The following is an 87,694-nucleotide window of genomic DNA, read 5'->3' on the forward strand; positions in this document are numbered from 1 at the left end:
CTCTTTCGGCGCCCCGCGCCCCACCGCGCCCAGCCCCGGCGTCCGACTCTCCGTCACCGCGCCCAGCCCCGGCGCCCCCGCTCGCCCCGCGCCCCGGCGCCCCACCCCTGCTCTCCGCGCCCCGTTTTCCCACTCTTCAGCCGGGCATCACCGGAGGCCCTCTTTGTTCCGTCGGTGAACAATGGGTACCGTCTGCGTGTCCTTCCCGCCCATGGGTCGGTCGGTCGGTGGCCGAGCCCCCGGAGACGGTTAGGCTCTAGTCGCAAGGCAGAGCCGCAAGGCACACCGCCCCGCACTTCCAGCGTCACATCCAAGAAGGAGATGCTCGTGCCGTCCATCGACGTCGTCGTAGCCCGGGAAATCCTGGACTCCCGAGGCAACCCCACGGTCGAGGTCGAGGTCGGCCTCGACGACGGCAGCACGGGTCGTGCCGCCGTCCCGTCCGGCGCCTCGACCGGCGCCTTCGAGGCCATCGAGCTGCGCGACGGTGACCCGAACCGCTACCAGGGCAAGGGTGTCGAGAAGGCCGTCCTCGCCGTCATCGAGCAGATCGGCCCGGAGCTGGTCGGCTACGACGCCACCGAGCAGCGCCTGATCGACCAGGCCATGTTCGACCTGGACGCCACCGACAACAAGGGCTCCCTCGGCGCCAACGCCATCCTCGGCGTCTCCCTCGCCGTCGCCCACGCCGCCTCCGAGGCCAGCGACCTCCCGCTCTTCCGCTACCTGGGCGGCCCGAACGCGCACCTGCTGCCGGTGCCGATGATGAACATCCTGAACGGCGGCTCGCACGCCGACTCCAACGTGGACATCCAGGAGTTCATGATCGCCCCGATCGGCGCGGAGTCCTTCTCCGAGGCGCTGCGCTGGGGCACCGAGGTCTATCACACCCTGAAGAAGGTCCTGAAGAACAAGGGCCTGTCCACCGGTCTCGGCGACGAGGGCGGCTTCGCCCCGAACCTCGGCTCGAACCGCGAGGCCCTCGACCTCATCCTCGAGGCCATCAAGGAGGCCGGCTACGCCCCCGGCCAGCAGATCGCCCTCGCGCTCGACGTGGCCGCCTCCGAGTTCTACAAGGACGGCAAGTACCTCTTCGAGGGCAAGGAGCGCTCCGCCGCCGAGATGACGGAGTACTACGAGGAGCTGGTGGCGGCCTACCCGCTGGTCTCCATCGAGGACCCGCTGTTCGAGGACGACTGGGCCGGCTGGAAGGTCATCACCGACAAGCTCGGCGACAAGGTCCAGCTGGTCGGCGACGACCTGTTCGTCACCAACCCCGAGCGCCTCGCCCGTGGCATCGAGGACGGCGCCGCCAACGCGCTGCTCGTGAAGGTGAACCAGATCGGTTCGCTGACCGAGACCCTGGACGCCGTCGAGCTGGCCCAGCGCAGCGGCTTCAAGTGCATGATGTCGCACCGCTCCGGCGAGACCGAGGACGTCACCATCGCCGACCTGGCCGTCGCCACCAACTGCGGCCAGATCAAGACCGGTGCCCCGGCCCGCTCCGAGCGCGTCGCCAAGTACAACCAGCTGCTGCGCATCGAGGAGATCCTCGACGACGCCGCGGTGTACGCGGGCCGCAGCGCGTTCCCCCGCTTCAAGGGCTGAACGGCGACCCGGGCCAAGTCTTAGCCAGTCGTACGTACGTCCCCGTACCCGGTCCCGTACCGTGTCCGGGGACGTACGCGCGTGTTGACGGGAGGCGGGGAAGATGGCTGTGAAGGACCGGGACCGGTTCTCCACCGCGACCAGGCTGCGGCTGCTCGGCGAGCAGACGGCCGCCCGCGTCTACCGCTCCCAGACCAAGCGGCAGGCCCGCCGCTCCCGGCTCACGGGCCGCGCCGCGCTGCTCGCGCTGGTGCTGTGCTCGATGATCGTCGCGCTCGCCTATCCGATGCGGCAGTACGTCTCCCAGCGTGCGCAGATCTCCGACCTCCAGCGGCAGCAGGAGCAGGCGCGGGAGCGCGTCGAGCAGCTGCGCGACCTCAAGGCGCGCTGGCAGGACGACACCTACGCCGAGCAGCAGATCCGGCGCCGGCTGCATTATGTGATGCCGGGCGAGACCGGGTACGTGGTCGTCGACCCGGGCGCGGCCAGGCAGTCCCGCGCCGATCTGAGGGCCGCCCACCGGCCCTGGTACGCCAACGTCTGGGACGGGGTCGACAAGTCCGACGCCTCCGACCAGTAAGCCGGCCTCCGGCCGGTGACCGACAGAAAGTCATCCGAAAGCAGTCATGGAAACGCCTCCGCCGCCCACCCCGCGCACCGAGCCCACCGACGCGGACGTAGCGGCCTTCAAGCAGCAGCTCGGCCGCCCGCCGCGCGGCCTGCGGGCCATCGCGCACCGCTGCCCCTGTGGTCAGCCGGACGTCGTGGAGACGGCGCCGCGGCTGCCCGACGGCACACCGTTCCCGACGCTGTACTACCTGACGTGCCCGAAGGCGTCCTCCGCCATCGGCACGCTGGAGGCGAACGGCGTGATGAAGGAGATGACCGAGCGGCTGCAGACGGATCCCGGACTGGCCGCCGCCTACCGGGCCGCGCACGAGGACTACATCCGGCGCCGGGACGAGATCGAGGAGCTGAAGGGCTTCCCGAGCGCGGGCGGCATGCCGGACCGGGTCAAGTGCCTGCACGTCCTGGTGGCCCACTCGCTGGCCGCCGGCCCGGGCGTGAACCCGCTCGGCGACGAGGCCCTGGCGATGCTGCCCGAGTGGTGGCGCAAGGGAGCCTGCGTGACGCTCGGCGAGGACGGCGAGCCGGTCCACACCGAGGAGAACGAGAAGTGACCCGTGTCGCCGCCGTCGACTGCGGTACGAACTCCATCCGTCTGCTGGTCGCGGACGCGGACCCGAAGACGGGCGAACTGGTCGACCTGGACCGCCGGATGACGATCGTGCGGCTCGGCCAGGGCGTCGACCGCACCGGGCGGCTCGCGCCCGAGGCGCTGGAGCGGACGTTCGCCGCGTGCCGTGAGTACGCCGCGATCATCAAGGAGCACGGCGCCGAGAAGCTGCGCTTCGTCGCCACCTCCGCCTCGCGCGACGCCGAGAACCGCGACGTGTTCGTGCGGGGCGTGCTGGACATCCTCGGTGTCGAGCCGGAGGTGATCACCGGCGACCAGGAGGCCGAGTTCTCCTTCACCGGCGCCACGAAGGAGCTGACCGGCCGCGCCGACCTGGCCCGCCCCTATCTGGTCGTGGACATCGGCGGCGGCTCCACCGAGTTCGTGGTCGGCGAGGAGCACGTCCGGGCGGCGCGCTCGGTGGACGTCGGCTGTGTGCGGATGACGGAGCGTCACCTGGCGCACGGCGGCGAGGTCTCCGATCCGCCCACCGAGGAGCAGGTCGCCGCCATAAGGGCCGACGTCGAGGCCGCCCTGGACCTCGCCGAGCGGACGGTCCCGCTGCGCGAGGCGCACACCCTGGTGGGCCTCGCCGGCTCCGTCACGAGCATCTCGGCCATCGCCCAGGAACTGCCGGAGTACGACTCCGCGCGCATCCACCACTCCCGGGTTCGGTACGAGCGGGTCCGCGAGATCACCGCGTGGCTGCTGCGTTCCACGCACGCCGAGCGCGCCGCGATCCCGTCCCTGCACCCGGGCCGGGTCGACGTCATCGGCGCGGGCGCCCTCGTCCTGCTCGCGATCATGGAGCGGATCGGTGCGGAGGAGGTCGTGGTGAGCGAACACGACATTCTGGACGGGATCGCCTGGTCCCTCGCGTGAGGCACGAGGGGCCGTGAGAGGCCGCGAGGATCTCTTTCCGGCCCCTTTGCTACCGACCGGTAGCCTCCGTTGAGCAGGTTGGATAACGTGTGAGCGGGCCGTTCGGGCGTTCCGATGACACGCCGTCGGAAAAGTTCGTGAAGTTCTTCACAAGGAAATCGGCCCTGGTGGGGGATCAGAGACCCCTCATTGGCCCATCCGGGGGCCGAAGGGCCCGTCGAGTGCCTTTCCGGGGACGTTGCGCGGAGGTTTCCGGAGGGCGTCACGAGCCCCGTGCGACGATCACTGCGAAGGCCCCGAACGACCCGGACGAGCAGCTCACGCGGCCTTGACAACGGGTCAGAACGCCCCGGGGTTCCGTTTCGGCCGCATGACCTGTGTCACGCGAGCCGCGGAGTTTAGCACAGGCTCTGTCGGACCTTGTGAAGGGGCGCACGAGCACCCCTCGATGGGCGGGTGGATACTCGATGCCATGAGCACCACGGAGCGTCCCAGGATCCTCGTAGTAGGCGGTGGGTACGTAGGCCTGTACGCAGCTCGGCGCATTCTCAAGAAGATGCGCTTCGGAGAGGCGACCGTCACGGTCGTCGACCCCCGGTCGTACATGACCTACCAGCCCTTCCTCCCCGAAGCCGCCGCCGGCAGCATCTCCCCTCGGCACGTCGTCGTCCCGCTGCGACGCGTGCTGCCGAAGGCGGAGGTCCTCACCGGCCGGGTCACCACCATCGACCAGGACCGCAAGGTCGCCACGATCGCCCCGCTGGTGGGCGAGGCGTACGAGCTGCCCTTCGACTACCTCGTCATCGCGATGGGCGCGGTCTCGCGCACCTTCCCGATCCCCGGCCTCGCCGAGCAGGGCATCGGCATGAAGGGCATCGAGGAGTCCATCGGTCTGCGCAACCACGTCCTGGAGCAGCTGGACAAGGCCGACTCCACGACCGACGAGGAGATCCGCCGCAGGGCGCTCACCTTCGTCTTCATCGGCGGTGGCTTCGCGGGCGCGGAGACCATCGGCGAGGTCGAGGACATGGCCCGCGACGCGGCCAAGTACTACAAGAACGTGTCCCGCGAGGACATGCGCTTCGTCCTCGTGGACGCCGCCGACAAGATCCTGCCCGAGGTCGGCCCCAAGCTCGGCCAGTACGGCAAGGAGCACCTGGAGAGCCGCGGCGTGGAGATCTACCTCTCCACCTCGATGGACTCCTGCGTCGACGGCCACGTGGTGCTGAAGAACGGCCTCGAGGTCGACTCCAACACCATCGTGTGGACGGCCGGCGTCAAGCCGAACCCGGCCCTCGCCCGCTTCGGTCTGCCCCTCGGCCCGCGCGGCCACGTCGACTGCGAGCCGACCCTCCAGGTCAAGGGCACGGACTACATCTGGGCCGCCGGTGACAACGCACAGGTCCCGGACCTCGTCGGCCGCAAGGCGGGCAACGAGAACGCCTGGTGCCCGCCGAACGCCCAGCACGCGCTGCGCCAGGCCAAGGCCCTCGGCGACAACGTGGTCTCCGGTATGCGGGGCTTCCCGCAGAAGGAGTACGAGCACGCCAACAAGGGTGCGGTGGCCGGTCTCGGCCTGCACAAGGGCGTCGCGATGATCGTCATGGGCAAGATGAAGATCAAGCTCAAGGGCCGCCTCGCCTGGTACATGCACCGTGGTTACCACGGCATGGCGATGCCGACCTGGAACCGCAAGATCCGCATCTTCGCCGACTGGACGCTCGGCATGTTCCTCAAGCGCGAGGTCGTCTCCCTCGGCGCCATGGAGAACCCCCGCGAGGAGTTCTACGAGGCCGCCAAGCCGGCGCCGGCCGTCGCCGCGAAGACCGAGGAGAAGGCCAAGGCCTCCTGACCCCACCGGTCGCTGATCCAACCTGAAGACCTCCCGCCATCCGTGGTGCGGGAGGTCTTCCGGCGTTCCCGGACGCGGTGACCTACATGGCACATACAACTGTTTTGCTCAGTTGTAACTCCTTTGCGGGACTGCGCGGGACGGTCGACGGTGTTTACGTGGTGAACAGCTGTCCGGGATCGTCTTCTTGGAGGTGTGCGTCATGGCCGACGCCGCGTCGCGGCTGAAGAGTCTCGCCGAGCAGGCACTGGGAGCACCGTTGCCGGTACGGCTGCGAGCCTGGGACGGATCGCAGGCCGGACCGCCGGACGCGCCGGCGCTGGTCGTGCGCAACCGCCGCGCTCTGCGCCGCATGCTGTTCAAACCAGGCGAACTGGGCCTCGCCCGCGCCTGGGTCGCCGGCGACCTGGGCGTCGAGGGCGACCTGTACACGGTGCTCGCCGCGATGGCGGGACTGGTGTGGGAGCGCGGGGAGGACGCCCGCGGCCTCGTCGAGGCCGTGCGCGATCCCGACGTACGCGCCGCCGCCCGCGAACTGCTCAAGCTCGCCGGGCCCCCGATTCCGCCCGCCCCGCCGCGCGAGGAGCTCCGCAGGCCCCGCCGGCGCCTGCACACCCGGCGCACCGACAAGCGGGCCATCAGCCACCACTACGACGTCGGCAACGACTTCTACGAGCTGGTCCTCGGCCCCTCGATGGTGTACTCGTGCGCCTACTGGGAAGAGGACGGCACCCTGGAGAGCGCCCAGCGCGACAAGCTCGAACTCATCAGCGCCAAGCTCGGTCTGACGCCCGGTGAGCGGCTGCTGGACGTCGGCTGCGGCTGGGGCTCCATGGCGATCCACGCCGCCCGCGAGCACGGCGTGAGCGTCCTCGGGGTCACCCTCTCGCAGGAGCAGGCCGTCTACGCCCGTAAGCGGGTCGCCGAGGAGGGGCTGGCCGACCGGGTGGAGATCAGGGTCCAGGACTACCGGGACGTCGTGGACGGCCCCTTCGACGCGATCTCCTCCATCGGCATGGCCGAACACGTCGGTGCCGAACGCTATCTGGAGTACGCGAGCCAGCTGTACGCCCTGCTGAAGCCCGGCGGACGGCTGCTCAACCACCAGATCGCCCGCCGCCCACGGCGCGACGAATCGGCGTACACCGTGGACGAGTTCATCGACGCCTACGTCTTCCCCGACGGCGAACTCGCCCCGGTCGGCACCACCGTCACCCAGCTGGAGCGCGCCGGCTTCGAGGTGCGGGACGTGGAGTCGATCCGCGAGCACTACGCCCGCACCCTGCGCCGCTGGGTCACCAACCTGGAAGCGGACTGGGCCCGCGCGGTCCGGCTCACCAGCCCCGGCCGTGCCCGTGTCTGGCTGCTGTACATGGCCGCCTGCGCGCTCGCCTTCGAGACCAACCGCATCGGCGTCAACCAGGTCCTGGCGGTCCGCACACCGGACTCGGGCGCGTCCGGGCTGCCGCTGCGCACCCGCACCTGGAACACCTGACACGGCGAGGGCCCCGCTCCGGTGACGGAACGGGGCCCTCTTCTGTGGCGCGTGCGGGGCGCCTCGTACGGCTACTCGGCCTTGATCGCCGACAGCATGTTCAGCTTCGCCGCGCGCCGGGCCGGCCACAGGGCGGCCAGGATGCCGACCGCGCCCGCCAGCAGCAGGAAGACGGCCATCCGGCCCCAGGGCAGGACCAGTTCGTACGTCGGCATCTTCGTGCCGAGGAGCTGACCGGCGGCCCAGCCGAAGAACACGCCCAGACCGATGCCGAGCACGCCGCCGAACAGGGAGATCACCAGCGACTCCAGGCGGACCATCCGCTTGACCGCCTTGCGGTCCAGGCCGATCGCGCGGAGCATCCCGATCTCCTGGGAGCGCTCGAAGACCGACATGGCCAGGGTGTTGATGACTCCGAGGACCGCGACGATCACCGCCATGCCGAGCAGGCCGTAGAGCATGTTCAGCATCGTCGAGAACATCTTCGCGACGTCGTTGGAGATGTCCTTCTTGTCCTGGATCTTGATCGCCGGGTTGGTGCCGAGGACCTTCGCCAGCTCGGTCTTCGTCGCCTCGGAGGTGCCGCCCGCCGTCTTGACCATGACCTGCATGTCGGCCGGGTCCTTCAGGTGCGGGGTGAGGACCTGGTTGTCGAGCATGATCCCGTTGATCATGTCGTTGCCCTCGTAGACGCCGGCGACGGTCAGCTGCTGGGCCTTGCCGTCCTCGAAGTGCGCCGTGAAGTGCGAACCGGGCGTCCAGTCGTTCTTCTTGGCCCGGTCCTTGTCGACCACGACCCGGGTGCCGCTCACGGTGAAGGAGCCGTCGTCCACCTTCAGGTCCGTCAGCTTCGCTATGGACGCGCCGTCGACCCCCGTCAGGAACTCGGTCTTGCCGCCGATACGGGACGGGGCGCTGCGCAGCGGGCTGCTGGCGGTGACGACGTCGGTGGTGGCGAGCTTCTTCGCCACGTCCGGGGAGAGCGGGGAGCGGTTGGCCATCGAGACGACGTAGTCCGCGCGGATCGCCGAGGAGGCCATCTTGTCGATCGCCGTCTGCAGGCTGCCCGCCATCACCATCATACCGGTGATCAGGGTCAGGCCGATCATCAGCGCGGAGGCGGTGGCCGCCGTACGGCGCGGGTTGCGCACCGAGTTCTGGCGGGCCAGCTTGCCCGAGACGCCGAAGGCGCGCAGCACCGGGGAGGCGGCCGCGATCAGCGGGCGGGACAGCAGCGGGGTCAGGATGAACACGCCGATGATGAGCAGGACCGCGCCGATGCCCATCGGGCCCTGGGCGGAGTCGGCGCTCATCGTGGTGGCCGAGAGGACCACCGCGACGCCGGCCGCCGCGAACAGCGCGCCGAACGTGTTGCGCAGCACCAGCGACTTGGTGGTGGCCTTGGCGTGCACGCTGCTCATCGCCGCGACCGGCGGGATCTTCGCGGCCCGGCGGCCGGGCAGCCAGGCGGCCAGCATGGTGATGAGGATGCCGACCGCGAGGGCGGCCACCACGGTGCCGGGGCTGATCACCAGCGGTCCGTCGGGCACGCTCGCGCCGAAGGAGCCGAGCAGCGAGCGCAGGCCCGCGCCGATGCCGATACCGGCGGCCAGACCGGTCACACCGGCGACCGTGCCGACCGCGAACGCCTCGATCAGCACCGAGCGGGTGACCTGGCGGCGGGAGGCGCCGACCGCGCGCAGCAGGGCCAGCTCCCGGGTGCGCTGGGCGACCAGCATGGTGAAGGTGTTGGCGATGATGAACGTGCCGACGAACAGCGCGATGCCCGCGAACACCAGCAGCGCCTGCTTCAGACCGCTCATCGATTCCGCGATCGCCTTCGCCTGGTCGTCGGCGAGCTGCTTGCCGGTGGTGGTCTCCACCAGCTGCGTGGGCAGGGCCTTGTCGAGTTCGGCCTTCAGCGCGGACTGGCTGGTGCCGGCCGCGGCCTTGACGTCGATCTCGTCGTACGTGCCCTTCTTGCCGAACAGTGCCTGCGCGGTCGGGGTGTCGAAGAGCGTGAGGCTGCCGCCCGCCGCGACGTTGCCGTCGTCGGTGGTGAAGATGCCCGCGACGGTCGGGGTGAGGACCGGGCCGTCGACGGAGAGCCGCACGGTGTCGCCGACCTTGTAGCCGGCCCGCTTCGCGGTCTCGGAGTCGAGCAGCACCTCGCCCTTGCCGTGCGGGGCGTGGCCGCTGACCAGCGGGTACCGGGCGTCCTTGGCGCCCCAGTAGTTGCCGCCGGCGGACTGCCAGTCGCCGCCGACCAGCTTGCCGTCCTTGCCGGCGAGCGCGGTGAAGCCGGTGACGACGCCGGTCGCGGAGGCCGCGCCGGGAACCTTCTGGGCCTTCTCCAGCAGCGCCCGGGTCAGATCGGGCGTCCTGCCGACCTTGTCACCCTCGGAGTCCTGGTACTTGGCCTGTACGGCGACGTCGACCTGGTCGAAGCCCTTGGCGGAACTCTTCTGGTAGGCGTCGGAGATGGTGTTGGTGAAGACCAGCGTCCCGGACACGAACGCCACGCCGAGCATGACGGCGAGCACGGTCATCAGGAGCCGGGCCTTGTGCGCGAGGACGTTGCGCAGGGCGGTGCGGAACATCAGCTGGTACGGCCCTTCGCGTCGAACTGCTTCATCAGGTCGAGGACGGAGTCGGCGGTGGGGCCGTGGATCTCGTCCACGATCCGGCCGTCCGCGAGGAAGACCACGCGGTCGGCGTAGGCGGCGGCGACCGGGTCGTGCGTCACCATGACCACCGTCTGGCCCAGTTCGCGCACCGAGTTGCGCAGAAAGCCGAGCACCTCGGCGCCGGAGCGCGAGTCGAGGTTTCCGGTCGGCTCGTCGCCGAAGATGATGTCGGGCTTGGAGGCGAGGGCGCGGGCGACCGCCACGCGCTGCTGCTGACCGCCGGAGAGCTGCGAGGGCCGGTGGCTGAGCCGCCCGGACAGGCCGACCATCTGGATCACGCGGTCCAGCCACGCCTTGTCGGGCCTGCGGCCCGCGATGTCCATCGGGAGGGTGATGTTCTCCAGCGCGGTCAGCGTCGGCAGCAGGTTGAAGGCCTGGAAGATGAAGCCGATCTTGTCCCGGCGGAGCTTGGTGAGCTGCTTGTCCTTCAGGGAGCCCAGTTCGGTCTCGCCGATCCGCACGGAACCCGAGGAGAAGGTGTCCAGGCCGGCCACGCAGTGCATCAGCGTGGACTTGCCGGAGCCGGACGGGCCCATGATCGCGGTGAACTCGGCCTGGCGGAAGTCGACGGAGACCCGGTCCAGGGCGACCACCCGGGTCTCACCCTGCCCGTAGATCTTCGACAGCTCCGTGGCGCGTGCGGCCACGGCAGTGGTCCGGCCGGCGGTGGGTGTGGTGGTCACGGGAGGGTGCTCCTGTCGGGGGACGACGTGTGTTCGTGAGGACTGCTCCATCGTCTCGGCGCAAAAGGCGTGTGGAGTCAGTCGCTGTTCCGGTTCCGGGGGGCGACTCGGGTCGGACGGGAGGCCGCCGTGTCATACCTGGGGAGGACGGCCGACCCTGAGGAACCCGGTCGCGTTGCGGTCGGGAAATTGCGGAAGGCGCCGCCGAGGCACACACAAGAGGCACCCAAGGCGCACTCAAGATGCGCTCAAGGCGCGATCGAGAGGCGATCGAGACGCACTCCGGGCGTCGTCGAAAGAGTGTCGGACGATGTCGAGAACAGGTGGAACGCCCTTGTTCAGACGGTGAAATTCCGTCATTCCGCGTACGCGCGTACCCCCCTCACGTCACGCTGTTTGGCAAGTGCGGATGGCGCGTTCCGCGGGCTGATGCACCCTCAGACGTCAATAAAATAAGACAACATCGGTCCACCCTTCCGCTGATCGGGGGATGGGTCCCGATAGGCTCGGACTCCTCGACGCGGAGCCCATGGCCTGCCCGGATGGTGGAATGCAGACACGGCGAGCTTAAACCTCGCTGCCCCTTCGCGGGCGTGCCGGTTCAAGTCCGGCTCCGGGCACCACCGCGCCTTGGGACGGGGGCGGCCGCGCAGGCCATTCCGTCCCCTCCCGCCCTCTCGCGGCGTTTCCCGCGTTGCTTCCGCTCATCCATTGACATCGAACGCACCCCGGCGCAGACTCACGCCAGCAGTTGGTGAAGAAAACTTCACCAGGCGAACAGGCCGGGACAGGCTTGAATGGAACGACCAGCGGGCGACGCCGCCGCGGGAAGGGACAGGGCCCATGCGCACCACCGTCGGGATCATCGGAGCGGGTCCGGCCGGACTGCTGCTCGCGCGGCTGCTGCACCGCGCCGGCATCGACTCGGTGGTCCTGGAGAGCCGCGACCGCGCCTACGTCGAGCACCGCCAGCGCGCCGGGATCCTGGAGCAGGGCACGGTCGACGTGCTGCGCGCCGCCGGGGCCGGGGAGCGGATGGACCGCGAGGGACTGCGCCACGACGGCATCGAGCTGCGCTTCGACCGCCGCCGCCACCGCGTCGACTTCCCCGCCCTGACCGGCGGGCGGTCCGTGATGGTGTACGCCCAGACCGAGGTCTGCAAGGACCTCATCGCCCTTCAGCTGAAGGAGGGCGGCCCGCTGCTGTTCGAGGCGCAGGCGCTGGCGGTCCGGGACGCGGACGGCGACCGGCCGCTCATCGCCTTCCGGCACCAGGGCCGCGAGGACGTGCTGGAGTGCGACTACGTCGTCGGCTGCGACGGCTTCTGGGGCGTGGCCAGGAAGGCCGTCCCGGCCGCCCTCTCCCGGGTGTTCGAACGGACGTACCCCTACGCCTGGCTGGGCATCCTCGCCGACGTGCCGCCCTCGCACGACGAACTCGTCTACGCCCGCCACGACCGCGGCTTCGCCCTGCTGTCGATGCGCTCCCCGTCCGTCTCCCGGCTCTACCTCCAGGTCCCCGCGGCGACGCAGGCCGACCGGTGGACGGACGACGAGATCTGGTCCGAACTCGACCGGCGCCTCGAGACGGACGACTGGCGGCTGGAGCGCGGGCCCCTCACCCACAAGTCGGTCACGCCGATGCGCTCCTTCGTCCACGAACCGATGCGCCACGGCCGGCTCTTCCTGGCCGGTGACGCCGCCCACATCGTTCCGCCGACCGGGGCCAAGGGCCTGAACCTCGCCGTCGGCGACGTCGTCACCTTCGCGCGGGCACTGGTCCACGAGCGGGAGACCGGCTCCCCGGACCTCCTCGACGCCTACTCCGCGACCTGTCTGCGCCGCGTCTGGCAGGCCGAGCGGTTCTCCTACGACATGACGACCCTGCTGCACCAGGCCCCGGACGCCACGCCGTTCGACGCCCGGCTCCAGCGCGCCCGGCTGGAGCGGATCGCCTCCTCCCGCGCCACCGAGACCGACCTGGCCGAGGCGTACACCGGCTTTGCTCTCGGTTAGGTCGCAGGTTCGTCATGGAACGCGATCACTCATGGCCGGGAATCGCCCGTACGCGTACCGTGTGGGGCAGCACGGCAGGGGAAAGATCCTCCTCAAGTATCATGGTCGGTCCTTTGCCAATCCATTACGCTTTGAGCCAAGGCTGCGCACGGCGGCCATCGAGGAGTGAGATGAGGAGCAGTAACCCGGTCTTCTCGCGACGGGGGTTCAGCCGCGACAACGGCTACGCCGGCTTCAACACCGCACCGCAGGCCGGGTACGCACCGCAGGGCAACCCGTACGCGCAGAACCCCTACGCGCAGAACCCGTACGCCCAGCAGGGTGTCGGCGCACCGCCGCAGGCCCCGGTCACCACCGACCGGATGACGATGGACGACGTCGTCGTCCGCTCGGCCATGACGCTCGGCACGGTCGCCGTCGGCGCCGTCCTCGCCTGGGCGCTGCTGCCGGTCTCGGCGACGAGCTACGGCCTGGCCGTCGGTTCCGCGATCGTCGCGTTCGTCCTGGCGATGATCCAGAGCTTCAAGCGCACCCCGGTGCCCGCGCTGATCCTCGGGTACGCCGCGTTCGAGGGCGTCTTCCTCGGCGTCATCAGCGAGATGTACAACAGCCGCTGGAGCGGCGCCCCCTTCCAGGCGGTGCTCGGCACCATGGCGGTCGCCGGCGCGACCCTGCTCGTCTACAAGGCGGGCTGGATCCGCGTCACCGCCCGCTACGCCCGCATGGGCCTCGCCATCGCGATGGCCTTCATGGTCGTCATGGCGATCAACCTGCTGCTGGTGGCGTTCGGCGTCGCCGAGAACGGCGGCCTGCGCAGCTTCGGCCCGCTCGGCGCGGCCGTCGGCATCTTCGCCATCCTGCTCGGCGCGTTCTTCCTCACGCTGGACTTCAAGCAGATCGAGGACGGCATCGCCTACGGCGCCCCGCGGAACGAGTCCTGGCTCGCCGCGTTCGGTCTCACCATGACCCTGGTGTGGATCTACGTGGAGATGCTGCGACTGGTGGCGATCTTCACCAACAACGACTAGCGGACCAGTCGGTCGGCCGAAGTCGACGGTAGGGGCCCCGGGCTGACGCAGCCCGGGGCCCTTCGTCGTCTAGAGCAGCTTGCGGGCCGCCCTCCTCAAGTCGTACTCGTGCACGATCGCCTTCGCGTGGCCGTACGCGAGGCCGTGCTCGTGCCTGAGCCAGCTGACCTTCTCCTCGAAGCGGAACAGGGCGGGTCCTTCTTCGACGGTGCGCAACCAGTCGGAGATGTCACGACCGGTGCAGTGCGGAATGCGGGCGAGCAGGTTGCGGTGGGTCTCCTCGGAGAAGAGCTGGGACATCGGCGCCTCCGAACGCAAAGGGGATGTAAGCCGGTCCTTCACGTCACCGTGCCTGAGCGTTCGCGTGTTGGCAACAGTGCGGCGCGTTACGCTCGGCGCGTGGTTGATACGACGCCCTTGACTCAAGCAGTGGATCACTTCGCCGACCGGCTGCGGGCCGCTCCGCAGAGCCGGCTGCAGAGAGGGGCCGCGGCGGAGGCGCTGGCACTGGCCCAGGAGTTGGCCCAGTGGGCGCAGCGCGTCGAGGAGCCGGGGAGCGAGCCCCGTCAGATGCCGGATGCGGGAATGTTCGCGGCGGCGGATCAGATTCTCGTCGCCGCGCATGACTTGGCTCTGGTGCTGCACAGCGAGCACGAGGTTTTTGAAGCGGTGAGCCTGGTGGAGGAGGCGCGCAAGAGGGCGGGGGTCTGAGGGGCGCCGCCCCTTGCCGGTGGCTCAGAGGGAGGCTATGACCCTGTCCGCCAGGATGTAGACCATGTCCTCGCCGCAGGCGAAGGTGAGGGTGTAGGCGCCCGAGATGCCCGAACCGCCGAGGAGGTACGGGGTGTCGCCCGTCTCCACGGCCGCCGCCAGGCGTTCGGCGGTCTCGCGGTGGCCCGGGGTCATGCACAGGGTGGTGCCGTCGGCGAAGACGTAGACGTCGAGGGTGCCGAGCGGGCCCGGGCGGACGTCGGCCAGTTCGACGCGTTCGGCGCTCAGCTGCTCCAGCGTGGTCACCGTGCGCTCGTGGTCGTTGACCGCGGGCGACTGCACCGGGACGAAGTCGGGGTGCGAGGGGTGCCGGCGGCGGGCCGCGGCCAGTTCGGGGGAGTCCCCGGCGAACTCGTCGGCGTCGGTGGTCTGCTCGGACACCGGCTCCAGGCCGACGAAGTCGCTCTGCCGCGGCAGGAACACGTCGGCGTCGGACAGGCCGAGCAGCGACGGTGCGTCGGAGGCGTCACGGGCCTCCTGAGCGGCCCAGAAGGCGCGCGCCTCGGCCAGTTCCCGCTCCCGCTCCTCGGCGAGTGCCTCGGCCACGGCCGCACGTATCTGGTCGGCGTCGCTGTGGCTGCGGGCGTTCGGCACCAGCGCGCGCGTGGCGGCTGACTGGCTCTCCGCGAGCTGTGCCTGCAGTGCCGTGAGCTGACGGCGCAGCTTCAGAACGGTGCGCAGGACGGCGACGCCCACGGCGCCGGTGGCGGCCGTGGTGAGCAGCAGGGCGATCGGCATGGCGCTCACTGACGTACTCCCGGTTCAAAGTCGACCCCCGACTTCCTACATCAGCTTGAAGGGTGGACTAACCAGCTGTCAGTGCGTAACGTCACGAAACGGACAGGACTTTGGCCTCGTGGATTTCTTGAGAACCATGTTGACCTGCACTGACCTGCATGGATGCGGCCGGCGAGCGAGATAGGTCACATCCTGGGGGAGATTGGATCACGAAAAGGCCCGGAACCGTGGTGTTTCCTCGGTTCCGGGCCGATTCCTGACGTGACGTGCCTGTCCCGCTACGGTCGGTGGGTCAGCTGAGGCGCTCGATGACCATCGCCATGCCCTGGCCGCCGCCGACGCACATCGTCTCCAGGCCGAACTGCTTGTCGTGGAACTGCAGCGAGTTGATGAGCGTGCCGGTGATGCGGGCGCCGGTCATGCCGAAGGGGTGGCCCACGGCGATGGCGCCGCCGTTGACGTTCAGCTTGTCGAGGTCGATGCCGAGGTCGCGGTAGGAGGGGATCACCTGGGCGGCGAAGGCCTCGTTGATCTCGACCAGGTCGATGTCGTCGATGGTCAGACCGGCGCGGCGCAGGGCCTGCTTGCTGGCCTCGACCGGGCCGAGGCCCATGATCTCGGGAGACAGGCCGGAGACGCCGGTGGACACGATGCGGGCGAGCGGGGTCAGGCCCAGCTCGCGGGCCTTGGTGTCGGACATGATGACGACGGCCGCGGCGCCGTCGTTGAGCGGGCAGCAGTTGCCGGCCGTGACGAGCCCGTCCGGGCGGAAGACCGGCTTGAGTCCGGCCACTCCCTCCAGGGTGACGCCCGCGCGCGGGCCGTCGTCCTTGCTGACGACGGTTCCGTCGGGGAGCGTGACCGGGGTGATCTCCCGCTCCCAGAAGCCGTTCTTGATGGCTTCCTCGGCGAGGTTCTGCGAGCGGACGCCGAACTCGTCCATGTCCTGGCGGGTGATGCCCTTGGCGCGGGCCAGGTTCTCGGCGGTCTGGCCCATCGCGATGTAGGGGTCGGGGAGCAGGCCGTCCTCGCGCGGGTCGTGCCAGGTCGTGCCCTCCTGCTGGGCGACGGCCTCGGTGCGGGCCTCGGCCTCGGCGAAGAGCGGGTTGTGCGTGCCGGGCATGCCGTCGGAGCTGCCGTTGAGGTAGCGGGAGACCGTCTCGACACCGGCCGAGATGAAGACGTCGCCCTCGCCGGCCTTGATGGCGTGCAGGGCCATGCGGGAGGTCTGCAGGGAGGAGGAGCAGTAGCGGGTGATCGTGCAGCCGGGCAGGTGGTCCATGCCCATCTGCACGGCGACGATACGGCCGAGGTTGTGCCCCTGCTCGCCGCCGGGGAGGCCGCAGCCGAGCATCAGGTCGTCGATGTCCCGGGGGTCCAGCTCGGGGACCTTGGCGAGTGCGGCCTGGATGATCGTGGCGGTGAGGTCGTCGGGGCGCAGGTCCTTCAGGGAGCCCTTGACGGCGCGGCCGATGGGGGAGCGGGCGGTCGAGACGATGACGGCTTCGGGCATCACGGCTCCAGTGGACGGTGTTTTTTCGGGCAGTGCCGGTTGGGAAGTTACCGGTACGTATGGTCTGGGTCACCGGTGTGGGGGTGTGACACTGACCGCAGTTTCTAAGCGCTTGCTTGGGCCTCCGGGGTTCGGCCGACGAGGTGCGGGTGCCACGGTGCGGGTGGGCGGGAGCGCCGCCCAGGGGGCTCCGCCTCCCGGACCCCCTTCTCGTCCACCCTCCCACCCGTCTCCGCTCGGTCGAAGGGCTGCCGCACCGGGCGGCGTCCGCCGACCGGCCGAGACGCCCCCGGCTGTGCCTGCCGACTGACGGGGACGGGCGGGTGGGCAAGGCGGGTCAGCGTGACGGGGTTGCCGGTTCGGCTTCCGGGACCCTGCGCCTGCGCCTTCGCTTCAGCAGGGCCCAGGGGCCGCGCGGGCCGGTCGGCATCGCCGCTGTGACTTCCGTGCCCGCCTCGGAGGCGGCCTCCGCTGCTGCTCGGGCCACCGGCAGGAAGCCCTCGCGGCGGGACACGTCCGGGCGTTCCTCCTCCGCCGGCCACAGGCCGAGGGCCGCGCAGACCGTGGGGAGGACGGCCATCGCCGCTGTCGCGTAGCCCTCTGCCGAGGGGTGGTAGTTGTCCGGGCCGAACAGTTCCCGGGGGTTCGCCTCGAACTCCGGGCCCAGCAGATCGCCCAGCGACACCGTGCGCCCGCCCTGCTCCACCGCCCCGATGGTCTGCGCCGCCGCCAGTTGCCGCGAGGCCCGCCGGGCCAGCCAGCGCAGCGGCTGCTGCACCGGCTCGATGGTGCCGAGATCGGGGCAGGTGCCGACCACCACCTCCGCACCGGCCGTGCGCAGCCGCCGTACCGCCGACGACAGATGCCGTACCGAACGGGTCGGCGGCATCCGGTGGGTCACGTCGTTCGCGCCGATCATGATCACGCAGACGTCGGGGACCGGGGATGCCGAAGAGAGCGCCAAGGCCACCTGGCGGTCCAGGTCGTTCGACTGGGCGCCCGGCGACGCCACGTTCCGCAGCTCCACCGGGCGTTCCGCCACCGCCGCCAGCCCCGCCGCCAGCAACGCCCCCGGCGTCTGGCCCGCCCGGTGCACGCCCTGCCCGGCCGCCGTGGAGTCGCCGAGCACGACCAGCTGGAGGGGAGGTTCGCCGGGGACGTCGTAGGCGTGGCCGTAGACGCCGTCGGCCACCGGCACCCGGCCGCCGCTGCCGTTGCCCACATGGCGCCGGGCCAGCCGTACCTCGGCCAGCAGCAGGCCCACGGCCGCCGCGCCGACCAGGCCGGCCCCGCCACCGCCGTACGCCGCTCCGGCCGCGATACGCCGGGCCACCCGTGCCCTCGACATGTTCGTCATGCGTCGCCGCCACCTCCCTCGTAGCCGTACATCCACTCCTTGCCCCGTACAGGCCGTGCGCCAATCTCAACGGGGAGTGAACGACCGCCCGAGGCGCACAGCTGGCCTTAGGCTGGCGACACCACTACGACCACACCTTTTGCAGCAACCGGAGACAACGGTGCAATTCCACGACTCGATGATCAGCCTCGTCGGCAACACCCCGCTGGTGCGGCTCAACAACGTGACCAAGGGCATCCGGGCGACCGTCCTTGCCAAGGTGGAGTACTTCAACCCCGGCGGCTCCGTGAAGGACCGCATCGCCCTGCGCATGATCGAGGCCGCCGAGCAGAGCGGGGAGTTGCGGCCGGGCGGCACCATCGTCGAGCCGACCAGCGGGAACACCGGTGTGGGGCTGGCGATCGTCGCCCAGCAGAAGGGGTACAAGTGCATCTTCGTGTGCCCCGACAAGGTGAGCACCGACAAGATCAACGTGCTGCGCGCGTACGGCGCGGAGGTCGTCGTCTGCCCGACCGCCGTGGATCCCGAGCACCCCGACTCGTACTACAACGTCTCCGACCGGCTCGTCCGGGAGACCCCGGGCGCCTGGAAGCCGGACCAGTACTCCAACCCCAACAACCCGCTCTCCCACTATCACTCGACCGGCCCCGAGCTGTGGGAGCAGACGGAGGGGAAGATCACCCACTTCGTGGCGGGCGTGGGCACCGGGGGGACGATCTCCGGCACCGGACGCTACCTGAAGGACGCCAGTGACGGTCGCGTCCAGGTCGTCGGCGCCGACCCGGAGGGCTCCGTCTACTCCGGCGGCTCCGGGCGGCCGTATCTGATCGAGGGCGTGGGCGAGGACTTCTGGCCGACCGCCTACGACCGCACCGTCGCCGACGAGATCGTCGCCGTGTCCGACAAGGACGCCTTCCAGATGACCCGCCGCCTGGCCAAGGAGGAGGGGCTGCTGGTCGGCGGCTCCTGCGGTATGGCCGTCGTGGCGGCGCTGAGGGTCGCCGAGCGGCTCGGGCCCGACGACGTCGTGGTCGTGCTCCTGCCCGACAGCGGGCGCGGGTACCTCAGCAAGATCTTCAACGACGAGTGGATGGCCGACTACGGCTTCCTCGAGGACGAGGGCCCCAGCGCCCGCGTCGGCGACGTCCTCGACCACAAGGCGGGCGGCTCCATCCCGTCCCTGGTGCACATGCACCCCGAGGAGACCGTCGGCCAGGCCATCGAGGTGCTGCGCGAGTACGGCGTCTCGCAGATGCCGGTCGTCAAGCCGGGCGCCGGTCACCCGGACGTGATGGCCGCCGAGGTCGTCGGCTCGGTCGTGGAACGGGAGCTGCTGGACGCCCTGTTCTCCCAGCGTGCCTCCCTGACCGACCCGCTGGAGAAGCACATGTGCCCGCCGCTGCCGCAGGTCGGCTCCGGCGAGCCGGTCGCCGACCTGATGTCCGTGCTCGGCGCGGCGGACGCGGCGATCGTCCTCGTCGAGGGCAAGCCGACCGGTGTGGTCAGCCGGCAGGACCTGCTGGCCTTCCTCGCCAAGGGCGGAAAGCAGTAGCCGAACAGGCGGTGAACCGCCGGTTTCCCCGCGCCACTTGTGGGTGGTCTGCCGGACGGGCGGACTTCTCGGAAGTGGTACGAGCGTGTCACGTCCGCGCAGCACACGCTTAACACGGGTCCGGCAGATTGGTGGGCGTCGGCAGGGCGCGGAGGTACCCCAGGCGTCAAGCACTGGGGGAGGCTCCCCGCCCGGGCCGACGCCGAACGGCGCCAAGGACCTCCGGAGCGGCTCCCGGACCTCCATGGACGCCACGGACGCGGAAGCCCGGCCCTGACCCGGCCCGTGTCCCTCGCGGGGACCGCCGTCGTCCCGCCCCCCGGAAACGGGGGTGCGGCGGTCCCCGCGAAAGCCTTTCCCCAGCGGTCAGACCGTCGTCCAGCTGCCCAGCAGTGCCAGTCGCTCCGCCGTCTCCGAGCCCGCCTCCGGCGTGTACACCACGATCGTCTGTTCCGGGTCCTGCCCGACGGTCAGGGTCTCGTACGGCAGGGTCAGCAGGCCCGCCACCGGGTGCCGGATCTTCTTCACGCCGTACGCGCACTCCCGGACCTCGTGGTCCGCCCACAGCCGGCGGAAGTCCTCGCTCTTCAGGGAGAGTTCGCCGACCAGGGCGCACAGTTCGGGGTCGTCGGCGTATCTGCCTGCGGCGAGTCGCAGATGGGCCACCGTCTGCGCGGCCACCGCCGCCCACTCGGGGTACAGCTCGCGCCCGGCCGGGTCCAGGAAGACCTGCCGGGGGATGTTCCGTCCGGCCGGCGGCAGTCGGCTGAAGCCGTTCACCGCGTCCCCGAGCGCGTTCCACGCGAGCACGTCCATACGGCGGCCCAGCACGAACGCCGGGCTGCGCTCCATGCCGTCGAGCAGGATCTGGACGCCGGGGCGGACCCGGGGGGCGGGCGGCCGCCGGTCCCGTGCTCCGCGCTGCCGCTGCCGTGGCCGGGCCACCGTCCTCAGATAGGCGTGCTCGGTCTCGTCCAGCCGCAGCACCCGGGCGATCGCGTCCAGCACGGCGTCACTGACTCCCCCCGACGCCGTCCGGGAGGTGCCCCCGGATCCCCGGCCCTGCTCCAGGCGGATGTAGTAGTCGACGCTCACCCCCGCGAGCTGGGCCACCTCCTCGCGGCGCAGGCCCGGTACGCGGCGCCGCCCGTGTCTGGTCAGCCCCACCTCCTCGGGCTGGATGCGTGCACGTCGCGAGCGCAGGAAGTCGCCGACTTCCCCTTCAGGCCAGTCCCCGTCCATACGTCGATCGTAGGGGAGGCGCGCACGGCCAACCTGGTACTGGCAAACCCAGGAAAAGCTCATCCCTGGGTACGGCCGCCGGACCCGGCGAAGGTGGAGTCAGCCGCCGGGGAGACGCCCCGGCGGGACGATCCGGGGGGAACACCCATGTCGTACGAGAACCTGTCCGGCCGTACCGCCGTCGTCACCGGCGCCGCCAGCGGCATCGGTGAGGCCCTCGCGCTGCAACTCGCCGCCGAGGGCGCCCGGGTGGCGCTGCTCGCCCGGCGCGCGGACCGGCTTCAGGCGCTGGTGGAGAAGATCCGGGCCGACGGGGGCGAGGCGCTCGCCGTGGCCGCCGACGTCACCGACGACGCGTCCGTGGACGCGGCCCGGGACCTGGTGCACGAGACGTTCGGGCCCGTCGACCTCGTCGTGAACAACGCCGGTGTCATGCTTCCGAACCCGGTCGTGGAGGGCCGGCTCGACGAGTGGCAGCGGATGCTCGACACGAACGTCACCGGCGTCCTGCGGGTCATCCGCGCCTTCGGCGCCGACCTGGTGGCCGCCGCGGCCGAGGGCCGCACCGCCGACCTGGTCAACGTCTCCTCCGTCGGGGCCCACATCCCCTTCCCCAACTACGCGGTGTACGGCGCCACGAAGGCCGCGGTCACCTATCTCTCGCAGTCCCTGCGCGGCGAGTTCGGGCCGCGGGACGTGCGGGTGACGAACATCGAGCCGGGGCTGACGGAGACGGAGCTGAAGGACCACATCGACAGCGCGGAGCTGTCCGGGCAGCTGGACGGCATGCTCGACGCGATCGGCACCCTGTCGGCGGCGGAGGTCGCGGACGTCGTCGCGTACGCCACCAGCCGGCCCCGGCACGTCAACCTCCGCCAGATCATGGTCCTGCCGACCCGGCAGGCCTGAGCCGGAGGGCTGCTCAGCCGTCCTCGCGGGACCGCTCGCGCCGGCCGCTGAGCAGTTCGGGGTTGAGCCGGACCGCCTGGGCGAAGTTGACGCCGACGATGCCGGCCCAGGCGGCGAACGTCCCGGCCGTCCCCGCGATGCCACCGCAGACGGCGGTCAGCGGGATCGCGAGGATCAGCGAGATGATCGCGAACCCGAAGCGCTCCGCCCAGGTGTCGGCGTCCTTCGGCCGCCGGGCGCCGCGCGCGCTCTGCGTCTGCTGCTCGGCGAGGTGCCGCCGCACCCGGCGGTCCACCGCGTCGTCGATCCGCTGCTCGACCTTCTCCAGGAAGGAGTCCACCAGCGCGGCGTCGTAGTCGTCGCCCAGATCCCGTCGCGCCCGCACCGTGGCGTCGAGGTCCTTGCGCAGGTCCACGTCCCGCGGGTCCAGATTGTTCATGCCGTTCAGATTAGGGAGCGGCCGCCTGCACCGCACTGGGGATAGCCCCCCTGTCCCGTCTCAGGGCAGCAGGCTCACGACCCCGGTGCCGAGGTCGAACCGGGCCGCCTCGACCCCGGCGGAGCCGAACGCCGGGTCGGCCCGGATGACGTCCCGTACCCACGCGGTGTGCGCCCGCATCGTGTGCTCCGCCCAGTTCCCGCTCCGCTCCCGGGTACGCCGTGCGGCGGGCGCGATCTCGTCCACCAGCAGTTCCAGATGGCCCGGCACGGCCGCCCCGGTGCGCAGATGCTCCAGCGTGGCGGCGACCGCACCGCACCGCTCGTGCCCGAGCACCAGCACGAGCCGGATGCCCAGCTCCTGGACGCCGTACTGGACGGAGCCGAGCACGGCCTCGTCCAGCACCTGGCCGGCGGTCCCGGTGCACAGCAGGTCCCCGAGCCCCTGGTCGAAGACCAGCTCCGGCGGCAGCCGGAAGTCGACGCAGCCGACGACGACCGCGAACGGGCGCTGCCCGGCACGGCCGCCGTGCGGGTGCCGGGGGCGGCCGGCGGCGTAGCGTGCGTTGCCGGCGAGGAGTTCACCGAGCGCGGCGGCGGCAGTGGACGGCGGTGCGGGGTGGAGCGTGGGCACGGCCATGACGCTTCCTCAGGAGTCGTACCGATAGCGCCTGTTCACGGAGCGCTTGTTCACCGTACGCAGGGGAAACGTCACCCTCAGTCGCCGTTTAACGACACTTGGCTGATTCGTCGTCAGATCATCGACGTGGCGATACCGCTCCTTGGCCGACAGCGGGCGCGGGCGCCGCGGGCTCCGGCGCGTACGCCGCATTGCGCCGTCCGACCAGCCAGTACAGCAGCGCCGGTACGGCCAGACCGACGATCCAGGAGACGTCCGCGCCGCCCAGCGGGTCCACCAGCGGGCCGGTGTAGAAGCTCGTGGCGAGGAACGGCAGCTGGGCGAGCAGGCCGGCCGCGTAGACCGCGAGGGCGTCCCAGCGCCACGCTCCGTAGCGGCCGTTCGGGTCGGACAGCGCCGGGATGTCGTACCGCTCCTTCGAGATCAGGTAGTAGTCGACCAGGTTGATCGCCGACCAGGGCGTGAAGAACGTCAGCAGGAACAGCAGGAAGTCCTTGAAGGAGGACAGGAAGCTGTCCTTGCCCAGCAGTGCCACCGCCGTGCCCAGCACCATGATCAGCGCGATGTACGCGGCCCGGCCGGCCCGGGACAGCCGCCGCTGTTCCCTGAAGCCGCTCACGCTCGTCACCATCGACATGAAGCCGCCGTAGGTGTTGAGCACGTTGATGGTGAGCTTGCCGAGCGCGATGACGAAGTAGAAGAAGGAGGCCACCAGGCCGGTGCCGCCGAGCGCGACGACGTAGCCGACCTGGCTGTCCAGGAACCTCGCGCCCGCGGTGGCCGCGACCAGCACCCCGAACGTCATCGACCACTGGCTGCCCAGCGCCGAGCCGGACAGGGTCCACCAGAAGGTCGCCTTCGTGGACGTCGTGCGCGGCAGATAGCGCGAGTAGTCCGCGACGTACGGCCCGAAGGCCAGCTGCCAGGACGCCGACAGGGACATCGCCAGCAGGAACATCGGCAGGGAGAAGTGGGCGTCGTGCAGGAGCGCGGTCACGTCGGCCCGGTCGAGGAGTCGTACGCCCAGACAGACGAAGGCGAGGGCGCAGATCGTGCTCGTGATCCGGCCGAGGGCGTGGATCACCCGGTAGCCGACCGCCGCCGTGACCGCCGTGACGGCCGCGAAGACGACGATGCCGGTCGTGTCGTTCGTGTGCGTCAGCTCGCCCACCGCCTGCCCGGCGAGCACGCTGCCGGACGCGAAGAAGCCGATGTACATCACCACGACCAGCAGCAGCGGTACGACCGCCCCGCGCACCCCGAACTGCGCCCGTGACTGGATCATCTGAGGCAGGCCCAGCTTCGGGCCCTGCGCCGAGTGCAGGGCCATCACCGCGCCGCCGAGCAGATTGCCGAGCAGCAGGCCGACGACCGACCAGACGACGTCGCCGCCGAAGACGACCGCGAGGGCGCCGGTGACGACGGCCGTGATCTGCAGGTTGGCGCCCAGCCACAGGGTGAACTGGCTGAAGGCCGTGCCGTGCCGCTCCTCGTCCGGAACGACGTCGATGGAGCGCAGTTCCACCAGGCCGCTCACCTACTTCACCAGCCCGTGCTGCCGGGCGTAGGCGTTCGCCACGTCCTCTGGGTCCTTCTTGTCCTTGTCCACCTGGCGGTTCAGCTCGGTGAGCTGGGCGGTGGTCAGCAGGTTGCCGAGCCCCGCGAGTGCCTTGCGGACGGTGTCGTCGGCCTTGCGGTCGGCGACGAGCGGGACGATGTGCTGGCTGGGGACCAGATGCGCGGGGTCGGTCAGCACCACCCAGTCGTTGGCCTTGATGTCGGTGTCGGTGGTGAAGAGGTTCGCCACGTCCACGTCGCCCTTCTTCAGCGCGCCCTTGACCAGCGGCCCGTCGGAGTCGAGCGACTTGAACTCCTTGAATTCCACGCCGTAGACGTCCTTCAGGCCCACTGCGCCGACCTGGCGCTTCTTCACTTCGGGCGCGGCGCCGATGACGAGCTTGCCGTTGTGCTTCCTCAGGTCGGCGAGGGAGGCCAGGCCGTACTTCCTCGCGGTCTGCCGGGTGACGACGAAGGCGTCCGAGTCCTCCGCCATGCCGTACGGCAGCACCTGGAGGCCGGCGGGCAGGGCCTGGGCGAGGGCGTTCTGCATGGCGCCCGCCTCGGTGGGCGTGGCCTTGGGGTCGAGGTAGTTGAGCAGGGCGCCCTGGTACTCGGGCAGGAGGTCGATGTCGCCGCCCCTGAGGGCCGGGATGACGATCTCGCGGGTGCCGAGGTTGGGGCGGACGGTCACCTTCACGCCGGCGCCCTTCAGGGCGGCCGCGTAGAGGTAGCCGAGCACCTGGTTCTCGGTGAAGTTGGCGGTGCCGATGGTGACTCCGCCCTTGCTGGAGCCGCCGCCGCTGGTGGAGCCCTGGCTGTTGAGCGAGGTGATGCCGCCTCCGCAGGCGGTCAGGGCGGGGACGGAGGCGACCGCGAACAGGCCGCCGAGGACAGTACGTCGGTTCATTGCGGGGGTCCTCGGGTTTCCTAGGCGGTGCGGTGGCGGAACAGGAAGCGCTGGAGGGAGGCGAGGGCCACGTCCAGGACGATGGCGACCAGGGCGACCAGCACCGCGCCGCCGAGCACCTGGACGAGGTCGCGTTGGGCGAGGCCGTCGAAGACGTAGCGGCCGAGGCCGCCGAAGGAGACGTACGCGGCGATCGTGGCCGTGGCGACCACCTGGATCAGGGCCAGCCGCAGGCCGGTCATGATCAGCGGGAGGGCGAGCGGCAGTTCCACCTGGAGCAGTACCTGGTGGCCGCGCATGCCCTGGCCGCGCGCCGCGTCCTTGACGTCCGGGTCGACGGCCGTCATGCCGGCGTAGGTGTTGGTGACGATCGCCGGCACCGCGAGGGCGACCAGCGCGACGTACACCGGCAGCATCGACAAGCCGCCGGCCAGGAAGACCAGCACGACCAGGCCGACGGTGGGCAGGGCGCGACCGAAGGAGGCGAGGTTGATCGCGAGGAACGCGCCCTTGCCGGTGTGTCCGATGAGCAGGCCGAGCGGCAGTCCGATGGCGGCCGCGATGAGCGTGGCCAGCAGGGAGTACTGCAGGTGCTCGGCGAGACGGTGGGCGATGCCGTCGGGCCCGGCCCACTGGGCGCCGCTGGTCAGCCAGCTGCCGAGGTTCTTGAGCAGTTCGTACATCTCAGGCTCGCCTCCTGGTCCAGGGGGTGAGGGCGTACTGGACGGCGACCAGGGCCGCGTCCGCGACGACCGCGAGGAGCAGGGTGAGGACCACTCCGGCGATCACCGGAGTCGGGAAGTCGCGCTGGAAGCCGTCGGTGAAGAGCTGGCCCAGGCCGCCGTCGCCGATGTAGGTCGCGACGGAGACGAGGGAGATCGACATCACCGTGGCGATGCGGACGCCCGCCATGATCACCGGGAGCGCGAGCGGGAACTCGACGGTGAGGAGCGTGCGCAGCGGGCGCGTGCCCATCGCCTTCGCGGCCTCCTTCACCTTCACGGGGACCGAGTCGAGGCCCTCGACGGTGTTCCGCAGCAGGACGACCAGGGTGTAGACCGTCAGGCCGGTCACGGTGGTGGTCCGGGTCAGGCCGCTGACCGGGAGCAGGAGCACGAAGATCGCGATCGACGGGATCGTGAACAGGACGTTGGACAGGCCCAGCAGGAAGCCGCGCAGGGGGCGGATCCGGTGGGCGATCACTGCGAGCGGCAGCGAGATCAGCAGCCCGAGGAGGACGGCGGTCAGGGCGGCCTGCAGGTGGGAGAGGGTGAGTGAGGTGAGGTCGTCGGTGTGGGCGGATATCCAGGACCAGTCGATCGTCATGCCGCCACCCGCACTTCGGCGTGGGCACGGCCGGCGTGCTCGTGGATGTCGTCCCGGGAGGAGACGCCGGTGAGGACGCCGTCGGCGTCGACGCGGGCGATCAGGCCGGTGGGGGAGGCGACCGACTCGTTGAGGGCGGAGAGGAGGGAGTCGCCGTCCGTCAGTGGTCGTACGGGGATCTCGGCGTCCTTCGAGGCCCAGTGCAGGGGCCTGTTCGCGGAGTCGAGGACGAGGGTCCAGGTGCCGCCCTCCGGTGCCGGGCCCCGGGGGACGTCGGCGAGGGTCTTCAGCGACAGCAGCTTCAGTCCGCGCTCGGCGCCGAGGAAGCCGGCCACGAAGTCGTCGGCGGGGCGGGCGAGGAGTTCGGCGGGCGGGGCGCACTGGACGAGATGGCCGCCGGTACGGAACACCGCGATGCGGTCGCCGAGCCGCACCGCCTCGTCGATGTCGTGCGTGACGAAGACGATGGTCTTGCTCAACTCCTGCTGGAGGCGCAGCAGTTCGTCCTGCAACTGGGTGCGCACGACGGGGTCGACCGCGCCGAACGGCTCGTCCATGAGCAGCACCGGCGGGTCGGCGGCGAGCGCGCGGGCCACGCCGACGCGCTGCTGCTGGCCGCCGGAGAGCTGGTGCGGGTAGCGCCTGCCGGCGTCGGCGGCGAGGCCGACCGTCTCCAGCAGTTCGGCGGCGCGGGCCCGGGCCTTCCTGCGGTTCCAGCCGAGCAGCAGCGGGACGGTGGCGATGTTGTCGAGGACCGTGCGGTGCGGGAAGAGTCCGGCTTGCTGGATGACGTAGCCGATGGAGCGGCGCAGCTCGGCTGCGTCCTGCCGCGTGACGTCCTTGCCGCCGACGCGGATGGTGCCCGAGGTCGGCTCGATCATCCGGTTGATCATCCGCAGGGTGGTGGTCTTGCCGCAACCGGAAGACCCGACCAGGACGGTGAGGCCGCCCTCCGGCATCTCCAGGTCGAGATCGTGGACTGCTGTCGTGCCGTTGGGGAAGCGCTTGTTCACCGCGTCGAACTGGATCATGAGATGTCCCTTGCCCGGCTGTATAACGTCATGCAGAGTTCTTGGTGTCTGAATAGGTTGTCAATGCTTCGGTGTTAATCCGAGGTAACCGATGTCCGCAGGGCAAGATCGAATGTCCGGATTGAGGGGAGTTTGGACGTGATGTCGTCTCGTATCGTGGACGCACCGGAGTCCGTACGGTCCACGCGCTCCGCGACCGTGGTCCTGGACGGGTCCGGACTCGGCGTCGAGGACGTGGTGCGCCTCGCCGACGGGACCGCACGGCCGGTCCCCGCGGACCGGGCGCTGCGGCGGACGGAGGAGTCCTGGAACGCCGCCCGGCAGATCGCCGCCACCGGACGCGTCTACGGCCGCTCCACCGGTGTGGGCGCCAACCGGAACGAGGACGTGCCCACCGACGCCGCCACCGGACACGGTCTGCGCCTGCTGCGCAGCCACGCCGGCGCCATCGGCGCGGAACTCCCCGCCCGGCAGGTGCGCGCCACGCTCGCCGTCCGCGCCAACCAGCTGCTGGCCGGCGGCGCCGGGCTCAGGCCCAGCGTGGTCACCGCCCTGTGCGAGGCGCTTCAGAGCGGCGCGTATCCGGTCGTCAACGAGTTCGGCTCCGTCGGCACCGGCGACATAGCGGCCCTCGCCCAGATCGGGCTCGCGCTCGCCGGCGAGCACCCGTGGCGGGGTGCGGGCGCCCCCGAGCCGCAGCCCCTGGACAACAACGACGCCCTCGCCTTGATCAGCAGCAACGCCCTCACCCTCGGCCAGTCCGCGCTCGCCCTGCACGAACTGCGCGGGCTCATCGGCGCCACCCAGGTCGTCGCGGCCCTGTCCCTGCTCGCCGTCGACGGCTCCCACGAGGCCTACGCCGCCCCCGTGCACGCCGCCCGCCCGCACCGGGGCAGCACCGAGACGGCCCGCCGGATGCGCGAGCTGATCGGCGCCGCCGACCGGCCGACCCCGCCGCTCGGCCGGATCCAGGACCCCTACGGTTTCCGCTGCCTGCCCCAGATACACGGCCCGGCGCACGACGCGGCCGACGCCCTGGAACAGGTCCTGGCCGTCGAGATCAACGCGGCCGCAGAGAACCCGCTCATCGCTCCCGAGGACCTCGCCGCCTACCACCACGGCGGCTTCTACCAGGCCCAACTCGCCCTTGCCCTCGATCACTTCAGGCTCGCGGTGACCCAGGTGGCCCGGCTGTCGACGTCCCGGCTGTCCACGCTCAACGAGCCCGCCTACACCCGGCTGCGCCCCTTCCTCGCCGACCACGAGCCGGCCTCCTCCGGCGTGATGATCCTGGAGTACGCGGCCGGCGCCGCCCTCGGCGATCTGCGTGCCTTCTCCGCGCCGGCCTCGCTGGGCCACGCTGTACTCTCCCGGGGCGTCGAGGAACAGGCGAGCTTCGCCTCGCTCGCCGCGCGGCAGACCCTGCGCGCGTGCGATGCGTATCGTCTGGTGGTCGGCTGCGAACTCGTCGCCGCCGTCCGCGCGCTGCGCCAGCGCGACCTGCGGCCCGACCCGGGGCTGCCGGCCGGCCGGGCGTTCGCGCTCGCCGAGCCGGTCCTCGACGCCGACCCGGCCGACCGGCCGCTCACGGACGACGTGACGGCGGCGGCCGCACTGCTCGACCGGTTCACGGACATCTGGAGGGGGAGCGCGTCATGAGCGTGGACAGCGGCACGGGGGGGACGCCCGGCGTTTCGGACAGTCCCGCGAACCGGCTGCAGGTGTTGTTCGAGGGCCACCGGCTCACGCCGACCCAGCGCCGGATCGCGCACAGCATGGTCCGGCGCGCCGCCGACGTGCCCTTCCTGTCCAGCGTGGAACTGGCCGAGCTGGCCGGGGTCAGCCAGCCGTCCGTGACCCGGTTCGCCGTCGCCCTCGGCTTCGACGGCTATCCGGCGCTGCGCAGGCATCTGCGCGAGGTCGTCCCCGCCGAACCGGCCGCCGAGGCGGGCGCGTTCAACGAGTACCAGCAGGCCGTCGAGGCCGAGATCGAGAACCTCAGGCACCTCGCCGAACTGCTCGCCGACCCGCGCCCGGTGCAGAAGGCCGGCCGGATCCTCGCCGCGTCCCGGCCGCTGCCGGTGCTCGGGCTGCGCGCCGCCGCCTCGCAGGCCTACGGCTTCGCCTACTTCGCCGCCAAGGTGCACCCGGACGTCCGGCTGCTCAACGAGGGCGGCACCATGATCCAGGACCGCATCGACGCGGCCGTCCGCGCGGGCGCCTCCGCGCTGCTGTGCTTCGCGCTGCCCCGGCATCCGCGCGAGGTCGTGGACACCCTCGCCTACGCCAAGGACGTGGGGCTGACCACCGTCACGGTCGCCGACTCCGCGTTCGCCCCGGTCGCGAAGTACTCCGATCTGCTGCTGCCCGCCGCCGTCGGCACCGGCCTCGCCTTCGACACCGCGTGCGCCCCGATGCTGCTCGGCCGGGTCCTGCTGGAGGCGGTCTGCGACGACCTCCCCGACGCCCAGGCCCGGCTGGAGGAGTTCGACGCGAAGGCGGCGGCACGGGGGCTCTTCGTGGAGTGACGCGGGCGTTCTCAGACTCGTCTCACGTTCGCTCGCTACCGTCCCGGGCCGTCAGCTGTGCCGGGACGACGAGGAGGCGGATCGTGGCGCGCGGAGGACATGGACTGGCCCGGGTGGCCGTCGTCGTACGGGCCGGGGCCGCACCCCTGTGGTGGTCCGGGGTGTTCGCGGCCGGGGTCGGGGTGCTGCCGCCCGGGGTGACCGGACGCCGGATCGGGGTGCTGGCCGGGGCCGCGCTGTTCCTCGTGGCCGCGGCCGTCGTACCGCTGGTGCGGCGCGGCCGGTACGTCGCCCTCGCCCGTGGGGCGGCCCGCGCGGGCAAGTACGACGTGCTCCAGGACCGGGCGGTGACCGTGCGCACCTGGCGCCGGGGCCACCGCTGGTGGCTCCTGCCGGCCTGCGCGGCGGCCCTCGGCTCCGCCTTCGCCGTCCCGGCGGCGGGCGGCATGCTGCTGGCCGGGCTCGGCACCGGGCTGCGGCTGAAGGCCGCCTGGATCGGCCGGCGCGAGCGGGACGGGCAAACGCTGCTGTGGGTGCGCGTCGACTGGCTCGGCCGGCGGGGCGGGAGCCCGGTGGGCAAGGCCGTCAAGGGCCTGCGCAGTACGGGCATCGCGGCCGGCGACGCGGCCCCGGGCGGGGCCTGCCGCCGCACCGCGGCACTCGCCTGACCCCCCCGGTCACACCTCCAGGTCCTCCTCGATCCGCTTGAGCTGGTGCCGGGCCATCGCCAGGTTGGACCGGCCCGCGTCGAGGACCAGGTAGAGGAACAGGCCGTTGCCGCCACGGCCCTTGAGCAGGCGGATCAGGTGGTACTGGTCCGACAGCGTGATCAGGATGTCCTCGATCTCGGCCTTGAGGCCCAGGTGTTCCATCGTGCGCATCTTGGCGCGGATGACGTCGGTGTTGCCGGCGGCGGCCACGTTCAGGTCGAAGGTCTTGCTGCCGCCCATCGTGCCCAGCGCCATGCCGCTGGTGTAGTCGACGAGCGCGACGCCGGTAGCGCCCTCGATCGAGGTGAGGGCTTCCTTCAGCGCGGTCTCGGTGTTGGCCATGGTGGGTCCTTTCGGTGCGGGCTCAGCTGTCGGTTGCGGTGCGCGCCTCGGCGGCCGTGGCGCGGGTCGTACGGGTCCGTGCGGGTGTGGTGGGGGTGGCCTGGCGCGGCGCCGCGGCGGTCCGGGCGGCGGTGTCGGCGGCGTCGAGCAGCTCTCCGATCCGGGCGCCGGCCCGGCGGCCCTCCAGATGCAGCCGGCCGACGTTGACCCGGCCTTCGGCGAGCAGGGTCAGTACGGCGGTGCGGCCGGCCGCGTAGGTGGCGACGTAGCCGCCCTCGCCACGCACCAGCAGTTCGCGGAAGCCGCCGTGCCCGGTGGCGTCACTCACCCGTACGGCGACGCCCAGCGCGGCCGCGGTCAGCGCAGCCAGTCCCTCCGGGTCGACCCCGGGGGTGTCGTGGGCGACGGCGAGCCCGTCGACGCCGGCCGCCAGGGCGCCGGTGAGCTGCGGCACCCGGGTCCGCAGCCGGCGCAGCTCCTCCAGGACGGCCCGGAGGTCCTCCTCGGACACCATCAGCTCTCTCCTCTCGGCAGGGCGGCGTTCGGCGGGGCGGTGCCGTTCACAGCGCCTCCAGCGCATCCCTGAGCCTCTTCAGCAGCGCGATGTCGGGGTCGGTGACCGCGGGTGGGGGCGGCGGGGCGGGGTCCGGGACCGCGGGGACCAGCGGTGCGACGAGGCCGGCCGCCGCGAGCCGGCGCACGTCGACCAGCGTGTGGAAGGCCTGCCGGCCCAGGTTCCGGGCGATCCCGGCGGCCGTGCGGACGCCGTCCACGTGGTCCAGGACCGCCCGCTGCCGGGGCGTGGGCGGCGCGGGCGCCGCCGGGTCCGCGCGGATCAGCGGGGCGCTGTCGGTGGCCGGGTCGGGCCACAGCCGGTGCAGCAGCAGCCGGCGGCGCAGCGTCTCGCGTTCCAGCGCGACGACCGGGACCGAGGGCAGCGGGCCGAGCCGGGGGCCGCCGTCGTAGCGGAAGCGGCCCGGGGTGCTGCTCGGGGCCAGCGCGAAGTACCCGGCGTCGTACAGCGTGTCCAGTCGGCACAGTTCGAGCGCGCCGGCCGGTAACTCGCCTTCGGACAGCAGGAGTTCGGCGGTCCGCCATGGCTCGGCGGTCCGTGCGGCGGCCCGCTGCCAGGCCTCGGCCGCGAGGGTGCCGTGGGCCGTGAGGAGCACGTCGAGGCCCGGGGAGTGAAGGCTCTCGGCGTGCACCACGCGGCCCTCGGCGAGGTACAGGGTGCCGTGCTCGCGGACCAGGACGCCGGTGGCCCGCTCCTCGGCGAGCCGGGTCAGCATCGGCGACAGGGCCCGGCCGGCCGCCCTGTCCCGCACCGGCAGCGGAGGTATGTGCGTCACGGTCATCCCAGCACCAGCCGGGCGGCCATCTCGCCGAGCCGGATGCGGGCGAGTGCGAGATTGCCGTCCTCGCGGCCGAGCCACAGATGCAGGAAGACGCTGCTGTCGAAGGACGTGTCCACGAACCGCAGCAGGTGGTAGCTGTCGCGATTGCTGACGATCACGTCCTCGACGGGTGGCCGTCCGTCGTCCCCGTGGGCCGCGAACGCGCCGTGCTCGGCGGTCATCCGGGCCAGCTCGGCGGCCTCGGCGGCGGTCGTCTCATGGTCGCCGCCGGGCGCCTCCCCGACCGTGCCGAGCGCCAGTCCGCTCGTCCAGTCCACCAGTGCGGCGCCCCGCGCACCGGGCAACCGCATCGCTTCCAGCAAGCACTCGTCGATTCCGGGCACCGTGGCTCCCCTCCCGCCTGGGACTCCGGCTGAGTGACGTCGACACTACGCAACGTATGCGCGAGGGGTGAGGCCTTTGGCATTTTCCGGTGGAACATGCGTCCGGCGTACTAGCGTGGGTCAACTGACCTCTGTGACAGGAGAGTTGATCCACTCGCGGGGGAGGCGTCAACGGCTCCCGGGAGCCCGGAGAGTGGTGAGTGCGTCCGCGTGCGCCCCGCCGGACTCGGCCACCACCTCGGCGACGGTCTGCGGCTCCCGTACGGCCGCGAAGGTGACGCCCCCCGAGCCGCCCATGTCCGGCGTGAAGCCGTAAATGCCGGGCCGCACAAGGGAGTTGTAGGCGTAGTGGGCGGTGACGTAGTACGCGCCCGTGTCCAGTGCCGCCACGTGGTCGCCCTGCTCCAGCTCCGGCAGCGCGCGCCCCTCGGCGAGCAGGTCGCCCGAGAAACAGGCGGGCCCGGCCACGTCCTGCACCACCTCCGGTCCCGCCTTGGGGTGCCCCTCGGCGTCGTACGCGGCGATCCGCAGCGGCCACGCCTCGGGCGCGTACACCGTCCGCGTCGCCACCTGCACGCCCGCGTGTGTCACCGCGATCCGCCGCCCGCCGGTGCTCTTGGCGTACTCCACCCGCGCCACCACCGTCCCGTGCCGGGCCATGAGGGACCGCCCGAACTCGGTCACCAGCCCGTACCGCCCGGCGAACAGCCCCGGCACCTGATCGGCCAGCACGCGCGCGTACTGCGCGTACGTCGGCGCCGTCACCTCCGAGGCGAAGTCCACCGACAGCCCGCCGCCGATGTCGAGCGTGTCGATCTGCCGCCGCCCGGCCCGCGCGTTGATCTCCTCCGCGAGCGCGTACGTCTCGGCCGCACCCCGCGCGAGCAGCGGCAGCGGGATGCCCTGCGAGCCGGTGTGCGCGTGCAGCCGGGTCAGCCACGGCCGCTCCAGGAACGCCCCGACGACCCACTCGCGCGCCCCCTCGTCGCGCAGGCCCACCCCGAACTTCGAGGTCGCCGTGGCCGTGGAGGTGGCCCGGATCGAGCCGCCGCCGTGCTGCGGATTGACCCTGAGGCCCAGCGGGGAGCGGGTGGGCGCCTGCCGGACCAGGGCGTCGAGCCGGTCCAGCTCCTGCGGGTTGTCGGCGTTCACGGCGATGCCCAGCGCCAGCGCCTCGCGCAGCTCGGCCGGGGTCTTCGCGGGCGCGTCCAGTACCGTGCGGGACGCCGGCACCCCTGCCGCCCGCGCCAGTGCCAGCTCGCCCGGGCTCGCGACCTCCGCGCCGAGGCCCGCCTCGTGCAGCAGCCGCAGTACCGGCACCAGCGGGGTGGCCTTCACCGCGAAGGCGTGCAGCACCGGTGTGCCGGGCGCGAGGGCCGCGTCGAACGCCGCCCGCAGGGCCGCCGCCGACCGCCGGATCCCGGTCACGTCCAGCAGGCCCGCCACGGCCGCGTCCGGACCGAGCAGCCCCTGCTCCACGGCGGCGCGTACCGCCGCGTCCCGTCGGGCGACGCGCTCCCGCGCCTCGGATTCCTCGTCGGCCGCCCGGCTCTCGACGTCCCGCTGCACAGCGTCTCCCCTCGTGTCCGCACTCAGGTGTACCCAGCCAAACACCGTCGGCGCGCCAACGGGGTCACCCCGATGTATTGACTAGTTCTATTCAGACGGACAGGATGTGAATAGACGCAGTAACAGGAGGAGGCAGACGATGTCGGGACCCCGCCCCGTACGAGCACCGCGCGGCACGGAACTGAGCACCCTGGGATGGCAGCAGGAAGCCGCCCTGCGCATGCTCCAGAACAACCTCGACCCCGAGGTCGCCGAGCACCCCGACAAGCTCGTCGTCTACGGCGGCACCGGCAAGGCCGCCCGTGACTGGCGCTCCTTCGACGCGATGGTCCGCACGCTCAGGACCCTCAAGCAGGACGAGACCATGCTGGTCCAGTCCGGCCGTCCGGTCGGCGTGATGCAGACCCACGAGTGGGCCCCGCGCGTCCTCATCGCCAACTCCAACCTGGTCGGCGACTGGGCCAACTGGGAGGAGTTCCGCCGCCTGGAGGCCCTCGGTCTGACCATGTACGGCCAGATGACCGCCGGCTCCTGGATCTACATCGGTACCCAGGGCATCCTCCAGGGCACCTACGAGACCTTCGCCGCCGTCGCCGCGAAGAAGTTCGACGGCACCCTCGCCGGGACGATCACCCTCACGGCCGGTCTCGGCGGCATGGGCGGCGCCCAGCCCCTCGCCGTGACCATGAACGACGGCGTCGCGATCTGTATCGACTGCGACCCGCGCGCCATCGAGCGCCGTATCGAGCACCGGTACCTGGACGTCAAGGCCGACTCCCTCGACCACGCGCTCCAGCTGGCCACCGAGGCCCGTGACGCCCGCCGCCCGCTGTCCATCGGCGTCCTCGGCAACGCGGCCGAGCTGGTCCCGCAGCTGCTCGCGATGAACGCCCCCATCGACATCGTCACCGACCAGACCTCCGCGCACGACCCGCTGTCCTACCTGCCGGTGGGTGTGGCCTTCGAGGACATGGCCGACGCCGCCGCCAAGGACCCGGCCGGCTTCACCACGCGTGCGCGTGAGTCCATGGCGAAGCACGTCGAGGCCATGGTCGGCTTCATGGACGCCGGTGCCGAGGTCTTCGACTACGGCAACTCCATCCGTGGCGAGGCCCAACTGGCGGGCTATAAGCGGGCGTTCGCCTTCCCCGGCTTCGTCCCCGCGTACATCCGGCCGCTCTTCTGCGAGGGCAAGGGCCCCTTCCGCTGGGCGGCCCTGTCCGGCGACCCCGCCGACATCGCCAAGACCGACAAGGCCATCCTGGAGCTGTTCCCCGAGAACGAGTCCCTGGCCCGCTGGATGAAGATGGCAGGCGAGCGCGTCCACTTCCAGGGCCTGCCCGCGCGCATCTGCTGGCTCGGCTACGGCGAGCGCGACAAGGCCGGCGAGCGCTTCAACGACATGGTGGCGAGCGGGGAGCTGGCGGCACCGCTGGCCATCGGGCGCGACCACCTCGACTGCGGGTCGGTGGCCTCGCCGTACCGCGAGACCGAGGCCATGCTCGACGGGTCCGACGCGATCGCCGACTGGCCGCTGCTCAACGCCATGGTGAACGTGGCCTCGGGTGCGTCCTGGGTGTCCATCCACCACGGAGGCGGTGTGGGCATGGGGCGGTCCATCCACGCCGGGCAGGTGACGGTGGCCGACGGCACGAAGCTCGGTGGCGAGAAGATCCGGCGCGTTCTCACCAACGACCCCGGTATGGGCGTCATCCGCCATGTGGACGCCGGGTACGACATCGCGGAGTCCGTCGCCGAGGAGCGGGGGGTTCGGGTGCCGATGCGCGAGGGTGGCGAGGCGTGACCCAGGACGCAGGCGGGCCCGGCAACTCTCCGGTGGGGACCGGGGTCTCGTCGCCGGGTGCGGTTCCGGCCGTGCCCACCCGCTCCCGGTCCGGGCCCCGCTCGACCGGGGGGACCCCCCTCGCCCTGCGGAACGACCGCCCGCAGCCTGTGCAGCCGGTACGTGGTGCTTCCTTCCAGGAGATGTGGCGCGAGCTGCTCCCGATCGGGCGGCACCCCGACTCCGGCGGCTACCGCCGCTTCGCCTGGACCGGGGCCGACGCCGACTGCCGCGCCTGGTTCCGGCAGCAGGCCGAGGCGCGCGGTCTGGCCCACGAGGTCGACCGGAACGGCAACCAGTGGGCCTGGCTCGGGGATCCGGCCGCCGGGGACGCGGTCGTCACCGGCTCGCACCTCGACTCCGTGCCGGACGGCGGGGCCTTCGACGGGCCCCTCGGCGTCGTGTCCTCGTTCGCCGCCCTCGATGAACTGCGCGCCAGGCAGGTGCGGTTCACCAGGCCCCTCGCCATCGTCAACTTCGGTGACGAGGAGGGCGCCCGCTTCGGGCTCGCCTGTGTCGGCTCCCGGCTGACCGCCGGGCAGCTCACCGTCGAGCAGGCCCATCGGCTGACCGACGGGGACGGGGTCGGCCTCCCGCGCGCCATGGAGGCCGCCGGGTACGACCCCGAGGCCATCGGGGCCGACCCCGAGCGGCTGGCCCGGATCGGTGCCTTCGTCGAGCTGCACGTCGAGCAGGGCCGGGCGCTGGACCTGTCCGGCGACCGGGTCGGCATCGCCAGCGCGATCTGGCCGCACGGGCGCTGGCGGTTCGACTTCCGGGGCGAGGCCAACCACGCCGGCACCACCCGGCTGGCGGACCGGCGCGACCCGATGCTGTCCTACGCCGAGACCGTGCTCGCCGCCCGCCGCGAGGCCCGGCTCGCGGGTGCCGTCGCCACCTTCGGCAAGATCGCGGTGGAGCCGAACGGGGTCAACGCCATCCCCTCCCTCGTACGGGGCTGGCTCGACTCCCGCGCCGCCGACCAGGACACCCTGGACACGGTGGTCGGCGGGATCGAGAAGGCGGCCCGGGAGTACGCCGACGCCCACGGCATCGACCTGGACGTCGTCCGGGAGTCCTTCACGCCGGTCGTGGAGTTCGATCACGCCCTGCGCGACGAACTCGGCCGCATCCTGGGCAAGGAGACCGGCCTGACGGTGCCCGTCCTCGGTACCGGTGCCGGACACGACGCCGGGATCCTCTCCGGGAGCATCCCGACCGCCATGCTGTTCGTGCGCAACCCCACCGGTGTCTCGCACTCCCCGGCCGAGTTCGCCGCCGAGGACGACTGCGTGGCCGGGGTGCGCGCGCTCGCCGACGTACTGGAAGGGCTGGCCTGCAGGTGACCAAGCGGACCTACTGGTTGGAACACGCCTGGCTCGACACCACCGTCGAGCCGGGCGTGGCCCTGGACGTGGACGGCGGGCGGATCGGTGCCGTCCGCACCGGCGTCCCCACCCCGCCGCCCGGCGCCGAGGTGCTGCGCGGGCTCACGCTCCCGGGGCTGGCGAACAGCCACTCGCACGCCTTCCACCGGGCGCTGCGCGGCACCGTCCAGGTCGGCAGCGGCACCTTCTGGACCTGGCGCGAGGTGATGTACTCCGTCGCCGACCGGCTGACCCCGGAGACCTACCACGCGCTGGCCCGCGCGGTGTACGCGGAGATGGCCCTGGCCGGCATCACGGCCGTCGGCGAGTTCCACTACGTGCACCACGCGCCCGGCGGCACCCCCTACGCCGACCCCAACGCCATGGGCGAGGCGCTGATCGCGGCCGCCGCCGAGGCCGGCATCCGGATCACCCTCCTCGACACCTGCTACCTGTCCTCCGCCATCTCGAACAAGCACAGTGGCAAGGCCCCCGACGCCCATCAGCTCCGCTTCTCCGACGGCAGCGCCGAGGCCTGGGCGGAACGCTGTGCAGTTCTCAAGGAACGGGATCACGCGCGGATCGGGGCGGCCATCCACTCCGTACGGGCCGTGCCCGCCGACCAGTTGGCGACCGTGGCGGGGTGGGCCGGGGAGCGGCGGGCCCCGCTGCATGTGCACCTGTCGGAGCAGACCGCCGAGAACGACGCCTGCCTGGCCGCCCACGGATGCACGCCCACCCGGCTGCTCGCCGACCACGGGGTCCTCGGGCCGCGCACCACCGGTGTGCACAACACCCACCTCACGGACGAGGACATCGCCCTGCTCGGCGGCTCGGGCACCGGCACCTGCATGTGCCCGACGACCGAGCGGGACCTGGCCGACGGCATCGGACCGGCCGTCGCCCTCCAGCGGGCCGGGTCCCCGCTCTGTCTCGGCTCCGACAGCCACGCCGTCATCGACCTGCTCGAAGAGGCGCGCGCGATGGAGCTGAACGAGCGGCTGCGCACCCGGACCCGGGGCCACTGGACCGCGAACTCCCTGCTGCGGGCCGCCACCGTCGACGGCCACGCCGCCCTGGGCTGGGACGAGGCCGGCACGCTGGAGGCGGGCGCCCTCGCCGACTTCACGACGATCGCCCTCGACTCGGTCAGGACAGCGGGACCGCTGCCCAGGCTGGGCGCCGAGACGGCCGTATTCGCGGCGGGCGCGGCCGACGTACGGCACACCGTCGTGGGCGGTCGGCACGTCGTACGCGACGGGGCGCACACCCTCGTACCGGACGTGCCGCAGGCGCTGTCGGCCGCTGTCGGAGCCCTCCGCGGCTGAATCCCATCGCCCCCCACAAGGACGAGACCATGAGCAGCAGCACCGTCATCACCAACATCAGCACGCTGGTCACCAACGACCCCTCCCTAGGTGACGGTTCCCCCCTGGGCCTGATCCGGGACGCGGCCGTCGTCATCGACGGCGACCGCATCACGTGGACCGGTGAATCCAGCAAAGCACCCGCCACTGACAACCGGGTCGACGCGGGCGGCCGGGCGGTGCTGCCGGGCTTCGTGGACTCGCACTCGCACCTGGTCTTCGCCGGCGACCGCACCCAGGAGTTCAACGCCCGCATGTCCGGCCGCTCCTACACGGCGGGCGGCATCCGCACCACGGTCGCGGCCACCCGCGCCGCGAGCGACGCGGAACTGGAGGCGAACCTGACCCACTACCTGGCGGAGGCGCTGCGCCAGGGCACCACCACCTTCGAGACGAAGTCGGGCTACGGCCTCACGGTCGAGGACGAGTCCCGCGCGCTGCGCCTCGCGGCCCAGCACACCGACGAGGTGACGTACCTCGGCGCGCACATCGTCTCCCCGGACTACGCCGACGATCCGGCGGCCTATGTCGCCCTGGTCACCGGCGAGATGCTGGACGCCTGCGCGCCGCACGCCCGCTGGGTCGACGTGTTCTGTGAGAAGGGCGCCTTCGACGGCGACCAGGCCCGCGCGATCCTCACCGCGGGCAAGGCGAAGGGCCTGCACCCCCGCATCCACGCCAACCAGCTCTCCTACGGTCCCGGCGTCCAGCTCGCCGTGGAACTGGACGCGGCCAGCGCCGACCACTGCACCCACCTCACGGACGCCGACGTCGACGCCCTGGCCAACAGCGACACGGTCGCCACCCTGCTGCCGGGCGCGGAGTTCTCCACGCGCGCGCAATGGCCAGACGCCCGCCGCCTCCTGGACGCGGGCGCGACGGTCGCCCTGTCCACCGACTGCAACCCCGGCTCGTCCTTCACCTCCTCCGTCCCCTTCTGCATCGCACTCGCCGTCCGCGACATGCGGATGACCCCGGACGAAGCGGTCTGGTCGGCCACGGCGGGCGGTGCGGCGGCCCTGCGCCGCACCGACATCGGCCGTCTCACCCCGGGCGCCCGGGCCGACCTGACGCTCCTGGACGCCCCCAGCCACGTCCACCTCGCCTACCGCCCGGGCGTACCCCTGGTCAGGGGGGTGTGGCGACGGGGGGTGCGGGTGGTCTGAGCAGGGCCTTCGCCGACGGGTCAGGCGGCCCCGGCCCGCCACCGCTGCGCCCGGCTCCCGTCCAGCGGCTCCAGGGACACCCCGTAGCGGCCGGCCGGGGTCACCGCCGCGCCGGTGGCGATGCACGGGCGGATCGTGCCGTCGGGGGCGACGGTGAAGCGGAGGTTGTCCCCGTGGTCGCCGTGGACCGAGTCGCAGCCCCAGACGCCCACGCCCCGGTCGGTCGCACCGCGGCTGTCCAGGCAGAGGGAGTCGTCGGCCGCCGAGCGGACCACACCCAGGCGGCCGTCCACGCGCCAGCGCTGGGTCGCGGCGCCCGAGCAGGGGGCTGTGACGACGTCGTTGCCCTGCTCCGGATCGCCGTCGCGGATGTCCAGGCAGCGGCCCGTGGCGAGGTTCACCACCTGCGCGAAGGCCGTACCCGGGGGTGCGGGCGTGGGGCCGGGCGCCGAGGGGTGACCTGTCGGCGCAGGTACCGGTGCGGTCGGGTGGGGTGAAGTCCGGCCGGGGGGCGGGGAGTCGGTGGAGCGGGACGGTGCGGGGGACAGTGAGGGGGACGGAGTCACCGGGACCGTTGCCGTCACCGTCACCGGAGGAGGTGCCGGGGTCGCAGCCGTCGGCTCCTGGCCCCCTTTGCGGTCCGGGACGAGCAGGAACACCAGGAGCGGGGTCAGGGCCACGCCCAGGGCCGCCGAGGCCAGCAGGACGCGGCGCCGCGGCGGCCAGTTCGCCCCTACGCCAGAGGGTTCGGGGACGGGCGGCGGCTCTTCGGCGCGCAGGTACGCCGTGCCGCTCCAGGGCAGCAGGCCCTCCGCCAGGGTCTGCCGGGGTGTGTCCCGCAGAGCCCGCAGATCCTCGAACGCGGCCGTGCAGTGCGGGCAGCGCGCCATATGGGCGTCCAGATCGCCGCTGTGGCGCGGACCGTCGGGTCGTACCGCCTCCTCGATCAGCCGGCGGAAGTCGGCACAGCGCGGGTCGTCGGACGCGGCCAGGCGATGGCGCAGACAGGCCTGGGACAGGGCCTTGAGGGCCTGCGGGATGCCGTACGCCACGTCCGTGCGGCTCAGGCCGAGGTAGGCGGCGGTCCGCTGCTGCGGCTCCTGCTCCAGTACGCCGTACCAGATCAGGCCCTGGTCACGGGTGGGCAGTGAGCGGAACGCCGGGAGGAGGGGCGGGGCGGGGCCGTCGGGCAGGCCGGACGCGTGCAGGACGAGCAGCAGGCCGGGGTCGACGCCCGTGGAGCGCTCGTCGTGGGCCCAGGCCGTCGCCAGCCTGGCGGTCAGCAGCAGGAGGCGGTGGCGCAGCGGGACGGCCGGGTCGGCACCGCGGGCCGTCTCACGGGCCGCCGTGGCGAAGGTCTCGGCCGCCAGCCGGCGGGCGCCGGACTCGCTCGCGGCACAGAGCCGGGCGTAGGCCAGGACCGCCGGGTGGTGCCGTCTGCGCAGCTCCCGCAACGCGGGGTAGGCCGCGGAGGCGGGGGAGGCGGGAGAAGCGGTGGGGATGGAGGAGGCGGGGGAAACGGGGGAGCGGAGGAGGTCGGTGAGGCGGGTGTCCGGGGCGTCGTCGAGAGCCCCGTCGCCCGTGCTTCGGCCCGCCCCGGCCCTGGCCGTCCCGCCGGCACCCGCCCTGGCCGCGTCCGCCCAGGCTCCGCCCGTCCCGGCCCCGTCCTCCCGCTGAGCCATCGTCCAGCCTCCTCGCGACACCGGGCGGCCGCGCCGTTGCGGCCCCGGGCTGGCATACCAGCCAGTATGGGGAGCCCATAGTGGTGGAGGGGGGCGGGCGGGAAAAGAGGTTTCCGCGGGTAACCGGATAACGGTTGGGAACCTGGGGGCAGTTGACCGAGACGAGTGGCCCGGTACCGGCGGATGCCGGCGGCCGGGCCACTCGTTCCCGGTGCCGTGGACGGCGGGACCCGGGGGTCACTCCTCCAGCGTCAGCCCCCTGCGCAGCCGCACCAGCGTGCGGGACAGCAGCCGCGACACATGCATCTGGGAGATGCCGAGTTCGTCACCGATCTCCGACTGGGTCATGTTCGCCACGAACCGCAGGGAGAGGATCTTCCGGTCCCGGGGCGGGAGTTCCGCGATCAGCGGCTTGAGCGACTCGACGTACTCGATGCCCTCCAGCCCGTGGTCCTCGTACCCGATCCGGTCCGCCAGCGCGCCCTCGGTCTCGTCCTCCTCCGGCTGGGCGTCCAGCGAGGAGGCGGTGTAGGCGTTCGAGGCGGCCATGCCCTCGACGACCTCGTCCTCGGACAGCCCGAGCCGCTCCGCCAGCTCCGCGACCGTGGGGGAGCGGTCCAGCTGCTGGGCGAGCTCGTCCCCGGCCTTGGCCAGGTCCAGGCGCAGCTCCTGGAGCCTGCGCGGTACGCGTACGGACCACGACGTGTCGCGGAAGAACCGCTTGATCTCGCCGATGATCGTCGGCATCGCGAAGGTGGGGAACTCGACCCCGCGCGAGAGCTCGAAGCGGTCGATCGCCTTGATCAGGCCGATCGTGCCGACCTGGATGATGTCCTCCATCGGCTCGCTCCGGGAGCGGAAGCGGGAGGCGGAGAACTTCACGAGCGCGAGGTTCAGCTCGACGAGGGTGTTGCGGACGTACGCGTACTCGTGCGTCCCTTCCTCCAGCGTCGTGAGGCGCTCGAAGAGGGTCTTGGACAGGGCCCGCGCGTCGACCGGGCCGATCTCGTCGTACGGGGGGATCTCCGGGAGTCCCTCGAAGGGGTCGAGGGGTTCGATGGGATGATCCAGCTGTTCCGGTGGGGGTGTCGACGTCGCGTCGTGGGTAGGCGATGCGTCGAGCCGGGGTGACATGGTGTCCTCCATCGTTCTCGGCATAAGGCTGCCGAAGCCAATGCGTGCACTGCGGTGTGCGGCGCCTCCGAAGCCGGCGTGTAGGGATAGGAATGTGTGTCCTTACTAGCCCTACCGGCATACCCGAACCGATCGCAAGTGCGTCCTGTTCAGGTATGTCCGATTATGTGAGGTTGTTCGGGTGTCGAAGTGTGCATGGAAGGCGTAATGTTCGAGGGCATCAGCAGCCACGACCTCGGGAGAGAGAACGGCATGGACCACGGGATGGTCGGCAGCGCACAGTCGGGCCGACTTCTGGTGGAGGTGCGGGAAGAGGGCTCCAGCGCGGTTGTGCAGCCGGCGGGTGAGCTCGATCACCACACCGCCGATCTGCTGCGCGAGCCCCTCGAGCACCTCCTGGCCAAGGGCTTCTCGCGCCTCGTCGTGGACTGCACGCGCCTGGAGTTCTGCGACTCCACGGGCCTGAACGTCCTGCTCGGTGCCCGGCTGAAGGCGGAGGCCGCCGGTGGCGGGGTCCATCTGGCCGGGATGCAGCCGGTGGTGGCCCGCGTGTTCGAGATCACAGGAGCCGGGGCGGTCTTCACCGTGCACGACTCCGTGGCGGCGGCTCTGGCGCCCGGCGCCGACTGAGCCCGCCCGCCCGCCCCCTCCTTGCGACCCTCTCCCTGGCGCGCTGTCGGGGCACCCGCTCCCGCGCATGTCCCGCACGTCGAAATCGGGGGGTGTTCCGCCGGATCGGCCGGGCAGGAGAGGGCAGGGGGAGGCGCGAATGGGCAGAAGTAAGCAGGAGTAGGCACGTACGGACCGGTCGGTGCCGGCCGGTGCGGGCCTTTGAATGGTGAACTGGTGAACTGGTGGATCGGTGAGGTGAAGCGCTGATGAGCACCACCCGGCCTTGCTCGCCGGGCGACCGCGGCCCGGAGCCGAGCGGCGCTTCCGGGGTCTCCGAGGAGGGGGCGCCGTCCGCGGCCGTACCCGCGGGGGCGGCCGCGCCGTCCGGACCTTCCGACGGTATGCGGGAGACCGGCGGACGGCAGATCCGTCGGCTCGCCCTGGAGGGGGCGAGCGGGGTCGTCCCGCTCGCCCGTGACTACACCCGGCAGGCGCTGTACGCGTGGGGCTGGCTGCCCGCCGCCACCGCCGACCAGCGGGCCGCCGCCGAGGACGTGCTGCTCGTCGTCTCCGAACTGGTCACCAACGCCTGTCTGCACGCCGAGGGCCCCGACGAACTCGTCCTCACCTGCGACGACAAGGTGATCCGGCTGGAGGTCTCGGACCGCGGCACCGGCCAGCCGGCCCCGCGCACCCCGCACCGCGCCGGCCGCCCCGGCGGCCACGGCATGTTCATCGTGCAGCGGCTGTGCCTGGACTGGGGTGTCGTCCGCGTTCCCGGCCGGTCGGGCAAGACGGTGTGGGCGGAACTGGGCGCACCGGCGTAGCCGGGCCGCGCCGGGCGCCGCTCCGTCCGCGGCGCTCGCCCGGGCGGCCGTCCGGCGTCCACGGCACCTCGGGTGCCGGGGAGCGGAGCTGGTCGCGGCGGTCGGTCCGCCGGCCGTGGGCCCGCCGTGGCTCGTGGGGCGTTCGCATCGTCACAGATCCTCCTCGCACCGTGTCTTCCTTCCTCACGCGCCCCGGCGTACCTTGACGGCCAATCTGATGAACCGTCAGGAATGGGGTGGACCGATCGTGTCGTACCCGAAACGAACCGCCGCGTTCGCGTCCGCCGCGGCTCTGGCCGGCTCGGCGGTGCTGCTGGCGGCGCCGGCGGCCCACGCGGACGTCGTCGATGTCAACTACCGCTGCCAGACGCCGATCGGCGTCAAGAGCGCCGTGTCGCCCATCGACATCAAGGGCGCCAAGAGCGGCGGCGGCTACAAGATCACCATGTCGTGGCAGAAGGGCGTCTCCTCCAGCCCGGTCGAGCTGGGCAAGGGGGCGATGAGTCCGAGTGCCACGATCAGGCTCGGCGGCGCGGACAGCGGCACGCTGCCGGTCAGCGGGCCGCCCAACGCCGCCGCGATCCCCGCCAACACCCCCATCAAGATCAGCGACTTGACCGGCACGTACACGCCGTCGAAGACCGGCAAGGTCACCTTCACGCCGGGCACGCTCACCATCAAGGCGCTCGGCACGACGACGACGTGCACGCCGACCAACTCCCCGCAGGCGGCGCTGACCCTGGATGTGACGGCGGCCGGCGGTTCGTCCTCCGGCGGCTCCTCCTCGGGCGGCTCCTCCTCGTCGTCCTCGGGCGGCACCTCCGCATCCGGACAGCTTCCGCAGACCGGCCCCGACGACTCGGCGGTCGCGCTCGGCACGCTCGGTGCCACGGTGTTCCTCGCCGGCGCGGCGGGCACGCTGTGGCTGACCCGCCGCGGCCAGTCCGTACGCCGCTGACCCGGGCCGGGGGCCCGCGGCCACGCCGTACGCCCCCGACCTGGCCGATGCCCTGCGGTCGGCCGTACGTCACCGGCCCTGGGCCGACGGCCCGCGGTCGAGCCGTATGCCGCTGCCCCCGTACGCCGCTGACCCCGGCCGGCGCCCCGCGCACCGTCCGTCCGCCCCTCCCGCCGGGCCGACGACCGCCCGACCGCCTGCCGACCGTGTTGGCCACCGCCGGCCACCGCTGGAGCCGCCCATGCCGTCCGCCGTCCGCGCGCTGACCCACCGCCGGCGCCCGCCCCGGGCCCGCACCCCGCTGCCGGTCCGCGCGCTGCCCGTGGCCCTGTGCCTGCTGTTCGCCGTGCTGGGCGCGGCACCCCGCGCCGCCGCCGCGCCGGACGCGCGCTGGTCCGTCGCGCCGGTGGGCGACGGCCGCCCGTCCTTCTACGCCGAGGGCCCGCCCGGCACGGTCCTGCAGGACACGCTGTCCGTCGTCAACCCCGGGCGCGCGCCGCTCGTCGTACGGCTGTCCGGCACCGGTCTGCGGACCGTGTTCGCCGAGCAGGGGGTACGTGTCCCCGCCCGCACCCGCGCCGAGGTGCCCTTCACGGTGACCGTGCCGGCCGGGACCGCGCCCGGCGTCCGCTCCGGCGCAGTCGTCGCACGGGACGCGAAGGGGCGTACGGCGACCGTGCCGATCCGGCTCAGGACCGGCGCTCCGGCGCTCGCCGCGCTGACCGTCGAGCATCTCGCCGTACACGCCCACAGCATTACGTACGACCTGGTCAACCGGGGTACGACCGTCCTCGTACCGCGGCTCGCGGTGCGCGCGGACGGTGTGCTCGGCCGGGTCCTGGACCGCGCCCCGCGCACCCTCCCGGTCCACCTGCGCCCCGGCACGCGCGTGCGGCTCACCGAGCCCTGGCCCGACCGGCCCGCACTGGACGCCGTCGACGTACGGCTGACGGTCACGGCCCCGGGCGGAGCGCACGACACGGAGACCACGTCGGCCCGGTTCGTCCCGTGGGCGACCGTGGCGGAGGCGGGCGGCGCGGCCCTGGCCGCCGCGGGCGCGCTGCTCGCGGCACGCCGCCGCCGAACCCGCACGGCACCGGCCGACCCCCCGCCCCGCGGCGCCCCCCAAGGCCCCGCCGATGACGAACTCCTCCATCGCAACGCCGAGTTGACGCAAGGGGCGGTGAAGTGAGCGGAAAAGTGAAGCTTCTGCGGTTGTCCGTGTGCGCGGCGGTGTTCGCGCTGCTGCTGTTGCCCCTCGCCGTACCCGCCGACGCGGCGGACGGGCCGGTCGTCACGTTGTCCGCCACCCAGGCCGGCACCGGCGGCTCGGTCACTGTCAGCGGTACCGGATGGCGGTCGCGCACACTGCTGATGCTGTTGGTCTGCGGGCGTGCCACACCCTCGCGGGGGGTGATCGGCGGCACCAACTCCTGTGCCAACGCCGACGGCCGGGCCGTGACCACCGATGCCCAGGGCGCCTTCAGCCGGAAACTCCCGGTCGCCGAACCGCCCGTACCCTGCCCCTGCGTGGTGCACGTGGCCACCGTCACCGGCGCCCAGGCGGAGGCGGACGCCGTGCTGGACGTCGCCGGGCACCCCGTCGCCGCGCTGCCCGCCGAGCAGTCCGGCGGCCTGCTGGCGATCCTGTCCGACACCCGGCTGACCGGTTCGAGCGGCCTGCTCACCTGGTTCGGGGCGCCGCCGAGCCGCAGCCTGGTCTTCACCGTCGGCAACACCGGCACGAGCGCGGTCAAGGACCCGGTGTTCCAGGTCGGCTCCGCGCACGACGTCTTCGCCCCGCAGTGGGACGACCAGCAATGGCACGGCACCCTGGCGCCCGGGAAGAAGGCGCAGGTCACATTGCCCGTCGAGCTGTCCGCCGGGGCGCACGGGGACTACACCGTGTCCCTGAAGTACGAGGGCAAGGTGCTCGCCGAGCAGCCGTGGGGCGTGGGCCGGCCCTGGGGCGTGACCCTGTTCTGGATCCTGCTCTGCCTGGTGGTCCCGGCCGCGCTGTTCCGGATCGGCATGGCCGTCGTGGACCGGGTCCGCCCACACCGCCCGGGCGCCGCCCGCCGCACCGGCCACCGGCGCCTGCCCCGCCCCGCGCTGCCGTCGGCGCTGCCGCTCCCGCTGTCGCGGGCCCGCTCCCGCGCCCCCGAACCGCCCCCCTCGACCCCGACCCTGCCGTGGTTCGCCCCGGACTCCGTCCCGGGCGGCCCGGCCGGCCGGCTCTCCGCACCGCACACCGACAGCCCGACGAGTCCAACGACTCCCACCACGAAGGGACCCACGTGAGCATCCGAAGGAGAGGTACGGCCGCGGGCGCCGCGCTGGCGCTGAGCGGTGCGGGCGTCCTGCTGGGCCTCGCCGCCACCCCCGCGCAGGCGGCCGAGGTGGCCTACGCCACCCACTGCGTGCCGCCCGCGGGCATCAGCCCCGTCGACGGCACCACGAAGGTCGAGATCACCGCGCCCGCCACCGCGAAGGTCGGCGACACGGTGGACGTCGTGTGGAAGTTCGTCCAGGCCGCGTCCAAGAATCCGAACATCATCGACCTGCCCGCGAACTCGGTCCAGCCGTCCGGGGTGCTGAAGGCGGCCGGCGTGCAGAGCGCCGACATCGCCATGCAGGGGACGCGCACGAACCCGGCGATCCCCAAGGGCGGCGACATGGTGCTGTCCGACATGAAGGGCAGCCTGAAGCTGACGACGGCCGGCGAGGTGACGCTGACGCCGGACGCGTACACCGTCAACGCGATGTCGACCGACACCAAGTGCACGCCGAAGGAGACCGTCCAGAAGGCGGCCACGATCCAGGTGACGGGCACGGGCGGCGGCACGCCCACCACGACACCGACCCAGACGCCGACCACGACCCCGACCGGCACCCCGACCGGGTCGGGCAGCCCCACGGGTTCGGCCACCCCGACGGCCACGTCCTCCGGCGGCAGCGGTGGGCAGACCGACTTCACCGGCAAGGAGGTGCAGATCCCGTACGCCTGCAAGACCCCGATCGGCGACAAGAACGCGACCTCGCCGGTGCAGATCAACGCCAAGAAGAACGGCGGGGACTTCGCCCTCACCGTGCAGTTCAAGAAGTCGGTGATGGACAGCCCCGCCGACATCCCGGCGAACTCCGTGAAGCCGTCCATGGAGGTGGTGCTGGGCGGCGCCGACAAGGGCACCGTGAATGTCGAGGGGCCGATGAACGCCAGCCCCATCAAGTCCGGTGAACCGATCGAGATTCCCGATCTCACCGGCACCTACAAGCCCGGCGCGAGCGGCAGTTCGACGCTGTCACCGGGCGTGCTGACGGTCAAGGCGCTCGGTACGACCACGACGTGCACCCCGACCAAAACCCAGGTCTCGCTCACCCTCGACACCAGTCAGCAGCAGGGTGGAGCGTCCGGCGGCACGTCCATCTCCGGCGGCTCGACCGGCACCGGCGGCAGCAGCGGCGGCTCCGGCGGCCTCGCCGAGACCGGCGCGAGCGACCACGGCGCCCTGAAGGCCCTGGGCCTGGTGGCCGGCACCGCGATCCTGCTGGGCGGCGCGGTGTTCACCTTCATGCCGGGACGCAGGACCCGCTGACACCCCGGAACGCGAAGAGGGCCATCGCATCCGCGGATGCGATGGCCCTCTTCACGAAGTACGTCAGGGACTACGTCAGTGCACGTCGCCCATCAGCTTCTTGACCTTGTTGCGGTACATCCACACCGCGACACCGGCGATCACGGCGAGCACGGCCTCCAGGGCGACGAAGCCCATCTTGTCGAGGTTGATGCCGCCGACGGCCGGGTTCGACACCAGCGCGGTGACCGAGTCGCCCGCGGTGACCGCGAGGAACCAGACGCCCATCATCTGGGAGGCGTACTTCTTCGGCGCCATCTTCGTCGTCACGGACAGACCCACCGGCGACAGCGTCAGCTCACCGACGGTCTGCACGAAGTAGATCGCGACCAGCCACATCGCCGCGGCCTTGTGACCGCCCTCGGCGATCGACAGCGGGGCGAGGAAGAGGAAGAAGGACGCGCCGATCAGCACCAGACCGGAAGAGAACTTCACGATCGTGCTCGGCTCCTTGCCGCGCCGGTTCAGCCACAGCCACAGCCAGGCGAAGACGGGCGCCAGCGCCATGATCATGACCGGGTTGACCGACTGGTACCAGGAGACCGGGAAGTCCCAGCCGAGGATCGAGTTCTTGGCCGAGCTGCTCGCGAAGAGCGACATGGTCGAGCCGCCCTGGTCGTAGATCATCCAGAAGACGGCGGCGGCCACGAAGAACCAGACGTACGCCGACACCTTCTGGCGCTCGCCGGCGTCCAGGTCCTTGTCCCGGCGGATGCGGGCGATGACCAGGATCGGCACGATCAGGCCGACGATCGTGAGCGGGATCAGCGCCCAGTTCAGCGTGAAGTGACCGGTGCCGCCGACGACGCCGTAGAAGACCGCGGCGACGGCCAGCCAGAGCAGGCCCTTGCGCAGCGTGGCGGACTTCTCCTGGGCCGTCAGCGGGGTCGGGACCTCGCTGCTCTTCGCGCTCAGGTGACGGCCGCCCAGCAGGTACTGGGCCAGACCCAGCGCCATGCCGAGCGCGGCGAGCGCGAAGCCCAGGTGCCAGTTGACGTTCTCACCGACGGTGCCGATGACCAGCGGCGCGACGAAGGCGCCGACGTTGATGCCGATGTAGAAGAGCGTGAAGCCACCGTCACGGCGCGGGTCGTCCGCGCCCTTGTAGAGGTGGCCGACCATCGTGGAGATGTTGGCCTTCAGCAGACCGGAGCCGATGGCGACCAGACCCAGGCCGACGAAGAAGCTCGCGGACACGGGCAGCGCGAGGCACAGGTGGCCGAGCATGATGATCAGACCGGCGACGGCGACTGTCTTGCGGGGGCCGAGCACACGGTCGGCGAACCAGCCGCCGGGCAGGGCGAGCAGGTACACGAGAGACACGTACACCGAGTAGATCGCGGTGGCCGTGCCCGCGTTCAGGTGCAGGCCGCCCGGGGCCACCAGATACAGCGGGAGCAGGGCCCTCATGCCGTAGTAGGAGAAACGCTCCCACATCTCGGTCATGAAGAGGGTGGCCAGGCCGCGGGGGTGGCCGAAGAAGGTCTTCTCGGAACCGGGGGTGCCCGGTCGGACCGAGTCCTTCGTCAGGCTGGACGCCATGGTCGTTCCTTGCTGGTCGGGACGCGCTGCTGGAGCGTTGCGCGCCCGGTGGGGGTGCGGCCGGCACCGGCAGGGTCGGTCGTCCACCCCCACGCCCAGGGGGAGTCCGGCTCCGGATCACGGAAGCGGTGGACGGCGACCACCGGGATCCACGCCCCGACGCGACGATGCGTCCGGGGCCCGGCCAGAGGTCATTCCTTTCAAGGCTGGTACTCACCAGCCCGTACACAAAAGAGACCTTCAGCGTCAGATGCCCGCCAAAGGTCCCCGGATGTACTACAGGCGTTCACGTCACTGTACGGCAGGACACTGCCGGATATGGAAGGACTTGAGACGCGGATCACAGGTGTCGGGGGAACCGTGAGAGCGGATTCGAAGGTCTCCCCTACGATCGCATCCCCGGAGTGATGGTCCGGACCGGCGGTGTGCCGCGGGGCGCACCAAGGTAAGAGTTCCGGGAGCGATCACACCCCAGCACGGTGCGCAAGCGGTCTACCATCACCTCTATGACCCGTGTACTGCTCGCCGAGGACGACGCGTCCATTTCGGAGCCGCTGGCCCGCGCCCTGCGCCGCGAAGGTTACGAGGTCGAGGTGCGCGAGGACGGACCCACCGCGCTCGACGCCGGAATGCAGGGCGGCGTCGATCTGGTCGTACTGGACCTGGGACTGCCCGGCATGGACGGCCTGGAGGTCGCACGCCGGCTGCGGGCCGACGGCCACACCGTGCCGATCCTCATTCTGACCGCGCGGGCCGACGAGGTGGACACCGTCGTCGGCCTGGACGCGGGCGCCGACGACTACGTCACCAAGCCCTTCCGGCTCGCCGAACTGCTCGCCCGGGTACGGGCCCTGCTCCGGCGCGGCGCCGCCGAACCCCAGCAGCCGCCGGCCACCCATGGGGTGCGCATCGACGTCGAGTCGCACCGCGCCTGGATGGGCGAGGAGGAACTCCAGCTCACGGCCAAGGAGTTCGACCTGCTGCGGGTCCTGGTGCGGGACGCCGGCCGGGTCGTCACGCGCGACCAGCTGATGCGCGAGGTCTGGGACACCACGTGGTGGTCCTCGACCAAGACCCTCGACATGCACATCTCCTGGCTGCGCAAGAAGCTGGGCGACGACGCGGCGAACCCTCGCTACATCGCGACGGTGCGTGGGGTCGGCTTCCGCTTCGAGAAGAGCTGAGCCCTCCCCGGGCTCAGCGATCACCCAGGTAACGGACCATGCGTCGACGTCTCATCCAGTCCACTCTCGCCGTCGTCCTCGTGGTGATCGCCGTCTTCGGCATCTCCCTGGTGATCGTCGAGACACGGACGATCAGCAACAGCGCTCAGGAGCGGGTGGACTCCGAGGCGGTACGGCTGGCCAGCATCGTGGACAGCCGGATCCTCGCCGCGGAGAACGTCAACGCGGACGTGCTGCGCAACCCGGTCAGCAAGGAGCAGTACGCGGTCATCCGCATGCCCGGCCGGGTGCCGATCGAGATCGGCACCAAGCCGCAGGGTGACGTGATTCACGCCACGCAGCAGGGCGAGGAGGGCGAGACGGTCACCGTGCAGGAGCCACGCTCCGCGGTGACCCGGGAGGTCGGCCGGACCCTGCTGATCATCGGCCTGGTCGCGCTGCTCGCCGTCGTGGCGGCCGTCCTGCTCGCCGTACGCCAGGCCAACCGGCTCGCCTCCCCGCTGACCGACCTGGCCGAGACCGCCGAGCGCCTCGGTTCCGGCGACCCGCGCCCGAGGCACAAGCGGTACGGCGTGCCCGAGCTGGACCGGGTCGCCGATGTGCTGGACTCCTCCGCCGAGCGGATCGGGCGCATGCTGACGGCCGAGCGGCGCCTTGCCGCCGACGCCTCGCACCAGCTGCGCACTCCGCTGACCGCGCTGTCGATGCGGCTGGAGGAAATCACCCTCACGGACGACCCGGACATCGTGAAGGAAGAGGCGAACGTCGCGCTCACCCAGGTCGAGCGGCTCACGGACGTGGTCGAGCGGCTGCTGACGAACTCCCGCGACCCGCGCACCGGCTCCGCCGTCACCTTCGACCTGGACGAGGTCATCCAGCAGCAGCTCGCCGAGTGGCGGCCCGCCTACCGCAGCGCCGGCCGGGCCATCGTCAGCTCGGGCAAACGGCATCTGCAGGCCGTCGGCACGCCCGGCGCGGTCGCCCAGGTGCTGGCCGCGCTGATCGAGAACTCGCTCATGCACGGTGGCGGCACGGTCGCCCTGCGTACCCGCGTCACCGGCAACCAGGCCGTGGTCGAGGTCACTGACGAGGGCCCCGGCGTCCCGGCCGACCTCGGCGCGCGGATCTTCGAGCGGACCATCAGCGGGCGGAACTCCACCGGGATCGGCCTGGCCGTCGCCCGTGACCTCGCGGAGGCCGACGGTGGCCGCCTGGAACTGCTCCAGGCCCAGCCCCCGGTCTTCGGCCTCTTCCTGTCCCGCACACCCCCGGCCCGCAAGACGGACGAGGACCAGCCGATGGTCCGCTAGACGCGCACCCGCTCCGCCGACGGCGGCGCCCTACGGAACCCGCTGGGTCTTCGGCTCGGGCTCGTTCGACGGGTGCTTGGACTCGGCCGCGAGGATCGACTCGGCCTCCTGGGCCGGCAGCGACCGGAACACCCAGGTGCGGTACGACCAGAAGCGGAACAGCGTCGCGACGCCGATGCCGACGAACTTGAAGACGTTGCTCTGCAGCGAGCTGTCCCAGCCGAAGCCGTAGGTCGCCGCGTACAGCACGCCGTTCTCGATCACCAGGCCGATCGCGCTGAAGAACAGGAACAGCGTGAGTTCCTTGGTCCGGCCGTTCTTCTCGCGGTCCCGGTACGTCCAGTAGCGGAAGCCCACGTAGTTGAAGGCGATGGCGACCACGGTCGCGATGATGCTCGCGCGCACCACCGGCAGGTCGGAGGAGTGCCGGACCAGGTTGAACACGGCGAGATTGACAAAGATGCCCGCCACGCCGACGGTGCCGAACTTGGCCACCTCGCGTACGAGCCGTTGCAGCCTCGAGGAACGAGGTTCCATGGCTGTGCAGCTCCCGTCGGTAGGTTTCGTCAACCCCGCCATGCTATCCAGGTGAACCGGTCCGCGCTTCCGCACGAGGCCACAGCTCGGAAACAGGTCGGAAAGAGGTCGGGAAGCCCGGGGTAAGAGGTCGTGAGAGGGACGCGATCCGGTCACATCGGTGTGGCCGATACGCTAGGGGGGTGACGTTCCCGGTAGTCGGCATGGTCGGCGGGGGGCAGCTCGCGCGTATGACGCACGAAGCGGGCATCCCGTTGGGCATCAGGTTCAAGCTCCTCAGTGACACCCCTCAGGATTCCGCGGCGCAGGTCGTGAGCGATGTCGTCATCGGCGACTACCGCGATCTCGACACGCTGCGTGACTTCGCGCGCGGTTGCGATGTGATCACCTTCGATCACGAACACGTACCCACCGAGCACCTCAGGGCCCTGGAGGCGGACGGCATCCCCGTGCGCCCGGGGCCCGACGCACTGGTGCACGCCCAGGACAAGGGCGTGATGCGCGCGAGGCTCGACGCGATCGGCGTGCCGTGCCCGCGCCACCGGATCGTGAGCGATCCCGCGGACGTGGTCCGGTTCGCGGCCGAGGGCGACGGCTTCCCGGTGGTCCTCAAGACCGTCCGCGGCGGCTACGACGGCAAGGGCGTGTGGGTCGTGGAGTCCGCCGAGGAGGCCACCGACCCGTTCCGGGCCGGCGTCCCCGTCCTCGCCGAGGAGAAGGTCGACTACGTCCGCGAGCTCGCGGCCAACGTCGTACGCTCCCCGCACGGCCAGGCCGTCGCCTACCCGGTGGTCGAGTCGCGGCAGGTGAACGGCGTCTGCGACACCGTGATCGCGCCCGCCCCCGGCCTCGACGAGGCTCTCGCGCTCAAGGCCGAGGAGATGGCGCTGACCATCGCCAAGGAACTCGGCGTCGTCGGCCATCTGGCCGTCGAGCTGTTCCAGACCCCCGACGGCCGCATCCTCGTCAACGAACTGGCGATGCGCCCGCACAACTCGGGCCACTGGTCCCAGGACGGCGCGATCACCAGCCAGTTCGCCAACCACGTCCGCGCGGTCCTCGACCTCCCGCTCGGCGACCCGCGCCCGCGCGCCAGGTGGACCGTGATGGTCAACGTCCTGGGTGGTGACTACCCGGACATGTACTCCGCGTACTTGCACTGCATGGCCCGCGACCCCAAGCTCAAGATCCACATGTATGGCAAGGACGTGAAGCCCGGCCGCAAGGTCGGACACGTCAACACCTACGGCGACGACCTGGACGACGTGCTGGAGCGCGCCCGTCACGCTGCCGGCTACCTGAGAGGCACGATCACCGAATGAGCCCTGTTGTTGGCATCGTCATGGGGTCGGACTCCGACTGGCCCGTCATGGAGGCCGCCGCCAAGGCGCTGGACGAGTTCGAGATCGCCTACGAGGTCGACGTCGTCTCCGCGCACCGCATGCCCCGCGAGATGGTCGCGTACGGCGAGCAGGCCGCCGACCGCGGACTGAAGGTGATCATCGCCGGTGCGGGCGGTGCCGCCCACCTGCCCGGCATGCTCGCGTCCGTGACCCCGCTGCCGGTCATCGGCGTGCCGGTGCCGCTGAAGTACCTGGACGGCATGGACTCGCTGCTGTCCATCGTGCAGATGCCGGCCGGTGTCCCGGTCGCCACCGTCTCCGTCGCCGGTGCCCGCAACGCGGGTCTGCTCGCGGCCCGGATCCTCGCCACGCACGACGAGGACCTGCTGCACCGGATGCGCGACTTCCAGCAGGACCTGAACGACCAGGCCACCGAGAAGGGCAAGCGGCTGCGCTCCAAGGTCGAGAGCCAGGGCCACTTCGGCTTCGGGAAGTGACCGCCATGACGAAGTCCGAGGAGGCCCGGGAACTGCTGCGCGAGTTCCCGGTCGTCGACGGCCACAACGACCTGCCGTGGGCGCTGCGCTCGCAGGTCCGCTACGACCTCGGTGCCCGCGACATCGCCGTACGCCAGGACGACCATCTGCACACCGACATCCCGCGGCTGCGCGCGGGCGGGGTCGGCGCGCAGTACTGGTCGGTGTACGTGCGCTCGGACCTGCCGGGCGCGGTGCCGGCGACCCTCGAACAGATCGACTGCGTACGGCAGTTGATCGCCCGCCACCCCGCCGACCTGCGGGCCGCGCTGACCGCCGCCGACATGGAGGCGGCGCGCGCCGAGGGCCGTATCGCCTCCCTGATGGGCGCGGAGGGCGGTCACTCGATCGACAACTCGCTGGGCACCCTGCGCGGTCTGTACGAGCTGGGCGTGCGCTACATGACGCTCACCCACAACGACAACAACGACTGGGCGGACTCGGCGACCGACGAGCCGAAGGCCGGCGGTCTGTCGGCGTTCGGCCGCGAGGTCGTGCGCGAGATGAACCGCCTCGGCATGCTGGTCGACCTCTCCCACGTGGCGGCCACGACGATGCGCGTCGCGCTGGACACCTCGTCGGCCCCGGTGATCTTCTCGCACTCCTCCGCGCGGGCCGTGTGCGACCACCCGCGCAACATCCCCGACGACGTCCTGGAGCGCCTGCCCGCCAACGGCGGGATGGCGATGGTGACGTTCGTGCCGAAGTTCGTGCTCCAGGCGGCTGTCGACTGGACGCTGGCGGCCGACGAGAACATGCGCGCCCACGGGCTGCACCACCTCGACACCAGCCCGAAGGCGATGGAGATCCACCACGCCTTCGAGGAGCGCAACCCGCGCCCGATCGCCACGGTGTCCACGGTGGCGGACCACCTGGACCACATGCGCGAGGTGGCCGGCATCGACCACCTGGGCATCGGCGGCGACTACGACGGCACCGCCTTTACCCCGGACGGCCTCAGCGATGTCTCCGGCTACCCGAACCTGCTCGCCGAGCTGCTGGAACGCGGCTGGTCCAAGGCCGATCTGGCGAAGCTGACCTGGAAGAACGCGGTGCGGGTGCTGGGCGCGGCGGAGGACGTGGCCCGCGCTCTTCAGGCGACCCGCGCCCCGTCCAACGCCACCATCGAGTCGCTGGACGGCGCCGACGCCTGACCCGCCAGGGCGGGGTAGTCGTTGTAGCCGTCCGTCCCGCCCACGTACATGAAGTAGCGGTCCCGGACCGGGTTGAGGGGCGCGCCGAGGCGCAGCCGCTCGACCAGGTCCGGGTTGGCGAGGAAGGGCCGGCCGAGCGCGACCAGGTCGGCGCCGGCCGCCAGCATCCGGCGGGAGGCCCGGGCGACGGCCTCGGTGGTCAGGTCGGTCAGGTCCGGGTTGCCGATCAGGACGCCGGGCCAGTCGGCGCGGATCCGCCGGTACCAGTCGGCGGCCGGGTCGGAGCGCACCAGGTGCAGATAGGCGAGGTCCAGCCCCTTCAGACGGGCCAGCAGCGCGGCGTAGAGGCCGGCCGTGTCGTCCTCGCGGACGCCGTTGACGGTGGAGGCGGGGGAGATCCGGATCCCCACCCGGTCGGCGCCGATCGCGTCGGCCACCGCCTCGGTCACCTCCGCCGCGAACCGCACCCGCCGTGTGACGGTGCCGCCGTAGCCGTCCGTGCGGCGGTTGGTGTTGTCCGCGAGGAACTGGTGCAGCAGCATCCCGTTGGCCGAGTGCACCTCCACGCCCTCGAAGCCCGCCTCGACGGCCCGGCGCGCGGCGGCGGCGAAGTCGGCGACGGTGGCACGGATGTCGTCCGCCGTCATCTCCCTCGGCACGACCGCCTGCCGGTGCCCGCCCGGCGTGAAGATCGTCTCCGGCAGCGGGACCGGGGACGGCGCGACGGGCGTGAGCCCCGTGGTCGCCGGGTGACCGACCCGGCCGCCGTGCTGGAGCTGGAGGAACATCCGCCCGCCGGCCGCCCGCACCGCGTCCGTGACCTGCCGCCAGCCCTCCCGGTGCCGGTCGGTGTGGATCGCGGTGATGTTCGGGTACGTCTGCCCGACCGCGTTGGGCGTCGAGCCCTCGGCGATGATCAGCCCGGCCGTGGCCCGCTGGGCGTAGTGGGTGGCCATCAGACCGCCCGGGGTGCCGTCGGCCTCCGCGCGGTTGCGGGTGAGCGGCGCCATCACGAGATGGTTCGGGAGAGCCAGCCGGCCGAGCCGGGCGGGGGCCAGGAAATCCGTTGTCTGCGTCATGGCCGTACCGTAGAAGTTGACACTGATGTCAGATTCAAGCCCGGAGGCCCGGCATGCGGATCGGTGAACTGGCGCGGCGCACCACCGTGAGCGAGCGCTCGCTGCGCTACTACGAGACCCAGGGGCTGCTCACCGCCGAGCGCACCCCCGGCGGCCACCGCGACTACCCGGAGGCGGCCGTCGACCGGGTCGTGCGCATCCAGGAGCTGTACGCGGCGGGGCTGCACAGCGAGAAGATCCGGCAGCTGCTGCCCTGCATGCGCGACCAGGACGGCGGACCCTCCGCCATCGCCACCCCGCGCCTGGTCCAGGACCTCACCGCCGAACGCGACCGCATCGACCGCATGATCGCCGACCTGGCGCGCTCCCGGGAGACGCTGGACGAGGTGATCCGCACGGCCCGCGACAGCTGACCGGAGTACCCCCGAACGCCCCACTCACCAGGAAGCCTTCCTTCCCTCCGTGCGACCGTGGCGGTACGCCACAGCCGCATCACGACGTAGCTCACGACCGACGTAGCCCACGACGTACGGAGCCCGCCATGGCCGACCTCCAGCACGACACCCCCGCGACGACCGAGGTCGGCGCGGACGACGGCCTGCCGGACGACCCCTTCACCGAGGAGCCGCTCGGCGCGGCCCTGGAACAGGCCCACGCCCTGCTCGCCGCCCACCCGGTAGCCGACGGCTACAGCGGACTGCCCTGGGCCCTGCGCCACCTTCCCTGGTACGACCTGGAGCTGGGCGAGGCGACCGTCGACACCGACATGCCCCGGATGCGCGAGGGCCACGTGGGCCTGCTGTTCTGGTCGCTGCACCTGCCCGAGGGCCCGGGCGGCCACCGCGCGACGGCGGCGACCCTGGAGCAGCTGGACCAGGTCCGCTCGGTGATCGACACACATCCGGACGGGCTGCGCCTGGCGCGCACCGCGGGGCAGATCATCGACGCCCGCAACTGCGGCCGGGTCGCCGTGGTGCCCGGACCCGCCCACGCCGGCGCGCTCGACGACTCCCTCGGCATCCTGCGCGTCCTGCACGCCCTCGGCCTGCGCGTCCTCACCCTCACGGGCACGGCCTGGGCGGGCGAGCAGGGGCTGACCCGGTTCGGCGAGGAGGTGGTCCGCGAGATGAACCGGCTGGGCGTCCTCGCGGATGTCTCCGGTGCCTCCCGGGCCACCGTGGAACGCACGCTCGCCGTGTCCAAGACCCCGGTGCTGTGCACCCGCTCCGCCGCCCGCGAGCTGCGCCCGCACCCGGCCAACCTGCCCGACAAGCTGCTCTCGGCGCTGGGCGCGGCGAAGGGCGTGTGCATGGTGCCGCTGACCGCCGAGCAGACCGGGCCAACGGTCCGGGACGTCGCCGACCACCTCGACCACGTCCGTGACGTGGCCGGCCCGGAGAGCGTCGGCCTGTCCGGCACCTACGACTCCGGCGCCGTCCACCCCCGCGACCTCGCCGACGCCTCCCGCTACCCCCACCTGATCGCCGAACTCCTGCGGCGCGGCTGGTCCGAGACCGAGCTGTCCCTGCTGACCTGGGGCAACGTCCAACGGGTGATGCGCAGCGCGGACTCCACGGCCCGGGTCGCCCAGCGCCGCCGGGAGGCCTCGAACGCGCGGATCGCGGAGCTGGACGCCCCGTAGGCCAGGGGCGACCGGTCAGGTCACGGGTGATCGATCCGGCACAGACAGAACGGATGCCCGGCCGGATCGGCGTACACCTGAAAGTCCTTCTCCTCCCGGTCCGTCAGATCCAGCGGCCGCGCCCCCAGCGCGAGCACCCGCTCATGGGCCGCGTCGACCTCCGCCCAGGTGCGGCCCGCGTCGAGGTCGAGATGGAACTGCTGCCCGTTGCGGTCCGCGCGCGGCCACTGGGGCGGGGTGTACCCCTCGGCCCTCTGGAAGCCCAGCCGAGGGCCGCCGGGGACCTGGAGCACCACCCACTCGTCGTCCTCGGCCACCGGGGTGCCGCCGACGACCGCCGCGTAGAAGGCGGCCAGCGCGTGCGGGTCGGGACAGTCGAGCACGACATTGCGGAAACGGGCGACGGACGCCATGGGATCCTCCCTGGAATCTGGTACCGACCGGCAGACGAACACGGTAAATCACAGGGAGTTCACCGGCCGCGTATGTGGCCGGTGGTGCAGAATGCGGGCAGACGCCGGTTCGGCCGACTGAGCCTCGGCCGAACCGGCGTCTGCCCGTCCGCCCCCGCGGGCTAAGCGGTCGGCCGGCCCATCGCCCGGTACGTCCAGCCCGCCCGGCGCCACAGCTGGCCGTCGAGGGCGTTGCGTCCGTCCAGGATCAGCCGGGCCGGCGCGACCTCGCCGAGCGCCGCCGGGTCCAGCTCGCGGAACTCCCGCCACTCGGTGAGGTGCAGCACGGCATCCGCGCCCCGGACGGCCTCCAGCGCCGAGTCGGCGTAGCCGAGCGTCGGGAAGACCTTGCGGGCGTTGTCCATGCCCTTCGGGTCGTACACGGTGACCTGGCCGCCCTGGAGATGGATCTGGCCGGCCACGTTCAGCGCGGGCGAGTCGCGGACGTCGTCCGAGTCGGGCTTGAAGGTGGCGCCGAGCACCGCGATCCGCCTGCCGAGGAAGGAGCCGCCGCCGAGCGCCTCGCGGGTCATCTCGACCATCTGGCCGCGCCGGCGCATGTTGATGGAGTCGATCTCGCGCAGGAAGGTCAGCGCCTGGTCGGCGCCCAGCTCGCCCGCGCGGGCCATGAACGCCCTGATGTCCTTCGGCAGACATCCGCCGCCGAAGCCGATTCCGGCGCGCAGGAACTTCTTCCCGATCCGGTCGTCGTGACCGATGGCCTCCGCGAGCTTCACCACGTCGCCGCCGCCGGCCTCGCACACCTCGGCCATCGCGTTGATGAAGGAGATCTTGGTCGCGAGGAAGGAGTTGGCGGCCGTCTTCACCAGCTCGGCGGTCGGGAAGTCGGTCACGACGAACGGCGTGCCCTCGCCCGCCGGGGCGGCGTACACCTCGCGCAGCAGCTTCTCGGCCCGCTCGCCGCGCACGCCCACCACGATCCGGTCCGGGTGCAGGGTGTCCTGCACGGCGAAGCCCTCACGCAGGAACTCCGGGTTCCAGGCCAGCTCCGCGTCGCCGCCGGCCGGGGCGTTCTCGGCCAGGTAACCGGCCAGCCGCTCGGCCGAGCCGACGGGCACGGTCGACTTGCCGACGACCAGTGCCGGCCGGTGCAGATGCGGGGCGAGCGAGGCGATCGCGGAGTCGACGTACGACATGTCGCAGGCGTACTCGCCGTGCTTCTGCGGGGTGTTCACACACACGAAGTGCACATCCCCGAAAGCCCCGACCTCGGCCCAGTCCGTGGTGAACCGCAGCCGCCCGGTCGACCCCTCGAAGCCCGCGACATGCCTGCGCAGCAGCTCCTGAAGCCCCGGCTCGTACATCGGGGTCTCGCCGCGCTCCAGCATCGCGATCTTCTCGGGTACGACATCGAGCCCGAGCACTTCGAAGCCGAGTTCGGCCATGGCGGCGGCGTGCGTGGCGCCCAGGTAGCCGGTGCCGATCACGGTGATCTTCAGGCTCATGGATGTGCTCCAGATGGGGTACGTCGGTGATGCGGCCCCCGAGCATAGTCGGGCCGTTCGACGGGCAACTTTCCCGCTGTCGCCAAGCTCACGTAGGCGTCCTTCGGGCGGGCCTCTAAAATTTCAGTTACTTAACGGTAATTAGCGTCAGTATCACTGCGTCTTTGGAGCGTGAGAGACCGTGGCCGGATCGGCTGACTTCGACCTGTACCGCCCGTCCGAGGAGCACGACATGCTCCGCGACGCCATCCGTTCCCTGGTCGAGGCGAAGATCGCGCCGTACGCCGCGGCGGTCGACGAGGAGGCCCGTTTCCCGCAGGAGGCGCTGGACGCCCTCGTGGCCAACGACCTGCACGCGGTGCACGTCCCCGAGGAGTACGGCGGCGCCGGCGCCGACGCGCTCGCCACCGTCATCGTGATCGAGGAGGTGGCCCGCGGCTGCGTCTCCTCCTCCCTGATCCCGGCGGTGAACAAGCTCGGCTCGCTCCCGGTGATCCTCTCCGGCGGCGAGGAGCTGAAGAAGAAGTACCTGACCCCGCTCGCCAAGGGCGACGCGATGTTCTCGTACTGCCTCTCCGAGCCGGAGGCCGGCTCGGACGCGGCCGGCATGAAGACCAAGGCGGTCCGCGACGGTGACCACTGGATCCTCAACGGCGTCAAGCGCTGGATCACCAACGCGGGCGTCAGCGAGTACTACACGGTCATGGCCGTGACCGACCCGGAGAAGCGCTCGAAGGGCATCTCCGCCTTCGTCGTCGAGAAGTCGGACCCGGGCGTCTCCTTCGGCGCCCCGGAGAAGAAGCTCGGCATCAAGGGCTCCCCGACCCGCGAGGTCTACTTCGACAACGTCCGCATCCCCGCCGACCGCATGATCGGCGCGGAGGGCACCGGCTTCGCGACGGCGATGGCGACCCTCGACCACACCCGCATCACCATCGCCGCCCAGGCGCTCGGTGTCGCCCAGGGCGCCTTCGACTACGCCAAGGGCTACGTCAAGGAGCGCAAGCAGTTCGGCAAGGCGATCGCCGACTTCCAGGGCATCCAGTTCATGCTCGCCGACATGTCCATGAAGATCTCGGCGGCCCGCGCCCTGACCTACCAGGCCGCCGCCGCCTCCGAGCGCGGCGACTCCGACCTCACCTACCTGGGCGCCGCCGCCAAGTGCTTCGCCTCGGACGTGGCGATGGAGGTCACCACGGACGCCGTCCAGCTGCTCGGCGGCTACGGCTACACCCGTGACTACCCGGTGGAGCGCATGATGCGCGACGCCAAGATCACGCAGATTTACGAGGGCACGAACCAAGTCCAGCGGATCGTGATGGCGAGGAACCTGCCGTAACGGAAGGGAGCCACGCGCTCCTCGAAAGGCGCCCTCCGGGGCGCCTTTCCCTTGTGCCCGCGCACCTGCCGACCGGTCGGTCACATGCGTAGCAGGTCGCGGGGACGTAGGACGGAAGCACACGGGGCCCGTCCCGGGTCCCCGCCTCCGAGGAGGAGCCATGACCCAGCCCGGAACGATGACGCCCATGACCCGGCAGATGCAGGACTGCGTCGAGGCCTGCATGTCCGCGCACACCATGTGCGAGCAGACCATGAGTTCCTGCATGCAGATGGGCGGCCAGGCCCAGATGCAGATCATGCGCGCGCTCATGGACTGCTCCGAGACGACCCGTATGTGCGCCGACATGATGATGCGCCGCTCGCCCATGGCGGCCGAGATGTGCGCGATGTGCGCCAAGGCGTGCGACATGTGTGCGGAGGCGTGTATGGCGATGCCGGACGATCCGCAGATGATGCGGTGCGCGGACGCGTGTCGCAGCTGCGCCCAGATGTGCCGGGCCATGGCGTCCGCCGGCATGTGAGCCGGATCCCGAAACGGGCCGAGGGCACCCGCACGGGTGCCCTCGGCCTTCGTGCTGTGCGACCTCTAGTTACCGGAGACGGTGACCTTCTGGTCGTTGTTCAGCTCGTCCACCAGGGTCTTGACCTTCGCCTTGTCCCAGACGAGGTTGCCGCCGGTGGAGCCCGAGATCGGCATGTTCAGGGACGTGCCGTCACCGCCGTTCACGCCCTTCATCGCCCAGAACATCGAGGCCAGGTCCCACAGGCTCATGTCCTTGTCGACGATCAGGGAGTCCAGGCCCGCGCCCATCACCGGGTAGAACTTGAACGGGTTCAGGATCGTCGAGGGCGTCGCCACCTGATGGGCCAGCGCCGACAGGAACTTCTGCTGGTTCTTGGTGCGCTGGAGGTCGGAGGCGGCGAACGCGTGCCGGGTGCGGACGAAGGCGAGGGCCTGCTGGCCGTTCAGGGTCTGCGTGCCCGCCTTGAAGTCGGCGCCGGACCACTTGTCCTTGAAGCCCTGGTCGAGGGTCATCTGGACACCGCCCACCGCGTCCACGATGTTGGCGAAGCCCTCGAAGCCGATCTCCACGTAGTGGTCGATGTGCAGACCGGTGTTGGCCTCGATCGTGCGGACCAGCAGGGTCGGGCCGTCCTCGGCGTAGGCGGCGTTCAGCTTCTCCTGCCGGCCCGTGGCCGGGTAGGTCTTCCCGGACGTCGAGCCCTTGTACGACGGGATCGTGACGTTCGAGTCACGCGGCAGCGAGACCAGGGTGTCGCCGTTGTCGCCGACGTGCAGGATCATCATCGAGTCCGTGCGCTTGCCCTCGGCGGCACCGGTGTGCAGCTTCTTCTCGTCCGCCTTGGACATGCCCTCGCGGCTGTCCGAGCCGACGATCAGGTAGTTCGTGCCGGCGCCCCCCGAGGGCCGGTCGATGACCGTGGACAGGTCGACCTCGCGGCGCAGCTTGGAGTCGGCCCAGAAGTAGGTCGCGACCGAGGTGACGACCAGCACGGTGGCCAGCGTGATCGCGGTCCACTTGATCCGCCGCCGCCAGTTCGGCGCCGGACGCGGCCCCCGGCCCGGGGTGCCCTCCGGACCGTCCGGCCCTCGGCCGCCGGGGCTGCCGTAGACCTGGCCGGTGTTGTAGCCGCTGTCGTACTCACCGTAGCCGGAGCCCTGGTCGTGTCCCTGGCCGTCGACGTACGACGGCTGTTGCGGGACACCGCCCCCGTACGGCGGCGCCGTCGGGCCGGGGTTGCCGTACGAGCGCTGCCCGGGCGGTACCGCCCGGCCGCGCCGCACCTGACGCATCACCTGGGCGCCCTCCGGCTGCGCGCCGGCGCTGCCGCGTCCGTAGCCGGGTCCGCGATTGTCGTCGGACCATCCCTCGGGCCAGTCATTCATGGGCCCAGTGTGCAGGGCGCCGCCGTGCGCCTTACAAGGGATGTCGGAAAATCAGAGCGCCGCTGTTGCGAAGCTGACACAAATTCCGCGAAATCCGCTTCGGCATAAGGTGGAGGGCATGACAGACCAGGTCACGGACGCGGAATCGGACATCCCCGGCAAGCCGACGTCCGCCTCGCGCACCACCCTCAGCCACATCATGACCCACAACGACACCAACCTGCTGGGGACCGTGCACGGCGGGGTGATCATGAAGCTGGTCGACGACGCGGCGGGCGCGGTGGCCGGCCGGCACTCCGGCGGTCCCGCCGTCACCGCGTCCATGGACGAGATGGCGTTCCTTGAGCCGGTCCGCGTCGGCGACCTGGTCCATGTGAAGGCACAGGTGAACTGGACCGGTCGGACCTCCATGGAGGTCGGTGTACGGGTCCTCGCCGAGCGCTGGAACGAGTCGAACCCGCCCACCCAGGTCGGCTCGGCCTACCTGGTCTTCGCGGCCGTGGACGCCGACGGCAAGCCGCGCCGGGTGCCGCCGGTACTCCCGGAGACCGACCGCGACAGCCGCCGCTACCAGGAGGCGCAGATCCGCCGTACCCACCGGCTGGCGCGGCGCCGGGCCATCCGGGAGCTGAGGGAGCAGCGCGCCGCCGAGGGGTTCGAGGACTAGGGCCTGGTCTGTGCCTTCCCGCCGGTCCCGGCGGGAAGGCACAGACCAGGCCCTAGTGGCCCGCCGCAGACGCTCAGGCGCCCGAGCACACCACCTCGCTGCCGCGCACGGCGGTCGGCTGTGGCTGGTTGGGGTCCTCGAAGCGGACCTTGTGCACGTCCTTGAAGTCGGCCCCGGCGGTCACCTTCAGCAGCTGCCCCTGGCCCGGTACGGCGCGCAGTTCGGCGCCCGGCAGTGCGGCCGCCAGGGAGCGGGCCGAGCGGTCCCAGTGGGGGTCGTAGGAGATGACCGTGTGCGGTACGTGGGCGGGGGCCGTCGTCGGCTGCCGGGTCGTGGTGAAGCCGGTCGCCGCGAGCGCCGTGTCGAGCCGCCCCGCGAGCCCGGCCGTGCCGGTGCCGTTCTCCACCTGGACCCGGACCTGCCGGGGGTCCACCTCCACCGGGGCCGCTGCCGGACCGCGGTGCGGCCGGTCCACGGTGAGCGGCTTGTCGTCGCGCAGCGACGCGAACAGCTCCGCCGCCTTGGCCGGGTCCCACTTCAGGGTCGAGCCGATGCCCTTGACCTCGTAGTTCATCCGGCTGATGGGCACGGTGGTGAACTCGGAGGAGGAGGGGGAGAAGTCCCGCATGGCCCGGCCGAGGTCGAGCAGCTCGTCGGCGCCGAAGCCCTCGTCGGCCCGGACCGAGCCGAGCACCGCCCGGGTCACGTCCCGGAACCGCATCGGGTTCAGCAGCACCCCCGAGGAGGCGGCCTTCTCGATCAGCGCGGCCAGGAACCGCTGCTGGCGCTTCATCCGGCCGAGGTCGCTCGTCGCGTCGACGTGCCGGGCCCGTACGTACTGCAGCGCCTGCCCGCCCATGAGGGTGTGCGTGCCGGGCGCGAGGTCGAGCCCGCTGTACACGTCCTTCAGCGGGGTCGGTGTGCAGACGTTCACCCCGCCGAGGACGTCCACGGTCTTCATGAAGCTGGTGAAGTCGACCTCCAGATAGTGGTCGATCTTCACATGGGTCATGTTCTCGACCGTGCGGATGGTCAGCTGGGGGCCGCCCTCGGAGTAGGCGGAGTTCAGCCTGATCGGATGCGTCGCGCGCTGCTGCCCGGTGGCCGGGTCGGTGAGCGCGGGCACCTCGGCGTAGGAGTCGCGCGGCAGGCTCACCACGGTGGCCCGCTCCCGGTTGTCCGAGATGTGCACGATCATCATCGTGTCCGTGCAGTGACAGGGCGCCCCGCCGAGGCGGAACCTGCGCCGCTCCTGCTCGGTGATCTTGTCGCGGCCGTCGGTGCCGACCAGCAGCACGTTCATGCCGTGACCGGCCCGGGGCCGGTTCTTCATGTCCTTGAAGGCGTCGACCCGGGCGATGCCCGCGTCCAGGCTGCTGATCACCGCGTGCCCGATCCCGGCGGAGGCGAGCACCACGACGGACAGTGTGCACGCCGCCCGCATGGCCCAGCGCGGCCGCCGGGGCGGACGGACGGACCGCACCGGCCGCTCGGGCGGGTGCGGCACACGGCGGGGCGGCTGCGGTCGGCGCTGCGGACGCGCGGGGGACCGGGGCGGGCTGGCCAAGGGGGACACCTCCGGGCGAGGCCGTACGTGGGATCCGTGAGCACGGTAGGCCGATACGATCTCCAGCCCGGCCCTACGTCCCGGCGGCGCGCACCGGTGTCCCCCGTTCGCGGTAACGTGAGCCCCCTATGAACGCCAAGCCCGACGTGCGGCTCCCCGCTGTTTCCGTGATCATGCCCGTCCTCAACGAGGAACGGCATCTGCGCGGGGCCGTCCAAGCGATCCTCGCGCAGGAGTACGCCGGCGAGATGGAGGTCGTGATCGCCCTCGGTCCGTCCACGGACCGCACGGACGAGATCGCCGCCGAGCTCGTGGCCGAAGACCCCCGCGTGCACACCGTCCCGAACCCGACCGGCCGCACGCCCGCGGCGCTGAACGCGGCGATCAAGGCCTCCCGGCACCCGGTCGTGGTCCGCGTCGACGGCCACGGCATGCTCTCGCCCGACTACATCACCACCGCCGTGCGGCTCCTGGAGGAGACCGGCGCGCAGAACGTCGGCGGCCTGATGCACGCCGAGGGCGAGAACGACTGGGAGCACGCGGTCGCCGCCGCGATGACCTCCAAGATCGGTGTCGGCAACGCGGCCTTCCACACCGGCGGCGAGGCCGCACCCGCCGAGACGGTCTACCTCGGCGTCTTCCGTCGCGAGGCGCTGGAGCGGCAGGGCGGCTACAACGAGGAGTTCATCCGCGCCCAGGACTGGGAGCTGAACTTCCGCATCCGGGAGGCGGGCGGGCTGATCTGGTTCTCGCCCGAGCTGAAGGTGTCGTACCGGCCGCGGCCGAGCGTGCGGGCGTTGGCCAGGCAGTACAAGGACTACGGCCGCTGGCGGCACGTCGTCGCCCGCTACCACTCCGGCTCGATCAACCTGCGCTACCTCGCCCCGCCGACGGCGGTGTGCGCGATAGCGGCGGGCGTCGTGGCCGGCGTGGTGCTCACCCCGTGGGGCTTCGTCATTCCCGGTGGCTATCTGGCGGCGATCGCCGCGGGCTCCGTCCCGGCGGGCAAGGGCCTGCCCCTCAAGGCGCGGCTGCAGATCCCCCTCGCCCTCGCCACCATGCACATGTCGTGGGGCTGGGGCTTCCTGACCAGCCCGAAGGCGCTGGCGAAGAAGGTCATCGAGTCCCGGCGGCCGGCCGTGCTCAGCTCGCACTGAACCGATACCGAAAGGCCTCTCCCCGTGCGGGGAGAGGCCTTTCGGCTACCACTGATAGGGCTTGTACACGTCCATGCACTGCGACTTGTCCGAGCCGTTGACGGCGTCCGCGCCCTCGGGAATGTCTCCGGCCTTCGGCTTCGACTCCTTGGGATAGGCCGCGCCGGTGCGCCAGTCCGCGCCGACGACGACCGTCACCCCGGACACCCCCGTCGACTGCTGCACCGAACTCATCGGAATGCCCAGTGCCTTGGCCACCGCCTGGGCGTCGCCCTCCAGATCCGCGCTCGGGTACCGCACGACCGTCTTGTCCGCGGACTGCGCCACGGAGGGGTCGGCCGCCGCCCTGGCGTAGCCCTGCTCCACGAGTGCCTGGCTGACCGCCCCCGCCCGGCCCTGCGCCGCGGCCTCGGTCGAGCTCTGCGTGGCGTTCTGCACCAGCACACCGAGCAGGGCCGCGGTCATCGAGGGCGTCTTGGTCGCGGCGGGCTTGCCGGACGTCTGCTTCGCGTCCTTGCCGTCGTCCTTGCCGTTCTTGGCGCCGTTCTTGTCGAGCGACACGTCGTCGCGGAGCATCTGCCACAGCTTGTCGGCGTTGGCGACGTCCGGCACCACGTGGTTGTCCGGGTCCTTCGGGTCCTCGATGTTGGGCATCGTCACCGACGTGATGCGGTCGGACGGCACCGACTTCATCTCCATGCCCAGGTCGTACAGCTTCTTGACCGTGCCGATCTCCTCGGAGACCTTCAGGGACTTGACGGCCGCATCGGCCAGGTCCATCAGGCGTCCGGCGTCGGTGAAGACGTTCTGCTGCCGCAGCGTGCGCATCATCGAGTTCAGGTACATGTGCTGGGCGCGGGCCCGCATCAGGTCGCTGCCCCAGGCGTGCCGGGTGCGCAGCCACTGCAGGGCCTGCTCGCCCTGGACCTTGTGCGTCCCGGCGGTCAGCTTCAGGCCGGAGCCGCCGCGCTGACTGGGCGTCGGATGGTCCCAGACGTTCTGCTTCACACACACGTCGACACCGCCGATGGCGTCCGCCATCCGCACCACACCGGAGAAGTCGATCGTCATCCAGTGGTCGATGTAGACCCCGGTGAGCTTCTCCCACGTGGACAGCGTGCAGCCGGCGCCGCCCCGGGCCAGGGTGGTGTTGATGATGTCGTTCGTCGCCGGGTAGACCTTGCCGGTGTCGGGGTCCGTGCACTGGGGGATGTCGACCCGGGTGTCCCGGGGGATGCTCACCATGGCGGCGCTCTTGCGGTCCGCGGACAGGTGGATGAGCATCTGCACGTCCGCCAGCGGCGGGCTGCCGACGCTGTCCTTGCTGCCGCCGAGCTTCAGGTTCTCGGCCGAGTTACGGCTGTCCGAGCCGATCAGCAGGATGTTCAGCGGGGTCTGCCCGGCGGCGTTCGGCGCGGTCTTCTGCGCGTTGGCGTCGCCGCTGCTGCGCGCGCCCTTGCGGATGTTGCCGTTGAGGTGCTGGTAGTAGAGGTAGCCGGCGCCAGCCGTACCGAGTATGACCACCGTCAGCACGATCGCCGACCAGCGCAGAGCGCGCCGTCTGCGTCGCCGCCGGTCAGTCTTCACGCCGCCCTTGCGCGGCCCCCCGCCGTGCCGGCCGGAGCCGTCCGCCGCGTCCGAGGCCCGCGGTGTGAGCGACATCGTGTCGTCCCCTGCGGGAGCCTCCCCCCGCACATCGCTCTGCGCCAAACTTCCTGCCCTCCCCACCCTTGCGCCGTGCAACGGGTCCGTCCCGCGCCTCGTTAGACGCACGAGGGGCCCATTGGGTTACCTATGAGGCGCACTTCGCCTTGTCTGCCGTGGACTTCTCGACGTCCGGCGCCTTGTCGGGCTTGGTGAGCGAGACACCCGCGCCCTGGAAGTCCTTGCCCAGGGTCAGCGTCATGGCCGGCAGGCCCTGAGAGTTGATCACGCTCTTGCCGGGCTTGAGCGCCGAGCCGGGCAGCCCCATCAGCGCGGCCAGTTCACGTGCCTGGGCGGCCTGGTCGGGGGAGTACTCGAGCGTGGTGTTCTTCAGGTTCGCCGGGGCGTTGCCCGCGTTCTCCGACTTCAGCACGCCCTCGTCGGTCTGCAGCCAGGACAGGGTCTCCTGCGCGCTGCCCCCCAAGGCACCGCCGTTGAGGATCCGCACCCGTACCTCCGAGGGCGCGGACCTGCTGCCCTTCAACCGGGCCGCCTCCGCGTCCTTCGCCGCCTTCTGCTGCTTCTTCACCTCGGTGAAGGAGACGTCGTTCTTGATCGCGTCGAACACCGCGGGCGCCTTCGTCTGGTCGACGACGACGGTCGCGTGCACCTTCTCCGCCGGGTTGTCGACGACGGGCACGGTCACGAACGAGATGTTCTTCGTCGGGACCTTCTTCAGCTCCAGCGCGATGTCCTTGAGCGTGCTCACGGAGCCGATGCCCTTGTCGACGGTCAGCGCCTTCGTGGCGGCCTCGGCGAGGTCGATCAGCTTGGCCGGGTTGGTCAGCGTGTCGCTGGAGGCCATCTTCCGCATCAGCGAGGCCATGAACTGCTGCTGCACCTTGATGCGGTCCAGGTCGCCCTGGTTGCCCCAGCTGTGCCGGGTGCGGACGAAGGCCAGCGCCTGCTCGCCCTCGATCCTGGACTTGCCGGCGGGCAGCTTCAGATGCGACTGCTTGTCGTTCACCGGGTGGGCGAGACACACGTCCACCCCGCCGACCGCCGACGTCAGGGTCTTCACCGCGTTGAAGTCGACCATCATGAAGTGGTCCGGAACGATGCCGGTGGCCTCTTCGACGGTGCGCATCGTGCAGCCGGGGTCGCGGTCGTCCTGCCCGAGGCTGGTGTTGAAGCGCACGTTCTCCGTACCCGGGATGACCTTGGTGCTGCCGTCCGCCTGCTTCGTCGGACAGTCCGGCACGTTGACGATCAGGTCGCGCGGAATGCTGAGCGCGGTCGCGTTCGTCCGGTCCTTGGAGACGTGCAGCAGGATGTTGGTGTCGGCGTGCCCGACGCTGCCCTTGTCGCCGTAGCCCTCGTTGCCCTTGCCGGTGCGCTTGTCGGTGCCGATGATCAGGATGTTGAAGGCGTCGTCCTTGCTGAAGCCGTTCTTGCCCGCGCTGCCGATGTCCGTCGTGGTGACGTTGCCCTCGAGGTGCTTGATGTACAGATAGCCGGCGGTGCCGATGGCGACCAGCACGAACGCCGTGCTGCCGGCGGTCCACGCGATCGCCCTCTTCGCCTTCGACTTCTTCTTCACCGGCCGCCGGGACACGCGCCGCCCCTGCGCCGTCTCCGCCTCGCCGCCCCGTCGCCGGCCCGAGCGCGGCGCCGGTACGGTCCCGCCGCGCACCTTGCCCATCTCCCGGGTCTCGCCGGGAGCCGAGTCGTCACGGCGACGCGGTGTGTCGGCGCTGTCGGGCCTGCGGGGGCCCGGGACCGGCGACTGCGGTGCGGAAGGGCTCAGTCGCAGCTCGTATTCGCCGGTGTTCGGATTGAGTACCCACTGGTCAGCGGGGTCGATGTTGTCCGCCCGCCCACGGCCTTGCGCGTCCACGGTTGTCCGAATCCTCCGTCGGGGCCACGCGGCGCCTTCCCCCTCAAAGGCGCTCGGGTCTCGGTGAATCGGTGCACGGCCCCAGGACGGACCTCGCGCCAGGTGCACCGGATCGCTCACACTATCCGCCCAGTTCAGCGCCAAGCGACGCCGGAGACAAATTCGTCTCCCTACAACTGGGCAATCCCCCTCATTTTCTGGGCGGAATCGGGCCCTCCGGCGCGCCTTACGCGCAGCCGTGCTCGGCGGCGGTACTGCCGCGGTAGGTCGGAGCGGAGGAAGGGCCGTGTCCGTCGCCCTTCTCCGGTGGCGCCGAGGGCCCGGTTCGCGCACCGTCCTTCGCGGTGCCCGTCCCGGTGCCCTTGGCGGTGCTCTTGCCGGCGCCCCTGGTGGTGCCCTTCGTCACGGCCACGGGCTGGTCCGTCCGCAGTCGCGCGAAGAGCTTCTCGGCCTCCGGCTCCACGAGTTGGTCGCGGTTGGCGTCGTAGACGTACGACTCCCTCGGCACGGTCAGGAACTGCACACGTGCGATGGGGATGCTGCGCAGCCCACGAACCAACTGGTACAAACCGTGCAGGCTGGCCAGCTCCGGATCGGTGGTCAGCGAGGAGGTCGCCGCGTCCAGCACCGGATACAGCTTCACCGGATTCAGCAGGACGTCACTGCTCTGCACCTTGTTGACGAGCGCGCCGAGGAACTGCTGCTGCCGCTCCATCCGCTCGGTGTCGCTGCCGTTGCCGAGCGACTTGCGGGCCCGCACGTACCCGAGCGCCTGCTCCCCGTTCAGCATGACCTTGCCCGCGGGCAGCTTCAGCTTGGCGGCCTTGTCGGCGATGGGCTCCTTCAGGCAGACCCGCACCCCGTCGACGGCGTCCACCATCTCCTTGAACCCGCTGAAGTCCACGACCACGTGATGGTCGATCCGGATGCCCGTCAGCTTCTCGACGGTACGGATCGAGCAGGCCGAACCGCCCACCGAGAAGGCGCTGTTGAACATCGCGAACACCGGCTCGCTGCGGCTGCCGTCCGTCCGCCGGCAGCCCGGAATGTCCACCATGAGATCCCTCGGCAGCGACACGGCGGTCGCACTGCGCCGGTTCGCGGCCAGGTGCAGCAGGATCGTGGTGTCCGACCGCTCGCTGCCCAGATTCCGCCCGTACTTCGCGTTGCCGTCCCCGACCCGGGTGTCGGACCCGATCAGCAGGATGTTCTGCGCGTCCCGCACCAGCGCGGTGGGCCGCTCGGCCTCGTACCGGGCGAGTTCCCGGGCGGCCGCGTCGTCCGCGGTGATGTTGGCGCTGAGCTTGGCGTAGAGCGCCCAGCCGGTGCCGGCGGCCGCCAGGGCGAGCACGGCCAGCCCGAGCGCCGCCCCCCTCGCCCACCGCCGCCGACGCCGCCGCACCAGCCCGTCCCCGGTGGCCGAGGCCCCGGGACCGAGGGCCTTGCCTGCGGTGTCGGTCACGGGCGGGGCACCCCCTCATCGGCGTACGAGGCGTACGAGCGTCACGTGCTGCTCCTACGACGATGGCGGGGAGCGTGGAGGGAGGCGCCCTGTGCTACTCCAGCCGGGGGAATCGCGACTCCTCAGCGGCGCACCGCGGTCACCCGCTCGCTCTCGATCCGCTGGGCCAGAGCCTCCTCACCCAGCCGGTCGAGGTTGCGGCAGAGCACCACGGACCCCCCGACGGCCAGCGGCGAGTACAACCCCGCGCCGACCCCTTCCCACGTGTCGTACGACAACCCCGTCAGCAGCCGCGAACCGGGTCCCGTCAGTTCCAGCTCCGTCGCATCGGCCACGGCCTTCTGCACGACCTCCTCGGCGCTGAACTCCGCCCCGGCGACGATCAGCGCCGGCTCCGCCGGATCCGGCGAGGCGAACGGCACGAACCGGTCCCCTTGTCCGGGCACCTCCACGGCGTAGTCGACGAACCCGGCCGGGGTCTGCGGGAAACGCCCGCCCAGCGGCCGTAGCGCCAGCGCGATCCGCTCCCCGCCGCAGGCGCGCGCGGAGTCGAGCGAGTCCGGCCCGCTGACCACCACGTCGGCCGCCGCCGGATCCCCGCCGACGTCGGCGATCACGCCCACCGACGAACAGGCCAGCAGCCACACCGCCGTCTGCCAGTGCGCGGGCAGCAGCAGCGCGACCCGGTCGCCGGGACCGGCGGCGAGGTCGCCCTGCAGGAGGTTCGCGGTCTTGGCCACCCAGTTGGCGAAGGTGGCCACGGACAGTTCGACGCGTTCGCCCGTGGCGTCGTCGTAGAAGGTCACCAGCGGGCGGCCGGGGTCCGCGGCGAGCGCGGAAGCCAGCAGGTCGGCAGGGGTGCGATCGGTGGCGTTCACCCGGGAAAGGGTACGCGCGGGCCGCCGTGCGGGGCGCGTGGTGCGGCCAGCGATCCGGCGACGGCCCCCGACGGTCCGTCAGTTGACGGATAGACAGATTTGTATGCGTATGCCCAAGATCATACCCATGCGTGGATTCCTGACTACCTCGATCGGCGTCATCTGCGCCGCGACGCTCGCACTCCCGCTGATCCCGCCCACGACGCCCGCGACGGCCTCGACCGCGCGAACCCTCGCCGCCCCGGGGGACACCCGCTCGCTGCCCCTTGTCCCCCTCTCCCGTGAGCGCGTCCTCGGCGCCGCCCCGGAGCAGGGCCTGTACCGGCCCGACGGCGAGCACTTCTCGCTGGTCGGGGTGGTGTGGGACGACCCCGGCGTCGAGCTGCGCGGCCAGGTCCAGGTGCGCACGCGGTCGGCGGGCACGGGGGAGTGGTCCGGCTGGCAGGACGTCGAGACGCACAACGCCGACCACGGCGCCGACCCGGGCACGGCGGAGGGGGCCTCGCGGCGGGTGCGCGGGGCGACCGCGCCGCTGTGGGTGGGGGCGTCCGACGGCGTGGACGTACGGGTGCGCGCGGCGGCCACGGGCGCCGGGGGCACCCGTGCGGCCGTGCCGCGGGCCCCGCTGCCGTCCGGGCTGCGCCTGGAGCTGGTCGACCCCGGGGACGGGGAGGCGCCGCCCGAGGGCGCACCGGCCGACCCGCCCAGCACCGACCTGGACACGGACGCGGCGCGCGCGTCCTCGGCCGCCAACGCCGACATCGCCGGCTTCGGCGCGCTGGAGATCCCGGAGCTCGACCAGCAGGCCACGGAACAGGAACTCGCCCGCCTCCAGGGCTCGCTGCCGGTGACGCCGTACATCGGGCCGCGCCCGCGGATCGTCACGCGCCGGGGCTGGGGCGCGAACGAGTCACTGCGTGAACCCGGGTTCGGCTACACCCAGAAGATCAAGGCGGTCTTCGTGCACCACACGGCCTCGGGCAACAAGTACTCCTGCTCCCAGGCCCCCTCCGTCATCCGCAGTATCTACCGCTACCACGTCACGAGCATGGGCTGGCGGGACATCGGCTACAACTTCCTCGTCGACAAGTGCGGAACCCTCTACGAGGGCCGGGCCGGGGGCGTGGCGAGGGCCGTCCTCGGCGCGCACACCCTCGGGTTCAACAGCGACAGCATGGGCATCGCCGTGATCGGCACTTACGGCACGACGAAGCCGTCGCGCGCGGTGGTCACGGCCATCGCCCGGCTCACCGCGTGGAAGCTCGGGTTCTACGGAGGCGATCCGCGAGGAAGGACATATCTCACGTCGGGCGGTGGCAACCTCTACCCCGAGGGTAAGAACGTACGACTGAACGTGATCTCCGGCCATCGGGACGGATTCGCCACCGAGTGCCCCGGTGCGGCGCTCTACGCCGGGCTCGGTACGGCCCGTTCCGGCGCGGCGCGCTATCAGGGGCGCTGAGCGCGTCGTTCCAGGGCGCGGCGGCGGGGGCGCGCGTTCACCGCCGTCGGCGGGGGGCTCGCCGGTCTCATACCGTTCTCTCACCGATCTCGTGGCAAACCGCGCGGTCGTCAAGGGCGCCGTCGCTACGGTCTGCATACACTGACCGGCCGAAACCGAAACGAGCAGTAACGAGTAGTTCGCCGGTCCCGGCAGGAAGCAGAGACGACAGGTGACAGAAGCGATCCTCCTGGTCGGCGGCAAAGGCACCCGGCTGCGTCCCCTCACGGTGCACACGCCCAAGCCCATGGTCCCGGCTGCCGGAGTCCCGTTCCTCACACACCAGCTGGCGCGGGCCCGGGCTGCGGGCGTGGACCACATCGTCCTCGCCACCAGCTATCTGGCCGAGGTCTTCGAGCCGTACTTCGGTGACGGCTCCGCCCTCGGCCTGCACATCGAGTACGTCACGGAGCAGGAGCCTCTCGGCACGGGCGGTGCCATCCGCAACGTCGCCTCGCGTCTGCACTCCGGCCCGGACGACCCGGTCCTGATCTTCAACGGCGACATCCTGACGGGCCTGGACATCAAGGCGCTGGTCGACACCCACGAGGCGACGGCCGCCGACGTCTCCCTCCACCTGACGAAGGTGACGGACCCGCGCGCCTACGGTCTGGTCCCGACGGACGAGACGGGCAAGGTGCTGGCGTTCCTGGAGAAGCCGCAGACGCCCGAGGAGATCGTCACCGACCAGATCAACGCGGGAGCGTACGTCTTCCGCCGCTCGGTCATCGACACGATCCCGCTGGGCCGCCCGGTGTCGGTGGAACGCGAGACGTTCCCCGACCTGCTTGCCGCGGGCGCGCACCTCCAGGGGATGGTGGACTCCACGTACTGGCTGGACCTCGGCACCCCGGCGGCGTTCGTCCGCGGCTCGGCGGACCTGGTCCTCGGCCGCGCGCCGTCCCCCGCCGTTCCCGGCCGCTGCGGAGACCGCCTGGTCCTGCCCACGGCCACGGTGGCGCCGGACGCGAAGCTGACGGGCGGCACGGTCGTCGGCGAGGGCGCCTTCGTGGCGGAGGGCGCGCGGGTCTTCGGCTCGACGATCCTCCCCGGCGCGGTCATCGAGCCGGGCGCGGTCATCACCGACTCCCTGATCGGCACCCGGGCCCGCGTCGGCGAACGCTCCGTCCTGACCGGCACGGTCGTCGGCGACGGCGCGATCGTCGGCCCCGACAACGAGCTCCGCGACGGGGTACGGGTGTGGTGCGACGCCCGAATCCCGGCGGGCGCGGTCCGCTTCTCGTCCGACCAGTGACGCTGACGGGGGTCTGACCGCCGCTCCATGGGGGCTGCGCTCCCAGACCCCCGATCGCACCACCGTGCAGCTCCGGGCCGCCGGTTCCCGCGTGGTCGCGGCCGGCTGTGCGGCCGCGGTGCGCCTGCCCGGCAGCGGCCGTCGTATCGCCGTAGCTGCGGGCAGTCGTGCCGCCGGTGGCGGCACGGGCGGGCGCAGCGGCACCTCGCGGAGGAGCGAAGCCGCTCCCGCGCCCAGCCGCGGCACAGGGTGCCGACAGAGCGCGGGCCGGCAGGGCGCCCCCCGGCTCACAGCAGGCCGATGTCCACCCGGGGCATCTTCGGGGCGCGTCGAGCCGGAGCGTTCCCGCTCAGCAGGATCAGCCGGGCCGCCCGATGCCGCTGTCCGGCGTACGGCTCGAGCAGGCGCAGCATCACCGCGTCGTCGGCATGACGGTCCCCGGCCAGCGCCCACCCCACGATCCCCGGCAGATGCAGGTCCCCGACGGTCACCGCATCCGCCGCCCCGTGACTGCGCTGTACGACCTCCGCCGACGTCCACGGCCCGACCCCCGGCACGACCTCCAACCGCGCCTGCGCCTCGACCGCCGGCATCCCCATCGCCTGCTCCAGCCGCGCGGCCACCCGCACGGCCCGCAGAATCGTCGAGGCCCGCTTGTCGTCCACCCCGGCCCGATGCCACTCCCAGGAGGGAATCAGCGCCCAGGTCCGCGGCGCGGGCATCACCCACATCGGTCGTTCGAACGCCCCGGCAGGACCCGGCGCCGGCTCCCCGAACCTGCGCACGAGCAACCGCCACGCCCGGTACGCCTCGTCGGTCGTGACCTTCTGCTCCAGCACCGACGGGACCAACGACTCCAGCACCAGCCCGGTCCGCGTCAGCCGCAGCCCCGGCCGCCGGTGCCGGGCCAGCGCCACCACCCGGTGCCGGGGCACGAACGCCTCCGGATCGTCGGCCGCGCCGAGCAGTTCGGGCAGCCGGTCCAGCAGCCACTGCGCTCCCGGCCCCCACGCCTCGCCGAGCACCTCACCGCCGTACGCGCGCACCCGCAGCGTCCCCGGCCCGGTGGGCGTACGGCTCGCCCGCCACACGGATCCGTCCGGTGTGGCCCGGAACGTGGGGTCGGCCGGCCCGCGCCGCAGCGGTCCGAGCACGAGCCCGAGATCCAGCGGCCCGTCCGGCACCCACCGTCGTACCCGCGCCGGCGCCGCCGCCTGCCGCGGTATCCCGGCGGCCGCGCCCGCGGGCGCGGGGACATGGCCCCCGCGCACGGTCGTACGCGTGGGCCGCTGAACGAAACGTCCTGCCACGAGTGAGGTCCTAGAGGTTCGCCGACGCCGTCCTACGAGACTAGGCGGTCCCGCCGACAGGCGTACGGAACTCTTCCCCGGACCTCACCGCACCTCGACGAACGCCTCCGCGTCCCGCTCCGGCCGCGGTCTCGGCTCCTCGGCCGGGTGGCCGACGGCCACCGCGCCCATCGGATGCCACTGCGCCGGCAGCGCGAGCGCCTCGCGGACCACGTCCGGGCAGAACATCGTGGACGACACCCACGCCGAGCCCAGCCGCTCCCCGGCCAGTGCGACGAGGAGGTTCTGCACGCCCGCGCCCATGGCGACGACGAACATCTCCCGCTCGGCGCCGTCCCGCCGCGCGTCCCCGTAGTGGTGCGAGCCGTCCATGACGAGGCACGGCACGACCAGATACGGCGCGTCGCGCAGCACGTCGCCCCGGCGCACGCGCTTCGCGATGGACTCCTCGCTCTTGCCGTCCCGCCGCAGGTCGGCGATCCAGGCGTCCCGCATCGCGTCCAGCAGCCGTAGCCGCGACTCCTCCGACTCCAGCAGCACGAACCGCCACGGAGTGGTGTGGTGCGGGGCCGGTGCCGTCACCGCGGCGGCCACCGCGCGCCGTACCGCGCCGGGGTCCACGGGCTGGTCGGTGAAGGCCCGCACCGTGCGCCGCTGGGTCACCGCCTCGCGGACCGCCTCGGAGGTGCCGAGCCGGAACATGTCGTCCCGCGCGGTCCGCACCAGCGGTCGCGCGCCCTCGCCGTCCGCCGGGTCCAGCACGTGCGGCAGGCCGCGTACGACGGCGACCGGCCGGCCGGCCGCCTTGCCCTTGACCAGGTCGCCGGCGGCGGCCAGTTCGTCCGCCGTGGCCACGATCGTCGCGCTGAGCGGGTTGCCGTACGCGTCCGTGCCCCCGCGCAGATCGTCCAGCACGCGCACCCCGGCGGCGCCGATCGCGACGTCCGTGAGCCCCGAGCGCCAGGGGCGCCCGAAGGTGTCGGTGACGACCACGCCGACGTCGACACCGAGCGCCGCGCGCAGGCCGTCACGGATCGCGCGCGCGGACGCGTCCGGGTCCTCGGGCAGCAACAGCACGGTGCCGACGGGGGTGTTGGAGGCGTCGACCCCGGCCGCGGCCATGACCAGGCCCTGCCGGTTCTCCACGATGCGCAGCGTGCCACGCCGGGCCACGACCCGGACCGTCTCTGCGTCGATGGCCGCCTCCCGGTCGGCCGCCTCCATGATCCGGCCCTCGGCCTTGGAGACGATCTTGGAGGTGACGAGCAGTACGTCCCCGTCGGCCAGGCCCGGTTCGGCCGCGGCGATCAGCTTGGCGAGGTCGTCGCCCGGCCGCACCTCGGGGATGCCGGACAGGGCCCGGACGGTGTACTCCGGGCGGTCCTCGCTCACGCTCCCCGCACCTCCTCGGCCAGCGCCAGCGCCTCCCGCGCCATCTGCGCGGTCGCGTCGGCGTCGGTCATCATCAGCGGTACGGCCCGGCAGCGGATGCCGTCCGCCTCGATCCGCCCGACCGCGGCCGCGTCCACGGTGTCGACCAGCCAGCCGTCCAGCAGACCCGAGCCGTAGTGCTCGGCGACCGCGGCGGCCGTGGACTCCACGCCGACCGCGGCGAGCACCTTGTCGGCCATCCCGCGTACGGGTGCGTCCCCGACGATGGGGGAGAGGCCCACCACCGGTACGCCCGCGTCCGCGATGGCCTCCCTGATGCCGGGCACGGCGAGGATGGTGCCGATGGACACGACCGGGTTGGACGGCGGGAAGAGGATGACGTCCGCAGCGGCGATGGCCTCCAGGACGCCGGGCGCCGGCTTGGCCTGCTCGGCGCCGACGGGCACGACCGCCTCCGCCGGGACCTCGGCGCGCAGCCGTACCCAGTACTCCTGGAAGTGGATCGCCTTGCGCTCACCGTCGACCTCCGCGGCCACGTGGGTCTCCACGCGGTCGTCGGTCATCGGGATCAGCTTCACGCCCGGCTGCCAGCGGTCGCACAGCGCCTCGGTGACCGCGCTGAGCGGATAGCCCGCGCCGAGCATCTGCGTCCGCACGATGTGCGTGGCGAAGTCCCGGTCGCCGAGCCCGAACCACTCGGGTCCGACCCCGTAGGCCGCCAGTTCCTCCTTGACGCGGAAGGTCTCGTCGGTCCGTCCCCAGCCCTGCTCCTCGTTGATGCCGCCGCCCAGCGTGTACATCACCGTGTCGAGGTCCGGGCAGACCTTCAGCCCGAACAGGTGGATGTCGTCGCCGGTGTTGCCGATCACCGTGATGTCCGCGTCCGGCACGGCCCGCTTCAGACCGCGCAGGAAACGGGCACCACCGATGCCGCCTGCCAGAACCACAATGCGCATGGGGACAAGTCTTGCAGGCGGGTACGACAACGCGGCAGGCAGTCGCCGGACGCGCGACGGTCGGGTTTCAGGCAGTCACGCGGTCATCCGCTCACGCGGTCACCGCGCGGGGTGCGGTGCGCGCCTCGCAGTTCGGGGACGTGTGCATCGGCATCTCGGTCAGGCCCGGGTAGTACACGTGCAGGCTGACCGCCGGCTCCAGCGCGTCGTTGACGACCTCGTGGACGTACCCCGGTGCGAACACCCGCTGCGCTCCCGCGCTCAACGCGCGCGTGCCGCGTTCGGTGCGCTCGGTGAGGCTGCCCGCCAGCACGGTGAGGACACCGGAGGAGCGGCCGTGGCCGTGCGGTCCGCTGCCCTGTCCGGGCACCCAGGACAGCAGCCAGACCTCGTAGCCGGGGCCGGTGCGCAGCCGGTGGTACCAGCGGGTGGTCGCGTCGTAGCGGACGAGGTGTGCCCACTGGGAGCGGTCGGCGGCGATCGCGCGCGCGAGGCCCACGAACTCGGCGACGGTGGCCGGGTGCTCGCGGGGCGGCTGGAGCAGGTGCGGGACTTCGAGGATGTCGCCGGCGATCTGGAGGTCGTTGTCGCTGTTCATGGGTGCGGTGGTTCCTCAGTGAAAGAAGGCCAGAGGGAACGGAGAACGGGAACCGCGCCCCATGGGACGCGGTCTACAGCTGGAGCGAGGCGGGGCTCAACAGCTGGAACAGCGACAACAGCTACAGCGCGCCATGGCAGCACCGTGGGACCCGGCGGTGCGGGTCGAGGTGAATGCCAAGTTCGCGAGCATGCCCCCTAGGACACCGGGTCACACCTGGGCTGTCAACTCGACGCCCGATATGTGGGACACCTTTCACCTCATCCGGTGCTTCTGTCAGGTGAAAGGTTTGTTCACCGGAGCGCCCGGACACATGGGGCACATCCGAGCGCTCGCACCTCGCGCAACGCGATCGAACGCGGAGCCGTCTTTCTTCGTACAGAGGTCTGCACGGGTTCGACCGCCCCTCGGGCCTCGGCCGGGTGTCAAGGTTTATGGCGATTTGAACACTTTCCGCATGGCCTTGGTTCCGCAGAGTGAATAACGGGCTCAATAGCAGATCTCGGCTTGACTCGCCCGGAGCAGCACACTTGTAATTTCACTCGTGTCGTTCAGCCGAAATCGGTAACGGCTGACGCACGGGGACGCGAAAGACAGACGAGGGGCGCACATGACCGAGCTGGTGCAGCAACTGCTGGTCGACGACGCGGACGAGGAACTCGGCTGGCAGGAGCGCGCGCTGTGCGCCCAGACCGACCCCGAGTCCTTCTTCCCCGAGAAGGGCGGCTCCACCAGAGAGGCGAAGAAGGTCTGCCTCGCCTGTGAGGTCCGCTCCGAATGCCTCGAGTACGCCCTCGCCAACGACGAGCGCTTCGGCATCTGGGGCGGCCTGTCCGAGCGGGAGCGCCGCCGCCTGAAGAAGGCCGCCGTCTGAGCGGACATCCGCCCGAAATCATCACGAACGGCCCGTCGCCAGTGGGTTATCCACAGGCGGCGGGCCGTCGTCGTGGCCAGCCGATAGTGTGGTCGCTCGTCCGAGACGCCCCGCTGTCCCCGCACGGCACGGGTGTCCACCGCAGTCCATCGAACCAGGGCCCGTACCTCGATGTCCGTGCACAGCCATACGGCAGCCCAAGACCCGGCTGCCACACCTGAGTTCCCGCGTCATGTGGTGACCGCGGTCCTCGTCTCCCACGACGGTGCCCGCTGGCTGCCCGACGCCCTCGCCGGGCTGCTCGGCCAGGAGCGCCCCGTCCAGCACGCGGTCGCGGCCGACACCGGCAGCGCGGACGACTCCGCCCAACTGCTCACCCAGGCCCTCGGCGACGGCAACGTCCTGCACCTCGCCCGCCGCACCGGCTTCGGCCAGGCCGTGGAGGAGGCGAGCCGTACCGCCCCGCTCCTCACCCCGGAGGAGCTGCCGTACCTCAAGCGCCCCAGCGGCTGGGACCCCGTCACGCGCTCCTGGCGCGACGACGCCTACGACCTGCCCGAACTCCCGCACGGCGAGCCCATCCCATGGCTGTGGCTGCTGCACGACGACTGCGCCCCCGAACCCGACGCCCTCGCCGAACTGCTCCGGGTCGTCGACAACGAACTCGAACTGGGCCGCGCCGACGTGGCGGTCGTCGGCCCCAAACTGCGCGGCTGGTACGACCGCCGGCAGCTGCTGGAGGTCGGCGTCTCCATCGCCAACTCCGGCCGCCGCTGGACCGGCCTGGACCGCCGTGAGCAGGACCAGGGCCAGCACGACCACGTCCGCACCGTGCTGTCCGTCTCCACCGCCGGCATGCTCGTCCGGCGCGACGTCTTCGAACAGCTCGGCGGCTTCGACCGCAGACTGCCCCTGATGCGCGACGACGTCGACCTGTGCTGGCGCGCCCACACCGCCGGCCACCGCGTCCTCGTCGCCCCCGAAGCGGTCGTACGGCACGCCGAGGCCGCGTCCCGCGAGCGCCGCGTCGTCGACTGCGCGGGCCGCACCACCGCCTCCCCGCACAAGGTCGACAAGGCCGGCGCCGTCTACACGCTGCTCGCCAACACTCGCACGGCCGCGCTGCCCTGGGTCCTGCTGCGGCTCGTCCTCGGCACCGTCCTGCGGACGGTCGCCTACCTCGTCGGCAAGGTCCCGGGCCAGGCCGTCGACGAGATCCGCGGCCTGCTGAGCACCCTGCTGCGCCCCGAGCGGATCATCGCCGCCCGACGCCGACGCGGCGCCTCGCAGATCGACAAGGGCGAACTGCGCCAGCTCCTCCCGCCGCCCGGCGCCACCGTCCGGGCCACCGTCGAGCAGATCGCGGGCAATTTCTCCAGCGGCTCCGACCTCGACACCTCCTCCGCCGGCCGGCACGGCGGCGCAGTGGAGTCCGGGCCCGGCGGCGACGACGCCGAGTTCCTGGAGATCGAGCAGTTCGCCCGGCTCAAGCGGATCGCCCGCAAGCCCGGTCCGGTGCTCTTCCTCGCACTGCTGCTGGTCTCCATCGTCGCCTGCCGCGCCCTGCTCGGCGGCGGCGCGCTCGCGGGCGGCGCCCTGCTGCCCGCCCCGGCCGGCGCGGGCGACCTGTGGTCCCGCTTCGCCGACTCCTGGCACCCGGTCGGCGCCGGCGGCACCCCGGCCGCACCGCCCTACCTCGCGATCGTCGCGACGCTCGCCACGATCCTGTTCGGCTCCACCGGACTCGCGGTCACCGTCCTGCTGGTCGCCTCCGTGCCGCTCGCCGGATGCACCGCCTACTTCGCCTCCCGGCCGCTCGTCACCTCCCGGCTGCTGCGCGCGTGGGTGGCCATCGCCTACGCCTTCCTGCCCGCCACCACCGGTGCCCTGGCCGGCGGCCGCATCGGCACCGCCGTCCTCGCCGTGCTGCTGCCGCTCATCGCGCGCGCGGGCATCGCCGCGAGCGGCCTCGCGAACCGCTCGGGCGCGCGCGGCAGTTGGCGCGCCACCTGGGCGTACGCGCTGCTGCTGACCATGACCACCGCCTTCACGCCGATCGTCTGGCCGATCGCGCTCCTCCTCGGCCTCGGTGTGCTGGTCCTGCGCCGCGCCGACTTCGTCGCCCACGGCCTGCGCTTCCTCGCCCAGCTCGGCACCCCGCTGCTGATCCTCGCCCCCTGGTCGCTGACCCTGCTGCCGACCGGTTTCTTCAAGGAAGCCGGCCTGGACTACGGCCCCTCGACCGCCTCCGCGCTCGACCTGCTCGGCGCGAGCCCCGGCGGCGCGGGCACGGTGCAGGGCCTGATGCTCATCGGCATCGTCCTCGCCGCGCTCGCCGCACTGTTGCGCTCCGAGCGGCAGCTGGGCATCCGCACCGCCTGGGCCGTCGCCCTGACCGGCCTCGTCTTCGCCGTCCTGTCCAACAAGTCCACCTGGGCCGGACCGGCCACCCTCGTCTACGGCATCGCCCTGCTGGCCGCCGCCGCCCTCGGCGCCGACGGCGCACGCTCGCGCGTGGCCGAGCAGAGCTTCGGCTGGCGCCAGCCCGTCGCCGCCCTGATCGCCTTCGCCAGTGCCGCGGGCCCGCTGCTCGTCGCCGCCGGCTGGATGATCGGCGGCGCCGACGGCCCCCTGGAGCGCCGCGACCCGACCCAGGTGCCCGCGTTCGTCGCCGAGGACTCCACCACCGGCGACCAGGCCCGCACCCTGATCCTCGACAGCGACACCGCCGCGCGCGTGCGCTACTCCCTGGTCCGCGGCTCCGGCGCCCGCATGGGAGACGCCGAATTCAGCGCCGCCGACGGTCAGAACACCCGGCTGGACAAGGTCGTCGCCAACCTCGTCGCCGGTTCCGGCGCCGACCAGGCCGACGAACTCGGCGGCTTCGCCGTGCGCTACGTCCTCGTTCACAAGGGCGCGCCCCGCGACGTCACCCGTGTCCTCGACGCCACGCCCGGCCTGACCCGGCTCAGTCAGCAGAGCGGCAGCGCCCTGTGGCGCGTCGACCAGGAGGTCTCCCGCGCCACCATCGTCCCCGCCGGCGGCTCGGGCACCGCCCAGCCGGTCAGCGCGGGACCGGTCGAGATCCACACGACCGTCCTGTCCGGCGCGGACGGACGCGTCCTGCGCCTGGCCGACACCGCCTCCGCCGACTGGACGGCCACCCTGGACGGCAAGCCGCTCGCCCGCACGACGGTCGACGGCTGGGCCCAGGGCTTCCAGCTGCCCGCGAGCGGCGGCAGGCTCGACGTCACCTACGACGACCCGATCACCCACACCGCCTGGCTCTGGGCCCAGGGCGCGCTCGCCGTCGTCCTGGTCGTCCTCGCCCTGCCCGGCCGCCGCCGCGACGTCGACGACGACCTGCCCGAGACGGCGCCGGTACCCGCCCGGGCCACCGCGGGCGAGGGCCGCCGCGCCCGCCGCCTGCGCGCCCAGGCCGAGGAACAGGCCGAGGGGCAGCCGGGGCAGCCGGGAGAGCCGGCCGCCGAGGAGCAGCCCCCCGCCCCGCCGCTGCCCGAGGAGCCCCCGGCGGCCTCCGTGCCCCACCAGCAGCCTTACGGCGACTGGGACCAGACCGCCTACGCGGACGCCGGATACGGCGGCTACGGAACCGACCAGTTCCAGCAGGGCGGGCAGTACCAGACGCCGGGCTACGACCAGCAGGCGTACGCGCACGACCCGTACCAGACGGGCCAGTACGACCCGTACGCCTACAGCGGTACGGCCGACCAGATGCCGTACGACCCGACGGCCTACCAGCAGGGCTACGACCCGGCGTACGACCCCGCCCAGCAGGGCTACGACCCCGCCCAGCAGGGCTACGACCCGGCCCAGCACCCCCACGGCACCGGCAGCGAGCGCCCCGACGGGAGCCAGCAGTGAACCGCACCACCCTGTCCCTGATCGCCGGTACCACCGCACTGGCCGCCGTCACCGCGTTCGCCGCGCTCGACAGCCCGTCCGCCTCGGGTGCCTCCGCCCCCAAGGCGGCCGCCAACCTGCCGGTGGAGCGCACGAGCCTGCTGTGCCCGGCGCCGAGCCTCTCGGACATCGCCGACACGTCGTACACCTCGTTCACGCCCGTCACCCAGGGCACCACGAGCAGCGGCAAGGCCCAACTCCAGCCGGCCGCCGAGCAGTCGGCGGACGGCACGGACACCTCCCAGACGGGCAAGAACGCCAAGGGCTCCAAGGGGGCGAAGGGCGGGAAGAAGACGGCGGACCAGCCGGTGCTCACCCCCAAGGCGCCCGGCACTCCGGCCACCGGCGACACCTCGGGCGCCGACGGGCCCGCGCTCATCGCCACCGCCGACGGGAAGTTCGCTCCCGGCTGGACCCTCCAGGAGACCACCGAGGTCGCCGCCGGCACCGGCCGCGGCCTCCAGGGCGTCAACTGCACCGCCCCGGACACCGAGTTCTGGTTCCCGGGCGCCAGCACGGCCGCGAGCCGCACCGACTACGTGCACCTGACCAACCCGGACGACTCCGCCGCGGTCGTCGACATCGAGCTGTACGGCAAGAACGGCGCGATCAAGTCCCCGCTCGGCGAGAACCTCACCGTCCCGCCGCACGCGAGCAAGCCGATCCTGCTCTCCACGCTCACCGACACCCAGCAGTCCGATCTGACCGTGCACGTCAGCGTGCGCAGCGGCCGGGTCGGCGCGGCCGTACAGGCCCTGGACGCCAAGGCGGGCGGCGACTGGCTGGCCGCGGCCGCCGACCCTGCCGCGAGCCTGGTCATGCCCGGCATCCCCAAGGACGCCACCGACGTCCGGCTGATCGCCTTCACCCCCGGCGGCGACGACGCCGACCTGAAGGTCCGCCTGGCCTCGCCCGACGGTCTGATCACCCCGGCCGGCAACGAGACCGTGCACGTGAAGTCCGGCATGACGACCTCGGCCGACCTCGGCGACGTCACCCGCGGCGAGGCGGGCTCCCTGGTACTGACCCCCACCGACCAGCCGGTCCCGGTAGTGGCGGCGCTCCAGGTCGTCCGCGGCAAGGGCGACAAGCAGGAGACGGCCTTCATCCCGGCCACGGCCCCCGTCGGCACGCGCGCGACCTCGGCCGACAACAGCGCCAAGGGCACCACCCTCGCCCTGACCGCGCCCACCGCCACGGCCACGGTCAAGGTCACCGCCTCGGCCGGCAGCGGGGGCGGCACGGCGGTGACGAAGACCTTCACGATCAAGGCCGGCACCACCCAGAACGTCGCGGCCCCGGTCCCCTCGGGCCTCCAGGGCACCTACGCCCTCACCGTCGAACCCACCTCGGGCGGCCCGGTCTACGCCTCCCGCACCCTCGCCGCCACGGAGGGCGGAGTCCCGGGCTTCACCATCCAGACCCTCCCGAGCGACCGGGGGATGGTCGCCGTGCCCCGGACGACGCAGGATCTGGCGGTGCTGCAGAAGTAGCGCCGAAGCAGTGCTGAAGCAGTAAGGGGCGGCGACGGGGGAGTGGAGGGACCGGCGGGGCCGTACAGGTGCCCGTCGGCCGCAGCCGCGGGGAAGCGTGCCGCCGGAACGGCACCCGTCCCCTGGCCCCGTAGCCCTGCCCCTAGTCCTCCCCGTACCGCGGATCCACGGTCTCCGGAGTCAGTCCCAACAGCTCGGCCACCTGCTCCACGACCACCTCGTGCACCAGCGCGGCCCGCTCGTCACGTCCCTTCGTCCGGATCTCCACCGGCCGCCGGTACACGACCACCCGAGCCCGCTGCCCCTCCCGCGCCGGAACGACCCCGCCCAACGGCACGGCCTCGTCGCTCCACGCCTGATCACCCGGCCCGTCCAGCCGGGGCACCTCCAGCACGAGGAAATCGATGTCGGCGAGCTGCGGCCACCGCCGCTCGAGACGCTCCACGGAATCCTGCACCAGGTCCGCGAACAACTCGGCGCGGCTGGCCGCGAGCGGCACCTGCGGCGGTGCGATCGGCCCCCGCATGCCCCGCCCGTGGCGATCACGGCGACGGGGCCCGGGGCCGGTGGCACGGGGCGGTACACGGTTGTCCATCACCGGTGAAGCGTAGTCCCCGCCCATGTCCCCCGCCCGGCTCCACACCACAACCGCCCCCCCCGGGACAACCGGCCCC

General features: G+C 71.8%; 77 protein-coding genes and 1 tRNA gene. 41 read left to right on the top strand and 37 right to left on the bottom strand.

The features are described 5' to 3' along the window. Nucleotides 1-321: 321 nt before the first annotated feature. The 6 genes from eno (at nucleotide 322) to ADK64_RS21600 (ending at nucleotide 7,074) form a co-directional block, all read left to right on the top strand. On the top strand, nucleotides 322-1,608 hold the full coding sequence (gene eno, locus ADK64_RS21575) for a phosphopyruvate hydratase (RefSeq protein ID WP_053661477.1): 1,287 nt from the start codon (nucleotides 322-324) through the stop codon (nucleotides 1,606-1,608). 103 nt (nucleotides 1,609-1,711) lie between these two features. Then, nucleotides 1,712-2,188 carry an FtsB family cell division protein gene (locus tag ADK64_RS21580; RefSeq protein ID WP_053661478.1) on the top strand — a complete coding sequence of 159 codons (477 nt, stop codon included), beginning with the start codon at nucleotides 1,712-1,714 and terminating at the stop codon, nucleotides 2,186-2,188. A 46-nt stretch (nucleotides 2,189-2,234) separates the two neighbouring features. Then, on the top strand, nucleotides 2,235-2,789 hold the full coding sequence (locus ADK64_RS21585; RefSeq protein ID WP_053661479.1) for a DUF501 domain-containing protein: 555 nt from the start codon (nucleotides 2,235-2,237) through the stop codon (nucleotides 2,787-2,789). Beyond that, nucleotides 2,786-3,727 (top strand): Ppx/GppA phosphatase family protein, encoded by a 942-nt coding sequence (locus ADK64_RS21590; RefSeq protein ID WP_053661480.1) that lies wholly within the window; start codon nucleotides 2,786-2,788, stop codon nucleotides 3,725-3,727. The genes ADK64_RS21585 and ADK64_RS21590 overlap by 4 nt, the downstream gene beginning before the upstream one ends. Nucleotides 3,728-4,199: 472 nt before the next feature. Next, nucleotides 4,200-5,579, top strand: a complete 1,380-nt coding sequence (locus tag ADK64_RS21595) for an NAD(P)/FAD-dependent oxidoreductase (RefSeq protein ID WP_078992771.1) — start codon at nucleotides 4,200-4,202, stop codon at nucleotides 5,577-5,579. A 202-nt stretch (nucleotides 5,580-5,781) separates the two neighbouring features. Next, nucleotides 5,782-7,074, top strand: a complete 1,293-nt coding sequence (locus ADK64_RS21600) for an SAM-dependent methyltransferase (RefSeq protein ID WP_053661482.1) — start codon at nucleotides 5,782-5,784, stop codon at nucleotides 7,072-7,074. A 71-nt stretch (nucleotides 7,075-7,145) separates the two neighbouring features. On the opposite strand, the gene ADK64_RS21605 is transcribed toward ADK64_RS21600, so the two are convergent. After that, nucleotides 7,146-9,674 carry an ABC transporter permease gene (locus ADK64_RS21605; protein WP_053661483.1) on the bottom strand — a complete coding sequence of 843 codons (2,529 nt, stop codon included), beginning with the start codon at nucleotides 9,672-9,674 and terminating at the stop codon, nucleotides 7,146-7,148. Further along, on the bottom strand, nucleotides 9,674-10,444 hold the full coding sequence (locus ADK64_RS21610) for an ABC transporter ATP-binding protein (RefSeq protein ID WP_053661484.1): 771 nt from the start codon (nucleotides 10,442-10,444) through the stop codon (nucleotides 9,674-9,676). Before ADK64_RS21610 ends, ADK64_RS21605 begins: the two co-directional genes overlap by 1 nt. Before the next feature lie 536 nt (nucleotides 10,445-10,980). Between ADK64_RS21610 and ADK64_RS21615 the strand changes: the two genes are divergently transcribed. The 3 genes from ADK64_RS21615 to ADK64_RS21625 all read left to right on the top strand — a co-directional run bounded on the left by ADK64_RS21615 (nucleotide 10,981) and on the right by ADK64_RS21625 (nucleotide 13,488). Beyond that, nucleotides 10,981-11,067, top strand: a tRNA-Leu gene (locus ADK64_RS21615). 220 nt (nucleotides 11,068-11,287) lie between these two features. Then, entirely contained in the window at nucleotides 11,288-12,460 is a 1,173-nt protein-coding gene (locus tag ADK64_RS21620) for a 4-hydroxybenzoate 3-monooxygenase (protein ID WP_053661485.1), read from the top strand. A 170-nt stretch (nucleotides 12,461-12,630) separates the two neighbouring features. Continuing rightward, nucleotides 12,631-13,488 (top strand): Bax inhibitor-1/YccA family membrane protein, encoded by an 858-nt coding sequence (locus ADK64_RS21625; protein WP_053661486.1) that lies wholly within the window; start codon nucleotides 12,631-12,633, stop codon nucleotides 13,486-13,488. A gap of 69 nt (nucleotides 13,489-13,557) precedes the next feature. Here the strand turns inward: ADK64_RS21625 and ADK64_RS21630 are convergent, their stop codons facing one another. Next, a complete protein-coding gene (locus ADK64_RS21630; protein WP_053661487.1) occupies nucleotides 13,558-13,788 on the bottom strand; it encodes a DUF4287 domain-containing protein in 231 nt (76 codons plus the stop codon). A gap of 99 nt (nucleotides 13,789-13,887) precedes the next feature. On the opposite strand from ADK64_RS21630, the gene ADK64_RS21635 reads away from it, so the two are divergent. Then, complete coding sequence (locus tag ADK64_RS21635) at nucleotides 13,888-14,199, top strand: hypothetical protein (protein WP_199829676.1); 312 nt, start codon at nucleotides 13,888-13,890, stop codon at nucleotides 14,197-14,199. 24 nt (nucleotides 14,200-14,223) lie between these two features. On the opposite strand, the gene ADK64_RS21640 is transcribed toward ADK64_RS21635, so the two are convergent. The 3 genes from ADK64_RS21640 to ADK64_RS21650 all read right to left on the bottom strand — a co-directional run bounded on the left by ADK64_RS21640 (nucleotide 14,224) and on the right by ADK64_RS21650 (nucleotide 17,867). Beyond that, complete coding sequence (locus ADK64_RS21640) at nucleotides 14,224-15,006, bottom strand: hypothetical protein (RefSeq protein ID WP_053661489.1); 783 nt, start codon at nucleotides 15,004-15,006, stop codon at nucleotides 14,224-14,226. A gap of 283 nt (nucleotides 15,007-15,289) precedes the next feature. Further along, nucleotides 15,290-16,510, bottom strand: coding sequence for an acetyl-CoA C-acetyltransferase (locus tag ADK64_RS21645; RefSeq protein WP_053661490.1), 1,221 nt, complete (start codon nucleotides 16,508-16,510; stop codon nucleotides 15,290-15,292). A gap of 337 nt (nucleotides 16,511-16,847) precedes the next feature. Then, complete coding sequence (locus tag ADK64_RS21650; protein ID WP_199829677.1) at nucleotides 16,848-17,867, bottom strand: SGNH/GDSL hydrolase family protein; 1,020 nt, start codon at nucleotides 17,865-17,867, stop codon at nucleotides 16,848-16,850. 160 nt (nucleotides 17,868-18,027) lie between these two features. On the opposite strand from ADK64_RS21650, the gene ADK64_RS21655 reads away from it, so the two are divergent. Beyond that, nucleotides 18,028-19,419 carry a cystathionine beta-synthase gene (locus ADK64_RS21655; protein ID WP_053661491.1) on the top strand — a complete coding sequence of 464 codons (1,392 nt, stop codon included), beginning with the start codon at nucleotides 18,028-18,030 and terminating at the stop codon, nucleotides 19,417-19,419. 366 nt (nucleotides 19,420-19,785) lie between these two features. On the opposite strand, the gene ADK64_RS21660 is transcribed toward ADK64_RS21655, so the two are convergent. Then, complete coding sequence (locus ADK64_RS21660) at nucleotides 19,786-20,661, bottom strand: helix-turn-helix domain-containing protein (RefSeq protein WP_053661492.1); 876 nt, start codon at nucleotides 20,659-20,661, stop codon at nucleotides 19,786-19,788. Nucleotides 20,662-20,808: 147 nt separating this feature from the next. Between ADK64_RS21660 and ADK64_RS21665 the strand changes: the two genes are divergently transcribed. Beyond that, entirely contained in the window at nucleotides 20,809-21,570 is a 762-nt protein-coding gene (locus ADK64_RS21665) for an SDR family oxidoreductase (protein WP_053661493.1), read from the top strand. Nucleotides 21,571-21,583: 13 nt separating this feature from the next. Here ADK64_RS21665 and ADK64_RS21670 read toward each other — a convergent pair whose 3' ends face one another. The 7 genes from ADK64_RS21670 to ADK64_RS21700 form a co-directional block, all read right to left on the bottom strand. Further along, on the bottom strand, nucleotides 21,584-22,009 hold the full coding sequence (locus tag ADK64_RS21670; RefSeq protein WP_053661494.1) for a hypothetical protein: 426 nt from the start codon (nucleotides 22,007-22,009) through the stop codon (nucleotides 21,584-21,586). Nucleotides 22,010-22,069: 60 nt separating this feature from the next. Then, on the bottom strand, nucleotides 22,070-22,648 hold the full coding sequence (locus ADK64_RS21675) for a carbonic anhydrase (RefSeq protein ID WP_078992772.1): 579 nt from the start codon (nucleotides 22,646-22,648) through the stop codon (nucleotides 22,070-22,072). 118 nt (nucleotides 22,649-22,766) lie between these two features. After that, a complete protein-coding gene (locus ADK64_RS21680; RefSeq protein ID WP_053661495.1) occupies nucleotides 22,767-24,185 on the bottom strand; it encodes a purine-cytosine permease family protein in 1,419 nt (472 codons plus the stop codon). Next, nucleotides 24,186-25,115 (bottom strand): ABC transporter substrate-binding protein, encoded by a 930-nt coding sequence (locus ADK64_RS21685; RefSeq protein ID WP_053661496.1) that lies wholly within the window; start codon nucleotides 25,113-25,115, stop codon nucleotides 24,186-24,188. It lies immediately after the preceding gene. A 20-nt stretch (nucleotides 25,116-25,135) separates the two neighbouring features. After that, nucleotides 25,136-25,798 (bottom strand): ABC transporter permease, encoded by a 663-nt coding sequence (locus tag ADK64_RS21690; protein WP_053661497.1) that lies wholly within the window; start codon nucleotides 25,796-25,798, stop codon nucleotides 25,136-25,138. 1 nt (nucleotide 25,799) lies between these two features. Then, nucleotides 25,800-26,441 carry an ABC transporter permease gene (locus tag ADK64_RS21695; protein WP_053661498.1) on the bottom strand — a complete coding sequence of 214 codons (642 nt, stop codon included), beginning with the start codon at nucleotides 26,439-26,441 and terminating at the stop codon, nucleotides 25,800-25,802. Then, on the bottom strand, nucleotides 26,438-27,472 hold the full coding sequence (locus ADK64_RS21700) for an ABC transporter ATP-binding protein (protein ID WP_053661499.1): 1,035 nt from the start codon (nucleotides 27,470-27,472) through the stop codon (nucleotides 26,438-26,440). Before ADK64_RS21700 ends, ADK64_RS21695 begins: the two co-directional genes overlap by 4 nt. Nucleotides 27,473-27,613: 141 nt before the next feature. Here ADK64_RS21700 and ADK64_RS21705 point away from each other — a divergent pair, with 141 nt between their 5' ends. The 3 genes from ADK64_RS21705 (at nucleotide 27,614) to ADK64_RS21715 (ending at nucleotide 30,668) form a co-directional block, all read left to right on the top strand. Further along, nucleotides 27,614-29,131, top strand: coding sequence for an aromatic amino acid ammonia-lyase (locus ADK64_RS21705; protein ID WP_199829678.1), 1,518 nt, complete (start codon nucleotides 27,614-27,616; stop codon nucleotides 29,129-29,131). Further along, the gene (locus tag ADK64_RS21710; RefSeq protein ID WP_053661500.1) at nucleotides 29,128-30,000 is read left to right on the top strand and encodes a MurR/RpiR family transcriptional regulator; all 873 of its coding nucleotides are present in this window, start codon (nucleotides 29,128-29,130) and stop codon (nucleotides 29,998-30,000) included. Before ADK64_RS21705 ends, ADK64_RS21710 begins: the two co-directional genes overlap by 4 nt. A gap of 83 nt (nucleotides 30,001-30,083) precedes the next feature. Continuing rightward, nucleotides 30,084-30,668 carry a hypothetical protein gene (locus ADK64_RS21715; protein WP_107093042.1) on the top strand — a complete coding sequence of 195 codons (585 nt, stop codon included), beginning with the start codon at nucleotides 30,084-30,086 and terminating at the stop codon, nucleotides 30,666-30,668. Between the two features lie 9 nt (nucleotides 30,669-30,677). On the opposite strand, the gene ADK64_RS21720 is transcribed toward ADK64_RS21715, so the two are convergent. The 5 genes from ADK64_RS21720 to ADK64_RS21740 form a co-directional block, all read right to left on the bottom strand. Further along, nucleotides 30,678-31,052: a hypothetical protein gene (locus ADK64_RS21720; protein WP_053661502.1), complete on the bottom strand. Its 375-nt coding sequence runs from the start codon at nucleotides 31,050-31,052 to the stop codon at nucleotides 30,678-30,680. Nucleotides 31,053-31,074: 22 nt separating this feature from the next. Further along, entirely contained in the window at nucleotides 31,075-31,566 is a 492-nt protein-coding gene (locus ADK64_RS21725; RefSeq protein WP_053661503.1) for a roadblock/LC7 domain-containing protein, read from the bottom strand. A gap of 46 nt (nucleotides 31,567-31,612) precedes the next feature. Beyond that, nucleotides 31,613-32,407 (bottom strand): hypothetical protein, encoded by a 795-nt coding sequence (locus ADK64_RS21730; RefSeq protein WP_053661504.1) that lies wholly within the window; start codon nucleotides 32,405-32,407, stop codon nucleotides 31,613-31,615. Continuing rightward, on the bottom strand, nucleotides 32,404-32,790 hold the full coding sequence (locus ADK64_RS21735; protein ID WP_053661505.1) for a hypothetical protein: 387 nt from the start codon (nucleotides 32,788-32,790) through the stop codon (nucleotides 32,404-32,406). Before ADK64_RS21735 ends, ADK64_RS21730 begins: the two co-directional genes overlap by 4 nt. Before the next feature lie 168 nt (nucleotides 32,791-32,958). Continuing rightward, complete coding sequence (locus tag ADK64_RS21740; protein ID WP_053661506.1) at nucleotides 32,959-34,359, bottom strand: diaminopimelate decarboxylase; 1,401 nt, start codon at nucleotides 34,357-34,359, stop codon at nucleotides 32,959-32,961. Nucleotides 34,360-34,498: 139 nt separating this feature from the next. On the opposite strand from ADK64_RS21740, the gene hutU reads away from it, so the two are divergent. From hutU to hutI, 4 genes are all read left to right on the top strand, one after another. Next, nucleotides 34,499-36,163 (top strand): urocanate hydratase, encoded by a 1,665-nt coding sequence (gene hutU / locus ADK64_RS21745; protein ID WP_053661507.1) that lies wholly within the window; start codon nucleotides 34,499-34,501, stop codon nucleotides 36,161-36,163. A 182-nt stretch (nucleotides 36,164-36,345) separates the two neighbouring features. Beyond that, entirely contained in the window at nucleotides 36,346-37,548 is a 1,203-nt protein-coding gene (locus ADK64_RS21750; protein WP_199829682.1) for an allantoate amidohydrolase, read from the top strand. Then, a complete protein-coding gene (locus ADK64_RS21755) occupies nucleotides 37,545-38,897 on the top strand; it encodes a formimidoylglutamate deiminase (RefSeq protein ID WP_053661508.1) in 1,353 nt (450 codons plus the stop codon). The genes ADK64_RS21750 and ADK64_RS21755 overlap by 4 nt, the downstream gene beginning before the upstream one ends. Before the next feature lie 29 nt (nucleotides 38,898-38,926). Then, nucleotides 38,927-40,102 carry an imidazolonepropionase gene (hutI, locus tag ADK64_RS21760; protein ID WP_053661509.1) on the top strand — a complete coding sequence of 392 codons (1,176 nt, stop codon included), beginning with the start codon at nucleotides 38,927-38,929 and terminating at the stop codon, nucleotides 40,100-40,102. 20 nt (nucleotides 40,103-40,122) lie between these two features. Here the strand turns inward: hutI and ADK64_RS21765 are convergent, their stop codons facing one another. Together ADK64_RS21765 and ADK64_RS21770 are read right to left on the bottom strand one after the other, a co-directional pair. Continuing rightward, the gene (locus tag ADK64_RS21765) at nucleotides 40,123-41,784 is read right to left on the bottom strand and encodes an RICIN domain-containing protein (RefSeq protein ID WP_078992773.1); all 1,662 of its coding nucleotides are present in this window, start codon (nucleotides 41,782-41,784) and stop codon (nucleotides 40,123-40,125) included. Nucleotides 41,785-42,021: 237 nt separating this feature from the next. Beyond that, a complete protein-coding gene (locus tag ADK64_RS21770; protein WP_199829679.1) occupies nucleotides 42,022-42,930 on the bottom strand; it encodes an RNA polymerase sigma factor SigF in 909 nt (302 codons plus the stop codon). A gap of 240 nt (nucleotides 42,931-43,170) precedes the next feature. Between ADK64_RS21770 and ADK64_RS21775 the strand changes: the two genes are divergently transcribed. The 6 genes from ADK64_RS21775 (at nucleotide 43,171) to ADK64_RS21800 (ending at nucleotide 48,911) form a co-directional block, all read left to right on the top strand. Then, nucleotides 43,171-43,548, top strand: coding sequence for an STAS domain-containing protein (locus ADK64_RS21775; RefSeq protein ID WP_053661548.1), 378 nt, complete (start codon nucleotides 43,171-43,173; stop codon nucleotides 43,546-43,548). A gap of 248 nt (nucleotides 43,549-43,796) precedes the next feature. Beyond that, entirely contained in the window at nucleotides 43,797-44,357 is a 561-nt protein-coding gene (locus ADK64_RS21780; RefSeq protein ID WP_053661511.1) for an ATP-binding protein, read from the top strand. 247 nt (nucleotides 44,358-44,604) lie between these two features. After that, complete coding sequence (locus tag ADK64_RS21785) at nucleotides 44,605-45,315, top strand: LPXTG cell wall anchor domain-containing protein (protein ID WP_053661512.1); 711 nt, start codon at nucleotides 44,605-44,607, stop codon at nucleotides 45,313-45,315. Between the two features lie 241 nt (nucleotides 45,316-45,556). Further along, nucleotides 45,557-46,507: a hypothetical protein gene (locus ADK64_RS21790; protein ID WP_234384668.1), complete on the top strand. Its 951-nt coding sequence runs from the start codon at nucleotides 45,557-45,559 to the stop codon at nucleotides 46,505-46,507. Then, nucleotides 46,504-47,616, top strand: coding sequence for a hypothetical protein (locus ADK64_RS21795; protein ID WP_053661513.1), 1,113 nt, complete (start codon nucleotides 46,504-46,506; stop codon nucleotides 47,614-47,616). The genes ADK64_RS21790 and ADK64_RS21795 overlap by 4 nt, the downstream gene beginning before the upstream one ends. Further along, nucleotides 47,613-48,911, top strand: coding sequence for a hypothetical protein (locus tag ADK64_RS21800; protein ID WP_053661514.1), 1,299 nt, complete (start codon nucleotides 47,613-47,615; stop codon nucleotides 48,909-48,911). The genes ADK64_RS21795 and ADK64_RS21800 overlap by 4 nt, the downstream gene beginning before the upstream one ends. Before the next feature lie 75 nt (nucleotides 48,912-48,986). Here the strand turns inward: ADK64_RS21800 and ADK64_RS21805 are convergent, their stop codons facing one another. Beyond that, a complete protein-coding gene (locus ADK64_RS21805; RefSeq protein WP_053661515.1) occupies nucleotides 48,987-50,492 on the bottom strand; it encodes a peptide MFS transporter in 1,506 nt (501 codons plus the stop codon). Nucleotides 50,493-50,998: 506 nt separating this feature from the next. On the opposite strand from ADK64_RS21805, the gene ADK64_RS21810 reads away from it, so the two are divergent. Next, complete coding sequence (locus tag ADK64_RS21810; RefSeq protein ID WP_053661516.1) at nucleotides 50,999-51,676, top strand: response regulator transcription factor; 678 nt, start codon at nucleotides 50,999-51,001, stop codon at nucleotides 51,674-51,676. Between the two features lie 38 nt (nucleotides 51,677-51,714). Continuing rightward, nucleotides 51,715-52,986, top strand: a complete 1,272-nt coding sequence (locus ADK64_RS21815) for an ATP-binding protein (protein WP_053661517.1) — start codon at nucleotides 51,715-51,717, stop codon at nucleotides 52,984-52,986. Between the two features lie 30 nt (nucleotides 52,987-53,016). Here ADK64_RS21815 and ADK64_RS21820 read toward each other — a convergent pair whose 3' ends face one another. Beyond that, on the bottom strand, nucleotides 53,017-53,523 hold the full coding sequence (locus tag ADK64_RS21820) for a GtrA family protein (RefSeq protein ID WP_053661518.1): 507 nt from the start codon (nucleotides 53,521-53,523) through the stop codon (nucleotides 53,017-53,019). Nucleotides 53,524-53,705: 182 nt separating this feature from the next. Between ADK64_RS21820 and ADK64_RS21825 the strand changes: the two genes are divergently transcribed. The 3 genes from ADK64_RS21825 to ADK64_RS21835 are packed head-to-tail and all read left to right on the top strand — an operon-like array spanning nucleotide 53,706 to nucleotide 56,556. Further along, nucleotides 53,706-54,845, top strand: a complete 1,140-nt coding sequence (locus ADK64_RS21825; protein ID WP_053661519.1) for a 5-(carboxyamino)imidazole ribonucleotide synthase — start codon at nucleotides 53,706-53,708, stop codon at nucleotides 54,843-54,845. Next, entirely contained in the window at nucleotides 54,842-55,363 is a 522-nt protein-coding gene (gene purE / locus ADK64_RS21830; protein ID WP_078992774.1) for a 5-(carboxyamino)imidazole ribonucleotide mutase, read from the top strand. The genes ADK64_RS21825 and purE overlap by 4 nt, the downstream gene beginning before the upstream one ends. 5 nt (nucleotides 55,364-55,368) lie before the next feature. Continuing rightward, nucleotides 55,369-56,556 (top strand): dipeptidase, encoded by a 1,188-nt coding sequence (locus ADK64_RS21835; RefSeq protein WP_053661521.1) that lies wholly within the window; start codon nucleotides 55,369-55,371, stop codon nucleotides 56,554-56,556. Here ADK64_RS21835 and ADK64_RS21840 read toward each other — a convergent pair. Then, on the bottom strand, nucleotides 56,496-57,635 hold the full coding sequence (locus ADK64_RS21840; RefSeq protein WP_053661522.1) for an alkene reductase: 1,140 nt from the start codon (nucleotides 57,633-57,635) through the stop codon (nucleotides 56,496-56,498). The two genes, ADK64_RS21835 and ADK64_RS21840, sit on opposite strands and share 61 nt — an antisense overlap. Before the next feature lie 53 nt (nucleotides 57,636-57,688). Here ADK64_RS21840 and ADK64_RS21845 point away from each other — a divergent pair, with 53 nt between their 5' ends. Next, nucleotides 57,689-58,048, top strand: coding sequence for a MerR family transcriptional regulator (locus tag ADK64_RS21845; RefSeq protein ID WP_053661523.1), 360 nt, complete (start codon nucleotides 57,689-57,691; stop codon nucleotides 58,046-58,048). A 128-nt stretch (nucleotides 58,049-58,176) separates the two neighbouring features. Further along, nucleotides 58,177-59,277, top strand: coding sequence for a dipeptidase (locus ADK64_RS21850; RefSeq protein ID WP_053661524.1), 1,101 nt, complete (start codon nucleotides 58,177-58,179; stop codon nucleotides 59,275-59,277). Nucleotides 59,278-59,297: 20 nt separating this feature from the next. Here ADK64_RS21850 and ADK64_RS21855 read toward each other — a convergent pair whose 3' ends face one another. Together ADK64_RS21855 and ADK64_RS21860 are read right to left on the bottom strand one after the other, a co-directional pair. Next, a complete protein-coding gene (locus tag ADK64_RS21855; RefSeq protein ID WP_053661525.1) occupies nucleotides 59,298-59,690 on the bottom strand; it encodes a VOC family protein in 393 nt (130 codons plus the stop codon). Nucleotides 59,691-59,851: 161 nt separating this feature from the next. Next, complete coding sequence (locus ADK64_RS21860) at nucleotides 59,852-61,195, bottom strand: UDP-glucose dehydrogenase family protein (RefSeq protein ID WP_053661526.1); 1,344 nt, start codon at nucleotides 61,193-61,195, stop codon at nucleotides 59,852-59,854. A 181-nt stretch (nucleotides 61,196-61,376) separates the two neighbouring features. On the opposite strand from ADK64_RS21860, the gene ADK64_RS21865 reads away from it, so the two are divergent. Both ADK64_RS21865 and ADK64_RS21870 read left to right on the top strand, forming a co-directional pair. Next, complete coding sequence (locus tag ADK64_RS21865; protein WP_107093044.1) at nucleotides 61,377-62,534, top strand: acyl-CoA dehydrogenase family protein; 1,158 nt, start codon at nucleotides 61,377-61,379, stop codon at nucleotides 62,532-62,534. A gap of 160 nt (nucleotides 62,535-62,694) precedes the next feature. Then, nucleotides 62,695-63,057: a four-helix bundle copper-binding protein gene (locus tag ADK64_RS21870; RefSeq protein ID WP_053661527.1), complete on the top strand. Its 363-nt coding sequence runs from the start codon at nucleotides 62,695-62,697 to the stop codon at nucleotides 63,055-63,057. A gap of 65 nt (nucleotides 63,058-63,122) precedes the next feature. Here ADK64_RS21870 and ADK64_RS21875 read toward each other — a convergent pair whose 3' ends face one another. Continuing rightward, complete coding sequence (locus tag ADK64_RS21875) at nucleotides 63,123-64,445, bottom strand: LCP family protein (RefSeq protein ID WP_199829680.1); 1,323 nt, start codon at nucleotides 64,443-64,445, stop codon at nucleotides 63,123-63,125. Nucleotides 64,446-64,563: 118 nt separating this feature from the next. Between ADK64_RS21875 and ADK64_RS21880 the strand changes: the two genes are divergently transcribed. Then, complete coding sequence (locus ADK64_RS21880) at nucleotides 64,564-65,112, top strand: acyl-CoA thioesterase (RefSeq protein ID WP_053661528.1); 549 nt, start codon at nucleotides 64,564-64,566, stop codon at nucleotides 65,110-65,112. 73 nt (nucleotides 65,113-65,185) lie between these two features. On the opposite strand, the gene ADK64_RS21885 is transcribed toward ADK64_RS21880, so the two are convergent. Further along, nucleotides 65,186-66,556 carry an LCP family protein gene (locus tag ADK64_RS21885; RefSeq protein ID WP_053661529.1) on the bottom strand — a complete coding sequence of 457 codons (1,371 nt, stop codon included), beginning with the start codon at nucleotides 66,554-66,556 and terminating at the stop codon, nucleotides 65,186-65,188. 251 nt (nucleotides 66,557-66,807) lie between these two features. Between ADK64_RS21885 and ADK64_RS21890 the strand changes: the two genes are divergently transcribed. Beyond that, the gene (locus ADK64_RS21890) at nucleotides 66,808-67,836 is read left to right on the top strand and encodes a glycosyltransferase family 2 protein (RefSeq protein WP_053661530.1); all 1,029 of its coding nucleotides are present in this window, start codon (nucleotides 66,808-66,810) and stop codon (nucleotides 67,834-67,836) included. A 45-nt stretch (nucleotides 67,837-67,881) separates the two neighbouring features. Here the strand turns inward: ADK64_RS21890 and ADK64_RS21895 are convergent, their stop codons facing one another. The 4 genes from ADK64_RS21895 to ADK64_RS21910 all read right to left on the bottom strand — a co-directional run bounded on the left by ADK64_RS21895 (nucleotide 67,882) and on the right by ADK64_RS21910 (nucleotide 73,717). Continuing rightward, complete coding sequence (locus ADK64_RS21895; RefSeq protein WP_053661531.1) at nucleotides 67,882-69,498, bottom strand: LCP family protein; 1,617 nt, start codon at nucleotides 69,496-69,498, stop codon at nucleotides 67,882-67,884. 130 nt (nucleotides 69,499-69,628) lie between these two features. Continuing rightward, nucleotides 69,629-71,377, bottom strand: coding sequence for an LCP family protein (locus tag ADK64_RS21900; RefSeq protein ID WP_053661532.1), 1,749 nt, complete (start codon nucleotides 71,375-71,377; stop codon nucleotides 69,629-69,631). A gap of 226 nt (nucleotides 71,378-71,603) precedes the next feature. Continuing rightward, entirely contained in the window at nucleotides 71,604-72,839 is a 1,236-nt protein-coding gene (locus ADK64_RS21905) for an LCP family protein (RefSeq protein WP_053661533.1), read from the bottom strand. Nucleotides 72,840-72,961: 122 nt separating this feature from the next. Beyond that, nucleotides 72,962-73,717 carry a TIGR03089 family protein gene (locus tag ADK64_RS21910; protein WP_053661534.1) on the bottom strand — a complete coding sequence of 252 codons (756 nt, stop codon included), beginning with the start codon at nucleotides 73,715-73,717 and terminating at the stop codon, nucleotides 72,962-72,964. Nucleotides 73,718-73,826: 109 nt separating this feature from the next. Between ADK64_RS21910 and ADK64_RS21915 the strand changes: the two genes are divergently transcribed. Together ADK64_RS21915 and ADK64_RS21920 are read left to right on the top strand one after the other, a co-directional pair. Beyond that, nucleotides 73,827-75,179, top strand: a complete 1,353-nt coding sequence (locus ADK64_RS21915) for a peptidoglycan recognition protein (RefSeq protein ID WP_053661535.1) — start codon at nucleotides 73,827-73,829, stop codon at nucleotides 75,177-75,179. A gap of 211 nt (nucleotides 75,180-75,390) precedes the next feature. Then, nucleotides 75,391-76,473 carry a sugar phosphate nucleotidyltransferase gene (locus tag ADK64_RS21920; RefSeq protein ID WP_053661536.1) on the top strand — a complete coding sequence of 361 codons (1,083 nt, stop codon included), beginning with the start codon at nucleotides 75,391-75,393 and terminating at the stop codon, nucleotides 76,471-76,473. Between the two features lie 287 nt (nucleotides 76,474-76,760). Here the strand turns inward: ADK64_RS21920 and ADK64_RS21925 are convergent, their stop codons facing one another. The 4 genes from ADK64_RS21925 to ADK64_RS21940 all read right to left on the bottom strand — a co-directional run bounded on the left by ADK64_RS21925 (nucleotide 76,761) and on the right by ADK64_RS21940 (nucleotide 80,729). Further along, nucleotides 76,761-77,783 carry a DNA-3-methyladenine glycosylase family protein gene (locus ADK64_RS21925; protein WP_199829681.1) on the bottom strand — a complete coding sequence of 341 codons (1,023 nt, stop codon included), beginning with the start codon at nucleotides 77,781-77,783 and terminating at the stop codon, nucleotides 76,761-76,763. 84 nt (nucleotides 77,784-77,867) lie between these two features. Beyond that, nucleotides 77,868-79,175: a coenzyme F420-0:L-glutamate ligase gene (locus ADK64_RS21930; protein WP_053661538.1), complete on the bottom strand. Its 1,308-nt coding sequence runs from the start codon at nucleotides 79,173-79,175 to the stop codon at nucleotides 77,868-77,870. After that, entirely contained in the window at nucleotides 79,172-80,131 is a 960-nt protein-coding gene (cofD, locus tag ADK64_RS21935) for a 2-phospho-L-lactate transferase (RefSeq protein WP_053661539.1), read from the bottom strand. Before cofD ends, ADK64_RS21930 begins: the two co-directional genes overlap by 4 nt. Before the next feature lie 91 nt (nucleotides 80,132-80,222). Continuing rightward, on the bottom strand, nucleotides 80,223-80,729 hold the full coding sequence (locus ADK64_RS21940; RefSeq protein WP_053661540.1) for a cysteine dioxygenase: 507 nt from the start codon (nucleotides 80,727-80,729) through the stop codon (nucleotides 80,223-80,225). 610 nt (nucleotides 80,730-81,339) lie between these two features. Between ADK64_RS21940 and ADK64_RS21945 the strand changes: the two genes are divergently transcribed. The 3 genes from ADK64_RS21945 to ADK64_RS21955 all read left to right on the top strand — a co-directional run bounded on the left by ADK64_RS21945 (nucleotide 81,340) and on the right by ADK64_RS21955 (nucleotide 87,020). Further along, nucleotides 81,340-81,603, top strand: coding sequence for a WhiB family transcriptional regulator (locus tag ADK64_RS21945; protein WP_003975777.1), 264 nt, complete (start codon nucleotides 81,340-81,342; stop codon nucleotides 81,601-81,603). Nucleotides 81,604-81,774: 171 nt separating this feature from the next. Continuing rightward, nucleotides 81,775-85,488, top strand: a complete 3,714-nt coding sequence (locus tag ADK64_RS21950) for a glycosyltransferase family 2 protein (protein WP_107093046.1) — start codon at nucleotides 81,775-81,777, stop codon at nucleotides 85,486-85,488. Beyond that, on the top strand, nucleotides 85,485-87,020 hold the full coding sequence (locus tag ADK64_RS21955) for a DUF5719 family protein (RefSeq protein ID WP_053661542.1): 1,536 nt from the start codon (nucleotides 85,485-85,487) through the stop codon (nucleotides 87,018-87,020). The genes ADK64_RS21950 and ADK64_RS21955 overlap by 4 nt, the downstream gene beginning before the upstream one ends. A gap of 142 nt (nucleotides 87,021-87,162) precedes the next feature. Here ADK64_RS21955 and ADK64_RS21960 read toward each other — a convergent pair whose 3' ends face one another. Continuing rightward, nucleotides 87,163-87,546, bottom strand: coding sequence for a metallopeptidase family protein (locus ADK64_RS21960; protein WP_053661543.1), 384 nt, complete (start codon nucleotides 87,544-87,546; stop codon nucleotides 87,163-87,165). Nucleotides 87,547-87,694: the final 148 nt, after the last annotated feature.

Source organism: Streptomyces sp. MMG1121 (genome assembly GCF_001280015.1).
Classification (GTDB): domain Bacteria; phylum Actinomycetota; class Actinomycetes; order Streptomycetales; family Streptomycetaceae; genus Streptomyces.

Excerpts from the sequence above, each read along its gene's own strand:
- eno (WP_053661477.1), top strand. The coding sequence starts at position 322 with ATGCTCGTGCCGTCCATCGACGTCGTCGTAGCCCGGGAAATCCTGGAC.
- ADK64_RS21580 (WP_053661478.1), top strand. The coding sequence starts at position 1,712 with ATGGCTGTGAAGGACCGGGACCGGTTCTCCACCGCGACCAGGCTGCGG.
- ADK64_RS21585 (WP_053661479.1), top strand. The coding sequence starts at position 2,235 with ATGGAAACGCCTCCGCCGCCCACCCCGCGCACCGAGCCCACCGACGCG.
- ADK64_RS21595 (WP_078992771.1), top strand. The coding sequence starts at position 4,200 with ATGAGCACCACGGAGCGTCCCAGGATCCTCGTAGTAGGCGGTGGGTAC.
- ADK64_RS21600 (WP_053661482.1), top strand. The coding sequence starts at position 5,782 with ATGGCCGACGCCGCGTCGCGGCTGAAGAGTCTCGCCGAGCAGGCACTG.
- ADK64_RS21605 (WP_053661483.1), bottom strand. The coding sequence starts at position 9,674 with ATGTTCCGCACCGCCCTGCGCAACGTCCTCGCGCACAAGGCCCGGCTC.
- ADK64_RS21620 (WP_053661485.1), top strand. The coding sequence starts at position 11,288 with ATGCGCACCACCGTCGGGATCATCGGAGCGGGTCCGGCCGGACTGCTG.
- ADK64_RS21625 (WP_053661486.1), top strand. The coding sequence starts at position 12,631 with ATGAGGAGCAGTAACCCGGTCTTCTCGCGACGGGGGTTCAGCCGCGAC.
- ADK64_RS21630 (WP_053661487.1), bottom strand. The coding sequence starts at position 13,788 with ATGTCCCAGCTCTTCTCCGAGGAGACCCACCGCAACCTGCTCGCCCGC.
- ADK64_RS21645 (WP_053661490.1), bottom strand. The coding sequence starts at position 16,510 with ATGCCCGAAGCCGTCATCGTCTCGACCGCCCGCTCCCCCATCGGCCGC.
- ADK64_RS21650 (WP_199829677.1), bottom strand. The coding sequence starts at position 17,867 with ATGACGAACATGTCGAGGGCACGGGTGGCCCGGCGTATCGCGGCCGGA.
- ADK64_RS21660 (WP_053661492.1), bottom strand. The coding sequence starts at position 20,661 with ATGGACGGGGACTGGCCTGAAGGGGAAGTCGGCGACTTCCTGCGCTCG.
- ADK64_RS21665 (WP_053661493.1), top strand. The coding sequence starts at position 20,809 with ATGTCGTACGAGAACCTGTCCGGCCGTACCGCCGTCGTCACCGGCGCC.
- ADK64_RS21670 (WP_053661494.1), bottom strand. The coding sequence starts at position 22,009 with ATGAACAATCTGGACCCGCGGGACGTGGACCTGCGCAAGGACCTCGAC.
- ADK64_RS21675 (WP_078992772.1), bottom strand. The coding sequence starts at position 22,648 with ATGGCCGTGCCCACGCTCCACCCCGCACCGCCGTCCACTGCCGCCGCC.
- ADK64_RS21685 (WP_053661496.1), bottom strand. The coding sequence starts at position 25,115 with ATGAACCGACGTACTGTCCTCGGCGGCCTGTTCGCGGTCGCCTCCGTC.
- ADK64_RS21690 (WP_053661497.1), bottom strand. The coding sequence starts at position 25,798 with ATGTACGAACTGCTCAAGAACCTCGGCAGCTGGCTGACCAGCGGCGCC.
- ADK64_RS21695 (WP_053661498.1), bottom strand. The coding sequence starts at position 26,441 with ATGACGATCGACTGGTCCTGGATATCCGCCCACACCGACGACCTCACC.
- ADK64_RS21700 (WP_053661499.1), bottom strand. The coding sequence starts at position 27,472 with ATGATCCAGTTCGACGCGGTGAACAAGCGCTTCCCCAACGGCACGACA.
- ADK64_RS21705 (WP_199829678.1), top strand. The coding sequence starts at position 27,614 with ATGTCGTCTCGTATCGTGGACGCACCGGAGTCCGTACGGTCCACGCGC.
- ADK64_RS21710 (WP_053661500.1), top strand. The coding sequence starts at position 29,128 with ATGAGCGTGGACAGCGGCACGGGGGGGACGCCCGGCGTTTCGGACAGT.
- ADK64_RS21720 (WP_053661502.1), bottom strand. The coding sequence starts at position 31,052 with ATGGCCAACACCGAGACCGCGCTGAAGGAAGCCCTCACCTCGATCGAG.
- ADK64_RS21725 (WP_053661503.1), bottom strand. The coding sequence starts at position 31,566 with ATGGTGTCCGAGGAGGACCTCCGGGCCGTCCTGGAGGAGCTGCGCCGG.
- ADK64_RS21730 (WP_053661504.1), bottom strand. The coding sequence starts at position 32,407 with ATGACCGTGACGCACATACCTCCGCTGCCGGTGCGGGACAGGGCGGCC.
- hutU (WP_053661507.1), top strand. The coding sequence starts at position 34,499 with ATGTCGGGACCCCGCCCCGTACGAGCACCGCGCGGCACGGAACTGAGC.
- ADK64_RS21750 (WP_199829682.1), top strand. The coding sequence starts at position 36,346 with ATGTGGCGCGAGCTGCTCCCGATCGGGCGGCACCCCGACTCCGGCGGC.
- hutI (WP_053661509.1), top strand. The coding sequence starts at position 38,927 with ATGAGCAGCAGCACCGTCATCACCAACATCAGCACGCTGGTCACCAAC.
- ADK64_RS21765 (WP_078992773.1), bottom strand. The coding sequence starts at position 41,784 with ATGGCTCAGCGGGAGGACGGGGCCGGGACGGGCGGAGCCTGGGCGGAC.
- ADK64_RS21770 (WP_199829679.1), bottom strand. The coding sequence starts at position 42,930 with ATGGAGGACACCATGTCACCCCGGCTCGACGCATCGCCTACCCACGAC.
- ADK64_RS21775 (WP_053661548.1), top strand. The coding sequence starts at position 43,171 with ATGGACCACGGGATGGTCGGCAGCGCACAGTCGGGCCGACTTCTGGTG.
- ADK64_RS21780 (WP_053661511.1), top strand. The coding sequence starts at position 43,797 with ATGAGCACCACCCGGCCTTGCTCGCCGGGCGACCGCGGCCCGGAGCCG.
- ADK64_RS21790 (WP_234384668.1), top strand. The coding sequence starts at position 45,557 with ATGCCGTCCGCCGTCCGCGCGCTGACCCACCGCCGGCGCCCGCCCCGG.
- ADK64_RS21805 (WP_053661515.1), bottom strand. The coding sequence starts at position 50,492 with ATGGCGTCCAGCCTGACGAAGGACTCGGTCCGACCGGGCACCCCCGGT.
- ADK64_RS21810 (WP_053661516.1), top strand. The coding sequence starts at position 50,999 with ATGACCCGTGTACTGCTCGCCGAGGACGACGCGTCCATTTCGGAGCCG.
- ADK64_RS21815 (WP_053661517.1), top strand. The coding sequence starts at position 51,715 with ATGCGTCGACGTCTCATCCAGTCCACTCTCGCCGTCGTCCTCGTGGTG.
- ADK64_RS21820 (WP_053661518.1), bottom strand. The coding sequence starts at position 53,523 with ATGGAACCTCGTTCCTCGAGGCTGCAACGGCTCGTACGCGAGGTGGCC.
- purE (WP_078992774.1), top strand. The coding sequence starts at position 54,842 with ATGAGCCCTGTTGTTGGCATCGTCATGGGGTCGGACTCCGACTGGCCC.
- ADK64_RS21835 (WP_053661521.1), top strand. The coding sequence starts at position 55,369 with ATGACGAAGTCCGAGGAGGCCCGGGAACTGCTGCGCGAGTTCCCGGTC.
- ADK64_RS21840 (WP_053661522.1), bottom strand. The coding sequence starts at position 57,635 with ATGACGCAGACAACGGATTTCCTGGCCCCCGCCCGGCTCGGCCGGCTG.
- ADK64_RS21845 (WP_053661523.1), top strand. The coding sequence starts at position 57,689 with ATGCGGATCGGTGAACTGGCGCGGCGCACCACCGTGAGCGAGCGCTCG.
- ADK64_RS21850 (WP_053661524.1), top strand. The coding sequence starts at position 58,177 with ATGGCCGACCTCCAGCACGACACCCCCGCGACGACCGAGGTCGGCGCG.
- ADK64_RS21855 (WP_053661525.1), bottom strand. The coding sequence starts at position 59,690 with ATGGCGTCCGTCGCCCGTTTCCGCAATGTCGTGCTCGACTGTCCCGAC.
- ADK64_RS21860 (WP_053661526.1), bottom strand. The coding sequence starts at position 61,195 with ATGAGCCTGAAGATCACCGTGATCGGCACCGGCTACCTGGGCGCCACG.
- ADK64_RS21870 (WP_053661527.1), top strand. The coding sequence starts at position 62,695 with ATGACCCAGCCCGGAACGATGACGCCCATGACCCGGCAGATGCAGGAC.
- ADK64_RS21875 (WP_199829680.1), bottom strand. The coding sequence starts at position 64,445 with ATGAATGACTGGCCCGAGGGATGGTCCGACGACAATCGCGGACCCGGC.
- ADK64_RS21880 (WP_053661528.1), top strand. The coding sequence starts at position 64,564 with ATGACAGACCAGGTCACGGACGCGGAATCGGACATCCCCGGCAAGCCG.
- ADK64_RS21885 (WP_053661529.1), bottom strand. The coding sequence starts at position 66,556 with ATGCGGGCGGCGTGCACACTGTCCGTCGTGGTGCTCGCCTCCGCCGGG.
- ADK64_RS21890 (WP_053661530.1), top strand. The coding sequence starts at position 66,808 with ATGAACGCCAAGCCCGACGTGCGGCTCCCCGCTGTTTCCGTGATCATG.
- ADK64_RS21895 (WP_053661531.1), bottom strand. The coding sequence starts at position 69,498 with ATGTCGCTCACACCGCGGGCCTCGGACGCGGCGGACGGCTCCGGCCGG.
- ADK64_RS21915 (WP_053661535.1), top strand. The coding sequence starts at position 73,827 with ATGCCCAAGATCATACCCATGCGTGGATTCCTGACTACCTCGATCGGC.
- cofD (WP_053661539.1), bottom strand. The coding sequence starts at position 80,131 with ATGCGCATTGTGGTTCTGGCAGGCGGCATCGGTGGTGCCCGTTTCCTG.
- ADK64_RS21940 (WP_053661540.1), bottom strand. The coding sequence starts at position 80,729 with ATGAACAGCGACAACGACCTCCAGATCGCCGGCGACATCCTCGAAGTC.
- ADK64_RS21945 (WP_003975777.1), top strand. The coding sequence starts at position 81,340 with ATGACCGAGCTGGTGCAGCAACTGCTGGTCGACGACGCGGACGAGGAA.
- ADK64_RS21950 (WP_107093046.1), top strand. The coding sequence starts at position 81,775 with ATGTCCGTGCACAGCCATACGGCAGCCCAAGACCCGGCTGCCACACCT.
- ADK64_RS21960 (WP_053661543.1), bottom strand. The coding sequence starts at position 87,546 with ATGCGGGGGCCGATCGCACCGCCGCAGGTGCCGCTCGCGGCCAGCCGC.